We start from the raw sequence: 115343 nt of genomic DNA, 5'->3' as shown, positions 1-115343 counted from the left end.
TCCATTTTTGTGCGCTTTTGTCTTTTTGAGAAGAGGATTATCTTCCAATAATTCGTCCTTATTGATTCCTGTTCCAAAGATTATAATTTCTGGATCTTTCTCTAAGACCTTTTGAGGTAGAATGACACATCTTTGTAGTTTATTTTTTGAAACAAGATTTTTTATACCTATAAGTTTTAAGATATCTCCTATTAGAGAATTGTCGCTAAAACCCATTAAAGGATTACCTGAGTAAAGATATATTCCAGTTTGATTGAAAGGATAAAGACGCAAAGATTCTAGCTTTGCTTCAAAATCTTCTATAAGTTTTTTGCCTTCTTTTTCTTTATTTACAATTTTTGCTAGTATCTTAATGTTTGTTTTCATATCGTCTAATTTTTGTGTTTGCATATAAAGAGTTTTAATACCTAAAACTTTTAGTGTATCTTCTAAATTCAAGTAATATTTATTTAAAATTACTAAAGTAGGTTTAAGGTTTAAAATTTCTTCTAAAGAAACATGAGAAGCATTTCCTATATTTGGAAGTTTTGAAGTTTCTTCTTTTGGGTAAATATCTGTATGTTGTAAAGGAGCAATGCCTACAATCTCTTTTTCTGCTCCTAGCATATAAAGCGTTTCTATACTTGCAGGGTCAAGTACTACAAGTCTTTGTTTTGAAAAGCCAAGTGTGAAAAATAAACAACATAACAAAAATATTTTTTTCATTTTCTTCCTTTAATAGGATTATTGTAAATAATTTTTACAAGATAAATACCAAATATTCTTTATTTAAACTAAAAGGTTTTTTATCTAAAAAAGAATTTAGACTTTTTAAGTAAAGCCTTAGTTAATAGTATTGTTTCAATTCATTATGTTGATAAAAAAAATTCTTCGTAAAAGTTTTTAAAGCTAGATTTATAGAGCATACATTTTCCATTATAATTTTCTATTCAATGCAACATTGGCTTTTAAATTTTATTGAGACGAAAAATGAGTAAAAAGTACTTTAATTATGTTTAGAAAGCATATTTAAATTCTACATAGTAATTTCTTCCTTGTCCAACTCCATAAAGTTTTTCTCCACCATTTTCTATGATATTATACCCTTGATATTGAAATATTGTTTTATTAAATAAGTTACGAATTCCTGCTTGAATACTTAAATTGTTTTTGGTATAAACTCCTCCTATATCAGTAATAAAATATTCTTTCATCCATTCCATTTGAGTTATTTTCGTTGAATTAGGATCTGCTTGTGCATTGGTTTGAACAATACCGCCATCTTTTTTCCTAGAAGAATAGGTACAATTTATAAAAGCTAATAATTCTTTACTAAAAGTGTATTCTGCGCCTGCACTAAGTTTTACTTTAGGAACATAAGGGATTTTGTGGCCTTTATTGAGTCCTTGAGTGATTTTTGCTTCGATAAAATTAAGGTTTTGTTTTAGAAGAAGCGTGTCGTAAAAAAAACTTTGCGAGAGGGAAAATTCTGCTCCATAACGACGAGTTTTGTCTATATTATAGTATCTCCAAGCCGCTCCTGTAAAATGCGAACTCATAATATTTTGAATTTCATCCTTGCTTTGAGTATAGAAAATATTTGCATTTAAAGTATAAAAATCCCATAAAAAATCATTAATGCCTATTTCAAAAGTATCATAAGTTTCAGATTTAATATTTGAAGGAAAATAGCCCGAAGAGTCGCGAGAGACAAGTTGAGAAGGTGTTGGAGAAATAAAACCGTGTTCGAATTTTGCGTATAAAGAACCTGTATTTGAGTATTGTACTTGAGGAGTGATTTCAAAAGCATAATTTTGATGTCTTTCTGGATTCATTGTGAAAGACACAGGTGATGGGTTTGCTCTGCCTGTATCAAAAAGTGAGGAACGTGCGGATTTGTATTTTGCATATTCATATCTTAGCCCACCACTTAAGAAAAAATTTTCAAAAAATTGATGCGAACCAAGCACAAATAACGAATGGCTTTGTTTTTTTATATTTGTTGAAGATGTCATTCTATGCGATAGTATATTTGGAATAGCGTAAGAAAGCAAAGAAATATTTCTTGCATTGTGTTGGTTTGCATCATAGCCAAAAATAAAAAAAGAATTACTATTGTAACTGTATTTGCTTTTGATATGAAGCTCTCCTAGAGTGTCTTCAAAATTACTTCCTCCTCGATCGACATTAAGCGTCATTCCTCTCATTGTAACAGGTGAGAGATTTTTTTTATAAAAGACATTTTGTCTTCTGTAAAGACTTGAAATATTTACTTGTAAATTATCCCCAAACATTTGTAGAAAATCAAAATTCACAACAGGTGTATTTGTTCTGGCAATAATATCACTTGATCCTTTTTGATATGGATTGCTTTGAATTTGTGCCCTTGTAAGATAACCGGTATCTTTATGTGTGTTTTCAAAATAACTATAAGCGAAAGTGAGATTTTGATTTTCATTTTGCTCAATAAAAGCTTTTGAAGCAAAAGAAAAACCTTTTTCATTTGAATCTTCTTGAGAGCCGTTTTGATTGAAAGTGCTAAAACTTGTTTGCAGACTAAAAGAATCAGAGATTTTTTTACTTGCCTGTGTATTGAAGAAAACTCCAAGATTCCCATTTTCATAGCCTGTACTCTTAAGGGCAAAAGAAAAAGAATTATTTTTTTTGTTTTTTGTGATAATGTTAATCACACCTCCGCGAGTCCCATTTCCATAAAGCACAGCCCCACCACCGGGGATTATTTCTATACGTTCGAGGTTTTCAAGTTCAATGCTCTCAAGCGGTGTTACTCCGTGAGCATTATCGAGCATATTGAGAGTTTTTCCATCAATCATTATTTTTACTGAAACATTTGCTTTTTGACCTTGTCCTCTTAAATCTACATTTTTTCCAAGTCCAAAATCAACCAAGGAAAGATTCGCTATTCTTTCTAAAGCCTACTCAAGAGATGAAAATGAGTATTTTTCAAGTTCTTTTCCTTGTATAACCATAACATTTCTTAGCCTTGAATCAACGTTTTGCTCAAAACCATTTGCGGTAATGACAACTTTATCTAGTGCATAATCGTCTTGGGCGTTTGCTGTGGTGTTGAATAAAGCAGTGCCTATACACAAGCTTACAAAACAATTTTTTGTTTTCAAAATTCCACTCCTTAAAAACGATAATAAATATCATTAAATTATAAAAAATATAGTGAAATTTATTTTAAATAAACCTGAATAAATAGAAAATAATTCTTTTATTAAGAAGAGTTTGATATGATAACTAATACCATTTTTAATGGAATTTTTCATCAAAACAAAGGAGAAAAAATGAATTTCGCCGACATTCTCTCTCATATGAATGAGCATCATACTTCAAATTTAATCGATTTGTGCAGAAAATTTGGCAAACAAAAAGAAATCAAAGACGTTTTCCTTGAAAATGTTGATTTCGAGGGTTTAGATATAGTGTATAATATGAAAGAAAAGTTACATATACCATTCCCAAATAAAGCTGATGAAAATACAATAAAACAAACAATCATACAGCTATGTATGGATGCAAAAGCAGAGCACAATTTTTCAGATCTACAAAAAGAGATAAACGACTTTATTATGAGTTTTCATTCTGTGTGTTTAGCTACTATCAATACACATTCACAAGTGATATGCTCTTATGCTCCTTTTGTACGTAGTGAGTTTGGAGATTTTATTTATATTAGTGAAGTGAGTGAGCATTTTGCTGCCATTAAAAATTACCCTGAAAATATAGAAGCAATGTTCTTAGAAGATGAAAGTAAAGCTGTTTCTCCAATTTTAAGAAAAAGACTTCGTTATAGAGTCAAGGCAAGTTTTGTTGAAAGGGGCAAACTATTCGATCAAGTTTTCGATGAATTTGAGAGGCAGACAGGCGGTGCAAACGGTATAAAAACTATACGAGCTATGCTTGATTTTCACCTTATACGTTTCGAATTTGGAAAAGGTCGTTTTGTGAAGGGTTTTGGACAAGCTTTCGATATAAGCAATACAGGTGAAATAACGCAAGTGGGAGCTAAAATGCCACACAAAACCTAGTTTTGTTCACTTAGAGCTAAAGCTCGATAGTGGGCGGTTAAAGGTTCTATTATTTCATCAAAGAGTCCATCCTGCATAATGGCTTCAAGTCTATAAAGAGTGAGATTGATTCGATGTTCGCTTATACGATTTTGTGGAAAATTATAAGTGCGAATCCGCTCACTTCTATCGCCACTACCAACTTGCATCTTTCTTGTTTGACTTTCTTTCTCTAAACGCTCACTCTCTTGCATATCATAAAGTCTTGCTTTAAGCACTTTCATAGCACTTTCTTTATTTTTATGTTGAGATTTGCCATCTTGATTGACTACAACTAAACCTGTTGGAATATGAGTAATTCTAACCGCGGAATCTGTTGTATTCACGCTTTGACCACCGTGTCCGCTTGAACGCATCACATCGATTTTTAAATCATTTGGATTAATTTGTATCTCTGAATCATCAAGTTCAGGCATAACAGCGACTGTGATAGCTGAAGTATGGATTCTGCCTTGAGATTCTGTTTGAGGTACGCGTTGTACCCTGTGTGTACCACCTTCAAATTTGAGTTTTGAATATGCTCTTTCTCCTTGTATGAGTATGATAATCTCTTTAAAACCTCCAGCACCGCCTTCGCTTGAGCTTACAATCTCAAATTTATATCCCAAATTCTGTGCATATCTTGCGTAAGCTTTAACTAAATCCCCAACAAAGAGTGAAGCTTCATCTCCCCCTGTTCCAGCACGGATTTCAAGGAAGATATTTTTTTCATCATTGGGATCTTTTGGTACAAGTAAGATTTTAATTTCTTCTTCAAGTTGTATTCTTCTTTCTTCTAAATTCTTAAGCTCTTCCTTTGCAAGCTCTCCAAGTTCGCTATCGTGCATTAAATCTTTGTTTTGTTCAATATGCTCTAAGGTTTGAAGATAATCTCTTGCTTTGAGGATAAGGGGTTCTAAATTTTTTTGTTCTTTAGAGAGTGCAGTTATTTTAGCAACATCATTGATAACATTCTCATCGTTAAGAAAAGTATTGAGTTCTTCATAGTGTTTAAGAAAAGGTTGAAGTTTTGCAGCTAGCATTTAATTAGCAATTTTATTGACTAAAAGTGCTAAACGACTAACGCGACGCGCTGCTGTTTGTTTTTTTAAAAAACCGCGTCCCACCATAGAATGTATGCTTTTATTGGCTGTTTTAAAGGCTTCGTTTGCAGTTGTTTTATCACCGCTTGCCACTGCTTCATAAACTGCTTTGGTAATGTTTTTTAATCGTGTTCTATAAAATCTGTTTCTTTGAGTCTTTTTTATTGTTTGTCTTGCTCTTTTTTCAGCAGATTTGTGATTCGCCATTCTTTTTTCCTTTATAAAATTGTAAGCTAAGATTATATAGGAATAAAATTAAAATTCAATTAATTTAAGCAGAATTTTAAAATAAATCATTCAAGTTTATATCCCACATTACAAGCCCAAATTTTGATAAGAATCCATACAACACGAGGCTTAAAAGTCCAGCAAAAAGTCCAGCTAGCATATCATCAAGCATTACTCCTAAACCACCTTTAACTCTTTTATCAACAGTGCCTATGATAGAAGGTTTTGTAATGTCAAAAAATCGGAAAAAAAAGAAGGCAAGAAAAAAACACCCGACAGTATTTGCCCCACTACTAGCAAGAGAGAGAGCGAAAAAAACGCCAGCAACTTCATCAATGACTATATGTTTATCATCGTGGATCTTTGCCCTGCTTTCATATTCATCGATAATACGAATGCTAACAACAAAGATCAAAACGCTCAATAAAAATAAAGTGCTTGTGCTTAAGTATTTGAGTATAAAAAAAGCAGGAATTAAAGCCGCTATTGTACCACAAGTACCGGGTGCTTTCTTAAAAGAACCTGAATAAAAAAAGGTTAAAAAAAGTTTTTGCATACTAATCCTTAGAGATGTTTTAGACCATATAAGACATTTGGTGAATTTCTAAAAGTTTTTGATAAAATTCTTCGTCTTTTTTGTATTCTAAAATGCCTTCTGTTGGGAAAAGATTGTTGTAGATTTTTTGCATATTGCGGAAGCGGTTTGGAAAAAGTGAAGCTAAAATCATACTTGAGACTTCTTTACGCACAAAAACGGCCGGAGGAATAATACCTGCTCGCAATAAATCTTTTAAAGAATCACTTCTATAATGCATATGATGGTGCGAACCGTGAGGGCAGGATTTGGTACTCACTATCATTCTGCATTCATTACAGAAAACAAATTCAGGAAGAACAATGACTTCTATGCCATAATTTTTAGAGTACTCATCAAGTATAGTTTTTGGTTGGTTTTCATCATAGAACATTCCAAGTCCGGTATGAAGTTGCCCAACAACAAGTTTTGTACAACCAAGATTTTTTGCAAGTATGCTTTCAAGTGCAGGATTAAGGTGGGCGTGGAAAATATCAATATGTTTTAAAGGAAAAACAAAAATTCTATCAGGCGGTAAATAGCTTTGAATGAATCTTTTAAGATATTTCTGTTTAAGCTCAAAATCAAAACCATTTGTGTTAAAAGATTCCACTAAAAATACTACAACTAAATCAGCTTTATCAATAGTCCAACGAAATATCCTCTCGTGTGCTCTGTGCAGAGGATCAAAGCTTGAAACCAAGGCAGTGATTTTCTTTGCATTTAAATTCTTTTTTGTTCTATGAAAATCCTCTTTGAGTTTTTTTATTTCACAATCATAAATTTCAATTTCTCCACTCAAACAAATTCCACTTTTATTTTCTATTGAACAAACATTTGGGCTAAAAATAGTTGAAAAATTATGATTGTTTTTAAATTTACTTCCTAGCTGTATATGACCAACTTTTACATCGTCTAAAACAAGCTCACACCTGCTCCCAGCACGCAATTCTTTTAGTGTTTCTTCTTTGATTTTTGGAGCAAAGCTTAAAGGATAAGGGAGGTTTTCTTTGTTGAATTTTCCTGTTTTAAGTACTTCTTCGCTTTCTTTTTGAGTCATTAAATGCGTACAAGAACTAAGCAAACCTTCTTTAATCAGCGAAAGTATTCCAAATTCGTTTTTATCTATTGTTAAGCTTTTATTTTTTCTTGCTGATTTCATATTTTTTCCTTTTTTCCCATAAAGATTTACGAGAAATACCGAGTTTTTTTGAAAGATCAGTGTCGGGAAAGATGTTTTGATAAGTTAAGATGACAAATTTGACATATTCATCTATAGTGAGAATTTCATTGCTGTTTATATTTTTTTCATTATCGTTGAGATTAATGCATTGAAAATCTAATTCATTGTTTGTACTTGTATGTATAAGGACGTTTTTATTAGCAATGTATTCTTTAATTTTTTCTTTTTCACCATTTTTCAAAATTTGAAAATTACTTAAAAATAAGACACCATTGTGATTTGGAAGTTTAAGTACTTTTTCAACTGCATTGCTTGATGAAAGATCAATATAAGAAAGCGTTACATCGCATTCTTCAACATAGGCAAAAACAAAGGCATCAGCTGAGTTTTGTTTGTTTGATTTTAACACCAAAGGGAGTTTGAGTTTTTTAAAATTGCATTCAGGAACAGCAATGGCTTTGAGTTTTGATTTGATGTAATTTTCATAAGCTTTATTGAGAATACTTAGTTTTTGGTAGTTTTGATAGTGCTTGATTTTTCGTATCAATTCTTCTATCATAAAAGGTTTTTGTATGTAATCACTTGCTCCAAGTTTGAGCGGATTTGAAACTGTATCAGTACTTATGTATGAGATGAGCAAGATAACTATGCTATATCTAAATTGTTGTACAGCTTTTAAAAAATTACTTGTATTAGTTGAAAGCAGGATTATATCATAATGTTTATCCGTATGAAGTTCATCAATAGAGCTAACAATCTCACAGGTATAACCAACATCGCTAAGTTTAATACTAATGCTTTGAGCTAAATAAATTTCATTTTCTATAATTAAAACTTTCATAACCGTGTCCAATCAAAATATTTTAAATTTACAGAACTTAACACCGCTATACCTTCTTTTCTACCTATAAATCCTAATTTTTCTGTTGTAGTAGCTTTGACATTGATTCGAAATTCATCGACTTGAAGTGTTGCAGCAATTTTTTCTATGATGAGCTTTTTGAATTCTTTTAAGCGAGGTTCTTGAGTTATAACACAAATATCAGCATTGACAAGTTCAAAGCCATATTCTTTGATTTTCGTATAACTTTGTGCAAGCAAAGACATAGAGTCAGCATTTTTTAATTCCGCTTTGTTATCCGGAAAATGCTCTCCTATGTCTCCCAAAGAAGCTGCTCCTAGGAGTGCATCTGTTAAAGAATGAGCGAGTACATCTCCATCGCTGTGCGCCTTTACTCCTTGAGTGGGATGTATTTCAATTCCGCCTAAGAGCAAAGGTCTTTTTACTCCAAATTCGTGCACATCAAAACCATTGCCGCAAAAAATTTCAGCGCTTGGAGCTTGTAAAGGGAGTTTATGCAAGTCTTCTTTAAAAGTAATCTTTCTTGCATTTTCATCGCCTTGAACAAACCATATTTTACCATTAACAGAGGCTATGGCTGTGCTATCATCTGTAAATTCTTGTTTTTGTTTTAAAGCTTTTTTAAGCAAAGAGCTACGTGAAATTTGAGGAGTTTGAATGAGTTTGATTCTTTCTCTTTGCAGTGCCCTATCCTCAAAAAGAGTTGTGTCAGCGATTTTCAGCACAGGAGTAATGCAATCAGCCTTGTCAAGATTTTTTATTAAACGCGTAACAACATTTTTACTGACTAATACTCGTGCTACATCACTCACCATTACAAATTCGCTTTCGACAAATTCCAAAGCTTTTTTTAGAGAATCAGAACGGCTAGTGCCACCTTGAATAATTTCATAGCTTTTGCAAAAACGTTTCATATAATCAACATTACTTGAAGTAACAATGATTTTTTTAAAAGGATAAAAAGAACCCAATCGTTTTGTTGCATAAAGCCAAAGCGGGTCATTACCAAGACGGATAAATTGTTTTTTAACTTCGGTATTAAAACGAGTCGAGTCCCCAGCTGCTAACATAATTAAGCTTATATCTGCCATTATACCTCTATGTTTAATTATAATGTGTTACCATATTATACACTTAAAAAGCTAAATTTTATATTTTTGTTAGTAGAATTATTTCTTTTGAAAGGAAAATTGTATGAAAGAACAAATTCTACAAAAGCTACAAAGTGTAAAATATCCGGGTTTTGAAAAAGATATTGTAAGCTTTCATTTTGTAAAAGATATACAAATAAAAAATAACAAAGCTTTCATCGAGCTTGAAATACCTTCATCAAATCAAGAAGTGGTGCAACAACTTCGAAGCACTATCAATGAAGTTTTGCATCCTTTAGCCTTTGAACTTGCTATTAAAACTCCACACATTCCAGAAGAGAGGAGCAATTCAAAGAGCGGAAAAAATATGCTTCCACAAATTAAATACTTTGTTATGATTTCAAGCGGCAAAGGAGGGGTTGGAAAAAGCACAAGTGCTGTCAATTTAGCTATTTCTATGGCAAAAATGGGAAAAAAAGTAGGGCTTTTAGATGCTGACATTTATGGACCAAATATTCCAAGGATGCTTGCAGAAACACAAAGCCAACCTGAAGTTGTAGGACAAAGACTAAAACCTCTTTTAACGCACGGAATTTTTATGATGAGTATGGGAGTGTTGATTGAACAAGGTCAGGGTTTGATGTGGCGAGGAGCTATGGTGATGAAAGCTGTGGAACAGCTTTTAAGTGATGTGATTTGGCCAGAACTTGATGTTTTGTTTTTAGATATGCCACCCGGAACAGGCGATGCACAAATCACTTCAGCTCAAAGTATTCCTATTAGCGCAGGAGTTTGTGTTAGTACCCCACAACTTGTTTCTTTAGATGATAGCACAAGGGCTTTGGATATGTTTGAAAAACTCCACATTCCTTTAGCTGGAATCATTGAAAATATGAGTGGATTTTTATGCCCTGATAATGGCAAAGAATATGAGATTTTTGGAAAAGGTACGGCTTTGGGTATGGCTGAAAAATATAACAGTGAAGTCCTTGCTCAAATTCCGCTTGAAATGTCTGTGCGACAAGGTGGTGATGAGGGAAAACCTGTGAGTTTTTACCAACCCGAAAGTGTAAGTGCTAAGAGATATATGAGTGCAGCAGAGAAACTTTGGGATTTTATGGAAAAAAATGGCAAAGGTGATAATGCTGCTATTCAACCTGTAATGAATGGTAAAAGTGCTTGCTCTGAATAAATTTTTACAAAATAAGGAAAAAAATGATAACAACAAAAGAAGAATTTGTACTTTTTGTGAAACAAATAGAACAAAAAAAGGGTTATAAAAAGCCCAAAGCCTTTGGTATAGCAAGGCTTGATAGAGGTCAAATTCATAAAAATAAAATTCTCCAAGCCTCTTTTGCTTTTGTCAATTATGAGCAAAATTATGGTTCGGCTGCGATTATGCTTGAGGCTTTTATGCAAAGAGGAATTGAAATTGATTTTAGCAAAAGCGAATTTACTCAATGCTTAAAACTTGAAGATATAGAATTTGCTCTTTCGTGTTTTTGTCCTTTTCTCAATGAAGAAGGACATAAAAATATCGATATGCTCAAAATTATTAAAGAAAAATTTAAAGACGATGAATTCGCTTTTGTATGTTTGTTTGAAGACAAAGAACCTTTGAGTGTCGAAACAATCTATTTGAAATTATACCTACTTTCAAGTAAAAAAGCACCTTTACGAAGTCTCAATTTAAATGGAGCTTTTGGACTTTTAAGCAATGTCGCTTGGAGCGATGACAAACCAATAGAGCTTGAATTCTTACGAGCCAATGAAATGCGTCTTAAAATGAGTAATCAATATCCAAAAATCGATTTTGTCGATAAATTTCCACGTTTTTTAGCCCACATTATACCTGAAGACAATACTCGCATTCTTGAAAGCTCTAAAGTACGTATGGGAGCGGTTTTAGCAGCAGGTACAACAATAATGCCCGGGGCAAGTTATGTGAATTTTAATGCAGGTACAACAGGTGCTTGTATGGTTGAGGGTCGCATTAGTTCAAGTGCTGTGGTAGGCGAAGGAAGTGACATAGGAGGAGGAGCTTCTATTTTAGGTGTTTTGAGTGGAACAAGCGGAAATGCTATTAGTGTTGGTAAATCGTGTTTGCTTGGGGCAAATTCTGTTACAGGAATTCCTTTGGGCGATAATTGCATAGTTGATGCTGGTATTGCTGTCCTTGAGGGAACAAAATTTCTTGTTCAAGACGCTCACAATCTTGAAAAAATGAATCCGCATTTTCGTTTCGACAAAGAAATCTATAAAGCTAAAGAACTTCAAGGTTTAAATGGTTTGCATTTTAGACAAGATTCCATAAGCGGTGCGATGATAGTAAGTTGTAATAAAAAAATCATAAAGCTTAACAAAGCCTTGCATTAAAAAGCACAATTTGTGCTTTTTAGTTCAGTTTTTTAATAATGGCAGTGATTGTATTTGATTCAACTTTTTGTATTCTCTGTTTGAATTGTTTTCAAGTATGAAATAATCGCAATTAAGCTTAATAGTTAATTATTAAACAATAAGCCATTAAACTTTCTTTTTTGATACTCAAATCATCGCTTGAAAAACAAAAGAAAAAAAATAAAATAAAAAAGCAATATTTTAAAATCAAAAAGAAAAAAACATTGAAAGGAAGAAAGTCATATTGAGAATGCGTTTTTAAATTTTTATATCTATAATTTTATTTTATTAAAATATATGCTTATTTTAATATTAAATGTAATTATTTTTTATTATAATATTGCATAAAAATTATTTGAGGAGTTTTTATGGATATTGGTAATTTGAAAATTTTAACTAGAAAAACTTCTAGTGTAAATATGCAGACAGGTGAAGTTATTGAACAACGAAGACTTCGTAGAAAGAAAAGAGAGAAGTTTATGCTTCTTTATGTTGAAAATTTTAGTGTTATTGTTAGTTTGACGAGAAAATCACAAGAGGTATTAGCTCAAGTGTTAGTAAAAAAAGTTACCTATGGTACAAATGAAGTTGTTTTAGATGGTATTTTTAGAGCTGAATTGTGTGAGAAACTAAAAACTTCTCGTGCAGTTATTTCAAATTGTATTGCGGAGCTTGTTAGGAAAAAAATTTTTAAACGAGAAAAAAGAGCTGGAGGTTATATTTTTTTCTTAAATTCTTATTTGTTTGGACAGGGTGAATGGAATACAATAGAAAAACAAAGACAGCAACTTACAATAGACTATGATTTTGTTAATTATACTGCGGAAAAGGAAATCAAGACAATTACCGCTTATGAGGGATTGCCTAATCAAGAAGATATTCAAATTGTTAAAAGAGAAAATTATGTAGATGAGCAAGGCGTTGAACGACTTGATGTACTTGTAGATACAGACAGAAAGGAAAATGTAGCTATTGAAGCTGAAATAGAAGCGGAAACACCTCAAAAACAAATTGAATTGTCAAATATTCCATCAGATTTCGCTAAAGAACAAGAAATTAAAGAAATTGATTTCGCTAAAGAACAAGAAATTGCACTTTTAAAAGAAAAAAATAAAGAAAAAGAATTAAGTATTAAAGAAAAAGAATTAAGTATTAGAGAAATTGAATTGAAAATAAAAATGAAAGAGCTAGAAATCGAATAGATTAAGCTTAAAGAAAAAGATAGAAATTTATTTGATAAATGAATAATTTTTTTTTAAGATTTTTAAACTATAATGGAAAATATTTTTGACCATATTAAATAATTAATTTTGGAGTTGATGTTAATGGATAAAAACTACCATAAGGGCGGTAAATCCTTATGGTAGAGTCTTACAGAAGGCGGTTATTAGTTTTGAAAAAAGATTTTTCTTATTTCCTCTCTAAAAAGTGTAAAAAGACTTAAGTTTTTATTTCATTCATTAATTCAATGAAACAAAAAACAAATCTTTAAATTAAAATTTTGATTAATTTATCAAATTTTTACCTAAAAACCAAGTGCAAAAAGCAATAAGACTTAACCCAATTAAAATAATTCCATTAATCATTACTCTAATTCCTCTTTAGCCTTAATTATGCATTATCCAGCATTTTAACAATCATTAAAATAGATACAAAAAATGCTAACAAGGCAAATCCAGCGACAAATAAACCAATCATTCCAGCTCCTCAATTTTATTTAATACTTTAATTATCTTTTTTGTCATCACATACAAACTAATCAGCAATATTATAATTCCCAATACAATGCTTACACCTTGAAATATATCAATTTTTTGATAGTTTATAGTTGCGTAGCTAAAAATACCAAAAAGGGCAGTGGTAAATATAGCAACCAATGTGTTTAAAATTTCAAATGTTAATTTTGTTTCTCTTTTTTACTCATAGTAACATTATAACACAAATCTACCTTTATTTCTTTCCTATGCTACAAAGGCTCTCTTGCTAGATTGCTTTCTATACCTTGAGAGATTGTATTAAAAAAACCAAATTAAAATAGAGTAAAAAAGATAGATGAAATAAATTAGAACAAGAGGTAAAAAACTTGCCACAGAAAAAAATCTGCTTTTTTCTGCTCTAAAGATTCCAAATATGTATCTTATAACACAAAAATAGTAAAAGGAGAGAGTGAAAAAGAAAAAAATAGAATAATACAGAAATAGGCTGCACCTAAACCATTTGAACCTTTCATATTTTCATTTCGGTTGTAACGCATTTTTTACTATTGAATTTTACCCAATCTGTCTGTTATAAAGAATTCAAAATATTCACTAGCAAATACAACTTTTCAAAGATACACTTATAACAAAGTTACTTTATAACCAATAATCCCGTCTTTTTAGTAAAAATATATTAATTTTTTCAAAAAATACTTGTAGATTGTAAAAATTGGAATGAAACTTGCTTTTCATTTTCTAACGCATTTGCGAAGCAATATTTTAAAAAGGATTTACTATGATGAGATCACTTTGGTCTGGTGTAAGCGGACTTCAAGGACATCAAATTGCAATGGATGTTGAAGGAAATAATATTTCAAATGTAAACACCAGTGGTTATAAGTATTCTCGTGCTGATTTTGGCACTATATTCAGTCAAACTCAAAAAATTGCTACTGTTCCAACTGATGGCAGAGGTGGGCAAAATCCACTCCAAATAGGACTTGGTATGACGGTAAGCTCAACAACACGAATCCATTCTCAAGGTTCTGTACAAACTACAGATAAAAATACCGATGTAGCTATTAATGGAGATGGCTTTTTTATAGTGAGTGATGATGGGGGTTCAACAAGATATTTGACAAGAAATGGGGATTTTAAACTTGACGCTTTTGGAAATTTTGTAAATAATTCAGGTTTTGTTGTACAAGGTTGGAATATCAACTGGGATAGTCAAAGTATAGACAGCTCTCGTTCAGCACAGAATATTTTTATCGACCCGGGTATGCATATCCCAGCAGCTCAATCAACCGAAGTTTCAATCAAAGCAAATCTTAATAGCGGTGGCAATATAGGTACAAAAAGCACTCCCCTTTATGCTCTTGATTCTATTCACGGTTGGAATTCAAGGACAAGTGAAATCAAAGATGAAAATGATGAGGGTATAACTCAATTTTACACTACTTCAAAAAATTCGATAGAAGTTACAGAAAAAGGTATCGATGCAGCTTCACTTTTTAATAGTGCAGGCACAAGTCTTGGTCTAAGAGAAGGGCAGGGCATTTGGGTGAGTTATGCAGATGCGACTTTTGATACAAATGGAGTTGGTGTGAATGCCTTTGATGTCAATTTAGCTCAAAACCAAACAGCAGTTTTTTGGGGAAATTCTGATGATACAACCACGCTTGATATTACAATTAACGGTATGCGTATTCAAAACAATTCCATTCGTGGCATAGATAGTGCTATTGCTTTCATCAACACTTTTACTGCCCCAACAGACACAAGAAATGGGACAGGAGTAAGAGCGGTTAAAAGTGCTGATGGAAGTTCGATCAATTTTGTCAATGATAATTCAAATGGCACAACAGACAATATGAAAAACATCAATCTCACCGTTTTGCCTACTAACACAGCGGGTGAAGTATTTACTATTAACTATACAGCTCCTACACAAACCTTTAATTATGCAAATAAAACTCAAGTAAGTAATACTCAAGCGGGTGGTATTCCAGTGAACTCTGTAAGTATATGGACAGCTGATGGTGGTACTGCTAAAAATGGTTATACAAGAAATAATAATAGTAATGCAGTAGCAGGAGTTGGAAATGTACAAGTTATCACAGCCCATCAGTATGTTTATAGTTCAAGTCCTGTTACTCTTGATCCTATGAAAGATTTAAATGGCGGTCCAGCTTTTGTGGGAAATGGTGCAAATGCTCCAGTTGTTGGACAAAATGGTGCAACTCAAGCAGATCTCAATTTGTGGAATGCTGTAAATAGTGGTTCTTTGCTTAATACTACCGCAAGGACTTTTAGAACAACTGAGGATTTGCGTGAGCTTTTGCAAAGAGATGCAAGGTATGGGGTTGATTATAATGGAAGTGGAACTTTTGGAACAGATGATCTCAATTTTGGTGCTACTGTGGTGGTGAATGCAAGCGGAAATTTTGTCTTTGCAAATCCTGCAGGAGATACAACAACTCCTGCAGGTCTCATAGGAGCAAATGCTACTACCGTAGGTGCTAAAAATATGAGTTTTAATATCACAACTTTTAGCAATCAACAAGGCACAGTGAGTACAAATGAAGAATTTGTAAGAATTTTCAAAGGTTTTGATGGTCCTTTGACTGCTGGTGGGCAAACAAAGCAAAGTGAAATTTTAAAATTAAGCGCTTTTTCTGCTGGTCTTGAAGTCTTTGATTCCTTGGGCAGTAAGCATTCTTTGGAAGTACAATTTGTGAAAAAAACTACGACTCAAAATGGTGGGAATGAATGGCAAATGATTATCCGTGTTCCTGAGCCAGCTGAAATTAACACAAGCGGAGAAGGTCCTACAAACATTATTGTAGGAAGTGCAAGGTTTAACAATGATGGTTCTCTTGCCTCTTATACACCAAGAACAGTGAATTTTTCACCAAACAATGGAGCCGCACCAAATCAAGTTATAAGACTTTCTTTTGGAACAAGTGGAAGTAATGATGGGCTTGTAAGCTCAAATTCTGCTTCAGCTTTGACAAATCAAGCCACAGATGGATATACTTCAGGGAATCTCAAACCTGAAGCCTTACGTGTTGATGAGAAAGGAAATATTCTTGGTGAATTTACTAACGGAAAAGTTTTTGCTGTTGCAAAAATAGCAATGGGGAGTGTTGCAAATAATTCAGGACTTGAAGAAATAGGAAACAACCTTTTAAAACTTACCGCAAATAGTGGTGATCTTGTTGTAGGCGAAGCGGGTGTTGGTGGAAAAGGAGAGATGAAAACATCAGCCCTTGAAATGTCCAATGTGGATTTAAGCCGAAGTTTAACTGAACTTATCATCATACAAAGAGGTTATCAGGCAAATTCTAAGACTATTTCAACGAGTGATCAGATGTTGCAAACTCTGATTCAATTAAAACAATAAATTGTTTTTTAAAAATTAAAAATCATTCTTTTGAAAGAAATTTTGTTTCAACAAAATTTCTTTCTGAAAAGAAAAAAGCCAAAAACGAGTCTTTTAAAAAGCATATCCAAGAATGCTCAAAGTCTTGCTTTACAAGCCTATGAAAGTAGTTTTGTAATACCAGACTTAGGCTTGATGCCTTCAATTTGTTGCTAACCCGCTTTTTGCGGGTTGCAGTATAAGGTTTAGTTTCTGCAACATTTATCCCCATAGGGGGCTTGTATTCTTTTGAATTTTCTTTTATACTTTTTAGCAAAAAGAAAAGGAGTTTGAATGTTGCGTTTTCTTCTCTTAGTGCTCCCTTTTATACTTTATGCTAAGACACTTACTATTGCTGTGCCAAATCAAACAAGTCGTATTAACCCGCTCTTTAGCGAGGATCACGATTCGCTTATAGCTCTTGTTTTTTCAGGATTAACGCGCTTTGATGAGGAGATGAATCTTCAAGGGGATTTGGCTAAGAGTTGGAAAATAAGTAAAGATGGCTTAGAATATGAGTTGTATTTGCGTGAGGATGTGCTGTGGCACGATGGAGTACCCTTTAGTGCAAGTGATGTTGAATTTAGCCTTGAGGCTTTTAAGAATCCAAAGAACAATTCGTCTTTGTATGAGAACTTCAAATATATAAAAGAGATACAAATTCTCAATCCTTTCACGATAAAAATCACACTCTCACAACCCTACCCAGCTTTCTTAGACTCCTTAAGCGAAGGAATTCTCCCAAAGCATTTACTTGAAAATGAAAATTTAAACACTAGTGCCTTTAATCAAAATCCAATAGGCACAGGTCCATACAAATTCGTGCAGTGGAAAAAAGGTCAGTATTTGGAATTTGAGGCAAATGAAAGCTATCATTTAGCACAAGTACAAACCCAAAGGCTTATTGTAAAAGAACTCTTTGAACCCTCTGTGATAAGTGCAGAACTTAAAAATGGCAAACTCGATGCAGCTCTTGTTGATGTTTCTTTGTTAAATGCTTTTCAAAACGATTCCCGTTTTCGCGTTGTAAAGGAAAAATCAGCTGATTACCGTGCTTTGATGTTTAATTTAGACAATGAATTCTTACGTGATCCTCTTGTACGTCTTGCGTTGAATTATGCTATCGATAGGCAAGCCATAGTAAAGAATGTGTTGCATAATTATGGTTTTGCTGCTTCACAGCCTCTTGAAAATTCGTGGGCAAGTCCTGATTCTTTTGAAAAATTTGATTATGACATACAAAAGAGTCAAGACTTACTTCAAAAGGCTGGTTTTAGTAAAAATGCACAAGGAGAGTATGAAAAAGACGGGAGACTTTTCGAATTTAGCATCTATGCTATGAGTAATGAGCCTTTACGAGTTATTTTAGCTGGAATTTTGCAAGGTGAGTTTGCAAAACTTGGTGTACGCACTATAGTTGTGCCAAAACCTTCGGGGAGTTTTGATTATTCAATCGTTGATAGCTTTGTTATAGGTTGGGGAAGTCCGCAAGATCCTGATTTACATACCTATAGAGTCTTTTCGAGCTCTCAAGATTCTAAGATTAATGCAAATGGTTGGAATTTTGGACATTATCACAATAAACAAGTCGATACAGCTTTAGAAAAAGCTAGAACTTCTTTAGATACAGAACAAAGAAAGAAATACTACGCTGAATTTATACACGCTTTGCATAAAGATCCGCCTTTTCTTTTTCTTGTATATTTAGACTTTGCTTTAGTACATCAAGCTAATATAGAAGGCATAAAACCGCGTCTTTTAGGACATCACGGAATGGGTTTTACTTGGAATATTTATGAGTGGAGAAAGAGGTAGTGCTTCAAAGGCTTTTTTATATTTGTTTTATTGCTTTTTTCAGCACTTTTTTATGTTTTATGATGCTGTCTTTTTCAAAAGGTAGCGTGGCATTTGCAAGCCGAACAAATGCTGTAAGTTTAGAATTTAAACAAAGGATAGAGCACAATCTTGGACTTGATGAATCTTTATTACATCAGTATTCAACTTGGCTTTTAAAAGCTTTTAAAGGTGATTTTGGTGTGTCTTTATTGAGTGGAGAGAGTGTAAGTTTGCTTTTGAAGGAACATATAGGAAAGACTTTTATTTTAAGTTTTTTTTCTTTAGCACTTTTGTTTGTTTTCAGTCTTGCTCTTGCTCTTTTAGGGTATTTTTATAGAGAAACTTGGCTTGAAAAATGTATCACTTTTCTTACTTTTAGTTTCTTTGCTTTGCCTCCTTTTGCTCTGTCTTTGCTTGCTATTCTTTGTTTTGGTGTTTTATGGAAAATACTGCCTGTTTCAGGAGCAAGTGATATAGGTTTTGAAAACGATCTTTTCAACCGCTTTTTGCATTTGATTTTGCCAAGTGCTGTACTTGTTTTGTCGCATTTAGCGCTATTTTTGCGAGTGGCACGAACGAGTATTAATGAGAGTTTTGGTCATATTTTTACCTTAAATTTGTACGCACGAGGTTTAAAGGAAAGTTCTATCTATCTTTTGGTTTTAAAACACGCTTTAAATCCTATAATAGCGTATTTTGGTGCAAATGCTTTAAGTTTTATGATGAATGCTTATATTGTGGAATCTGTTTTTTCTTATGGTGGAATTGGGACATTATTTGTGCAGAGTATCCTTTTCAAAGATATTCCTGTGGTATTGTGTTTAGTATTTTTTAGTGTTGTTATAACAAGTTTTTTTACTTTGAGTGCTGATGTACTTTGCAAGATGATTAATCCCACTTTAAAAATATAATATGAGCATACGTTTTTTCTTCATTTTAGGTCCCTGTTTTCTTTTAATTCTTCTTGCACTTTTAGCTCCTGTCATCGCTCCTTTTTCTGTAAATGCTACTGATTTAAACGCCTTGCATTTGGCTCCAAATGGAAAGCAAATTCTAGGTACAGATTTTTTTGGACGCGATCTTTTTTCCAGACTGCTTTTTGCCCTAAGAAATTCCCTTTTTATAGGGATAGCAAGTTCTTTTTTAACCCTACTTTTTGCTTGTGCTTATGTTTTGCTTGCACGTCTGTGTTTTTATAGTTTTTTTATGCGAATTTTAGATCTTTGCCTTGCTTTGCCTTTTTTGCTTCTGTTGATGTTTTTTCAAAGTTTTTTTGAATCGAGTGCTTTGAAAATGATTGTTCTCATTGCTTTGGCACATTGGAGTTTTGTAGCCAAAGTAGTGGAAAGTGAGATGAAAAAAAATGAGAATTTAGATTTTTACAAAGCTGCTTTAGTGCTCGGGGCTTCAAAAACAAAACTTTTTTTTAAGGATTTGCTGCCAAGCTGCTTGTCATTGCTTTTTGTGCTTTTTTTGTTTCATATTGTACATTCTATCAATACAGAAGCAACTTTGAGTTTTTTTGGTTTGGGACTTGGCTTTGAAATTCCTAGTTTAGGTACTTTGCTTAGTGATTCTCAAAGGGCTGTTTTTATAGGAGCGTGGTGGATGATACTTTTTCCTCTTTTAATCCTTTTAATCCTTATTTTACCTTTACTATGGCTTGCCAATTCTTTACAAAAAATATGGGGTATGAGGGTATGAAAATTCAAAACCTCTCTTTAAGTTTTAGAGGTACAACATTGTTAGAAAAAATTTCTTTTTCTGTGAAAAAAGGTGAGGTTGTTGCTCTTTTGGGTGAAAGCGGATCGGGAAAAAGTCTTTTGTTAAAAGCTTTAGCAAGGCTTTTAAATTCTAATTTTCATCTTAGAGCTGATACATTTTGTGTTGAAGAAAAAAAGGTTTTAGAACTTTCAAAAAGTCAGTTGCGTGTTTTAAGAAGTGAGCTTGCTTTAATTTTACAAGATGCGCAGTTAAGCCTCTATCCTTATCTTGATGTGGGAGCTTTATTTCATTTGCTTTTAAAAACGCACACAAATTTGAATACAAAAGAGCGCAAACGAAAGGCTTTTGAATGTTTAGAAAGTTTAGGTTTTGCAGAATTAGAGCTTTTATGGCATTCTTATGTTTTTGAACTCAGCGTTGGTATGGCAAGACGCGTTAGTTTAGCCCTTGCTTTAGTGTGTGAGCCTAAGTTTTTACTTTGCGATGAAATCACTTCTTCTTTAGATGAGGAAAATACAAAAAAAATTGTACAAATTCTTAAAAATATAAAAGCAAATAAAGCTTGTATATTTGCTACTCACGATTTGAAAATAGCAAAAGAATTAAGCGATAGAGTCTTAGTACTACAACAAGGCACAATACTCCATAATATGAACACCTGTGATTTTTTTCAACAAGACACTTTTTATAGTCGTTTGTATAAGGAATTGTATGTTAGAAGTGAATAATCTTAGTAAAATTTATGAAATGCGAAAACATTGGTATTGTAAAAAAGAACAACGAGTGGTTTTTGAAAAGATTAACTTTACTCTCAAAAGTGGAGAAAATTTAATGTTGCTTGGCAAGAGTGGTGCTGGAAAAAGTACTTTAGCACGAATTCTGTGTTTTTTAGAAACCCCAAGCACAGGCAAGGTTTTGTATAAACAAAAGAATATCCACAAATTAGAAGCACGAATGCAAAAGAAAATACGTCAAGAAATCCAATATATCTTTCAAGATCAAAAACTTGCTTTAAATCCTTATAGAAAAGTCCATTCCTTACTTCTTGATGGCTTTGACAATTTTGCTTTGCCTAAAGATGAAGGATGCATAAATACTTTCTTTGATATTTTTCAATTACCAAAAAAAATTCTCCAACAAAAGCCTTTAGAATTAAGCGGCGGGGAGGCTATGAGAGTAGGGCTTATTAGAGCTTTACTTCTGCAACCATCTGTATTAATTTTAGATGAGTTAAGTTCTTCTCTTGATATAAAAAATGTGTGTGAGATTGTACAATTTTTGAAAAATTATCAAAGCAAACAGAGAATTTCTTATATTTTTATCACTCATCAAAGCGAATTTTTTGAGAATTTTTCTTGTTATAAAATCAAACTTTAATTTAAAATTATTTTATAATTAAGTTTTTATAGAGGAAAATTAAAGTAGAATATTCACAGACAGCGAATGCAAAGTTTAGCTTCAAACAAGGAGTATCAATGACTCATACGGTTGAATCACACCCTTATTTCGGTATATTTTTAATGTTGGTTTTTGCAAGTGCTATTTTTTTTCTCTTAACCTTTATAGCTTCCAAGATTGGCAATAGTTTAGCTTCCAAAAATCGTAGAAAATTAGGGCTTGGGGCATATGAGTGTGGTCCTATTCCAGTAAAACAAGCAAATAAAATCAATTCACAATTTTTTATCGTTGCTTTAATTTTTATTTTACTTGATATTGAAGTTGTATTTTTATTCCCTTGGGCTTTAATTTTTAAAGATTTAGGTTGGTTTGGGCTTTTAGAAATTTTTGTTTTTATCGTGCTTTTAGGCATAGGCTTTTTATACGCATATAAAAAAGGAGCATTTCAATGGCAGAGCATCAGGTGAGTTATGCAAGCGGTTTGCCTGTGGTTTTAACTACAGTCGATAAACTTGTGCAATGGGGTAGGAGTAATTCTTTATGGGCTTTAACATATGGTTTAGCCTGTTGTGCGATTGAAATGATGGCAGCTGGTGGTTCAAGGTATGATTTTGATAGGTTTGGTACTATTTTTCGTGCAAGTCCTAGACATTCTGAAGTGATGATAATAGCTGGTACGCTTTGCAAAAAGCATGCCGAATTTACACGAAGACTCTATGATCAAATGCCTGATCCAAAATGGGTTATTTCTATGGGAAGTTGTGCTAATACGGGTGGTATGTTTAATACCTACTCTACAGTTCAAGGTGTTGATAGGATTATTCCTGTTGATGTTTATGTACCCGGTTGCGCCCCACGTCCTGAAAGTTTTCAATTTGCCTTGATGATTTTGCAGAAAAAAATTCGTAAGCAAAAAGCAAGTCGTAAAATACTTCCAAAAAGGCTAGTGTGATGAGACGGTATGCAGACAAGAAAAATGCCCAACTTCAAAATTATTATAAAGACAGATTTTATCACGCTCCTCAAGTTGCAAGAGTTGTGATAGAAGGCAGTCAGTTTGAAGAGGATTTTCAAATTCTCAAAAATTCCATTACTCTTATCGACTCTTTTATCGAGCTTGATTTTTGGGTGATTGAAATTGCAAAAGAGGACAATGTCAGCACTTTAAAAGCATTAAAAGAACTAGGATATTGTTCTTTTACTGAAGCAAGCGCTCTTGATTTTATAGAAAGTAAAAATGGTTTTGAAGTGTTCTACCAGCTTTTAAATTTGCAAAAAAGAGCAAGAGTAAGAGTGAAAACCTTTGTGGGTATGAAAGAGAGATTGCAAAGTATAAGTCATATATTTAAAGGTGCAAATTGGAGTGAAAGAGAGATGTATGATATGTTTGGAATCTTCATTATCAATCATCCAAATTTGAAAAGAATTTTAATGCCTGATGATTGGTATGGACATCCTCTTTTAAAAAGCTATCCTTTAAAAGGTGATGAATTTGCGCAGTGGTATGAGATTGATAAAATTTTTGGAAAAGAATACAGAAAAGTAGTTGGACCAGAGCAAAGAGATCCCGGTTTTGTTGATGACAAAGATTCCTCACATTTTTCGCGAATTTATCACGAAGTTGAAAAAGGCGCACAGCAGCAAGAGCTTTCATTTAAACAGGAATATCAAGAGGAAGAAGGCGTTGTTTTTGTTAAAAAAGCAAAGAGAGAAGAAGCAAAAATTTTAGAGAAGAGACCTTAAATGCAAATTCCTAGTAAATTAAAACCTTATTATGAAAATGTCGTTTTTGAGCGCGAAGACTCAAAGATGATACTTAATCTTGGACCACAACATCCTTCGGCACACGGGAATTTACGTCTTGTGTTAGAGCTTGATGGTGAACAGGTGGTTAAAGCAAGACCTATGATAGGCTATATGCATCGTGGTATGGAAAAAATGGCTGAAAATATGATTTATCAAGAATTTATTCCTACAACAGACAGAATGGATTATATCGCCGCTTCTGCAAATAATTATGCTTACTGCGCTGCTGTTGAAAAACTTTGCGGTTTAGAAATTCCACGACGAGCTGCTGTCATACGAATGATACTTTTGGAACTTAACCGCATAGCCTCTCATTTGCTTTGGCTTGCAACTCACGCACTTGATATAGGTGCTATGACTGTATTTTTATATTGTTTTAGAGAACGTGAGTATGTGCTTGATTTGATAGAAAAATATTGTGGGGCAAGACTGACACATTCTTCAATGAGAATAGGTGGGGTTATGCTTGATTTGCCTGAAGGTTTTTTGAACGAACTTTTAGCTTTTTGTGAAAAATTTCCAAAAGATATTCAAGATTATGAAAATCTTCTTGATGATAATAGAATTTGGCGTTTAAGAACAGAGAATGTCGGTGTTGTAAGCAAAGAACAAGCTTTAAATTGGGGTTGTAGCGGAGTTATTTTAAGGGCTTGTGGAGTGCGCTATGATTTACGCAAAGAAGAGCCTTATCTTCTTTATAATGAGGTTGATTTTGGCGTACCTTATGCTACGCAAGGAGATTCCTATGCAAGGTATAAAGTATATATGCAAGAATTTCGAGAAAGCCTTTCTATACTAAAACAGTGTGCAGTACTTTACAAAGATACACCTTTAGAGCTTTTATCAAATCATCCTGAATATGTAAGTGCTTCAAAAGAGCAGATTCTTACGCAAAATTATTCTTTAATGCAGCATTTCGTATTAATTACTCAAGGTTTAAAACCTCCAAAAGGCGAAGTGTATGTGCCTACTGAAAGTCCAAAAGGTGAGCTTGGCTTTTTTATTCATTCAGATGGCAACAGCAGACCTTACAGGCTAAAGGCAAGAACGCCGAGTTTTTGGCACTGTGCTTTTTGCGAAGAAATGCTTGTAGGTGCTTATTTAGCTGATGTTATTGCTATTTTGGGAAATATTAATATTGTTTTAGGTGAGATTGACAGATGAGACGTGTAGATTTGCGAAAGAGCAAAGATCTTTTTGTGGATTTGGCACAAATTATTAAAGAAGCTTACAATGGTGAGGTTTTGGTAGTGCTTTTTGAAATAGGTGATTTTTCAAGTGTTGAAAGAAGTTTTAGTTTTGTGAAAGAGCAAAACTGCGAACTTTTGAATTCTTTAAAATTTAATCAAGTCGATTGGACTATAGTAATCAAAAAGGTAGTACAATGATTTATGAAAGAGCATTGTGCTGTGTTGATATGTTGAGTTTAAAAAACCCTTTACTCTGTCAGAAAATCGCTCCAAGCTGTGTTAATATCTCGTGTTTAGAAGACAGAAAGCTTAAAGCAAAACATTATAAATGTGAAATTGCAAGCATTAGTTTTGTTTTAGCTTTGCTGTGTAAAATGACAGGAGAGAGTGAATTTAAAGATTTAGATGAAGGATATTTAAGCGCTGAATCGTGTTTTGGTGAAGAAGAAGCAGATGAAATTATAGACTTTTTGTATAAAGCAGAATATATTATTATAGATGAGAATATTGCTTTTCATAAAGATAGTGAAAATATAAAGTATTGTTTGCATTTTTTAAGTGAAAAATTCGCCTTGACAATCCTTAATACTCAAGAATTGCAATGTGATTTTAAAACAGCGCGTTCTACAAAGCTTAAAGAGCTTGACAATTACGATGGTTTAGTACTTTTCAAAGCAAATTTGCAAGATGAAGCTCTTCATTGTTCAAAGCAGTTTTTACAGCTTTCTAAATGTAAAAATGAAAGCACGGTAGAGCTTTCTTCTAAAGATTTTAGTTTGAAAACTACCTTGCTTTTAGATGAAAATTTGCAAGGTACAATAGGTTTTTTGCATTATGAAAATCAAGGCTATGATTTTAATCAAATTCGCATAAAGGAAGCAAATGATAATTACAATAAATGGTAAAGAATGTGATTTTGAAGATGGCGAATATATTTTAAACATAGCGAGAAGAAATGACATTTTCATTCCCGCAATCTGTTATCTCAATGGCTGTAGCCCGACTTTGGCTTGTCGTATGTGTATGGTAGAGGCTGATGGAAAAAAAGTTTATTCGTGTAACACTAAAGCGAAAGACAAAATGGTTGTAGAGAGTGATTTGCGGAATTTGTGGGATGAGAGAGATGAAATAATGAGTGCTTATTGTATCAATCATCCTTTAGAATGTGGAGTATGTGATAAATCAGGTGAATGTGAGTTGCAAAATTTTACCCATAAAGCGAGAGTGAATGTGCAGAAATATTGGGTAAGAGACACACACAAACCACACCAACATTGGGGTTTTATTAACTATGATCCAGCTTTATGTATAGTTTGCGAAAGATGTGTTACTGTTTGTAAAGACAAAATAGGTGAAAGTGCTTTAAAAACAACTCCAAGAGGAGGTGATGGAGTTGATAATGTTTTTAAAGAAAGTATGGGAAAAGATGCTTATGCTATTTGGACTAAATTTCAAAAAAGTTTAATTGCTCCTGCAAATGGCGAAGTTCTTGATTGTTCTTTCTGTGGAGAATGTACGAGCGTGTGCCCGACAGGAGCTTTAATAGGTTTAAAATTCCAATACACTTCAAATATTTGGGAACTTAAAAGAATTCCAGCTTCAAATCCGCATTCAAGTGATTGTGAATTAATGTATTATGACATTAAGCAAACGAGTATTACAAATCAAAGTCCAAAAATTTACAGAGTAAGCAATGATTTTGCCTTTGCAAGTTTAAATAAGGCTGCGAGATTTGGCTTTGATACGCAAAATGAGGCAAGCAAAGACGCAATAGCTTTTGAAAAATTAGTAGCTTTGTTGAAGGAAAAAGAAATTACAAATATAAAATTTAACAGTTTCATTACAAATGAAGAAGCTTTAATATTGCAAAATCTTAAAACAAAATATGACCTCCATTTGATAAACAATGAGGCTTTAAAATTTCAAGAATTTTTAGATGAATTTATCGCAAATGCCGGAGAGTTTTATAATGCTACAAGTGATGATGTGCTTGAAAGTGATTTTTTAGTGGTAGCAGGAACCCTTTTACGTTATGATGCGCCAACTCTTAGTTATAAAATAAATAATGCTTTGGTAATGAATAAGGGTTCGGGTTTGTATTTTCATCCTCTTCACGATAGCGGAGTGGAAAAATACTCAAAAAATTTTATTTCACACACTCATAAAAGTGGAATTGAAGAAGAAATATTATATTTTTTATTACAAAAGTTTAGCAATGACGAAACGATAAAAGCGGCTTTAAGTGAATTTTTCTTTACTGAAAATAAGGAAGTAGAAGAGAGTGTTAATGAAGAACTTACAGAACTAGTAAATGAAAAAGATGAGCAGGGTAATGAAATTCAAAAAGAAGTTAAAAAAGTCGTTACGAAAAAAATAAAGAAAAATAGAGAAATATTGCGTTCAAAATTTGCAAAAAATTTAGGAATTAATGAAGATAAACTAGAAGATTTATTGCTAAAGAAAACGAAATTTACTTTTGTTGTGGGAAGCGATTTTTACTTTCACAAGAATGCAAAAAAACTTGCTAAACTTTTAGCTTTGATACAAAAAACAACTGCTTTCAAAGTATTTTTCAATCCAACCTTTACAAATACTTTAGGTGTAGCACTTCTTTGTGATTTGGCACATCATCCTAAAGAAGGCAAGATTCTAGGTTATAATGAACAAGGTGATTTTAGCTTTTCATATGAACACAATGCTGATTTGGCAAGTTCAAGTTTAAACCAGCAAGAAGGAAGTTTTGTCAATTATGATAAAAGAGTAGTTCCTACTAATGCAGCCCTTGAATTTGATGGATATTTCTTAAATGATCTTGCGAATGCTTTAGGTTTTAATGAAGAATACACGATCAATTACACAAAAAAACTTCCTACAAATAAAGGTTTTATCGCCGTTGATTTTGATAATTTAGACAACTATTATACGAATGGGGGTAAGAATCAAAGAGGGTATCTTTTGCATTTAGACTGTTTCAAACAGGAAGCTAAAGCAGAATTTGAAGCTCCAAATTCGCAAACTCTTGAAGAAAATTCAAATGAAATTTTACTTTATAGCGCAAATCCAAGTTACCAGTTTGGAAGGTTTTCAAATCGTGCAAGTGCTTTAAAAGAAGAGCTTTTTTTAGGTATCAGTGAAACCATAGCAAAAGAAAAGAAATTAGAAGAAAATCAGCGAGTAAAACTTGGTATGAAAGAGAAAACTTTAGAGCTTTGTATTCGTATTGACAAGGATATTAAAAATGGAGCCTATTTGCCTTATTTTGATGAAAAAACCGATACTTTAAGTTTGTTTGAAGAAAGATTTACTCTTGCAACAATACAAAAAGTAGGAGCAAATAATGAGTGAATTTGGCTTTTTTGCTTTGGAAACATTTATAAAATGTTTGATAGTTCTTGCTGTTTTTGCTACTTTAGCAGGTTTTGCTACTTATGCCGAAAGAAAAGTTTTAGCATATTTTCAAAGACGAATAGGTCCTGATATGGTAGGTCCTTTTGGACTTATTCAGCTTGTAGCCGATATGATAAAGCTTTTTACAAAAGAAGACATTATACCTTATAATTCTCAAAAACTTATTTTTGCTCTTGCTCCTCTTATCGCAGCAATTTGTGCCTTTGTTTCTTTAGCTGCTATCCCTATGCTTCCTACTTTTACACTTTTTGGCAGGATTATTGAGCCTATTATCGCTGATATTAACGTGGCTTTGCTTTTTGTTATCGGTACTTCCGGATTGAGTTTTTATGCTGTGTTTTTAGGTGGGCTTGCGAGTAATAATAAATATTCAATCATAGGAGCTGCAAGAAGTTTAGTAGCTATTATTTCTTATGAGAGTGTTGGAGCTTTAGCCTTAGTAGCTGTGGTGATGCTTGTTGGTTCCTTTTCTTTAATTGATATAAATGAATATCAAAATGATGGATTTTTTTCTTGGCTTATTTTTAAGCAGCCTTTAGCTTTTGTACTTTTTGTTATAGCTCTTTTCATAGAGACAAATAGAACTCCGTTATGTTTAAGTGAAAATGAGGCCGATATTGTTTCAGGTTATGGTACAGAATATTCAGGGTTTCGATGGGCTTTGTTTTTTATAGGCGAATACACTTCTATGATGGCAGGCGCTATCTTAATAACTCTTTTATTTTTAGGTGGTTTTAATGATTTTTGGATAATACCCGGTTTTATTATGATGATAGTAAAATCAAGTTTTATTTTCTTTTGGTATTTTTGGGCAAGAGCTGCATTTCCGCAATTACGTCCTGATCAGGTGATGAAAATGTGCTATATGATTTTACTGCCCCTTGCTGTACTCAATCTCTTGCTTACAGCTTTAGCAGTACTTATTTAGGATTTGAAATGAAAAATTATTACTTAGTTGATGAAAAAAGAAAAACTTCTCTTAATTCTTGGCAAAAAATTCTACAAGCTTTAAAAAGAAGTATCAAGCTTGAACTTTTCGTCGGTCTTTTTGTTGTTATGCGTGAAATGCTTAAAAGAGGTAATAGTGCGACAATAAAATATCCACTTGAAAAAGTTAAGCTTGACACACGATACAGAGCTGTACACAGACTGATGCGTTTTATAGAAAGTGAGAATGAAAGGTGTATAGGTTGTGGGCTTTGTGAGAAAATTTGTATTTCAAATTGCATAAGAATGGAAACTTCTTTAGATGAATATGGTCGTAAAAAAGTAGGTAATTATAGTATTAATTTAGGTCGTTGTATTTATTGTGGTTTTTGTGCTGAAGTTTGTCCAGAGCTTGCTATAGTGCACGGTGTAGAATATGAAAACGCAGCCCAACAGCGGTCATATTTTGGTTTTAAAGAAGACTTCTTAACTCCAATAGACACTTTGAAAAATCAAGTCGAATTTGAAGGAGCTGGGAGTTTAAGAAAGGATTCTGATATTTTAGTAAAGAAAACGCCAAACTATTATGAAGTATTGCAGCAAAGAGAAAAAGAGCTTTGCAATGATGAACATTGTGCTATTCCTGATAATACAGATGGTACTCAAGGAGAGAAACAATGATAGAACAACTTTCTTTTTATTTTTTTGCTGTTATAGTTTTAGCCTTTTTCTTAGTAGCAGTTTTAAGTAAAAATATGCTTTATGCTCTTTCGGCTCTAGCCGGTGGAATGGTTTTTCTATCGGGTATCTATTTTTTACTTGATGCTGAATTCTTAGGCGTAATTCAAATTATAATATATAGCGGTGCTGTGCTTGGGCTTTATAGTTTTGCAATGATGTTTTTTGACGCTGGAAGCTACTTTAAAGAAACATTAAAAGCAAAAAAGACTTTTTTTGTGCTTATAGTTTTAAGTACTTTTTTGCTTTTAATCGCATTTTGGACTTTTAAGTATCAAAACATTAGTACAGATTTGGCTTTGCAGGAACTTGAATTTTTTGATTCTAATAAACAACTTGCCCTTGCTCTTTTTACAAAATACCTCCTTGCCTTTGAATTTATAGCTATTTTACTTTTAATTGCTCTTGTTTGTGCCATAGTATTGACACACAAAGAGCTTAGTAAGGAAAATAAATGATAGAAAAATATTTCATACTTGCTATTTTAATGTTTGTTGTTGGTTTAATAGGCATTTTAAAAAGACAAAACCTCCTTATGCTTTTTATTTCAAGTGAAATTCTCCTCAACGGTGCAAATGTAGCTTTAGTCGCTGCTTCAAAAATGCATTCTGATTTAAATGGGCAAGTTTTTGCTCTTTTTGTAATGGGCGTAGCTGCTTGTGAAGTTGCTGTTGGCGTGGCTTTATGTGTACTTTGGTATAGAAAAAAAGGCACTTTGGAATTGAAAAGCTTGAAAGAGGAGTTATAAATGCAAAGTCTTGCTCTAGTTTCATTTTTTGCCCCTTTTATAGCATTTCTTTTTGCAAGTTGTTTTTCCCTTAGTAAAAAGAGTGTACTTGTTGGTTTTATCTGTTCTTTTCTCATTGTTTTAAGCACGGTATCTTCTTTGGTTTTGCTTGTAAAAAATGAAGATTTCAATATAAGCTTCTTCGAATGGATAAGTATTATAGGCTTAAATTTTGGTTTTGATATTGATGCTCTTTCGCTTGTGATGATGAGTGTTGTTGGTGTAGTAGCAAGCTGTGTGCATTTTTATAGTATTTTTTATATGAAAGAGGATGAGGGTTTTAATAAGTTTTTTGCTTATTTAGGACTTTTTGTCTTTGCGATGATGTTTTTAGTGATGAGCGATAATTTTCTCGGGCTTTTTGTAGGATGGGAAGGTGTTGGACTTTGTTCTTGGTTACTCATTGGTTTTTGGTATAAAAATGATAACTATTCTTTTGCTGCTAATGAAGCTTTTATAATGAACCGCGTTGCCGATTTAGGAATGCTTTTAGGTATTTTTTGGTTGTACTTACAAATGGGTACTTTAAAATACGATGAGGTTTTTAGTCTTGCTCAAAGTACAGATCATATTGCTTTGATTATAATTGCTACTTGTTTATTCATTGGAGCTATGGGTAAATCGGCACAGTTTCCTTTTCATACTTGGCTTGCTGATGCTATGGCCGGACCTACACCTGTTTCTGCTCTTATTCACGCTGCAACTATGGTAACAGCAGGTGTATATTTGGTTATACGCGCAAGTGCTATCTATGATTTAGTATTTGAAGTGAGTTATTTTATTGCTCTGCTTGGATCTTTTGTGGCACTTTTTGCTGCTTCTATGGCTTTAGTTGCAAGAGATTTAAAACGTATTATCGCTTATTCAACTCTTTCGCAGCTTGGTTATATGTTTGTTGCCGCTGGACTTGGAGCGTACAGCATAGCTTTATTTCATTTAGTTACTCACGCCTTTTTTAAATCTCTGCTTTTTTTAGGAGCAGGGAATGTGATGCACGCTATGAATGATAATTTAGATATTAAAAAAATGGGCGGGCTCTATAAAACTATGAAAATTACAGCAATTTTTATGACCATAGCTTCTTTGGCTTTGGCAGGTATTTATCCTTTTGCTGGATTTTTCTCTAAGGATTTAATTTTAGAATATGCTTTTATTTCTTTTCACCACGGAATTTTTTTGGTACTTTTAATAACAGCTTTTTTGACAGCCTTTTATAGTTTTAGACTTTTAATGCTTGTTTTCTTCACAGAACAAAGACATCATTTACATCCTCACGAAGCTAGTAAAATAGCTCTTTTTGCAATGAGTCCTTTAGTGATTTTAGCTATTATTGCAGGTTTTTTTGAACATAGTTTTTTTGAGTATGTAAGTATTAAACTTGTTTTTATTGATGCACAGACTTTTTCGGTTGTGATTTTATCAATTGTTTTTGCAGTACTTGGAGTTATTATATCTATTCTTGCTTATCAAAAATCTTGGTTTAAAGAAAGCATAGAAAAGAATACAATTCATAAACTTTTGAGTAATGATTATTATATACCGCAACTGTATCACCGTTTTTTAGTGCAAAAATATGAGAGTTTATGTACGATTTTCAAACATTGTGATGTGTATATTTTTGATGCCATTGTTGAAAAAATTGCTTGTTATATTACATTGCTTTCGCGTAAAATCATTGTTCCAAATAGTCTTTCTTTAATGCTTTATTTTCTTATTGGTAGTTTTGGACTTTTACTTTTTTTAGTGTGGGTGGTATAAAATGCTTAATTTATTAGTTTTTCTGCCTTTACTTGCTGCTTTTATTGTCTTACTTTTAAACCGTGGTGGAGTAAAAGTTTTCAGTGTTGTAGCAAGTTTGCTTATTTTGTTGCTAAATAGTATTGTGTTTAAAGATTTTTTAGCGGGTGTCAATTTTGAATACAATTTTTCCTTAGGTTTGATTCAATTTTTCAATTATCATATAGGGGTTAATAGTACAGCTCTTATTTTAATGCTTTTATGTTCTTTAATGATTTTTCTTTCTTTCGTTTTTTTAAAAATAGAACAAAAAGCAATGGTAGCTTGTATTTTCTTTCTAGAATTTGCTATGATAGGGCTTTTTGCTTCTTTAGATGGTTTGCTTTTTTATGTTTTTTGGGAATTTTCTCTTTTGCCTTTGCTTTATATTATGGGTATATATGGTAAAGATTTTAGACCCGGAGTGAAATTTTTTCTTTATGCCTTTTTTGGTTCGGTTTTAATGCTTGTCGCACTTTTGTATCAGGCTTATTTAACCTATAAACTTTTAAATATTTGGACTTTTGACTTAGAAATTTGGAAAAGTAATGCTTCTGCTACAAATTTGACCGAGCAACTTTTACTTTTTCTTGCTTTTTTTATAGCTTTTGCTATCAAATCCCCACTTTTTCCTTTTCATACTTGGGCACCAAAAGTGTATGCGAATTCTCCTATTTTAGTTTCTGTTATGCTTGTGGCTTTTAAAATGGCACCTTTTGGGTTTTTGCATTTTTCTCTCCCGCTTTTTCCTGATGCAAGTGTGTATTTTATGCCTTTAATTATAGCCTTGTGTATAGTTAGTATAGTGTATTGCGCTTTCATTGCTTATAAGGCTACACAACTAAAAGAACTTATAGCTTACAGTTCTTTTTCACATCTTGGTGTGATAATACTTGGAATTTTTTCTTTCAATGCTTTAGGTATTAGTGGTTCAGTTTTTTATATGTTTGCTCACGGGCTTGTAACGGGTGCTTTATTTTTAATGACTGAAATTTTATATCAAAAATATAAAACTCTTGATATTTCTTTCTACCATTCTTTAGCGAACAAGGCTCCTGTATTTTCTATATTTTTTCTTTTAGTTGTACTTGCAAGCATTTCTTTGCCACTGACTCTTTCTTTTGTTGGCGAATTTTTAATACTCTTAGGAGTTGCAAAACTCAATTTCCTTTATGCTCTTTTGGCTGGTTTGGTGATTATCTTAACTGCAGTATATATGTTAGCTGTATTTCGCAGAATGTTTTTTATGAGTAAAGATACTGAACTGATAGGTTTTAATCTGCATTTAAGAGAAATTTTTACCCTTATTTTTGTTGTAATTTTGATTTTTGCTTTAGGCATTGCTCCAAAAATTTTTTTAGAACCATTACACAAAGACGCTAATGTTTTATTGAAAATAATGAATGAAAGAGCTGTGGAGAGTGATTCTTTAAATTTTTTATCTCAAATAGGAGAAAACAATGTTCAATGAACTTTTAGACCTCCAAAGCCTTAATATAAGCTTGTCTTATCCTTTTTTGTTTTTAATAGCTATAGCCACTTTACTTTTGTTGTGTTCAGCATTTTATAAATTTCACTGCAGTTTTTACGTTGCCATTGGTGCTTTATCTTTATGTATATCTTTCTTTTTATTGCTTTCAAATGTTAGCAAACAAGGTTTTACTGCTAAAGCTTTTTTAGATACTTTAAACAATGATATACTTGCATTTTATGCAAGTTGTATTCTTTTGCTTTTTGCTTTTTTCTATCTTTTGATTGAAAGGGAGGAAAAGCAAGCTGAATTTTATAGTCTTTTCTTGTTTATGGTAGCTTCCTTTGAATTGATGGTCTCAAGTTCAAATTTAATACTTATTTTTATAGGTCTTGAATCTTCTTCTCTTGCCCTTTATACTCTTATAGCAATGAGAGGAACAACAAATGCTATTTCAAGTGCTATAAAATATTTCACTCTTGCAGCAGTAAGTTCTGGTTTTTTTGTACTCTCTTGTGCTTTTATTTATATGAAAACGGGTACTTTAGATCTTTCAAAAGCTTTTGTTTGGAATCGCGAAAGTAAAGACATTTTTCTTTTAAGTGCCGGTGTGTGTATCTTTGTGCTTTGTGCTTTAAAACTTTCTTTAATTCCTTTTCATTTTTGGTTACGCGACGTGTATTCTGCTGCAAGAACTAATTTAGTTGCTTTTATTTCTGTTGTACCTAAAATAGCTATTTTTGTCGTAATCATTCGTATTTTTGCTTTTTTGAGGAATACAGGTTTTGAAAGTATTGTTGTTATTGTAACGCTTTTTTCTATGTTTGTAGCTGCTCTAGCAGCTCTTGTACAAACAGATTTAAAAAAAATGTTTGCATACAGTTCCATAGTGCATTCTTCTTTTGTTTTAACTGCTTTGATTCCTTTGTTGCAAAACCAAGGAGATGATTTAAGCCCTCTTTTAAAATCTCTTTTTATCTATTGGGTGTTTTTTGCCTTTGCAAATTATGGTGTATTTTTGATTTTGAGCAGATATAAGAGAAGTTTGTATGAAAGCGTAAATGCCCTTTTATACAAAAAACCTCTTATAGCTTTTTCACTTAGTATTTGCGTGCTTTCATTGGCTGGAATTCCTCCTTTTGGAGTGTTTTGGGGTAAAGTGATGGTTTTGCAGAATATGATTAATTGGGGATATTGGTATATAGCACTTTGTATAGCATTAGTTTCTGTGATTATACTTTATGCGTATTTTAAAATCATCATTCATATTTTTTTTATCAAGGAAAGAAGTTCAAAAGCTTTAAGACTTGATATGAAGCAAAATTGTATTTTATTGCTTTGTGTATTTGCAAGTGTTTTTGCTGTATTGTTTCTATTATAAGAGTTTTGTTATAATAGATGTATGAGAATTGTAGTTATATTAATATGTACTATTATCAAACTTTTTGCTTTTGAGCTTGTTTTAAACACTGGCAGACAAGATAATGAGCCTTTTGCAATATTACATCTTACAAATGGACTTGAATTTACTTGCCAACAAAAAGATATTGAAGGGACGATGTATTTTGAATGTATTATCGCAGGTATGGTAAATAATGAACTCCAAAATCAGAATTTTGCTGCTTTTGATTTGACTTTTAACAAGGAAGAACAAAAGATTACAATCATAATCACTCCAAAAATGCGTGCAAGAATGTTTGACTTGTCTCAAAATATCTACCAAGATAAAGAACTTAGTTCTTCAATCTCTCACAAATCAAAAGGTTTTACTTTTGTTTTTACCCCTTTTCTTGATGCAGTTAAGCAAGATAATGGATTAGACTTTTCTATAGATTTTCCACACGAAAGTTTGCCTTATATTGGAGCTCTTGACTTAAATTCAGAACCTGTATTTATCCCTCAAAGTGCTGATATTAACACTTATATTCGAATCAAGAATCAATTTGAAAAAGCCAATTATGCTCAAGTTGCTGTTGATGCGCAAAATGCTATAAACCGTTACAAAAAAAGTATTTTTATGAGTGAATTTATTTTATATAAACTTAGGGCTCAAGCAAAACTTTATACAGAGGATCCATCAATACGAAATCAAGAAATTTTAGAACAAATGATACAAGAGGCAAAAAATTGGACAAGAACCTATACAAGTGATAAGAATTTTCCAGAAGTGTTAAATATTATGTTGCGTACTTATATTGTTCTTGCTCGCAGGTCAGATGTGGATTATATAATGTCTATTGTGGAAAATGAGTTTGCAGACAATTATTTTGCTGAACTTTCAAAACTTGATTATGCAGATTATATCTATAATCTAGGAGAGAAAGAAAGAGCAGTGCAGATGTATGAAAACGTTTATTTTGGTACAAAAAATTTAGATCTTGCTGCAAGAGCTGCTGTGCTTTTAGCTAAAAATGAACTTTTAAATACCAATATCCAAAGAGCTATGCAATATGTGCAGACTATTTTACAGGCAAATCCTAAGTATTTTGGCAAGGATATAAAAAAGTCTTTAGAGCTTGCCAAACTTTTTGCAGACAAGAAACATTTTGATACTAGTGCTAATATTTATAAAAATACATTTTCTGTAATGCCAAGAATCAATCCAGATTATGAAGAGACTTTAAAAAATTTGGCTTTAGTTTTAACACAGAGTTCAAATCCAAATGAAGCTGAAAAATATATCAATCTTTACAAAGATGAGTATTTTGATGGAAAGTACTTGACTGATATTAACAAAGCAAGTGATGAGGTTTTTCTTTTTCTTGGTGATAATAATGCAAGCTTATTGCATAAAAAATATCAAGATATTTTTAATCGCTATCTTGTACAGGATGAAAATATAGCTAAAAAAGCCCTTAATGAGGACATAAAACTCTATTATAAAGAAGGCAATATCAGTGCTATTTTAAATCGTAAGAATGAAATAGAAAAAGCTCAAATTCCAAGTGCAAGTAAGTTTTTAGAACAGGCAGCTGTGCAAACTTTAAAAAATCAACTTCAAGAAGATGATTGCATACAAGCTGTACAAACTTTTAATCAGTTTACTTCTTATGATATAGGACAAAAGATTGACAATAAAAAACAAATGCTTCAGTGTTTTCAAAGGACTTCAAGAAAAGAACAGGCTTTGATGTATGCAGATAAAAATTTTGATGAAGACAGTGTTTTTTATGGTTTGCAAAAAGCAAATATGCTTTTTGATGATAAGCAGTATGCAAGAGTTGTGGATATTGCGAAAAATATAGCAAATTCAAAGATTTTAAAAAGTGAAGAAGAGCAATTTAGAGCCTATTATTTGCAATTTGTTTCCTATTTAAAACAGGGAGATTATAACCAAGCCGTTAAAATTTTACAAATTTTAGAAAGTTTTACTCCAAATTTTACTCTTATTGAATCGTATGTTTCTTTACTTAATTATGCTAATGAACATAATATGCAAACTACGATTTTAAATTACGCGCCAAAGGCCATTGATTACCAGAATTTAAAAGGAGTTAATCTTTTTAGTCCAAATTTAGAATTTATGTATTTAGAAGCTTTGCAAAAAGAATCAAGTTATGATGAGTCGTTAAGTATTTTACAAGATCTTCTTAAATTAAGACTTTCAGATGAGGATAGAGCAAGAGCTTTGTATATACAAAGCAGGGTTTATGAAAAGATAAAAGATACGCAGAAGCAAAAAGAAAGTTTAAAGCTTTGTATAGAGCTTGAGACGAATTCAAGTTGGCAAGATTTGTGCCGCGATAAAAATCAAATTTTGCAAGAATAAAAAATCTTAAGACTTTGTTTTTTCCATTCTTTTTCTTTGATTTTGATCTAAATATCTTTTTCTAACTCTTATATTAAGAGGAGTTACTTCGACAAGTTCATCTTCTTCTATCCATTCTAACGCTCTTTCCAGACTTAATTTTCTTGGTGGTACAAGCTTTATGGCATCATCACTTCCACTTGCTCTAACATTAGTAAGATTTTTACCTTTGATGGGATTCACATCCAAATCATTTTGACGAGAGTGTTCGCCTATTATCATACCTGTATAAACTTTAGCACCCGGTTCTATAAAAAGCACACCTCTTTCTTGCAAATTAAAAAGAGAATATCCTAAAGCCGCACCATTTTCCATAGAAATTAAGGCTCCGTTGGCTCTTTTTTCTACAACTCCACTAAAAGGGCGAAATTCCAAAAAGCTATGATTCATCACCCCTTCACCTTTTGTATCTGTTAAAAACTGACTTCTAAAACCTATTAATCCTCGTGCAGGAATTTCAAACTCAAGTCGTGTTTGTCCATCTCCTGTAGGATTCATTGCTTTCATCTCAGCTTTTCTTTTTCCAAGTTTTTCTATAATAACTCCGCTAAATTCATCAGGTGTGTCTATGACCAAATGTTCATAAGGTTCTGTTTTTATTGAATTTTCAATTTTCACTATCACTTCAGGTCTTCCCATACAAAATTCAAAGCCTTCGCGTCTCATATTTTCTGCTAATATAGTGATTTGAAGTTCTCCTCTACCGCTGACTTTAAATTTTCCTTCCCCTCCGCTTTCAAATTTCATTGCTATATTTGTTTTCATTTCAGCTTCTAATCTTTGGGCTATTTTGTTTGAAGTAATGTGTTTTCCTTCTGTTCCACTTAAGGGTCCATCATTGACAGCAAAAACTATGCTTAAAGTCGGCTCTTCTATATGAAGAGGATCAAGTGGTTGTGGATTGTTTGGATCGACTATACTATCCCCCACATCTAAAGCTTCAAAACCTGCAATGGCGACAATATCTCCGCTATAAGCCTCATCAATATCCATTTTTTCAAGTCCCATAAACCCTATAAGCTTTGAAATTCTGCCATTAAGTTTGCTTCCATCTGCTTTTGCAAGCATAACATTTTGATTTTTTTTCACAGTACCATTAAAAATCCGTGCTATGCCTATTTTTCCAACAAAATTATCATATCCTAAAGTAAAAACTTGAAGTTGCAAAGGGTTTTCATTTGTTCCACTTGGAGCTGGAACGCGTTCTAAAATAGTTTGAAAAAGTGGTTCCATAGTAGAGCTTTGGGATTCTAAATCCAATTTCGCATAGCCATTTTTTGCTGCTGCATAAACTATGGCAAAATCAAGCTGCTCATCATTTGCCCCTAAAGCAACGAAGAGGTCGAAAATTTCATTAATCACTCTTTCAGGATCTGCTGCAATTTTATCAATTTTATTAACAACTACTATGGGCTTTAGTCCTAAAACAAGAGCTTTTTTCACGACAAATTTTGTTTGAGGCATTACACCTTCTTGTGCATCAACTAAAAGTAAAACACCATCGACCATTTTAAGCACCCTTTCAACTTCTCCGCCAAAATCAGCGTGTCCGGGAGTGTCTATAATGTTGATTTTTGTACCCTTATAAACAATAGCTGTGTTTTTTGAAAGTATAGTAATACCGCGTTCTTTTTCTATGTCATTGCTATCCATAACGCGTTCTGTGATTTGCTCTCTTTCGCTGAAAGTTCCTGATTGTTTTAACAGTTCATCGACTAGAGTTGTTTTTCCGTGATCAACGTGAGCTATAACAGCGATATTTCTAATATTTTCCAAGCTTGTCTCCAAAATTAAATTAAAAGCCTGTATTATATATGATTTTTGCTTATTATAGCATAAAATTAAAAGTTGGAATGCTTTTTGCTTTTATATGCACAAGTAATGAAATTTTAAAAAAAGAGGTGTACAATGTCAAAACCACTTAATAAAGAAATCTTAGCTGATTTTTGCGTAGAACTTGTTAATAGAAAAAGTGAAATTTTACTCCAAGCTTTAGAGCTTTTAGAACGTTTAAGAACGAATACAAGCGATTCGCTCTTGCGAATTCCAGCTGAGCTTACAGAGCTTTTAAATGGTGAAGAAAATTTTGAAAAAATTGTGAATACGAAAAATGTAGAAGAACTCGCAGAACTTTTAAGTCAATACTCTACCGATTCTATGATAAAAGTTTATGAGAATAATTATTTAAAAGCTAAATTCCCTATTTTAGCTCAAAGTCAATTTTTAGATATTTAGGAAGAAAATGTCTAATATAGTTGCACAAAAAAATGAACTTACAGCTCTAAGTAAGCTAAGTACAAGTAATTCTCACAACAAACAGAGTATTCATAAAACAGATGAGTTAGAAAATAGTGAGAGTTTTCTTCATACTTTGTTAAAAGAAAGCGATATATTCTTGTTTGATTCTTTGCAAAAAGACAAACAAGAAATTATGGGTCAAGTAATGATGAAGCTTGAAAATAGTCTTTTTGATGAAAATGATACTGTAAGTTTTTTTGAATCAGCTTCATTTATGCAAATACTCTCTTTACTTGAAAAGCTTCAAGTTGATACGAGTGAAATAAAATTCAATCAATTATCAAATCAAATAACTCAAATTCTCAAAAGTGAAGAGCAATTTAGTGCTCTCAAAGAGGTTAGTACCTTAGCTGAGCTTTTAGATATGGTTGAAGATTTAGGATTGGAGCTTAAAAATATAAAAGTTGAACATTTGTCTGATTTGAAAACTGCCTTTCCAAATTTGGAAAAGGCGCATTTTTTTACAGGCAAGATAGAAGATTCTTTTCAAAAAGTAATTAGCGAGAAAATAGCCGATATAAGCAAGAACATTCCTCAAAATGTACATTTTGAAAATATTCTTTCTAAAAAGACTGAAAAAGAACAATCTCTCCTTTCTCAAATTTTAAAAAAATTGGATTCTTTGGATAAAGAGGAGGATTTAAATGATTTGATTGTAAGGCATAAAAATGAAAAAAATCAAGGCGATCTTGTAAAAGCTAATTTAGAAAATGCAACAAAAACTCAAATCCTTTCAAATAAAGAAAATAATACAATGGCAAATGACAGCAATAGAAAGAATGAAAATAGAAATGATTTGAATAATAATATGAGTGAAAGCAAAAAAAGTGTGCCTGTAACTCAAAAAGAATTCGATAAAGTTTCTAACAAAGAATCATATAAAGAACAAAGAAAAGATTCAAGCGATCTTGTAAAAGCTAATTTAGAAAATGCAACAAAAACTCAAATCCTTTCAAATAAAGAAAATAATACAATGGCAAATGACAACTCTTTGAAAGAAGAATTGACACAACACAACAAAACGGGTAATGATTCAATGAAAAATACTTTAGATGAACTTAATTCTTTGCTTAAGGATATGAGTAAATCAGCACACAGTTCTATGAAAAATCCTGTTAAAGAAACTTTGAAGTATTTTTCTCACGATTTGAAAGAAGCTATAGAGCAGTATAAAGCACCAGTTACAAAGCTTAGTATTACTTTAAATCCTTCAAATTTAGGTGAGGTTGAGGTTACTTTAATGCAAAGAGGTAACAATTTGCATATTAGTTTTAATTCAAATACTGCTACGATGAATATTTTTATTCAAAATCAAACTGAATTTAAAAATTCGCTTGTTAATATGGGATTTACAGGACTTGAAATGAATTTTAGCGATCAGGGTAAAAAAGAACAGAATCAAGGTAAGAATCGTAGTGCTTATGGTTTTAAAGAGGCTTTAGAAAATTCTGATGAAGAACAAAAACTGAATCTAGAGTTTGTTTTAGCAAAATATTTCTAAGTTGGAATACATTTTGCTTTAATGTAATTAATTTTTATATAAGGAGTTGTTGAAATGGTAACGCAAACAGATTGGAAAGATTGGAGACAAAATACAGACACTACTGCTGCTTCAACTACTAGCACTTCTTCTAGTGGTACAGTGGCAAATCCAAAAGCTACCCTTGATAAAGATGCTTTTTTAAAACTTCTTTTAATAGAACTTCAGCATCAAGATCCAACCGAACCTATGGATAGTGAGAAAATGCTTACTCAAACCTCACAACTTGCTGCTTTGGAAATGCAGCAAAATACAAATTCAACTATGCAAAAAATGGTTGAGACAATGGACAAGCTTTCTCAATCTTTCAGCACAGCGATGAATTCTTCTGCTATTAGTGCTATTGGACGTACGGCAACTATTGATGACACAGTAAAGCTTAGTGGGCAAAATACAAATATTACAATGAGTTTTTATATGCCTGTAAGTTCAAACGAACAGGGTGTAAATTTAGAAGTGTATGACAAAGATAACAAGCTTGTATATAATACAAAATTAGATGAAGGAAAGTCTGTCGGACCAGGACTTTATAGTGTTGAATGGAATGGTAGAAATAATGATGGTGTTTATGCTGGAGACGGAGAGTATAGTGCAAAACTAGTTTATAATGACAAAGCACTTGGCCAAAAAGTTACATCAAATTATGGTAGTTATCCTATTGATGCAATTCGCTTTAAAGACGGTCAAACGATTGCAAAAATAGCTGGAAAAGAAGTGAAGTTTGATGATATAAAAGAAATTTCTGATCGAGGTTTTTATTAAAGGCAAAACAAATGATGAAGGCATTTTATAATGGAGTTTCTGGGGTAAAAAGCAGCAGTTTTGGTATTGATTTAAGTGCGCATAATATATCTAATGTTAATACTACCGGTTTTAAGTATTCTAATGCTGAATTCAAAGATATTTTTTACAGCAAGGTTAGCTCACAATCGACAAACCCTGCACAAAGCGGTTATGGTTCAACACCATCAGCCTCTAAACTTGTTTTTTCTCAAGGACCAATTAGTGCAAGTGAGGGCGAATTTGATGTGGCTTTGCAAGGCAAAGGTTTTTTTGGTGTGTTAGCACCTGATGGAAATACATATTACACAAGAAATGGTGCTTTTAGACGAGATGGAAGTAGTCGTTTAGTTGATTCGTATGGAAATTTTGTGCTTGGGACTATGAATCCTGCTTTTTCTGCCATTGCTTATAGTCAAAGAGTGTCTGGTTTAATGGGTCAATATCTCAATACAGGTGCCCCTGTTAGTAGTGGTTTTACTATCAATTCAAGTGAAAATTTTAATAGAGCCGCAAGTGGTGCCCAAAGTGTACTTTCAGTGCCTGTGAATATGTATATTCCACCACAGACAACGCAAAATATTAATTGGTATGGAAATTTAAACAGCGATACAAAATTACAAACAGTTAAAGTTGAACTTGATACAAATGAAATTACACTTACAAAAACAGCTGATAATAAATATATAGCAAGTGGTAAAGTAGGTAAAGATGAAGTTATTAGTGCTAAGGCTGGAGATATAATTATTTTAAATTTTGCTGATGATTTTGGATCAAGGACGAGTTTCGAAACCCTTTTAGATGAAAATTTGAATTTTACTAGCAACGCACTTGATATAAAAGGGCTTGATTTAAATTCTCTTAAGCTTGTTTCTGCTCAAATTGCCACAGAACAAGAAAAATCAAATCAAGATATACTTGAATCACCTGTTTATAATGCTGATGGAAGCAGGTCTTTTGTAAGAGTGGTTGTAGAAAGAATTTTGCCTCAAGTTAATGATGATATAGAGTACAAAGCAAATGCCCAAATTTATAATTCTGATAATGAGCCCCTTGGTGAAGAAGTGCAAGGGACTTTAAAATTTGATAAAAATGGGGCTTTGCGAGAAAGTACGCTTACAACTATTAACAATCCAAATGGTGGAGCTATTGCCCTGAATTTTGGTACTCCTTTTAATCCAGAGCAAGTTGGTTCGGGTTATAGCGGAGTTTATGTACAACCCGGAAAAGAAAAAAGTGTTTCTTACCGTCAAGATGGTCTTGCTGAAGGCTTTTTTAATAAATATCAAATATCTGACAGAGGCGACATAGTGGCGCAGTTTAGCAATGGCAAAACTCATATAATAGGCAAACTTGCTCTTTATAATTTTATCAATGAAGAAGGTTTATTTGCTATGGGTGATAATGTGTTTGCTGCCACACAAAAGAGCGGTGAAGCAAGTTTTATTTTAAGTAACGGCGAAGTTGTGGATACAGCCAAATTTAAAGGGGGTAATTTGGAGTTATCAAATGTTGATTTAAGCAATGAGCTTACACAGCTTATAGTTACACAAAAAGCTTTTGATGCAAGCTCTAAAAGTATTACAACAAGTGATCAGATGATACAAAGAGCCATTAATATGAAAAAATAAAGAGAATATTCATTAATATTTTCTCTCAAATGCTTTTAAGCCTTTTTAGTTATAATTTTCTCGCCTTTTCTTAGACCTGTGCAACGTCTTTTTTAAGCACCGCTTCAGGGTGGGAACACAGCAGAGCACTTGAATTTTGCGTGTGCCGCAGTCATCTGAGGGAAGGTTTATTGCTATTTTCTTCGTTTTCGTAATACATATTTTACTCTATTGATTAAGCTACGACTTTTAAGAATACTATGAAATGTTTGAAGTCGATTAGGCTTTGTTTTTATGAAATTCACAGCTTTGACACAAAGCTTCTTTGCGTTTGCCTTGTCTAAAGTCCTCTTTGATGTTTTGTAAGAATGGTGAATGCAATAAAACACTAAAATCTTCTTTAAAAACATTGCCTAAATTAATATCGCCTTGAGTGTCAAAACAACACGGCACTAAAGTTCCATCGCTTAAAATCCCTATTTGTTCTTTTAAAGCGTGACAGTATCCTTGTTCATTTTTGTTTTTGTGCTTTGGATTTGGCCACTCAAAAAGTCTTTTTTGATGGAGAATTATTTTTCTTGCAAGTTTTCTTTTTAATGTGTCAGGTTGAATTTGAACCTGAAAATGTGAGGATAAAATCGCATAAATAATTTCATTTTCTTTTGGGGCTTGATATTCTTGATTTAAATTCCATAGTCTTAAATTGATAAAAGCTTGATTTTTTTGTTCTAAGTGGGCTTTGCACAGCTTTAATATAGGGTTAAAGTATTGTTGTATACTCGTGTTTTTTTGTGAGAGAAAAGCCATTAAAGAGATGTTAATTTGGTAAATATTGTCAAATTTTAAAAGCAGGGTATGATTTTTTGGATTCAAATAAAAACCGCTTGTTGTTAGTTCAAGTTTCATTCTATGATTTTTTGCGATTTGTATGTATTCTTCTAGATTATTCAATAGCAGAGGATCGCCTAAGATATGAAAGGTAAAAAGTTCTGCTTTATCCCAAATTTGTGCGCACAAAATGGAAAATTTTTCAAGACTCATTATTCCACGAAGTTCTTTTTTTGAGGGACAAAAAGTACATTTTAAGCCGCACTTATCGCTAAGTTCTATGTATATTTTTTTCATAGTTTATTTTTTTTGAAGATATTTGAGAGCTTTTAAAGAGAGTGCAGATAAGGGCATAGTATCGAGTTCTTCAATAGTTTTAAATTCATACTCATTAAGTCTTTGTGAAGTTTTGTAGTGATACATCTTTATGTAAAGCTTATATTTGGTATAGCTGTGTTTGAATTCCCCTAAAAACTTTGCTTTTTTATTGTTGTGTGTGGTATTTGTACAAGGAAAATTATACAGTCCATTATAGAGTTTTTCTGTGCTTTTTTGTACCGCGAATGTTGCATTGTGTTCGATGAAAAAAAGTTTTAAATCACGTCTTTGATACAGGGTTTTTTTCTTCTTATAGTATAAAGCAGGAGAGTATTTGCCTTTGCAAGTTTCATATAAAGGACAAAGCCCGCATTTTGGATTGTTGGGAAGACAAACTAAAGCACCAAGATCTAGCAAAGCTTGATTATGATTGAAAGCATCTTCTGTGTTTAAGAAAGAATCTGCTCGTGTTTGAAGTTCCTTTGGATTAGGATTTTCAAGACCAAAAAGACGACTTAAAACGCGTGCTATATTGCTGTCAAAAAAACTTACTGCTTGATTAAATCCAAAACAGGCTATGGCTCCTGCTGTGTAAGCACCAACACCACTTAAGCTTTGTAGAGCTTTTAGATCTTGAGGCAGATTTCCATTAAAGTTCTGCATACACTCAAGTGCAGATTTTTTTAGATTTCTTGCACGAGTGTAAAATCCAAGTCCTTGCCACGCCTTTAAAAGTTCATTGTCGTTAGCCTTTGCAAGACTTTCAAGATGAGGAAATTGACTCAAAAATGGGAAATAAAAATTTTCAAGCACTCTTTTTACTTGCGTTTGTTGTAGCATTATTTCGCTAATATAGACTCCATAGGCTCTTTGTATATTTTGTATTTTTTTATCACACAGAGGACTTTCTAAATTCCTCCAGGGCAAATTTTTGCGTCCATTTTTTTCATACCAAAGAAGTAAATTTGAATGCAGAATATGAAAATGGTGTTTTTTCATATTTTATACTTTATTGTGTCTGCAATCTTAGCTTTTTGAAAACCCTTGAGACGAAGTAAGCAGCTATCGCATTCTCCACACGCTTCATTTTCATTTTCATAGCAGGACCAAGTAAGCTCTAAAGGAACCTTTTCTTGGAGTGCTAAAGTAACAATTTCGTCTTTATGAAGATGTAAAAGAGGGGCTTGCAAATGTACTCTAAAGTTAGCACTTGTACCATTGTTGATAAAAAGTTCTGCTTGTTTAAGAAAGCTTTCTGTACAATCAGGATATCCACTTCCATCATCTTCAATAATTCCCAAAAAAATGCTTTCACAATATTCTTTTTCGGCTAAACTTCCTGCTATACTTAGAAAAATTCCATTGCGAAAAGGTACGTAGGTTTTTGGTAAGGAATTGTTTGTTTTGAAAAGTTCATTTTTGGGTACAGCTATATTGGTATCAGTTAAGGCATTAGCACCTATAATTTTTAAGAAATCTGCATTGAAAATAAATGATTTTTGCACCTTTAAAGCTCTGCAAATATTTTCAAAACATTCTCTTTCTTTCTTTTGAGTTCTTTGTCCATAATCAAAATGTAAAGCGATGAGTTCATACCCTTGTTTCTTTGCTAAGTATGCACTCACAGTGCTGTCCATTCCACCGCTTATTATGCAAAGTGCTTTTTTCATTCCTCTCCTTTTTGGCTATTGTAGCGAATTTTGGACTTTAAACAGATAATTTATGCTAAAATTTATAAAAAAGGATGCATTGAATGATAAAGATACAACTCATAGAACATATATTTAAAGCTGCTTCGATAAGCCGTTGGAATGATTATCCTAGAATGGCAAATTTGGTAGAACTTGACAAGCAAGCACATAAATTCATCATCGCTTATTTTATCGCTAAAATGGAAAAAGATGTGAATATGAAAGCCCTTATTGAAGGCGGGATTTTTGAGTTTTTAAGCCGCGTTATTGTTACTGACATTAGACCTGATGTCTACCATCAAATTGTTCATCAAAAAAAAGATGAGGTAAATGTTTGGGTATTAAGTCATATAGAGCCTATGGTAGAAGATATTGAGGAAGGAAATTTTTTAAAGAGATTTCAAAATTATTTACAAGGTGATTCGTATAACAAAGAAAGGCTGATATTAAAAGCTGCTTCGTATTTTGCAACCAGATGGGAGTTTAATATAGTCTATCAAACTTCAGCTTTTTTAAGTGATATTGATGAGATTAAAACAAAAGTTGAAGAGGAGCTTGAGGATTATTATGAATTGATAGGTGCAAGGAAGATAGCCTTAAATCAAAAAATCGCTAAAATTATAGATTTAAGCGGTCGTCTTCGCTTTCAAAAGAGATGGGCGCAAACCCCTCGTATCCCTGAAACTGCTGTTTTAGGACATATGCTTGTAGTGGCTGTTTTAAGTTATTTTTATTCATTGAAAATACAAGCTTGTGAAAAAAGACTTGAAAATAATTTTTATTGTGCTTTATTTCACGATTTACCAGAGAGTTTGACTCGTGATATTATAAGTCCTGTAAAATATGGTATAGACGGCTTACACACTCTTATTAATGAATATGAAATGAAACTTGTAAATGAAAAAATTTTGCCTTTTATTCCTCAGGATTTGCAAAATGAATTTTCTTATATTTTAGGCATACGTGAAGGAAGGACCGGAGAGTTTAGATTTGTAAAGAATGAGTTTGAAAATCGTACTTTTAAAAATGGTATTGTAGAGCTTTGTAGCGGAAGTTTAAGCTCTTTTAATACGAATGAATTTGGTGCTATTGACGGAAAAGCTTTAAAGTATTGTGATAAATTGGCAGCTTTTATAGAGGCGGGACTTTCTATAAGTTATGGAGTAAAATCAAAAGAGCTTGAAAATGGTTTTGAAGATATGTTTGTTTTTTTTAAGAACAATAGAACTATAGATGGGGTCAATTTTTTTGAGCTTTGTGAGAAATTACGGGACTATTTTAGAATTTAAATTGTTTTTTTGAGTTTTTACTACTTTGCAGAAGAGAATTTGTTTGAAAAATCGTTCTTAAGAAAAGTTGTATCAGTAAAAAACTTTTTCAATATTAATTCAATGGTGCCAAAAGGTATATTCTAGGTTTGTAGTAACTCTATTTTGACTAGTGTGGATATTTTTGATACTCATATCTTAAATTATTTAAACTGATGAAAGAATCATTATGATAAATGTAAAAAAATTGCCAGCCATTATAATTTTCTTTGCCCAAGTGTTTTGCTGCCATTTGATGAATACTTAATGTTTCCTCACCATCGCTCACTTTTTCATCATCAAGTAACAAGCATATATAGTTTTTGTTTTTATCGTATAATTTTGCTTTTTGAGGCAATAATTTTACATCTTGGAGTGCTTTTAAACTTACTTTTGGAGGTTTTGTTTCAAGCTTTCCTGTGCTTATATCATTTTCAATACTGCTAATCTGTCTGATTCTGCTTTCAGATATTTTGATATATGTTTCATTTTGTTCTATACCTATGTAGTGTCTTTTAAATTTCTTTGCGATTGCTCCGGTTGTGCCTGTACCAAAAAATGGATCAAGCACGATATCGCCTTTTTTTGAGCTTGAAAGTATGATTTTTTCAAGTAAGGCTTCTGGTTTTTGAGCAGAATGAATCTTTTTTCCATCCCTTCCTTTTAAACGCTCATTTCCTATGCAAATTCCTATGTTCCACACGGATTTTTCCTGCTTGTTTTCATTTAAAAATTTCATTGTTTTATAGTTAAAAGTGTATTTTGAATTTTTATTTTTTGCACACCAAATGAGTGTTTCGTGGGCGTTGCAAAATCTTGAGCCTCTAAAATTTGGCACAGGGTTTGGCTTTGACCAAATTATATCATTAAGTATCCAAAAGCCCAAATTCTGCATTATATAGCCTATTCTAAAGATATTTTGAAAAGAGCCTATAACCCAGATAGTTCCATTATCTTTAAGCACTCTTTGACACTCCTTAAGCCAAGCGGTGCAAAATGTATCATAATGTTCTAAAGAATCAAATTGATCCCACTCATCTTCCACTCCGCTAAATTTTTCTCCACTTGCACGTAAAAGCTCTCCTTGTGTTTGCATAAAATAAGGCGGGTCAGCAAAGATTACATCTATGCTTTTATCAGTTAAAGTTTTAAGAAGTTCTACACAATCTCCTTGTAAAATTACATCTTTTTTCATTTTAAAGTCCTTTTAAATTTTTGCCTGTGGGAAAAAGTTCGTTTCTTAAATCTATAAAGTCAGCTTTGTTTGAAAGTAAACTTCTGATGAGTTTTGGTTCTTGTCTTTTTATTTTTAAAAGAGCTGATTTTATTTCATCACTCGCATCAAAATCTGGCACACTAAGAATTTCAGCACTTCTTTGGTTTTTATTTGTTTGTAAATGAGAAATAATCTCGTCCCAAATATCCATCCTAGAAAATAAAATTTCAAACAATTCTTTGCCATAAAAAAGTGAAATTGCAACTTCATTATCCGTATTATTAGAGATTTGTTCTGTGTAATAGTTTTTATTTTTCTTTAGGCTATCATCGCTAAACCACATACAATTTAATTCTTTTGTTTAGAAAGTTTTGTTTTAGAGCTTTAATTTTTTTAATTAAATTTGCATATTGATCCCGTTTTTTTGTGCTGTCGTGATCATCTCTAATCTTTTGCTCTATAAGGTTATCATCCCTAGTAAAAATTTGATTGGCATTTAAACGATTAGAGTTTTCATCAACGCCTATATTTTTATCTAAATTTTCATAACCCATTTCTTGGATATAAGCGGTTAAAATTTCCTGAATAAAATCGCCAAATTTAATCTCACAACTTTGAGTGAGATTTTGAATGAGTTTTGTTTTAGTATTTGTAATTCTAAAAAGTCCTGTATATCGTTTAGGATTTTTTAACACATTGAGCACAATTTCATACTGCAAATCATCGCCAAAAATTTTAGAATGCAATTTTTTATTAAACAATTCATACTTCACTTAACCACTCCTGCAAACTTTTTACCTCTAAGTGGCTTTTGGAACGTACCGCTCTTAAGGCTTTAACTGCGGCAAAAGAAGCCCTTAAATTAGTGAAATACGGAATATTAAAGCGTAAAATGCTAGCCCGTATTTTTTTCGTGTCATCTTTAAAACTTTTTTCATCGCTAGTATTGATGACTAAATTTATCTCGCCATTTTTAAGTTTATCTTCGATATTTGGACGGCCTTCTGAAATCTTGCACACAAGCTCACATTCATAACCTGCTTCTTGTATGGCCTTGCAAGTGCCTGTTGTAGCTATAAATTCAAAGCCAAGTTTTGAGTATTCATCTGCTATTGTTTTGGCATATTTTTTATCTTTTTCTTTTAAAGAGATGAAAATTTTTCCGCTTTCAGGTAAGATATTAAAAGCTGCCATTTGGCTTTTAGCATAGGAGGTTGAAAAATCTTCACTTATGCCCATAACCTCACCGGTTGAACGCATTTCAGGACCAAGCTCTAAATCACTTCCATTCAGTTTGGTAAAAGGAAAAACCGCTTCTTTCACACTAATATGCTTTAATTTTTTTGGTTTTAAAATTCCATTTTTTTCTTCTACTACTCCAAACGAATCGTAAAATTCTAAAGCTTCTTTTAATTTACCCTGCCACATTACTCGGGTAGCAACTTTTGCAAGTGGAATTCCTGTTGCTTTGCTAACAAAAGGCACGGTTCTGCTTGCTCTTGGATTGACTTCTAAGATAAAAAGTTCTCCATTGTGTAAAGCATATTGTATATTTAAAAGTCCTACTACTCCAAGATTTATGGCAATTTCTTTTGTTTTTTGTTCGATTAAGTCTAAAGTTTTTTCATCTATGTTTATAGGAGGTAAAGTACAAGCACTATCACCAGAATGCACGCCAGCCTCTTCTATATGTTCCATAATTGCCCCTATATAAATTTCTTTTCCATCGCTAATTGCATCAACATCAAGTTCTGTGGCATTATCTAAGAATTCATCGATTAAAACAGGGCTTTTTTCGCTTACCTCAACTGCTTCTTGCATATAAAGCCTTAATTCATTTTCATTATGTACTACTCGCATTGCTCTTCCTCCTAAAACATAGCTAGGACGTACAAGCACAGGATAAGAAATCTTGCTTGCTTCAAGTACAGCTTCTTCTACGCTTTTAGCTGTAGCATTTTTTGGCTGAGAAATTCCAAGCTTATTAATAAATTCACTAAATTTTTTTCTGTCTTCAGCCCTATCTATAACTCTTGCATCTGTTCCTATAATCTTTGCTCCAAAAGCACTAAGTCTTTTTGCAAATTTTAGCGGAGTTTGTCCTCCAAAATGTACAATAAGTCCATCGGGTTTTTCTTTTTCTATCACAGCTTTTAAATGTTCAAAATCAATAGGTTCAAAATAAAGCATATCGCTTGTATCATAATCTGTTGAAACTGTTTCGGGGTTACAATTATACATTATCGTTTTTAATCCTAAATCTTTGAGTGCGAAACAAGCATGTACACAAGCATAATCAAATTCTATACCTTGTCCTATACGATTAGGTCCACCACCTATAATCATTACTTTTTTTTCTTTTTTCTTTTTCGGTTCTGTTTTGCTTTGAGTGAGTTCAGAAGTATTAATACTTGAGTACAAATAAGGCGTAAGTGCTTTAAATTCTCCAGCACAAGTATCAACCTCACTAAATTCTGCTATGATATTGTGTTTCAATCTTGCATAGTAAATGTCATTTTGCGAGAGTTCTAAATTATCTTTTTTATTGACTAAATAGGCTATCATTTTATCCGAATACCCCATTGTTTTTGCTTTTCTTAGCAAAATTTTATCATTTAAAATGTCCATACCGATTTTGTCTTCAAACATTATAAGTTCTTTAATTTGATGTAAAAACCAAGTGTCAATTTTGCAAAGTTCATACAATTCATCTACTTTAAAACCTTCTCTAAAAGCCTGTGCTATATACAATAGTCTTTTTTCATTTGCATTTCGTATATGAAAAATGAGTTCATTAGTATCTTTGAAGCTAAGTGTGTTAAAACCACTGTAATTTCTCTCTAAAGAACAAAGGGCTTTTTGCAAACTTTCTTTAAATGTGCGTCCTATTGCCATCACTTCACCCACACTTTTCATTGCTGTTGTAAGTGAGGAGTCAGCACCCGGAAATTTTTCAAAGGTCCATCGAGGAATTTTTGTAACAATATAATCAACTACCGGCTCAAAAGAAGCAGGAGTTCCGGTAATGTCATTAGTAATTTCATCAAGACGAAATCCAACAGCAAGTAAAGTGGCAACTTTCGCAATAGGATACCCGGTTGCTTTACTTGCAAGCGCACTTGAACGTGAAACACGAGGATTCATTTCAATCACTATCATTCTTCCGTTTTTCGGATTTACAGCAAATTGTACATTTGAACCACCTGTATCCACGCCAATTTCTCTTAAAATTGCAAACGAGGCATTTCTCATTACTTGATATTCTTTGTCTGTAAGTGTTAGGGCAGGAGCTATTGTAATGCTATCTCCTGTATGAATTCCCATAGGATCAATATTTTCAATAGAACAAACAATGATACAATTGTCTTTGTTATCTCTAATAACCTCCATTTCATATTCTTTCCAGCCAAGCAGACTTTCTTCAATCAAAATTTCGTGTATCGGGCTAAGAGTTAAGGCTGTGTTTGCAAGTTCTTTAAATTCATCCATATTATAAGCAACGCCACTTCCAGCCCCGCCTAAAGTATAAGAGGCGCGTATCATCAAAGGAAAACCTATTTTAGAAGTTGCTTGCAAAGCTTCATCATAAGTATAGGCATACATTGATTTTGGTAAATCCATTCCTATCTTTTTCATACTTTCTTTAAAAAGCTGTCTGTCTTCACCTTTTTTAATGGCTTCTGGTTTGGCACCAAGAAATTCTACCCCCTGTAAAAGCCCACTTTCATAAACTTCCATAGCTACATTTAGTGCCACTTGACCGCCCATAGTTGGTAAAATAGCATCAACTTGTTCTTTTTTAATAATGGCTAAAACGCTTTCTTTTGTGATAGGTTCTATGTATGTGGCGTCTGCAAATTCGGGATCTGTCATAATAGTAGCTGGATTTGAATTAACAAGTACGACACGGTAGCCGAGTTCTTTTAAGGTTTTGACCGCTTGAGTACCTGAATAATCAAATTCACAAGCTTGTCCTATGACAATAGGACCGCTTCCTAGAAGTAAAATTGTATGTATATCTGTTCTTTTTGGCATAAATATTCCTAAGCTAAGTTTATGTAATTATAACAAAGCTTAGTTTTTTAAAACTTGAAAACTCAAAAATTAGAATATTAAAAGAGAACTTTAAATAAAAGTTGTATATAACGGAGCAATGTTTGCCTTGAAGGAAGTGAAATGTTTTTTGAAAAAAATCATACAGGATTTAAAAATTTTAAAAACTTGACAATTATCACGCAATTACGGCTGTTTTTTGGATTTTATGCAAATTTTTATGATTATTGTACTCTCTTTGTGTTTGAAAAATATCTTTTTTCATCTTTTTGCAATTTTTTCATAGCTTCACGACAAAGAGCCTTAGTTACTTCTTTTACACGAAGTAGCTCATAGGGTTTTATGTAGAAAGTTGAATGATTTTTTAGGAAAATTTTGCGGGTATTTGATTTTTCAAACTTTTACGAAATACAGAATTCTTATACTATAAAACATCACAATTTTTTAGGTGTTAAAGGACAGAATCCAGATTATGAGTATTATTTAGAAACAGGGTTTTATAATGCTAAAAGCAAAAAAGAATTTGTTGTAAAACATCTTTTTTACCTTTGTGTTTCTTGCTCAACATATAAGTATCTTGCAAATTATCGGCGGTATTTTTAATTATAATGGCAATTTTTTTCCACGAAATTCACTTTCAAATCAACCAAAACACTAAGTCTTAAAAGACTTAGTGTGTTAAGGCGTTGTTTGCTCCTATACCTGTTTTTGCTCTAAAATCAAAGTCTTTAAAATTCTTTCTGTCAATAAAACTTCTTTCACTTTTATCCGTGATTGAAAAGAACCATAATAAAAAGAAAGTAAGAGGGATTGAAAAGATGGCAGGGTGATCATAAGGAAAAAGAGCTTTTTCAAAACCAAAGGTTTTCACCCACATAGAAGGGCTTAAGATAACAAAACAAACAACAGCTACAAGTCCTAATAAGCCACCTAAAAACACTCCTCTTGTGGTCAAACCTTTCCAGTAAATACAGAGTAAAATAATAGGAAAATTCACACTCCCTGCTATACCGAAAATAAGACCTACCATAAAAGCTACATTTTGATTTTCAAAAACAAAGCCTAAAAGTATGGAGAGTATTCCTAAAATAATTGTTGCTATCTTGCTTACTTTCATTTGACTTTTGCTTTCGGCTTTTCCGTTTTTAAAAGTTTGAGTGTATAAATCGTGTGCTATTGCCCCAGCTCCACTAATGCAAAGTCCAGAAACTACAGCTAAAATTGTTGCAAAAGCAACAGCAGAGATGAAGCCAAGTAAAATGTTACCACCTAGAATTTGGGCTAAGATAATGACGACCATATTTGAAGCGCCATTAAAATTACCACTAGAATCGATATAACGTGCATCACCTAGAACAAAGGCTATAGCCCCAAAACCTAAAATAAACATCAACAAGAAAAAATATGCTATAAAACAGGTAGCCCAAAAAGCTGACTTTCTTGCCTCTTTTGCATTTGATACCGTGAAAAATCTCATAAGAATATGAGGCAAACCAGCTGTTCCAAAAGTAACTGCAAGTCCTAAGGATAAAGTCGCAATAGGATCTTTAAAAAATACCCCAGCTTTCATTATGGCTTCACCTTTTGGATGGTTTGCAATAGCTAAATCAAAATAATATTTTAAATCAAAATTTGAAATGTATAGTATAAGCAGTGCCATAAAACTTGTGCCTCCGAGTAAGAGCGAGGCTTTGATGATTTGTACCCAAGTAGTAGCGTGCATTCCTCCAAAGATCACATAAGCCATCATTAAAAGTCCCACTAAGATAACAGCAAGAGAATAGGGCAAACCAAATAAGGTTTGTATGAGTTGTCCAGCACCGACCATTTGAGCAATCAAATACAAAATTACTATGCACAAGGTACTTAAAGCCGCAACAATTCGTATAGGTTTTTCAGCCAAACGCAAAGCAATAACATCTGCAAAAGTAAATTTTCCTAAATTTCTAAATCTTTCTGCGATTAAAAATAAAATTACAGGCCAAGCAATAGTCCAGCCAACAGGATAAATAAGTGCATCAAAACCATAAGAAAAAATGAGAGCTGTTAATCCTAAAAACGCTGCTGCACTCATATAATCTCCGCTAATAGCTAAACCATTGTGAAATCCTGAAATTCCACCGCCAGCTGTAAAAAAACTTTCGGTAGAATTTGTTTTTTTACTGCAATAATAAGTGATAACAAGAGTAGCTACAACAAAAAGTGCAAACATTAAAACCGCAGTAAAATTAAAAGAGCTTTTTGTAATTTCTCCTTCTGAGTCAAAAGCTGCAGCAAAAGCTATGCTATTTAAAATCAAAAAAATAAATGTTTTCATTTTTTACCCTTATAAATTCTGCTTAGTCATTCTTGCAAGAAGTTCTTCTTGCTTGCTGTCTAAGAAATAATTTACAACAAAACTATAAATTCCAGTTCCAAGCACTCCAAGCAAAATGGAGCATACACCAAAAACTATCCCTAACGTGATAGCCGAATCTCCAATTCTAATGCTTAAAAATTCAGGAAAGAATCCAACAAGAATTAAAAAAGAAAAATAAGCACCTAAAATAACAGCAGTTAAAAACAAACAGAAGCGCATTTTAAAACGTGTAAAAATTTCAAATTCTTTAAAAGCAAGTTCCTTGTCGTTTATTGTGTCAGCATTTTCATACATAATAGCTTTCCTTTCATACAATTTAGAGAGCAAATAAATCGCTAAATTCATTAAAATTGGTGTTTTCTAAATTTTTTTGATTTGCACAAAGTTCCTCAATGAGAGCACACCGTTTCACATCAAATCTTGTTGCAAGATTGTTTTTAAATTTTTCAATGAGTAAAGGAATGCCCTCATCTCGTCTTCTTTTGTGTCCTATCGGGTATTCTACTTCGATCTTTTCGCTCTTTGATCCGTCTTTATAAAAGATCTGCACAGCATTTGCTATACTTCTTTTATCGCTTTGGAGATATTCTTTTGTATATCTTTCATCAACTTCTACAACCATTTTTTCGCGAAGTTTGTCTATTCTCTCATCTTTTGCTACATTATCTTCATAATCATCAGCCACCAAACGCCCAAAAATCAAAGGCACAGCCACCATATATTGTATGCAGTGATCTCTGTCTGCTGGATTTGCTAACTGGCCTATTTTGTTTATTATCCTATGTCCTGATTCTTGTGTTGTTATGATGATTTTTTCTATTGTCTCTAAGCGATCTTTTACTTCATTATGAAGTTTTAAAGCAGCTTCAACAGCTGTTTGGGCGTGAAATTCGGCAGGAAAAGAAATTTTAAAGAGTACATTTTCCATTACATAAGAGCCAAATTCTTGCGGTATAGTAAGTTTTTGCCCTTTCATTTTTACATCTTCATAGCCCCAAAATGTAGCACTTAAAGCGGAAGGGTATCCCATTTCTCCTGTTTTTGCTTTTAAAGCTAAATCCACTCCTCTGCTTGAAGCATCTCCAGCAGCCCAACTTTTTCTTGAGCCTGTATTTGGAGCGTGGCGATAAGTTCTTAAAGCTCCACCATCTATAAAAGCGTGAGAGAGTGCATTTCTAATTTCTTCAAAAGAGCAGGTTAAAAGTTTTGCAGCGAGTGCACTTGAAGCTATGCGGACAAGTAAAACGTGATCCATTCCAACTTTATTAAAGCAATTTTCTAAAGCTAAAATTCCTTGAATTTCGTGAGCTTTTATCATAGCCTTTAAAACACAACTAACTTTTAAAGGCTCTTTACCTTCACTAATATTTTTGCGACTCATATAATCAGCCACAGCCCAAATTGCTCCTAAATTATCACTAGGATGTCCCCATTCAGCTGCAAGCCAAGTGTCGTTAAAATCAAGCCATCTTACCATAGTACCAACATTGAAAGCCCCGCGCACAGGTTCAAGTTGATAAGAAGTGCCCGGAATTTTAGCTCCCAAAGGTCTAAATTCAGCTCCAGCAACGCTAGGACCTAAAAGCTTTGTGCAAGCAGGATATTTTAGTGCTAAAAGCCCACAACCTATGGTATCCATTAAACAATACCTTGCAGTTTCAAGGGCTAAGTCGCTAGTAATTTCGTATTCATCTACATATTTTGCTATTTTTGTTAAAAGTTCATCAAAGTCAGGTCTTTTCGCATCAAGTGTCCCCATATCGCTCATCTTTTCTCCTTATCTTTCATTTATTTTTACAAATTTTCTAGGCTTTGGCCCTATGTATTGACTGTTTGGGCGTATGAGTTTGTTGTTTGCTCTTTGCTCTTTTATGTGAGCACTCCACCCACTTACCCTACTCATTATAAAAATGGGAGTGAAATAATCTGTTTTTATTCCCATAAAATGATAGGCTGAAGCACTATAAAAATCCGCATTTGGTGGTAATGATGGTCTTTTTTCTTTCATCAAATTTTCTATTGCTTCGCTTACTCGAAAGATTAAAGTATTTTCTCCTAAGCGCTTACTCCATACCTTAATCAAAGCATTTCTAGGATCTCCTCCAAGCCCATAAATTCTATGCCCAAAACCCATTAAAAGCTCTTTATTTTCAAGCTTAGCATTAACTCCTTTGATAGCATCTTCAACGCTTGAAAAACTTTCTATCAAATGCATCGCTGCTTCGTTTGCTCCTCCGTGTAAAGGTCCTCTTAACGCACCAATGGCTGCTGCTATGGAGCTAAAAATATCACTTTTTGTTGAAGCACAGATTCGTGCTGTAAAAGTTGAAGCATTAAATTCGTGTTCTGCATATAGAATCAATGAACATTGCATAGCTTTAATGAAATCTTCTTGAGGTTGTCGTTCAAGGAGTTTTTCTAAGAAATAGCCTGCTATGCTTTCTTGTTTTGAAGAAAAATCAATCTCTTTCTTATTATTTGTATAGTGATGCCAATAGCAAAGCACAGAAGGTAAAATTCCTAAAAGTCTAATAATTTTTTCATCTTGATTAGTACAATCTTCTTTTTCAGGTTCTAAACTTCCTAAAGCTGCTACGGCTGTTTGCATTACATTCATAGGATGGGCTTGTTTTGGTAAAGCTCTTAATACAGCTTTAAGTTCATCGTTTAAATTCCTTTGTGCTTGAATTTTTTTCTTGTATTCTTGTAAGGCTGCCGTGTTTGGAAGTTCTTGAAATTGAAGTAAATATGCTACTTCTTCAAATTCGCAATTTTGTGCTAGATCTTCGATACTGTATCCATAATAATTTAGCCCATTTCCCAATCCACAAGTACAAATTGCACTTTCTCCAGCTACGACTCCTGCTAAACCACCTGTTTTTTTCTTTGTTTGATTTTCACTCATTTTTTTTCCTCTTTTTTAAAAAGTTCATCAAGTTTATTTTCGAATTTGTAATAATCCAGCATTTCATAAAGCTCTTCTCTTGTTTGCATAAGATCTAACACTTCTTTTTGATGCCCTTTTTTAAGTATGCTTTCATAGACTAAAGCAGCAGCTTTGTTCATTGCCCTGTTAGCTGAGAGCGGGTATAGTACCATTGAAATGCCTGAATCTTTTAATTCTTGTGTTGTAAAGTACGGCGTCTTTCCAAATTCTGTAATATTTGCCAATACAGGTACTTTGATAAGTTTTGTAAATTGTGAGTATTCTTCTAAAGTGTGTATCGCTTCTGCAAAAATCATTTCAGCCCCTGATTCAACATAAGCTAAAGCCCTTTCAATAGCTTTTTGTTGTCCTTCTATGGCGTGAGCATCGGTACGAGCCATCACAATAAAATCATTGTCAATTTTTGCATCCATAGCCGCTTTTATTCTGTCGCACATTTCATTTATGCTTACAAGTTCTTTATTGGGTCTGTGTCCGCATCTTTTTTGTGCTACTTGATCCTCTATATGAACAGCAGCTGCTCCTGCACGTATAAGCTCTTTAATTGTTCTTGCTATGTTAAAAGCACCTCCAAACCCTGTATCTGCATCAACTAAAAGAGGGGTATCAACTCGTGAGCTAATGCGTCGTACATCAATGCAAACATCTTCTAAGCCAACTATACCAAGATCAGGAAGTCCATAACTTGTACTTGCAACTCCGCTTCCTGAAAGATACAAGGCTTTATGTCCCAATTTTGTTGCTTGTAGAGCTGAATAGGCATTGACAGCTCCAACTATTATCAAAGGAGAATTTTCTTTTAAAATTTGTCTAAATCTTTTTCCCGCACTCACTGACTTCCTCCTTGTTTTGGATACCCTAAGGCATTAATAGCTTTTTTACAATTTTCTAAAACTTTTATATCTTCAATGGTTGCAGGAACATTTAAAGGAAGTCCATCTGCAATTTCTCGTAAGTTTTTTCTTAGGATTTTTCCACTTCTTGTTTTTGGTAAAGCTTCAACAACAGTTGCTATTTTAAAAGCTGCGACAGCACCTATTTCGTGTCGCACTAAAGAAACTACCCCATCAATAATGCCTCTATGATCTCTTTCTATTCCGCTTTTTAAAACTATAAAACCCATAGGAAGTTCGCCTTTTAACTCGTCATTAACTCCAATGACAGCACATTCTGCTACATCGGGATGTTTGGCAATTATTTCCTCTATTTCACCGGTTGAGAGTCTGTGTCCTGCAACATTGATAATTCCATCCATTCTGCCCAAAACATACACATAACCATCTTTGTCAATGTAACCGGTATCACCTGTTAAATAATAGCCCGGAAATTGATCAAGATAGCCTCTACGGTATCTTTCATCATTTTCCCAAATTCCCATTAAACACGCTGGAGGTAAAGGAAGTTTTAAGCACAAGGCTCCTTTTTTTCCAGAAGGAAGCTCTTTTCCATTTTCATCTAATACTTTAAGATTAAATCCGGGCATTGCTTTTGTAGGGCTTCCAGCTTTTATAGGCAAGAGTTCAAGTCCTACAGGATTAGCTGCTATTGCCCAACCTGTTTCAGTTTGCCACCAATTATCTATGACAGGTTTTTTTGTGATTCTTTCTATCCATTTGAGTGTATCGCTATCACATCTTTCTCCAGCTACAAAAATAGTTCTTAGACTTTCAAGATTAAATTTTTTTATCCATTCTGCTTTAGGATCCTCTCTTTTGATAGCCCTAAAAGCTGTAGGAGCGGAAAAAAGTACATTTACTTTATACTCACTGATAATTCTCCAAAAAGCTGATGGATTTGGTGTTCTTACAGGTTTACCTTCATAAACAATAGTCGTACAACCATTCATCAAGGGACCATACACTATGTAAGAATGTCCTACAACCCAACCTACATCAGAAGCAGTAAAAAAAACATCACCGGCTTTTGCATTATAGATATTATCCATAGACCATTTCATAGCCACTGAATGACCTCCATTTGAGCGAATCACTCCTTTTGGTGAGCCTGTTGTTCCAGAAGTGTAAAGAATGTAAAGAGGATCAGTAGCTAAAACAGGCACTGGATCTACGGGTATAGCTTTTTCTTCTTCACTCTCCCAATCAACATCACGCCAAGGAAGCATATTTGCTTTATATTGCGGTCTTTGCCAAATAAGACAAGTACTTGGTTTATGGCTCGATTTTTTAATAGCCTCATCTAAAATAGGTTTATATTCTATAATGTTGCTTACTTCTATGCCACAACTTGCACTGATAACAAGACGCGGTTTTGCATCTTCTATTCTTGTAGCAAGTTCGTGTGCTGCAAAACCGCCAAACACAACGCTATGAATTGCCCCAAGCCTTGCACAAGCTAACATTGCTATAACAGCTTCAGGAATCATCGGCATATAAATAACAACTCTATCGCCTTTTACCACTCCTTTATTAGACAAGATTCCAGCGACTTTGGCAACCCTATCTCTGAGCTGTTTGTAGGTATATTTTTTCTTTGTATCTGTTACAGGAGAGTCATAGATTAAAGCTAACTGTTCTCCTCTTCCATTGTGAATATGTAAATCGAGCGCGTTATAACAAGTGTTCATACATCCACCAACGAACCATTTATAATGTCCATCGCTATCATCAAGCACTCTATCCCATTCATTATACCAATGCACTTTTGTGGCAGCTTGTGCCCAAAAATCTTCAGGAGTTGTTAAAGATTTTTGATAAATTTCATTGTAAATCCCACTCATAAAACTTCCTTTCAATGATGATATAGGAAACATTATAAGAGTTTTGCAAAAAAAAGAAAAGGTTATGTTTTATAACATTTTGTATTGTTTCAAAACGAATAAAAATATTTTTGAACAATTTTTTAGCAATTTTTAGTTGTTTGTCAAAAATATTTGCTAGAATTTTCTTAAAATAAACAAGTTTATTGCAATTAATTATTACATAATGTAACATTTGGAGGATTTGGGATAAAATTATGTTTAATTCAAAAGAAAGATTGCTTGAAATTTTTAAAAAATCAGATTTGAGTATGAGCAAATTTGCAAATATACTTCAAAAAGATAGAAGAACAGTTACAAAATGGCTTGATGATAGAGAAGAAAAAGAGCTTGATTTTGAAAGTAAAAAGAGAATTTGTGAATTTTTTCGTTATCCTTTGGAAATTTGGGAGAGTGAAAAAGATGAATTTTACTCAATGCTACATAAAATTAAAAATGATGAAATTCGCATTATTAGCGAAGGATATGCTGAAGGTTTAAAATATATCTTTGAAAATGAAAGCGAAGGATCCCTTATTTTACATCCTGCTTTTCCAAATCCTGCTTATAGAGATTTTATAGCTCCTTCTGTGTATCATAATTTTGATAATGATGAAGCTCGATTCTACCGTATAAAAAGAGGTGAAAAAATGAGAAATTACTCTTTTATGGCAAGTGAGTGGTATTCTATAAAATCTTTACTTGAATTCTGTTTTTCTCCTTTGGGTAATTTTTACACAAGAGAGCAGAAACAAGCAATTTTAGACTTAATGATACAAATTTTTAAAGATAATCTTAATAAAAACTTATATTTTTTTGATTCTTATGATAAAAAAATTTATGGTTGGGATATGTTTTATCTTTCTATAAATATAAAGAATAATTCTTTGTTTTTTAAAGTACCTTTAGAAATGATGCTTGTGGAGATCAAAAATGCAACTCTTGTCAAAAAAATTCATCATTATTATACCAATGCAAAACACTGTCCAATTCATATTAACCCAAAAGAATCGGTTATGATAATGGAGCTTTTACTAGAATGTTTAAATCAAAATCTTAGTCTCCAACAAAGTTGTATTTTTCTTGATGAAAAAACGGAATATGGAAAATTATTTTTTAAAAGTTTAAGTGTTGATTTGTAACGAAATTACATATTGTAAAACTTATATAGTAATGTATTAGAAGCACAAATATCTAAAATTTTGTTTTAAAATTTATCAACTATGTATAAATATGAAGGTGTGTTTAATTCGGCATACGGTTTTACTTCAACGCTTTTATACATGTCCTCATTGTTGATTTTGCTTACTATACCTACGGGTATTCCCGGAAAAAAAATATTATCAAGACCGCTTGTTAGAATTTCATCATTAATATCTACTTCTGCCCATTTTGGGATATAACGAACAACAACCATTCCATTTTTTCCTTGTATGAGTCCCGGGGATTTATTTTTTCCTATATAAACAGAGAAAATACATTTCTCATCGCCTTGTAAAAGAGCCATAGCTCTTCCATCTTTGTTGATAGCAATACCTGCTGTGTATCCATTATAGATCAAGCCTTTAATTTTAGCAGATTTACTTTCAAACAAATTAAGCCAAAGTTTTTTATAGTCATTAATCTGTACATAAGAAATGGTTTTTACTAAAGAAATGTGCGGAAAATATTGAGTGGAATTCTTATCTTCTAGTAGTCTGTTAAGTTCATTGGCAAAGGTTGTAGCTAAGATGCTTGTACGTTCTAATTCCTCATTCCTTTTTTTTAAGAGGCTAATTTGTTTAGCTTGATTAAAATGTTTAGAGATTGCATTTGCGATATAATCTTTTGCTTCATAAATATTTTCTATGATGAAATTATTTACAGAAAGAACATTTTTTTTAATAAATCCTCCATAATAAAATGAAATCAAGACTAAAAAGACTAGAATAAGAATATAATGGATTTTATTCATTTGTAAGCTGTTGCAATAATATAATCTCCTCTAAAGCTTTGCCTGTTCCTTTTGCAACAGCAAGAAGCGGTTCATCAGAAACATAAACAGGTAAACGTACAACTTCGGAAAGATATTTATCAAGTCCTCGAATTAAAGCACCGCCTCCTGTTAAAACAACACCATTTTCAACAATATCTGAAGCTAAATCAGGTGGCATCATTTCAAGTACCATTTTTAAGGCATCTGCCACTTCTTTTAAATACTCTCTCATTGCTTCTCTTACATCTTCGCTTGTAAGTTCTATTCGGCTAAGCAATCCGCTAACCTGATCTCTTCCTTTTACAATTATAGAAAGTTCTTTTGGAAGTTGTATGGCTGAACCTATTGCAATTTTAATTTCTTCTGCGGTTCGCTCACCGATAACAAGATTGTATTTTTCTTTAACATAATTTATAATACTCATATCAAGTTTATCTCCAGCTGTACGTATGGATTTAGAAATAACTAAACCACCTAAAGAGATGACTCCGATCTCAGTTGTTCCACCACCAATATCTACGACTAAATTTCCTTTAGGCTCTTGTATAGGTAAATTTGCTCCAATAGCTGCTGCCATAGGTTCTTCTATTAAAAAAACCTCTCTAGCTCCAGCACTCAAAGCACTTTCTTTCACAGCTTTTCTTTCCACTTGAGTAAGACCATAAGGGACAGAGATGATGATTCTTGGTCGCAAAAAACTTTTTCTACGATGTGTTTTTTCTATAAAATAGCGAATCATTTTTTCAGTCATATCAAAATCAGCTATAACACCATCTTTCATAGGACGAATGGCTTCAATATTACCCGGAGTTTTTCCTACCATTTCTTTTGCTTCTTTGCCTACAGCGAGTATTTTAGCTTTACTTCCATATCTTTCTCGTTCTACTGCTACAACTGAGGGCTCGTTAATAACTATTCCTTTATCTTTCACTAAAACTAAAGTGTTTGCAGTGCCTAGATCTATTCCCATGTCACTTGAAAAAAATCCTATAAGCTGGTCTAATATCATTTTATATCCTTCAATTTAACTGATTTTTCTTTTTACAAGCAAGGCTTTGGCACCCTCGCAAACTACTTCTTTTGTAATGATAATATCATAATCCTTATATTCGGGCAGTTCAAACATCAAATCAATCATTATTTCTTCGATAATACTCCTTAATCCTCTCGCTCCTGTTTTTCTTTCTAAAGCTAGTTGAGCGATTGCCTGTAAAGATTCTTTTTCAAATTGTAAATTGACTCCATCGATAGCGAAAAGTTTTTGATACTGCTTGATAATAGCATTTTTTGGTTCGCTTAATATTCTTACCATATCCTTTTCATCAAGTTCGTTTAAACAAGCGATGATATGCAAACGTCCTATGAGTTCTGGGATTAAACCAAAATGTATCAAGTCATCAGGTTCTATATTTTCTAAGAGTTTTTTTTCAGTGTTTTCATTTTTCTCATCAAAAAAGCCTACAATTTTATCGCCAATTTTGCGTTTAAGTATGGTTTCGAGTCCATCAAATGCTCCACCGCAAACGAATAGAATATTTGAAGTATCAATTTGGATAAAGTCTTGATTTGGATGTTTTCTTCCACCTTTTGGTGGTATGTTCACTACACTTCCTTCTATAATTTTAAGCAAAGCTTGTTGTACTCCTTCGCCACTCACATCCCGAGTGATTGAACGATTTTCGCTCATTCTAGCGATTTTGTCAATTTCATCAATAAAAACTATACCTTTTTGTGCCTTTTCTATATCACCATCTGCTGCTTGTAAAAGTCTAGTAAGGATATTTTCGACATCCTCACCCACATATCCAGCTTCTGTAAGTGAAGTTGCATCACAAATAGCTAAAGGAAGGTCTAAAAATTTTGCTAAAGTTTGAGCAAGTAGAGTTTTTCCACTCCCTGTGGGACCTACTAGGAGAATATTTGATTTAGAAAGTTCAGTGTCATCATTTTCTAAATCGCTACGAAATAAACGTTTATAATGATTATAAACGCCTACACTAAAAATTTTTTTTGCCTTTTCTTGCCCTATAATATATTTGTCTAAATAGGCTTTGAGTTTTTTTGGAGTGAGAGTTTTAAAGTCTATATGTTCTTGATGTTGAGGTTTTTTGAAAGCTTTTTCTTCACCAAAAATAATACCATATGCTCCTTCAACACAGTACTCGCAAATGAAAGCATCATCGTGTTCATTTGCTAAAATTCTTCTTCCTGTATTTTCATTTTCAGCACAAAAACTGCATTTTCTAGCCATTATTTTTTCCTCTATACACAGGGATTCCGCGTTTGGTTTCTAGTATGAAATGACACATTTTGCGAACATTTTCATTGCTTTCATTTTGAAGCAAGATTTTTGCGTTTTCTTTTAAATCCCCTTGTCTAAATAGCATTCTATAAGCCTTAGTTAAAATTTCTACTTGTTCTTTATCAAAATGGCGACGAATTCCTACCAAATTTAAACTTCTAATACTAGCTCTGTTACCTTCTGCTAGGCAAAAAGGTACTATGTCTTGCGAAAGCGCAGAACCTCCTGCTATCATCGAATACTCCCCAATTTTGACAAATTGGTGAACAGGGGTAAGACCCCCGATAACGACATATGACCCTAGTTCTATATGCCCACCTAAAGTAGCATTATTAGCTAAAATTACATTATCGCCTAAGAGGCAATCGTGAGCTATATGCGAGTAAGCCATAATGAAAGCATTATCGCCAATGCGAGTAAAACCATCGCCTTTTGTTGTACCTGAATTGATTGTAACAAATTCTCTAATAGTAGCATTTTTTCCTATTATTACACCTGTTTTCTGTTCGTCTTTATAGGAAATGTCTTGAGGTATATCGCCTACAATAGCATAAGAAAATACCCGAGAAAAATCTCCAATAGTAGTATCTGAAAGTATCCTAGCACCTTGTTTAATAACAACTTTATTGCCTATTTTAGCTTCTTTACTCACATAGGCATATGCTTCTATGACAACATCATCGCCTAAAACAGCCCCATCTTCAACAACAGCACTTGGGTGTACTTGTCTCATTATTTATCCACTATCATAGCTTTTAGCTCAGCCTCAGCGACTAAATTTCCATCTACAAAGGCTTTACCTTTAAAAATCCACATACTCCCGCGATTTTTCATTACTTGCATTTCATAATCAAGTCTATCACCGGGGCGTACAGGATTTCTAAATTTTGCTCCGTCTATACCTGTAAAATAAACCACTTTATTTTTTGGATCAGTTTTGTTTTCCATGCTTTCAAAAGCTAAAACGCCACCTGTCTGTGCCATTCCTTCTAAGATAAGTACGCCCGGATAAATTGGATGTTGTGGGAAATGCCCTATAAATATTTGTTCATTTATACTAATATTTTTATATCCTTTAACACATTCGCCTTTTTTGAGTTCGGTAATTCTATCGACAAGTAAAAAAGGATATCGGTGCGGTAAAACCATCTGGATTTGCATCGTGTCTATCATTCTTTTTAAAAGACCTTTTTATTTTAAGAATTGAGAATTTTATTATATAAAAAATCATTTAAATTTCCATTAATAAAACAAATTTTTGCAGAAATTTTTAAGTTTTTCGTACTACAATCTTTTCTTTTACATCAAAATAAATTTCACTTTTTGCTTTTATCTCATACTTACCGCCATTAATGCGTTCTAGTATAATAATAGGAGAGAGATTATACGGACCAAAAAGTTTTTGCCTTAGTTTGATTTCTTGTTTGATTTTCAAAGGTCGTGTAAAAATTTCTTCAAAATCTTGAAATTTGTGTTTGCAAAGAGCGTTAAAATACTCAAAATCCAAAAAACATATCTCATCTTTTGTGCTTTTATACAAACCTTTGATGTCTCCATTTAAAGTGAATTTTGTATAAGAGTTTTTAAAATGAGAGTAAAATAAAATAGCACTTTTTACAGCCTTTTTATCTCTTTGCACTAAGCCGCTTAAAAGTCGGTAGTTGAGGAATTTTTCTCTTACGATTTCAAAAGTATTTTTCTTTTTTTCCAAGTCGCACACTTTTTTATAGAGAGCTATCCTTTCTTCTATGCTAGCAGGAAGAATCTGAGCATTAATAGGTGAGAGCAACTCATCAATAAGATTTTTATTTTCTTTTTGTTTTTTAAGTCCATAAAGGCATCCACAATAGTCCTGATGGTACAGCATTTCCTTTTTTGCTAAAGCAAATTGTTTTTGTGTCCCGCCATTTTTACGAAAATCAGGAGCAATAAATTCAATGCCAAACGGATCACATTCTTTTTGTAAGGCTTTTTGGAGTTGTTTTAAGTCTTTTTTTGGACTTGTTAGAAGAGTTGTTGTGAGTTTTGTTTCTTTCATCTTTTTTGCGAATTTCACAGAATCTTGCATACGGACGTCAAAACAAATTTCACACCTTGCTCCTTTTTCAGGTTCATTTTCAAATCCTTTTACAGCATTAAGCCATTTTTCATATTCGTATTTACCTTTGTAAAGTTTTATACCAAGTTTTTCGCAGCTACGTTTAACATCTAAAAATCGTAACTCATATTCACTGTAAGGATGAATATTAGGGTCGTAAAAATAAGCTATAATTTTTTCTTTTGGATATGCAAGTCTTAATTCTTGTATAAAATAGTGAGAATCAACGCTACAACAAATATGAACAAGCACTATAAATTCCCAAGTACTTTTATAGCGTGTTCTTTTACTCGCACATTGCTATAAATTTGGACTATTGTGCCTTTTTCATCGAGTATAAAAGTTGAACGAATAATTCCTTCATATTCTTTTCCATAATTTTTCTTTAACCCCCAGACTCCATAAGCTTTAGCTACTTCTTTATTTGTATCGCTTAAGAGTATATGAGACAGATTAAATTTTTTTGCAAAGTTTTTATGACTTATAGTACTGTCAGGGCTAATACCTATAATCACAGTATTTTTTTCTAAAAAGTTTTTATATAAACCGCTAAAATCACAAGCTTCTGTGGTGCAACCTGGAGTGTCATCTTTAGGATAAAAATAGATAATAACTTTTTTTCCGATAAAATTTTTTAACGATACTGCTATACCGTCTTGATCTAAAAGCTCAAATTCTGGTGCTTTGTCGCCTTTTTGTAGTATCTTCATTGTAAAGCCTTTAATAGTAATGTTTTCTTTTGTTAAAATCTCTCTCATTAAGATTTTCTGTTTTTAAACAAATGATTGTTTTTATTGTATTGAATTTTATTATACACAAAGTTTAATTTCAATAGAGAAATAAACTGAAAGCTTTTTTGAAAAATAAAAATTGTTGTATTATATCGTGTATCTATATTTATTAAATTTGAGACAATTGCAAACAGCTCTAAATGATTATAAAACATAATGTTTTTTGTAATTCTTTTGCTTTCTGAAAGTATATGCTATTATAAAGTTTAAAAAAAGGAAAAAGAATGGATGTTAAAAATTCTTATATTTATCTAGCACAAACAGATACAACAGCAGGATTTTTAAGTAAAAACAAGGAGCTTTTAAACCGTATTAAAAACAGAGCTTTAAATAAACCTTGTATAATCACTATAGCACGGTTGTGTGAGCTTCAAAATTTTACTCACATACCAAATAAATACAAAAATTTAGTCAGAAAAGCTAAAAAAACAAGTTTTATTTATCCAAATGGTAAAACCTTAAGAGTTGTTCACGAAGGCAAACACAGACAATTTTTACTTGAAAATGGGTGGTTTTACTCAAGTTCTGCAAATGCACACGGAAAAAAATTTGATGAAGCTTGGGCAAAGAAAATAATAGATAAAAATAAAGGCATTATCCTTGATGAAGAATTTTTTGAAGGGCGGTCTTCTGTTATCTACAAACTCTCAAGATTAAGACGTAGAAAAATTCGTTAAAATCTTTGAAACTGATTAGTAGCAAAGGTAAATAAATAGGGTTCTGTAATTAAAAATGAAGAAGAAATTTCAAATATTCTTTCAAGATTAAATAATGTAAATTCAAAATATCGAACTTGCAGTTGAAGTCAAATCTAAATCAAATTCAAATTCGTAGCAGTAAAGACAAGAAAAAAAACTCCAAATGAAAGTACAATAAAGAGAAATAATGCAAGTAAAAAAGCTTCTTTTCCGAATTGAGCGAAAGCTTTAATGTGAATTGTTAAACCTAAAGCAACCATTGCCGCAGTTAAAGAAAGTATGCAAAGCAATTTCAATAATTCTATGAGTTCATTTGGCAAATGAAATAGTGAATTGAGAATAATCATTGCTAAAAACCATAAAGCAAACCAAGGTATATGTAGTTTTGTTTGAGATTCTTTGTCAGTTTTGCTTAAAAAAAGTGGTACAAGTAAAAGTACAGGTACAAGTAAAAGTACTCGTACCATTTTTATAATGAGTGCGAAATTTGCACAATCTTGGCTAATTGCATTGGCTGCTGCAACGACATTTGCTACTTCGTGTAAACTAAGTCCTAAATAAATGCCTTCTTGTATAGGTGTTAAAGGGATAAAATTGAGAAGATAGAGCAATGGGTATAGCAGCATAGCAATGAAACCAAAAACAACTACACTGCTAACAGCTATAACGCTTTTTTCTTGTTTTGCTTTGATAGCACTTTCTAGGGCTAATACTGCTGCCGCACCACAAATGGCACTACCTCCACTAATTAAAATAGCAAGTTTTTTATCCATTTTAAGCCATTGTGTTCCGAAATAAATTCCTATGCACAGCACTATGAAAACTACAAGGACGCTTAAAATTATTCCTATAAATCCAACTTTTTGTATATCAAGAAGCGAAATGTTACAGCCGTATAAAATAATGCCAAATCGAAGGAGTTTTTTACTACTAAAAACAACACCTTTTTCAAATTTTTTTTGATTTTTATGATAGAATGAAGATAAAATGGCTCCAAATACAATTCCTATAATAAGTGCAGATATATGGAATTGTTTCGATAAAGAAAGAGTGCTTAAATAGAAACTAACTAAAGTAATGACACCGACAAAAATCAGACCTTTTAAATGAGAGGCGCTTAACATAAAAATCCTTCAAAAACAGAATTTAATGTTTTGAGTAGTTATAAACTTCTTTTAAAAGTTCATCAAACGCAAAACAAAATTGCTCCAAACCTTCATTTAAAAGTATATTATAAGCTTTTTCCCTTTCATTTTGATTAATAATTTTATTAAGCTGGGTGTAAATTTCAAAATTCATTAAAGGCTTTTTCAGTTCATAATCAGATTTAAAGGCAAAGAGAGCATCAAGTGGTGCTGTATTAATGGCATTTTCAAAAAGAAGTTCTTTGATATAATATTCTTTTGGCAAATCATCACCTTTAACTCCAGTACTTGCAAATAAAGCGCGTATATTTGGTTCATCGTTGCTTATTATATTATTGTAAGCTAAGTTTGCATTAAGCACACCTATACGATTTTTTTCAAGAGCTTTTTCATTTAAAAGTCTGTCAAAACGGCTCACAAATATACTAATAACAGCTTTTGGTGTTCTAAAGTTGCAAACTTGATTCATCTTGCGAAAATATTTTAAACCGGCATTTAAAGCTTCAAGGCATTTTTGACTTTGTTCTAAAGAAAAAACCAAAGTCGCATTGACATTTATACCAATTTTCATTAATTCAAACATCACTTCATAAGAAGCCTTTGTTGCTGGAATTTTTATCATAACATTATCTCTGCCCACACTCGTAAAAAGTCTTTTAGCCTCGCCAAGACTCAAGCTGGTATTTTCAGAAAAACGTGGGTCAATTTCTATACTAATAAAACCATCATTATTACAAAAGAAATTCGGTGCAAGTTTATCAGCTGCTTTTTGTATATCAGCAAGAGCTAAATTTTCATAAATTTCTTTCGCTTTCTTTCCTTTTAATTTTCTAATTTTTTGTTTATAAAAAGGTGAATTGACAATAACATTTTTAAAAATAGTTGGATTTGAAGTAGCACCGTTGATGCCTTGAGTGAGCAGTTGTGCGAAATCATTTTCTAAGAAACCGCTTTCAATGAAATCACACCAAAGAGAAAATTTTTTCATTTTATAAATTCTATTAATTCTTTCAAATCTTTTTTTTCTACACAGTAGCTTGCATTAGCTTTGAGAATTTCTTTTGCACAAAAAGCGATTTTAAGCCCACTTTCCTTAAACATTGATATATCATTTGCTCCATCTCCTACGCACATTACTTCTTCTGTTTTTATTTTCAAAAAATTCTTTAATCTTTGAAGCATTAAACCCTTAGAAGATAAAAACATCATTTCTCCGCCAACAAGGCCGCTTACAGCGTTGTTTTTATTGTGTAAATAATTTGCAAAACCTAGCTTAATCCCAAGTTTTTCCATAGCAGGATCTATCCCTTCGTGAAATCCTCCACTGAAGATAACAATAAGAATATTTTTAGAATGTAAAAATTCCACAAGTTCATAAGCTCCATTCATCAAAGGAAGTTCTTTGCCTATTTGAAGTACTTGTGTGTAAGACATTCCTTTCAATAAACTTACTCTTTCACAAAGACTTTCAAAAAAATCAAGCTCACCATTCATTGCCCTTGTTGTAATAGAGGCTGATTTTTCTCCTACTCCATAAGCAGCAGCTAAAAAATCTATGGTTTCACCATTCATTAGAGTAGAATCAAAATCAAAAATGCAAAGTTTTATCATCAAAATTCACGTTTGAGTAAAGCTTCAACTTTCAATATAGTAAGAATATTATCATCACGTTTTCCTATGCCGTAGATCATTCCTTTATCTTTGATTAAAGTTTCAGGTGGTGGATCAATTCTGTTTCTATGAATTTTAATAGCTTCTGTTAATCTGTCTATAACAAAACCTGCGTTGCAACCTACACCACTTCCTTTAGTTTCTCCACGAAGGACGATGTAACGGGTCTGGGCAGTCATTTTAGAACTGCCTAAATGAAAACGTTGGGCTAAATCAATTAAAGGCATAACATTGCCTCGCATATTAAAAACACCTAAAACATAATCAGGAACACTAGGAACTCTTGTATATTCTATAGGTTTTATAATCTCTTGTATATTAAGAATAGGAATAGCATATTCCTCATCACCGACAACAAAACCTACTAATTGAATAACATCGTCTTCTTTATGTTCTGTATCAGGACCGGCTATTTGAGCTTGTTGCTTTTGTAAAATTTGGTCTAATTTTTCATTACTCATATTCTTATCCTAGTTTCAAATTTTTTCGAACCACATTTTCCAAATATTCTGGAGAATAAGGCTTAGTAATATATTCTGTCATACCTACTTCAACACCTCTTAAGCGATCTGTTTTACTTGTTCTTGAAGTAACGGCAATAAGAGGAAGATTGCGATATTTGGAATACTTTCTAATCTCACCTGCTAAGGTATATCCGTCCATTCTTGGCATTTCAATATCAATCAACATAGCATCAATATCGTGTTCGCCTGATTTAATAATATTAAGTGCTTCAACTCCATTTGTAGCTTCAACTAAACTTACGCCTAAAGGTTCTAAAGCTTTTTGCATTAAAGTTCTATCCATTTTGGAATCATCGACAATTAATACTTTATAATCTTCAGGTTTTTCTTTAGGTTTTTTTGCTCCTGATTCAAGTTGAGTTTTTATATCAACCTTGATTTCTTTAGCCATATCCATCATCGCACCTACATCAATGATAAGAGTAACACTACCATCACCACGAATTGTAGCACCGGCTATACCTTGAATATTTTGTAAGTAATCACCCATAGATTTTATAACAATTTCTTCTTGCCCAACTAAAGTATCAACGATAATACCAAGCTTGCTTTCAGCAACACCTATGACTACAACATAAGTCTGTTCACCGCTTTCTAGCACTTGTTTTACTCCAAAGACATCAGAAAGTCTTACAAGTGAAAGCACTTCATCTCTCAAACGTAAAACATTTTTTCCTTCAATGGTATAAATATCATCAATTGGTACTCTCACAGTTTCAAGAACACTTGCAAGCGGGATAGCATAATATTCTTCTTGAGTTCCAACAAGCAAGGACTGAATAATTGCTAAAGTGAGAGGGATTTTAAGCTTAAATGAGCTTCCTTTACCAAGCTCACTATCAATTTCTATCACTCCATTGAGTTTTTCTATATTTGTTTTAACAACATCCATACCAACACCACGACCAGAAACATTCGTAACTTTAGCGGCAGTAGAAAAACCCGGTTTAAAGATTAAAGCAAAAGCTTCTTTATCAGTCATTTGATCAGCTTCTTTTTCTGTTATCAAATTCTTTTCGATAGCTTTCATTTTTAATCCATTTGCATCAAGTCCTTTTCCATCATCTGTAATTTCAACGACAATGTGATTGCCTTCATTGTATGCTTTAAGTTGAACTGTGCCTCTTTCAGGTTTGCCATTTGCTGCACGAGCAGCCGGTTCTTCAACACCGTGATCGCAAGAATTTCGAATCATATGCATAATAGGATCGCCTATTTCTTCAACGATAGATTTATCGAGTTCTGTTTCTTCACCAGTAATTTCAAGCTCAATTTGCTTACCAAGCTCACGACTCAAATCTCGTACAACTCTTGGGAATTTATTAAAAACCTTAGCAATAGGCTGCATTCTTGTTTTCATCACAGCAAGTTGTACATCTGTTGTAATAATGCTTAATTGAGATACAACTTGATTTAGTTCTTCAAGGAATTTTTCTCCTTCATATCTTTCTTCAACATCATCATAGATTTTTAACAAACGGTTTTTTCCTAGAACAAGCTCTCCTGTCAAATTCATCAAATGATCAAGTCTTTTCACTTCAACGCGTATAGTTTGATCCATACCACCACTACCGCCGCCTGAAGTTGGGACTTTTTTCTCACCACCTTCTGTCGGTTTATTTAAAGGAGCTTTTGATTGCATTGGAGTAGGATTTTGTTTTTTCTGAGCACGTCTTGCTTGATCTTCAGCTTTTCTTACTTTAAGCAACCGTTCAATTTCAGCTTCTACTTCAGAATCGCTTAAATTATTAACATCGACTTCTGGTTCATTATTTTTCTCTATCGGAGGAGGAACTTCTTCTTTTTTTGATTCATTTGGTTTTGGAGCAGACCCTGTTGGTAACTCTCCTTCTGAAATTCCTGTAAGTCTAGCACATATAGGCTCTATATCCATACCAATAGCTGTATCATTTCCATTATCACGTATGCAATTAAGCAAAGTTTTCATTTTATCGATAGATTCTAAAACTACATCCATAATATCAGGAGTTATTTTTAACTCTCCGTGTCTTGCTTTATTAAGTACATCTTCCATATGATGAGTAAGTTTTGTAAGAATATCAAAATTTAAAAAGCTTGAAGAACCTTTTACAGTGTGTGCAACACGAAAAATTCTGTTTAATAATTCTAAATCCTCAGGGCTATTTTCAAGCTCTACTAAATCGTGGTCGATTTGCTCAACTAGCTCAAAAGCTTCAACCAAAAAGTCTTCAAGTATTTCTTGCATATCTTCCATATTTTACCCCTGTTCTTGTGTTTGGTGTTTTTTTAAGATTTTAGTTATCTCACTAAAGAAATCAGTCGCATTGAATTTCACTAGATATCCTTCTCCACCAGTTTCTTCAATGGCTTTCTCACCTACATATTCATTTGATAGTGAAGAATTAAAAACTATAGGAATACCCTTGAATCTTTCATCTTCTTTAATATGTTCAGCAAAATGAAAACCATCCATTTTAGGCATTTCAACATCACTAATAATAATTTTCAATTGTTGAGATAAATTTGGTCCATAAAGTTTGCTAAGTTCTTCAAGTTTAGCCAAACCTTCAATGCCATCAAGAGCTTCAATAACCTGTAAACCTAATTTTTGCACCATATCTTTAACCCGTTTTCTTGCTGTGGAGCTATCATCTAAAATAAGAGCTGTTCCACTAAATTTTTGAAGTTTATCAAAGTCAATATCAGTTTTACTTGAATAAATTCCTAAATCTTCAACCACACTTTCAAGATCGACTATAAGCAAAACTTCATCATTTTCTATACGAGTTACTCCTGTAATTTTACCTTTATCAAGCACTCCTGCACCCCCGGAAGAAAAATTCGCAGGTTCTATATCTTTCCAACTAATTCTACGAATTCTTTTTGCCTCATGGACAATAAAACCTATAAGAATATTACTAAATTCAGTAATAATAACTCTTGGCTTTAACATAGTACTTTCTGGCTCAGTGATTTGCATCCATTTAGCAAGATTGACAACAGGTATCACGACTCCACGAAGATCAAAAATTCCTTCGATATAATCAGGTACACCCGGTAATTCTGTGAGATTTGGAATTTTAATAATTTCTTTTACTTTAGCAACATTAACTCCATAAATCCCTTCATAAATTTTGTCCTGTCCTTGCTTAAAGATACGGAAATCGACAAGCTCCATTTCATTTGAACCCGTTTTCACGATATTTTCATCAAACATTTTGTCCCCTCAACTTCAGTTCTTCAAATTTGATTTCTTGTTCATATTGTACTCTAAAAAAACTTCCCTCATATGCAAAACTACCCAAGTTAAAATATTTTATTTTTTCTTCATTGATTATATAATTTTGATGATAATGTCCTTCTACAACCCAAGCGGTATTTGTTTTGTATTTTTTGTATCTTTGACGTGCAAAATTTCCAAAATTTTTTATGCGATAAAAAAGATTTTTTTTTCTTTGTCTTGCGAGAATTTGTCGAGAAAAAAAACCACAAAAAATTGTATTTAAAAAATTGAAAAAATACAGCAAAATGTGATTTCTTAAGGTCTGTAAAAAAAATTGAGTGAGGGGATTTAAAAAAATATCTCCGTGAGCAAGAATAAAATCATAATTTTTGCCTGTACTTGTATGTAAAAGTGCATAGAAAGGTTGCAAAGAAAAAGGGAAGACTTTTACTTTATTAAAGAGAGTTGCGAGATTAAAATCGTGATTGCCTTCGAAATAAAAAATTTCTATGTCCTTTGCTAATTCTTCTAATAACAGAATATAAGGTTTTGCAAAATCGTGAGTAGTATGAATTTCTCCCACAAGCAAATCAAAAATATCACCCATTAAAATAAGTTGGGGAGTGTGGATTTGCCCTTTTTTTAAAGCTTGCAAAAATTCCCAAAACCACTGCCTGTGTTCATTTTCGTGAGCGTCTGCAATAAAAATCGCCCCTTCTTTAAGAATGCAACTTTGCATACAAAACTCTAAAATTGTAAAGGCTCATAAGAAACAGAGATAATTTCGAATTCACTTTCTCCTTTTGGAAGCTGTACTTTAAATTCATCGCCTTCTCTTTTTCCAAGCATAGCTCTAGCTAAAGGCGAAGATATGGAGATATAACCTTTCTCTAAATTCCCTTCACAAGTTCCTACAAGAGTGTATTTGCTTTCTTTTTCTGTATCCAAATCCATAATAACCACACTCGAACCAAATTTAACACTATCGTGTTTATAACTTGCAGGGTCTATGACTTGAGCTCGTGCCAAAATTTCACTTAGTTCTGCTATGCGACTTTCAATAAGAGCTTGTTTCTCTCTAGCAGCGTGATATTCAGCATTCTCTTTTAAATCCCCGTGGCTTCGTGCTGTGTCGATTTCTTGTACAACCGCAGGTCTTTGAATATCCTTTAAATTTTTTAATTCCTTTACTAATTTATCGTAACCAAATTGACTCATTGCTTCTTTTTGCATCTTTATTCCTTTTAAAGTTTGTGAAGTATTGTAGCTAATTTTCTCGCACTGCCAAATTGTAAATAGGTTTTTAAAAAATCGACCTTGGCAAAAAATCCCTTATAATCATATTTATCATAAGCATTTTGCAATTTTTTTATATTGACTTGTTGTTGCAAAAATTCAGGATGAAGAGGTTCTTTCCCTACAAAATCGCAAATGATATTTGCAAGCCCTATATGCTTTAGTTTTACAAAAAGTCTTGCAATCAAAATATCTATGGTCCTTGCTTTATAACAAAGCACAAAAGGAGTACCTACTAAAGCGGCTTCTAAAGTGGCTGTACCGCTGCAAATAAAAGCAAAATCTGCTTCCTTAAGTACTTTTGGAGTATCGCTTTTAAGTATAAAGCCATCTAAATCACCGTAAATTTCAAGTTTGCTTAAATGAAAAGGAGGCACACAAAGAATCTTCTTTCCTTTAAAATTTGCACTTAAAACTCTAAAAATAGGCATCAAACTTTGAATTTCAGCCTTTCTTGAACCGGGTAAAAAAGCAATAATTTTTTCATTTTCTTTCTTTGAAAGCAGAAGTTTTTCGTCTTCTTTTGCTTTAAATTCTTTAATTTCATCTAAGAGAGGATGTCCTACATAAATGCTTTTGCTAAAAAAATGTTTTTCAAAAGGCAAAATAGAAGCTAAAACATCAAAATGGCTTTCTATTATAGGAATTCGCCCTTTCTTCCAAGCCCAAACTTGAGGTACAATATAATAAATCCTTTTGATTTTTGAACCAGCTTTTTTTAAAGCTTTCGCAAAGGGAATATTAAAAGCAGGCGAATCGATACAAAGAACAGCATTGATCTTGTGGGAAAGATTGATGTTTTGATCTTGTGATTGAGATAAATTTTCATCTATACTTTGTTTTAAATCACTACTATTAAAAGTTTCTGTTGTCTTTAGCTTTTCAGTTTGTAAAATAAAAGCCGTGAGTTCTGCTATGGCGCGTTTAGCTTTAAAAATGAGAGGTAAAACTTCTACAAAACCCATAGCCGAAAATTCGTGTGAGCTGTAAAAAGGTTTTGTTTGTAAGTTAAATTCCTTGCACAGGGCTTCATCATATATACCTAAAAGACTAAAATTACCATATTCTTTTTGATAAACTTTTAAAACTTCTTTTAAATGTAAATTGGCTGATGGCTCTAGGGCACAAACAAAAAAAGTACGCATTAAAAATCCTCAATTTTCATATCTACAATGAAAAACACTCTCTACAATCCATATTCTAATCATAACTTACTCCATTTGTACTAAACTGAAATTATAAAAATTGAATATTGTTTTATTGTATAAATTTTTCTTATAATAGTATTGTACCAATTTTAATAATGAGGAGAAATAATGAAAATAGCAGTTTTAGCAGCTAATGGAAAAAGCGGAAGAAGTGTTACAAATGAAGCCTTAGAACAAGGTTTAGAAACTACTGCTTTTATAAGAAACAAAGCAGAATTTGATTCAAGGGTACGAGTTATTGTAAAAGATATTTTTGCACTTGAGAGAGAGGATTTACGAGATTTTGATGTTATCGTTGATTGTTTTGGAGAATGGCAAGATTTGAGTTTACATCTTAAGCATATTCAACACCTCTGCGATATTTTACAAGATAACAAAGCACTTTTTATGGTTGTAGGTGGAGCAGGGAGTTTGTATATGAATAAAGAACATACATTACAATTAATGCATACTCCTAATTTTCCGAAAGAATATTTAGGTGTAGCCAAAGCCGCAGCCGAAGTGTTAGATTTTTTGCGAACAAATGATGTTATAAACTGGCTTTACATTTCTCCCGCAGCAATTTTTTATGAAGGAAAAAGAACGCTTGATTATAAACTTATAGGCGAGGAATTTCAAACTAATGCGCAAGGGGAGAGTAAAATTTCATACCAAAACTATGCAAATGCTGTAATTAGAGTTGCAAAAGAAGGTAAATATAAACGTCAAAGAATAAGTCTTATAGAGTGTTAATGAAAACTTGATGTGAAGAAAATTGTATTGTAATTTTCTGAATTTTTTATCTCAAAATTTCTTAAAGTAACACTTCAAAAAATAAAGAATGAAGTTTAATACATTTTTTGCTTCTTTTTTATATACTTAAACATTGATATTACACTATAAGAGAGAAAAAATGATTGTTTCAACGGGAATGTTTTCTACCTTAATGATAGCTGTTGGGGCTATTTTTGTGGGAGAGTATTTACGCCTTAAATTTAATGTTTTAAAACGGTATTGCCTTCCTTCAGCTGTTGTTGGTGGCATACTTTTTGCGGGTCTTACAACTATACTACATATAAGCGAAATGGTGGTGTTTGAATTTGACTATACTACACTGAATCAGTTTTTTTATAATGTTTTTTTTGCAGCATCAGGTTTAAGTGCTTCCTTACTTTTTCTTAAAAAATCAAGCAAACTTATTTTCATTTTTACTCTTTTGGCGGCACTTTTAGCCATCTTTCAAAATATCTTGGCTTTAGAAGTGGGCTTTTTTATGGGCATTAATCCTCTTATAGCTTTAATGGCTGGGTCAATTCCTCTTACAGGAGGGCACGGAAATGCTGCTTCTTTTGCACCTATTGCTGTTTCAATGGGTGCTGATGCAGCCTTAGAAGTGGCTATTGCTTCGGCTACTTTTGGACTTGTTGCTGGATGTATTATGGCAGGACCTATAGGCAGGAGATTGATACTCAAACACAGATTAAACAATTGTGAATATATACAAACCGAAGAGCAAACAAATATGAGTAAAAAAATTCAGCATTTTGTAAGTCAAAAAAGAGCTCATAATGCTGTTTTTATATTGCTTTTAGCTTGTGGAATTGGAGAGCTTTTGTATTATGCTTTTCGCCTTGCTTTTCCTTCGCTCAATTTACCTCTTCACGTAATGAGTATGTTCGGCGGTATCCTTATGCGTCTATTTTTAGACTATAAAAAGTCTCAAAGTGAAGACAAAGAAGCTCTCTATGAAAGCATATCCATAGTAGGATCTGTATGTTTAGCTCTTTTTGTATCACTGTCTATCATAACGATGAAACTTTGGGAATTGGTTTCATTAGCAGTGCCTCTTCTTACTATATTATGTTTGCAGCTTGTGCTGATTTATTTTTTTGTTGTGTATGTTACCTTTAGACTTTGTGGTAAAAATTATGACGCAGCTATTATTAGTGTGGGTCATTGTGGTTTTGGACTCGGGGCAGTCCCTGTATCTATGGCGACTATGAGTTCTGTTTGTTCTGAATTCCGCTATTCTCCTTTAGCTTTTTTTGTTGTGCCTTTAATAGGTGGTTTTATCAGTAATATCACAAACGCTCTTATTATTACTATTTTTTTAAATGTAGCTTCAACTTAAAAGGATTGAATGGTGCAGTAAAAACTTTAATATAATGAAAAATTCATTATATTAAGTTAAAAGTATCTGTTGTGTGTTAAGTTCAAACAAATGAAAATTTATTGTTTATATCCGTATTTTGCAAAGATACTTGCAGCTTCTTTTGTACCTAAAAAATCAATAAAATCATACACTTCTTTGTTTGAGCCCTCTCTTGCAACTACATTAAAAGTTCTATATATAACCAAATCTTTTTCTATTGCAACAGCAGTTCCAATATCAGGATTTGACTTTTCCCAATCACTCCAAGTAATCCAAACATCTGCTTTATTTTCAGCGAAAAGTTTTTTCGCACTTCCACTATTTGGGACAAAGGCTACTATATGATTTCTAAAATCTTGAATTGTTTTGATATTTTGAGTTCTTCCTATCATATCTTCCCACACACCTGTACCAGAAGTATTGCTTTTTCCTGCGCCTTCAGGTACAACAATACGTGCTTTTTTTGTAATCAGGTCTTTAAGATTTTTGATTTTGAGAGGATTTCCTTTTTGTGTTAGAATAATGGCTTCTCTAAAATAAAGCGGTTTTATATTGCTTGTGTTAAAATCCCCATTAAAACTACTTGCAATAGCAAGAGCAGATTGATCTGAAGTTCCAAACAAGATATTTGCATCTTTCTTTGCTTGTTCAAACCAAGTTGCTTGAGGACCAAAATTTACATTAACCTTCATTCCTGTTTTTTCTGAAAACACTGCAGCAGCAGCTTTTAGAGCAATATGAGGACCACCTGGTCCATACAAATTTATTTCAGCTTTTGCAAAATTAAAGCTCAAAATACAAACAGCCAACAAACTTAAAAATTTTTTCATTTTTTCCTTTCTTTTTAAAATTAGGCTTATCAATGATAGGAAAAAATAATAAACATAATATAAATATAATATAAATATACAACAAAATAAAAAGTTTTTACTTTAGATGTGCTAGAATAGAAATTTATTTTTAGCCTTAAGGGAAAGAATGAAGAAGATTTTAATTACTAATGATGATGGCTTTGAAAGTGAAGGAATAAGGCAACTTGCTAAAATGCTTCGAAAAGAATTTAAAGCCCAAATCACTGTAGTTGCTCCTGCAAATGAAAAGTCGGCTTGTTCGCATTCTATCACCCTTACAAAACCTCTCAAATTTATTAAAGTGGCAAAAAGATTTTATAAACTTGACGATGGCACACCAGCTGATTGTGTTTATCTTGCGTTGTCAAAATTCTACAAAAAAGCTTTACCTGACCTTGTCATAAGCGGAATTAACAAAGGCGCAAATGTTGGTGAGGATATTACTTATTCTGGTACTTGTGCAGGGGCTATGGAAGCGGTGCTGCACGGAATTCCAGCGATTGCTCTTTCGCAGTTTTATCAAAAAAATGAAAAAAAAATTGATTTCACTAAGGCTTTAAAAATCACAAAAAAACTTCTTCGTAAAATATTCACTCAAGGATTTCCTTTAAAGAAAAAAGAATTCTTAAATATTAATTTTCCTTCTGCGAAAAGGAAATTGAAAGGAATGAAAGTATGCAAAGCTGCTAAAAGAGTCTATAATTTCAAGGCTCATTCAAACATCAATCCTAGAGGTGTAGAATATTTTTGGCTTGCCGATTCAAGTTTGAAATTTGAGAACGAGAGCTACTGTGATCTTGCTCTTTTAAAAAAGGGTTACATAACTGTTACACCTATAATGCTTGATTTAACTGCATACAAAAGAATGAAAAAGGTAAAAAAATGGATCAAAAAGAAACTGACAGATACACAAGAGTAAAATGGCTTCTTGGAGAAGAGAATTTCAATCAATTTTGCACTACAAAAGTGCTTGTTTGTGGTCTAGGTGGTGTTGGTGGAATGTGTGTTGAAGCTCTTTATCGTACAGGTTTTACAAGGCTTAGTGTGCTTGATGGTGATAGCTTTGAAGTAAGTAACCAAAACCGCCAAATTCATAGTGAGTATTTAAATGAAAACAAGGCTGATGTTTTTGGGAGAATTTATAAAATTCAACATTTTGTCGCAAAGATAGATGAAAATTTTTTAGCTGATTTTACACTCAATGAATTTGATCTTATCATCGATGCTATCGATGATATACCTGCTAAAGTGGCTTTGGCTAAAAGAGTTGATTTTACAAAACAAATTTTCATTTCCTCAACAGGAGGGGCAAGAAAGCTTGATCCTACCCGCATTAAAAGTGCAAGTATTTTTAAAACTCACGGCGATGCTTTAGCAAAAAAATTCCGTTATGAGTTAAGAAAGGCAGGATTTAAAGGAGATTTTGATGTCATCTTTTCTGATGAAACCCCTCACTGTAAAAATCTTGGCTCTTTTATGGGTGTTACTGCCTCTTTTGGCTTAGCTCTAGCAAGTTTGGCTGTAAAAAAAGTACTTGAAAAAAATCAAAAAAAATTGTAAAAACATACTTCATTTTTTTTAAAATAATGCCGATTTGATAAATCGTTAAAGAGAAATTTAAGAATTTATCAAGGAGAGAATTATGAAAAAAATAGCATTTCTTGCTGTGTTTTTAAGCCTCACTTCATTTCAAAATGTACAAGCTAATGAGGACAGGAGATATACTTACCATACCAACCCTTACTCTGTTCACAGACCTTATAGACCGGGATATTTTGGTATGAACAATTACTATGATAATGAGGCTCGTTGTGCTAAATACTTTGGAAGAGGAACTCTGGCTTATCAATATTGTATGAGTTTGCCACATTCGATACGATAATGACAACCTTTGCTCTTTTTGCCTCTTGGAATCCTTATCATAAAATTGTTGATGACAGACGTTCACAAGAACATAACATATACAAGGCTGACATTAATTCAGTTATTGTTCAAAGAGATAAAGAAGAACTCCAAGCTTTAGATGAAAAAATTTCTAAGCTTGAGTCTTCTGTGAGTGAGGAACAAGCACAAATGGAAGAAGGATTATTAAAAGTGTATTTTGCAAATGCTGGAGGAGAGATAACAAGCATAGCTTTAAGCTCACAAAGTGTTTTTGCCCTAGAAAGAAATTTTGGCGAAGTGCATAAAAGAAAAGATGGAAGCTATCTTTTAAATGGCGAGAGTTCAGCCTTTGTAAGCGGTTGGTATAGGATAATCGCCCAGAGTGCAAATTACTTAAAAGCTGATAAAGACGCAAATGGGATTATAGATGATGAAGAGAATTTAAAGCTGAAAACAGTATTCTTTCCAGCTAGTTTCTGTTTGGATTATGCAAGTCCTGTTTTAGAGACTTTTGGATTAAAAACATACAGAGAATTTGGCAGTTTAAATGAAGAACAAAGGAAGCAATTTAAAGAAGTTTTTGTCAGCGATACTTTAAATTTAGCCCTTGATAAGGTTTTAAAACAAGACTTTGATTTTGATGGAGAGATATTCTATAAAGAAATGGATACGGGCTTTCGAGATTCTTATGTGAAGGCTTTAGTGATGCCTATTGTCGAAGAAAATCTTGAAAGTCTGCTTAGTCAAGAAGAACTCAATAAAAGAATAGAAGAACAAAAAGCAAAAATAGTTGCTGAAGTAAAGAAAAGAAGTGAGGAGAAGTTTAACATTGATGAAAATGATGAAAACAGAGAAGAACTTCGACTCAAACTTCTTCAACAAGGCTTTGAAAATTTAACTTTTAATGAAAAAATTCTTGCACAAAAATACTTTCCTCATATGTTTAAAGAGAAAGAATTGAATCAAGAAGATTCTAAGACTTTTACAAAGCTTGTTTTTGAGATAGAGCAAAACATTAGCAAGGCAAAAATTCAAAGCACGAACTCACAAAACTTACTTGACTTTGAAATTTAAATTTCAAATAAAAATACTTACAAAGACAAGCAAAAATAATCTCTTTAAAAAACGAAACAAAAGACCCAAAATTCTGTATTACTGAGCAAAATAAAAAATTTTGAGATAAAAAGCAAAATTTAAAGAATAATTACTTCTTCTTCTAAACCCACACCAAATTCTTCAAAAACTCTTTTTTTTGCAAGTTCTATGAGATACAAAGCATCCTCGAAAGTAGCATTTCTTTTATTGATCAAAAAATTGGCGTGCTGATGGCTAATCATAGCATCATTTTTACAAAAACCTTTTAGTCCAACTGCTTCTATTAATCGGGCTGCAAAATTATTTTTAGGATTTTTAAAAATAGAGCCAAAGCTTGCCCCTTTTGGCTGATTGTCCCTTAGTTGTTGTAATAGTGTATCTTTAGAGAAATCAAAACCGAATTCAAGTTTAAATTTCGCCCAAAAAAAAGGCATTTTTAAAGGGCAAGAACGGTATGAAAAAGCTATATCTTCTTTAAAAATTTCACCTTGGGAAGTACAGATTGAAAGCAAATGTTTGCTGATAGTTTCATCTTTTAATCCAGCATTCATCTTTAAAAGCCCTCCTAAGAGTCCGGGAATTTTAGTAAGAAATTCAAAACCGCTTAAATTTTGTTGTTTTGCAAAATGATACAGAGTCTTTGAACGTGTTGCACAACCAATTTTTACAATCATACAGTCTTGTAGGTGTTCAATAAGTTCAATAAAATCAAATTTCTGCCCTAAAATAGCTAAATTTTTAGGAGCGTCGCTAATGAGTAAATTGTTTGCCCCACCTATAATAAAACCATCAAATTCACAAAGAGAATCTAAAACTTCTACTTCAAATTCAGTGCCTATTTTTACAGAAGAATATTTTTTAAAATCAATTTTCATTTAATAAAAGTTGGAATTTGATTGAGAATATTTTCGGTAAAATCAATCATAGTTGTAGCCATCCAAGGCATTAAAAAAATAATTACAATAACGACTAAAATAATCTTTGGCACAAAAGATAAAGTCATTTCATTAATTTGTGTTGTGGCTTGAAAAATACTAATGATAAGCCCTGCAATTAATCCAGCTAGAAGCATAGGTAAAGAAAGCATAAGTGTAATTTTAAAAGTAGCAACACCGAGTGCAACTAAAGTACTTTGTTCCATATTTTTTCCTTAAGAATTCCTTGCTTTTTCATATTCGCTAGGGATAAGATAATCTTCTACTTTAATACACTTTTCATAAAAATTATGTTCATATCCCAAAGCAAATAAAGCATCTAAAGCCCTCAATTGATTCGTATTCATAGACACAGAATTTGCATTTGCATACAAATGCAAATAAACATCAAGTTTTTCCCTATCAACTCTAACAAGCTTACGTTCCTCAAGCATAGAAGCTAAAATGTAACGATTTTTATCAGCTACTCTTACAGCATTAGTAAGTTCTTTTTCTATAAGAATAGCATCGCTAAGTGGTAAAGAGCGACGCAAAGCCATACCACCTAAAGGCAAAGGGAGATCTTCTTTAATCAATTCACACCATATATCCCAAAATTCAGATTCAACACATAAAGTTGTATCAAATTCTAAAATACTCTCGTGTATCAAGACTCCCGCATCAACTTCTCCTTGCAAAACCGCTTTTTCAATCTCAAGGAAATTTGTATAAACAATTCTTGCTTGCGGATATTTTATTCGAAAAAGTAAAGCATTGGTAGTGTTTTCTCCACTCAAAGCAACTTTAAAATTTCTTTTCAAATGAGTGTGTTTTTTTTTGATAAGCTTAGGACCATACCCTTGTCCGAAACTTACTGCTGTACGCAAAAGAGCGTATTCATTTGCAATCAAAGGATATAAAGCAAAAGAAATGGCACTGACGTCATATTCATTTTGTAAAGCATAGTGGTTTAAAGTTTGAATATCAAGTGCTACATTCTCATATTTAAAAGTACTATCTATCCAACCAAATTGCATCGCCATATACATAAAAATATCGTCTGCATCAGGTGAATGTGCTACTGTGATTTTTTTCATTACAATCCTACAATTCAAATCAAGTCCTATTGTATAAAAATTCTCTTAAAGTTTTTCTAAAATTAAAGCCTGAAATTTTTTCTAATATTAGAATAAAACAATCATTATAAAAATGAAATTCTTAATCAAATTAATTTTTCTCTACGAAATTTAAAAAATAAACTCTTCTTTAATTTTATTTTGTTAGAATTTGTTTCTACATTTCTTAAGGAAAAATTGATGGATGAAAGCAAAAAAAAATCTCTAGAAGCAGCCCTTAAAAGTCTTGATAAAACTTTTGGAAAAGGAACAATTTTACGCTTAGGTGATAAAGAAATCGAACACATTGAAAGTATAAGTACAGGTTCTGTTGGACTTGATTTAGCGCTTGGTATTGGCGGAGTGCCAAAAGGAAGGATTGTTGAAATTTATGGACCCGAAAGTTCTGGCAAGACCACTCTTACTTTACATCTCATTGCAGAGTGTCAGAAAACCGGTGGTGTTTGTGCTTTTGTCGATGCTGAACATGCTTTAGATGTAAAATATGCAAAAAATTTAGGCGTGGATACGGATAATCTTTACATATCTCAACCTGATTTTGGAGAGCAAGCTTTAGAAATAGTGGAAACGATAGCAAGAAGCGGGGCTATTGATTTGATTGTAGTTGATAGTGTTGCAGCTCTTACTCCAAAAGCTGAAATAGAAGGCGATATGGGAGACCAACATGTAGGACTTCAAGCAAGATTAATGAGTCAAGCATTGAGAAAACTTACAGGTATAGTACATAAAATGAATACCACAGTTGTTTTTATTAACCAAATTCGTATGAAAATAGGTACTATGGGTTATGGCACACCGGAAACTACTACAGGAGGAAATGCTTTAAAATTTTATTCTTCTGTACGTTTAGATGTTCGTAAAGTTGCAACTTTAAAACAAAGTGAAGAACCTATTGGGAACCGCGTGAAAGTCAAGGTGGTTAAAAATAAAGTTGCTCCACCTTTTAAACAAGCTGAATTTGACGTGATGTTTGGTGAAGGGATAAGTCGTGAAGGTGAGCTTATAGATTATGGAGTAAAACTTGATATTATAGATAAAAGTGGAGCTTGGTTTTCTTATAAAGACAGAAAACTTGGTCAAGGCAGAGAAAATTCTAAAATTTTTCTGAGAGAAAATGCTGAAATTGCTGAAGAGATTACTAAGGCTATTCAAAATTCTATAGGAGTGGAGGGTATAATAGCTGTCAATGAAGATGGAGAAGAGGAATGAAAATTATCGAAGATATAAAGGCTTTTGAAGTTTTAGATAGCAGAGGTAATCCAACTGTAAAAACAGAAATCACTCTCAATGATGGTAGCAAAGGGACTGCTATTGTACCAAGTGGCGCAAGTACTGGTTCAAAAGAAGCTTTAGAACTAAGAGATAAAGAAGCACGGTTTTTTGGGAAAGGTGTGCTGAAAGCTATCACAAAAGTGAATGAAGATATAGCAGATGCAATTTTAGGGCTTGACGCTTTTAATCAAAGTCAGCTTGATGAAATTTTACAAGAACTTGATGGCACAAAAAATTACTCACACTTGGGAGCAAATGCAACTCTCTCTGTTTCAATGGCAGTTGCTAGAGCAGCAGCCAATTCTCTTAATATACCTTTATACCGATATTTGGGTGGGGCGAATGCAAGTGTTTTACCTATACCTATGTGCAATATCATAAATGGCGGAGTTCATGCTGATAATACTATTGATTTTCAAGAATTTATGATTATGCCTTTTGGCTTTACAAGCTTTAAAGAAGCTTTGCGTTCGGTATGTGAAATTTATGCCCTTCTTAAACAGGAGTTAAAAGCACAAGGATATTCTACTGCTTTAGGTGATGAGGGTGGTTTTGCTCCAAATATGGCAAACAACACAGAACCTATAGAATTTTTAATGACCTGCATTCAAAAAGCAGGTTATGAAAACAAAGTAAAAATTGCTTTAGATGTTGCAAGTAGTGAATTTTTTAAAGACGGTGTTTATTCAATAGAAAACAACAATTTTACAAGTGATGAACTTATAGAAAAGTATGTAGAGCTCTGTAAAAAATATCCAATTTATAGCATAGAAGATGCCTTAGCAGAAGATGATTTTGAAGGATGGAAAAAACTTACTCAAAAACTTGGAAATACAATTCAACTTGTGGGAGATGATTTATTTGTAACAAATGAAGAGCTTCTCAAAGAAGGTATAACTCAAAAAATGGCAAATGCTATTCTTATCAAGCCAAATCAAATAGGCACATTAACACAAACTATGAGAACAGTGCGTCTAGCACAAAGAAATAATTACAAGTGTGTAATGTCTCATAGAAGTGGAGAAAGCGAGGATAGCTTTATTGCTGATTTTGCAGTAGCATTAAATACAGGGCAAATCAAAACAGGAGCTTTAGCAAGAGGGGAAAGAACAGCAAAATATAACCGTTTACTTGAAATAGAATTGGATAACGATGAATATTTAGGAGAAAAACTTTGAGCGATTTACTCAAAGAATATGATGAGAGTACGAAAAAAAGAGGATACTATGCTCATATTATAAAATTAAGCTTTTATAGTTTGCTTGTTATTATTGCGGCTATATATTTTGGTAATATGTTTTTTGGACAGTATTCTTTAGACACGCTGCTTTCTTTAGAATCTCTCAAAACACAATTAAATCAAAAAATTAATTTCCTTAAGCAGCAAAATTCAAATGCTCAAAAAGATTATTTTGAATTGCAAGGACTATTACCACAATGAAACGAATTTTTCTTGGATTTTTTATAATTTTAATGCTTTATGCGAATGAAAATCCATTTAAAATGGAAACAAAAAATCAAATTGTCTTGCCAGAAATTTTTGAGAGAAAAACAGTAAAATTTAATTCGGAAGCAAGAATTTTAAAAAGCATTAGTTTTCATTATATTAATCTAGACGGAAATGAAGCTGTACTTAACATAGATATTAATAAAAGCATAGATTGGCACGATTCTTATACTCTTTTGCGTACAAAAACCCCTGAAGCTTCTAAAATATTTGATGTTTCTGTAACTATACCAGAAAAAAATAGTTCCAATACAGAAAGTCTTACAAATATAGAAATTCCTACTCAAACGGGAAAAATTTATGATTTTATTAGCTACACTACTTACAAAAACAAAATTAAACTCAGTACAACCGATGAAATAATCTCTGATTTTTCTATAGGAAATCCTAGTAAGATTGTTATTGATTTTAAATCAAATCAAATCAATCTTACAAAAAATATTCGACTCTATAATTCCCTTTTTAAGCGAATCAATTTTGGTTCTCACAAAGGTTACTACCGATTAGTCATCTATCTTGATGGAAAGTATGATTATAGAATTCAAAAAGATTCCACAGGATATATGATAAATCTTTTTTAAATTGACTCGCAATTTTAAATTAAAATTTTTAGAATGCTACAATTAGCTAACTCTTAGTTTTATTGACTTATAAACTTTTTTGTATTACAATGTTAGCTTTTATATTTTATCGGGGTGTAGCGCAGTCTGGTTAGCGTACCTGGTTTGGGACCAGGGGGCCGAAGGTTCGAATCCTTTCACCCCGACCATTTCAACAATGGTGAGTGTAGCTCAGTCGGTTAGAGCATCAGATTGTGGTCCTGAGGGTCGTGGGTTCGATTCCCATCACTCACCCCATAAGCGCTCGTAGCTCAACTGGATAGAGCGACAGACTTCGGATCTGTAGGCTATGGGTTCAATTCCTATCGAGCGCACCACCAGAATTCTATGCGTTCATAGCTCAGCTGGATAGAGCAACGGCCTTCTAAGCCGTAGGTCAGAGGTTCGAATCCTCTTGAGCGTACCATTTCGCGGATGTGGTGAAATTGGCAGACACGCCAGACTTAGGATCTGGTGCAGCAATGCGTGAAGGTTCAAGTCCTTTCATCCGCACCACTTCACAGCTTTCTAAAAGAATACAAGTCTTTTAATAAAAGGTACGCTAAATAATGAAAGGAAATAATGAAAAAACAATTTCTCATTCTTGTTTTTATATCTATTGTATTTGCAGAAAATAAAACAATACAGCTTTATGAAAGTCCTTATTGTGGTTGTTGTGAGCTTTGGGGAAATTATATGCAAAACAATGGTTATAAAATTCAGATTCATAAAATTGCCGATCTTAAAGTTTTAAAAGATAAATTTGCTATTAAAAATGAATATCAAAGTTGCCATACTGCAGTCATTCAAGACTATATCATAGAAGGACATGTACCAGAAAATGCTATATCTTGGCTTTTGGAAAATAAGCCAAATGGAGTTTTTGGTATAGCAGCACCGGGGATGCCTCAAGGAAGTCTGGGTATGGAACAAGGCTATGAAGAGGAATATCCTGTTATTTTATTAAATAAAGATGGTTCTCATACAGTTTATGGCTATTTTAAAGGCAAAGAGCTTCTACGAAAATCATCTTATTAAGTCAATATTTAGTTTTTTAGACAGCGCAATGTAACATCAAAAACAAGTTTTTTGTTCTCTTATAAATTTATATTTATTTAAGTTTTTTAGTACTATACTTAGGCTAAGCATTATTTTGATAATAAATATTATTTTTTAATATATGAATAATTTTTTAAGGAAAAAACACAATCAATGAAAATTCTGAAAAATGCTTTTTTTTTCATTAGTATATTCCTTGTGAATTTAAGTTTTGCAAGAGTTGATGATTATATTGCTGAGGCAAATATTATAAAAGAATTATTACAACAAAGTATAGAGCTGTATAAAAAAGACGATAATCAAGCTGCTAAAAAAATGATTGAAGATGCGTATTTTCAGCATTTTGAAAATATGGAAGGAGCCATAGGACGTAATATAGGGCGTAAATCTCTTACGATGGAAAGAAAATTTTCTACTTTGCGTCGTATGTATAAAGAAAAAGCGGATTTGGATCAAATTAAGGCCTTAATTGAAACTCTTTCTTACGATTTAGATGAAGTTAGTCCTCTTTTACAAAACGGCTATCGCTTAAAAGCAGAGAAAAGTGATACAAACGATGATGAAGAAGCAATTCAAACTTCATCTATACAAGCGAATAAACAGCGCGAAAAAGACGCAGAGGCATTAATTGCCTCTATAATGGGTGAAAACCCTGATAGCGATTCGCAAACAGACACAAATAGAGTAAATAAACAAGATGATGATTTGCAAAATGCAGCGGCAATGGATATGAAATTGCAATACATTTTAGATTCTATTTCAACAAAATTTAGTCAAAGTGCTACTGCTTTCAAAGAGAAACATTATGAACAAAGTAAGAATTTTTTACAAGAAGCTTTATTTAATGATTATCGTAATACTAAAGTAGAAATTCTTGTTAATAAATTTACTCAAGTTGGCAATGATCAAAAAATCCAACAAAGTATCAGAGCACTTATTCGCAAGATCAACGAAAATTCTATTAATGAGAAAGATTTAAGAACAAATTTAGATGCTATCGAAGAACAGCTTTTTGATATTTTTTTACAAATTCCAAAAGAACAGCTTAATCTTCTTGCTATCGATGGTTTTGCAGACACAAGCATAGGAAAGGACTATAATAAAGTAGCTGATGATATTAAAGACGCTTTGAATGAAATTTTAAGGAATTATGAAGGTTTCAATCTCTCTACTATTGATGATTTGCAAAATATATATTTAGACATATTTGAAGCAAGTGGTATGGAGAATAAAATTGGTGCTGTTGATAGTACTTTAAAACTTAAAATCGAAAGCACTTTCTCACAAGGACTTGCTCTTATAAAGGCAAGTGCGGATAAGCAAACTTTGGAAAAATCATTTAATGAACTTGACAGTCTCATTAGGCTTGGTGCAAGCAAAATTACAGATTCAACCCCGTATTCCCTTTTTATTTGGGCTCTATCAATTCTTCTGAGAGAAGGATTGGAGGCTTTGATTATAGTTGTTGCTATAGTTTCATATCTGCTTCAAAGTGGAAACAAAAAACACCTTAGTATAGCTTATTCAGCACTTTGGACAGGAATAATCTTGAGTTTTATAACAGCTTTTTGTGTTTCTTGGCTTTTTAAAGAAAATGCTGGACAAAGTAGAGAACTTATAGAAGGTTTCACTATGCTTGTTGCAGTTGTTTTGCTCTTTTATGTGGGTTTTTGGTTGCTTTCAAATGCGCAAAATAAAAAATGGGCAAGTTTTATTAAAGAAAATGCCATCGCAGCTCTTTCTAAGAATTCGGCAAAAACACTTTGGTTTACCGTGTTTTTAGCTGTATATAGAGAAGGGGCTGAAACTATACTTTTTTATCAAGCATTATTTTTTGATGCAAAAACAAATACAGATTATGGAGCAATTTTTGCCGGGTTAGGACTAGGGATTATAGGTTTAATTGTTTTATATTATCTTTTGAAAGCAGGGGCTATTCGTATTCCTATAAAACAATTTTTTTATATTACTTCATACATTATTTTTTATATGATTTTTGTTTTTACAGGCAAAGCTATTGCAGAGTTAATAGAAGGAAAACTTATCACTCCGACTCTTATAGGTGTAAATTTTGAACCAATTTTATGGCTTGGGATTTATCCTTACTATGAAACACTTATTCCCCAAGCCATAGTTTTAGTAATGCTTGTTATTGGTGTTTGTATAACAATAAAATTTACAAATATTGATAAGAAGTTTGAACAATAATCAGTTTTTGTAAAATTAATTTCAATAAAAAGGAGTACATAATGGTAAAAAAAATTTTATCAACAGTTGTCGTAGCAACGACTTTAAGTTTGAATGCTTTTGCAGGAGAAGCGCCAATTGGCGATCCAAAAGAACTTAATGGTATGGAAATAGCCGCTGTTTATCTTCAGCCTATTGAAATGGAGCCTCGCGGGATTGATTTAGCAGCATCTTTAGCTGATATTCACTTAGAAGCTGATATTCACGCCCTCAAAAACAATCCTAATGGCTTTCCAGAAGGTTTTTGGATACCTTATCTGACTATAGCGTATGAGCTTAAGAATACAGATACCGGAGCTGTTAAAAAAGGAACTTTAATGCCTATGGTAGCAGATGATGGTCCTCATTATGGGGCAAATATTGCTATGGAAAAAGATAAAAAAGGTGGCTTTGGAGTAGGAAATTACCAACTTACTTTTTATATTACAAATCCGGAAAAACAAGGATTTGGTCGCCATACTGATGAAGAAACAGGTGTTGGTAAATGGTTTGAACCGTTTAAAGTTGATTATAAATTTAAATACACAGGTACACCGAAGTAATTTTTACTCGGTTCTACCGAGTATTAGAAGGACATTATGAGTATTTATTTTGTACATTTTCTTTCTTCTTTTCTTCCTCTTACTGTCTTTACTGCCTTTTTACGGCAACAAAAAAGTATAGCTAAAACTTTTTTGGCTGTTTTTTTGGGTTTTTTATTTGCTTATTTTGCTTTTTTTATTGCAGCCCAATATTTACAGACACAAAATTTAATTTTTAATGTTAATTTTCTTTTTTTAGGTCTTTTACTCTTTTCCTTTCTTTTCTATTTTTGGCATAAAATTGAAATTCTTTCTCTTATTTTTGTCGCAGCTTTAAGTTTTTGTTTTGCAAATTTTTACCTTTTCCTTTCACAAGATTTTCCTCTTTTTAATAATTCTTTACTTGATACGCAAAACATTAGTTCTTTGGCTTTTTTTGTCTTAGCGCTTTTGCTGTGTATTGTATTGTTCTTTTTTTTAGCTTGGCAAAGCAAGATAAATGTAAAAAGCTCTTTTCTTTTTTATCTTTTAATCTTTCTTTACGAAGCTAACAAAGCATTTTCAAGTATTATGCTTACTTTAATGAGAGAAAATATCATCAATACCTATGAAATTTTACTTTCTTATGTAGCAAAAAGTGTTTATTTAAATACTTATAGCACTTATTTCTTTTTTGTTTATATATTCTTTTTAATTTTTTTAAGTCTAAAAACAGTTCCGAAAAATAGGAGTAAGCAATTTATTTTAGATATACAGTTTCGCGTTCAAAATGCTCAAGCATATTTAATTAAAAATTATTGTGGAGGCGCTTTTATTGCTTGTATTCTTAGTATTTTTATCTTTGCATATTTTCATAATGTTTCTTCAAAACCTTTGAAAATAGATCCTCCAACTGAAATTATTCCAAATGAACAGGGACAATTTGTCTTTAACATAGAACTTCTAAGAGATAATAAACTCCATCGCTTTGCTTATATTACTAATGAAGGCAAGGTTGTACGCTTTTTTTTGATGAATAAAAGAGAAGATAGAGATTCTCCTGTGGCTGTTTTTGATGCTTGTATGATTTGTGGAGATATGGGGTATATTAAAAAAGATTCTGAACTTATTTGTATTTCTTGTAATGTAAGAATTTTTCTTCCAAGCGTAGGAAAAGCTGGAGGATGTAATCCTATCCCTCTTTCCTATATTTATGATGGAAAGACTGTTAGTGTGAATGTAAAAGATGTAGTGGCTGGTTCAAATTATTTTAATGAGATTAAAGAAAAAGAAGTACAAGATCCTGTTTCAAATGAAAAGCTTATTAATTTACAAGCTCCATTCTCTTATACTTATAAAGGCATTACATATTATTTTAGTAATGAAAAAAATTATGAAATTTTTAAAAAAGAACCTCAAAAATTTGTATCAGAAGAAGCACAATTTTTAATACAAAGGAGAAATGATGTTGGTTAGAATGCTAAAAAATTCTCTTTTTAGAAATAAAATTCAAAAATCCCTCACTTTTCTTACTTGTTTGCTTGCCACCCTTTTACTTTGTACACTACTAAATATAACTTTAAGTATCAACGATGAAGTAACAAAACAACTTAGAAGTTATGGTTCAAATATACTTATACTTCCTAAAGGTTCGAGTCTTAGTATAGAAATAGGGAATCAAATTTATGAGCCGCTTAAAAATAAAAACTACCTCTATGAAGAGGATTTGCACATTATAAAAGAGATTTTTTGGCGTAATAATATTACCGCTTTTGCTCCTTTTTTAGAAGGAAAAATACAAGTTAGAAATCCTTTAAACAATCAAATAAAAGAAGCCCTCTTAACAGGAACGTATTTTCAAAAATTCTTAAATATTGCCGATGAAGAAGATTTTAGCACAGGTATTAAAACTTTATACCCTTTTTTAGAGGTAAATGGTAGATGGGCAAAAGATGATAGCTTAGATGAAGTTATGATAGGTGAAGATTTTGCAAAAAATAATGGTTTGCAAATTAATGATACTCTTGTTTTAGAAAGTGCTACAAAAAAACAAAGTGTCAAAATTGTAGGAATCGTATTGCACGCTGATAAAATGTCAAATAAAATCATAAGCTCTCTTGCACTTGCCCAAAATCTATTTGACAAAAAGAATATGTATTCAAGGGCTGAAGTTTCAGCTTTAACCATACCTGAAAATGACTTAGCCCAAAAAGCAAGACGTGATGTGGGTAGTTTAAATCAGCTTGAATACGATACTTGGTATTGTACCGCCTATGTGGGTTCTATTGCTTATCAAATTGAAGAAGATTTAAAAGGTGCAAGTGCAAAGCCTTTAAATGCTATAAGTGATGCTGAAAGTTTAGTAGTAAAAAAAATACAAACTTTGCTTAGTGTAACAAGTCTTCTTTGTCTCATAGTCGCAAGCATAGCTATTTCAAGTCTTATGAGTTCTGAAATTCATCGCCGAAAAAAAGAAATAGGGCTTTTAAAAGTTTTAGGGGCGAATACTTTTGAAATTTATTTCTTGTTTGCAAGTGAAAATCTTGTAGTTGCTTTAATAGCAGCGTTTTTTGGTTTTATTTTCGGTATAGGGCTTTGTGAGCTTATAAGTTTAAGCATTTTTGGACATTTTGTTGGTATTGCTTTTGCAACTTTGCCACTTAGTCTTGTCTTTGCAGGAATAATCGTCCTACTTGGTTGCTTATTGCCTTTAAAAAATATCACAAATCTCGCTCCAGCTGAGGTGCTTTATGGCAGATAAATTTTTCTTTACTGAAGTCTATAAAAGCATTAGTTTTTCATATCAGAGACTTTTTATTATCCTCTTGTCCGTATTCATTGGAGCTCTAACTTGCTCTGCATTTTTAAACATCTATTTTGATATAGATACAAAACTTTCTAAAGAATTAAAAGCTTACGGTGCAAACGTTATGCTTAATCCAAAAGAGGAGCAAAATTTTATCTCAAATGATGAATTTGAAAGATTAAAGCAAGATTTACAAGCAAAAGCGGTGAGTCCTTTCCTTTTTGAATTTTTTAATCTAGGCAGTACAAGTGCTATAGTGCTTGGAACAGATTTTAAAGCTTTGAAAATCACAAAACCTTTTATGGAGCTCAAAAGTGGTTCTTTATCTTTAAATGATTTAGATGACAAATCAGCAATTTTAGGTGTTGATTTAGCAAAACAGCTTGAAAAAAAAGTTGGCGATGAAGTACAAATTTATAATCAGAATAATGGAAAAAGTCTCAAGCTTACTATAAAAGCTATTGTTAGTTCTAGTGATGAATTTGATTCTTTGCTTTTAGCAACTTTAAGTGTAGTGCAAAATTTAAGCGATACACAAGGTATAAATTATGCTAATGCTGTGGTTTATGGAGATTATGAAAGTATAAACGCCAAAGCCCAAACATTGACTAATGACAGCACAGAAGTAAAACCTATATCATCAGTATCTCTAAGTGAAAGCTTTGTGCTTAATAAAATAAAAGCCTTAATGTTTCTTATAATTTTAGTTATTTTAATTATAGTTACAACAAGTGTTAATACTACTTTAAGCGCTATTATCTTTTCACGTAAAAAAGAAATAGCTTTGCGTTTAGCCTTAGGGGCTACAAAAAGTCAAATCATCACACTTTTTGCTAGTGAGTGTTTTGTAGTTAGTCTGGTGGCAAGTATTATGGGGGCATTATGTGGTATAGTGTTAGCGAATGTTTTTGGCATTATAATTTTTAATGCACATATTGATTTTCGTTTTAAAGCTCTTTTTGCAGCTTGTATCATTTCTTTAATTTTTGCACTTATTGCCGCTGTATTTCCATTAAGACAGGCTTTAAAAATTAATGTTTGTGAAAATTTGAAAGGCGAATGATGAAAGAATTAATTTTGATAAAACACTTGTGTAAAGAATTTGGAAAAGTCAAAGCTTTGAATGATATAAATTTATCTATTCATCAAGGTGAATGGCTAACTATTATGGGACCTTCTGGAAGTGGAAAATCTACTCTTGTCAATATACTTTCCTTAATGGACAACCCAAGTAGTGGAGAATATATTTTAAATGGCACAAATTTAGAGCAATTAAGCGAAGAGGCTAAAAGAAAGATTCGCCGTGAAAAAATAGGGCTTATATTCCAACAGTTTCACCTCATACCTTATCTCAATGCTCTTGAAAATGTAATGCTTTCGCAGTACTATCACTCAAGTATAGATGAAGAGGATGCAAGAAATGTACTTGAAAAAGTTGGTTTGGGACACCGTCTTAATCATTTGCCAAATGAACTCAGTGGCGGAGAACAACAAAGAGTATGTATAGCTAGAGCTTTAATCAATAATCCAGAACTCTTGCTTGCTGATGAACCTACAGGAAATTTAGATGAAGCTAATGAACAGATTGTTCTTGAAGTACTTCAAAAATTAAAAAAAGAAGGAAGAACTATTATTTTAATCACTCACAATCCAAAACTTGCAGAATTTGCAGATCGTTGTGTGCATTTACATTATGGAGTACTTCGATGAAACAGATCATTCTATTAATGTTTTTTCTTCTTGCTGCTTGTTCTTTTGAGAATAAAGAAGCAAAAATAGGTGAAAAAAGCAAAGAGCTTTCAGCAAGAGATATTCAAGGCAATCCCGTTTTTCTCAAAGACAGTCAAGAAAAAGTGAAGGTTATTGTTTTTTTTCAAAATGGTTGTACTTCGTGTCTTAAGGAACTTCCAATGTTTGATGCATTTATAGAGCAAAATAAAGACAAAATAGCTGTCTATGCTGTAAATTCTTTTGATAATGCTGAAGTTATTGCGACCTTAGCCCAACAGCTTGAACTCAAAAATATTAAAGTTCTTAAAGATGATTTAAACATTACTTCACAACGTTACCAAATTTTTGCCACACCAACAACAATCTTCATCAAAGATGGGATAATTCAGCAAAGAATTTTAGGAGAAAAATCTTGGGAATTTATAGAATCAAAACTTATTGCTTTGTTGTAATATTTCTTTTTGGTTGCAATACAGGAGAGAATTTTAAGGCTATCAATAGTAATAAAAATTATACTTTTTCTTATAATGGTTTTGAAAAGAGTTTATTTTTAGATGAAGAAGTAAAAAATTTTGCTCTTGTATTTTTTACAAAGGATTGTGGAGTATGCAAAGAGCAAATTCCTATTTTAGAAAATTTAGCACGAAACAATATTTTTGACATTTTCATTGTTTTAGCCGATGCACAAAATCAACAAGATGCTTTGAATTGGGCGAATGCAAAAAGACTTACCTTGCCAATGTTTTATGAAAAAAAAGCAGTATATTTTTTTTCTAAAGCAGTTGAAAATATTTATGGTGTACCTGTAATAAGCTTTTTTAAAGATAGTAAAATGCACAAAAAATTTATAGGCTTAACGCCATTGAGCGTACTTGAAAATGAATTCAAACAAATAAGCTTTAAAAATCTTTAATAAGCTCTTCTCTGTCAAGGTATCTTTCTAAGCCATCAGCAAAAATTGTTACAATAGTTTTACTTTGCACTTTTTCTGCAAGTTTTAAACAAGCACTTAAACAAGCTCCAGATGAAATTCCAGCTAAAATACCCTCCTGTTTTGCAAGAATCTTTACTCCATTATAAGCTTGTTCATCTTGCATTTTAATAACCTCATCAATCAAAGAAGTATCCATAGTCTCAGGAATAAAAGTATTACCTATCCCTTCAATATGAGATTCACCATAAGGATTACCTCCTATAATAGATTCACAAGGATCGCATAAAATACATTTGATAGCAGGATTTTTTTCCTTTAAAAATCGACTTACTCCGCTAAAAACTCCACCACTTCCAGCACCGCTTACAAAAAGATCTATTTCGCCATTAGCATCTTCATAAAGCTCTCTTGCTGTATTTTTATAATGAGTTTCGGGATTATACAAGCTCTCAAATTGATCAAAATAAAAAGCATTTTTCTCATTTTTTGCAAAATCTTTTGCTAATTTCATAGCTTCTTGCATACCTCCTTGCGTATTGACAATACTAGCTCCTAAGGCTTTAATAAGTAATTGTTTTTGAAGACTAAATTTGTTCGGAATAAACAACAAGGTTTTTAAATCATACTTCACGCAAGCTAAAGCTAAACCAAGACCTGTATTTCCAGCACTCGCACTTACTATTATACTTTTTTTATGGATAATTTTTTCTTCTAAAAGCTTTTCAAGAGCGTATAATCCTATCCTGTCTTTCACAGATCCTGCAGGATTAAAAAATTCACATTTTGCTAAGATGCGATTTGCATTTGCAATTTGAATATTTTTGAGTTCTATTAAAGGAGTATTGCCTATGCTTTGACATATATGAGTATAAAGCACATTATGCCTTTGAACTTTTCAAAGCTTGTTCAATATCTTTTATCAAATCATCATAATTTTCAATCCCAACACTTAAACGAATAAGATTTTCAGTAATTCCAAGTTTTTCTCTTAATTCTTTAGGAATGCTTGCGTGCGTCATAGAGGCTGGATGACAAAGTAAAGATTCAACACCACCTAAACTTTCTGCAAGAGCAATCAATTTACAAGATTTTACAAATTTTTTATAATCACAACCTTTTTTTAAGATAAAGCTTAACATCCCTCCGCCCATACTCGCTTGTTTTTTATGCACACTAGCATTTTCACCAAATAGAGGGTAAAAGACTTTTTCAACATCTTGATGGTTTTGAAGATATGAGGCAAGCTCAAAAGCATTTTCGCTATGTCTTTGCATTCTCAATCCTAAGGTTTTGAGTCCTCGAATAAGCAAAAAACTTTCAAAAGGACTAAGAATAGCACCTATGCTGTTTTGTAAAAAAGCTATTTTTGTAGCAAGCTGTTCTTCATTTACAACTATAAGACCGGCAATTAAATCGCTATGACCGCCAAGATATTTTGTTGCTGAATGTAAAACTATATCAATACCAAATTCCAAAGGTCTTTGCAAATAAGGTGTCATAAAAGTATTATCAACTATACTAATTAAACCTTTTTTCTTTGCAAAATTTGCAATTTGCTCTATATCGCTTACCCCCATTAAAGGATTTGCAGGTGTTTCAATCAAAATTCCCTTAACTTGTTTATCCATAGCGTTTTCGAGTTCATTTAGATTATTCGTATCAACTATTTTATAAGAGATATTAAACTGTGAAAATACTTTGTCTAAGACTCTAAAAGTACCCCCATAAACATTTTGAGAAATGAGAATACTCTCTCCGCTTCGAAATAGGGCAAGTGCTGTTGAGATTGCTGCCATACCCGAAGAAAAAGCAAAACCATATTTGCCATTTTCAAGTTCTGCTATGAGACTTTCAATTCCATCTCGTGTAGGATTTTTTGTCCTTGAATATTCATAACCTGAATTCTCTCCTAAAGCCTGTTGTTTAAAGGTTGAGGTTTGGTAAATAGGAGTATTGACAGCTCCTGTTCTTGAATCAGTAGTCATCCCTGCGTGTATCAAAGCCGTATCTAAATGCATATTATATCCTATTCTATAAAGCCACTTGCTATGACTCTATCATTATCATAAAATACCGCCATTTGGCCACTAGCTAAGCCATAAACAGGTTCGTTTAAAATAATTTTTGCACTTTTATCTGTGTTGATAGCGACCTTGCACGGTGTTGATTTTGAACGGTAACGAATTTTTACTTCACAATCAAGTTCATCAGCTTCCACAAAAAGATTGATATTTTTAAGACTAAATTCCTTAGTTTGTAATTCTTCTTTTTTTCCTACTACAATCTGATTTTGCTCTGGATTAATCTTCAAAACAAAATGTGGCTCGTGTGCCCCTTTTACTTCAAATCCTCGTCTTTTTCCTATAGTATAGTGCATATACCCTTCGTGTTTTCCGACAACTTTACCTTCGCTATTCAGTACTTCCCCGGGAATTTTTGTATTCATAAATTGCTCTAAAACCTGCACGTAAGTGTTTTCAACAAAACAAATTTCGCTACTTTCTTTTTGAGTAGCAAAAGATTTTAAGACTTCTATGGTAGAAGCGAATTTTTTTACTTCCTCTTTTTTCAACTCCCCTAAAGGAAAAATCAAATATTTTAAAGCCTCTTTTTCTGCACTTGCTAAAAAATAACTTTGATCTTTGCTTTCATCATAAGCTGTCTTAATACATCCATTTTCAAGCCTTGCATAATGTCCTGTTGCAAGTTTCTCGCATCCTAAACTTTTTGCAAATTCCAAAAGCTTTCCAAGTTTAATAAAACGGTTGCACAAAGCGCAAGGATTTGGAGTTTTCCCTTCTTTGTAAGTTGAAACAAAAGGCATATACACTTTAGCTTTAAAATCTTCTTGTAAATCTAAAATATGATAGGGGATATTTAAAAAATTAGCTACTTTTTCGACTTTTTTTATGTTTTCTTCGTGATAGTTTGGTTTGCCGTGAAGTTTCATATAGCAACCTATTACTTCGTGCCCTGCATTTTTGAGTTTATAGGCACTCACTGTGCTATCAACACCTCCACTCATCGCGACTAGTATTTTCATCATTACTCCTTAGATAGTCTTTAAAATTTGTAGTATATAATCCAAGTCGTCAGTGATTTGATATTTTAATTCATCGCCTTTAGAAATAACTTCAAGCCTTAGTAAAGAATCCCTGACGAATTCGTCAAAAGCTTGCCAAAATTCTTTACCGAACAGAAGAATAGGAACATCTTTTTTAAATTCAAGCTGTTTTAAGGTAAGTACAGCACACAATTCATCCAAGGTTCCAAAGCCGCCCGGGAAAATCACAAAAGCTAAACTCTTTTCCATAAGAGCCATTTTGCGAATGGCTAAGCTCTCAAAAGTAATATTATACTCTACAAAGTCATTAAGTTTTTGTTCATTTGGTAAAAAAATGTTAAAACCTATTGAATTTATAGCAATTTTATCTTTTTTTTTCATAAAAGCGCCTTGATTGGCAGCTTTCATAATCCCACCACCACCACCACTCATCACACAAAAACCTAAATCAACGCATTTTTCGGCAAGAATTTTTGCTTGTTGGTAATAAAAGCTTTCCTCTTTTAATCTTGCTGAACCAAAAAAGGTAATGGGTTTATGAAAATGCGGAATAGTTTCAAATTTGTCTAAATCAGAACGAAAATGTTTCACCTCAGTTGTTCTAACCTCTCTTTTTTACTACCTATTTCTGTAACCTGTACTCCAAAATTTCCATCAACAATAACTACTTCACCATAGGCTACTCTTTTGTCGCCAATGAGAATTTCTAAAGGATCGTTTGCAAGCTGATTTAACTCAACAACTGAACCTATGTCCATACCCAAAACATCTTTTAAAAGCATTTTTTTATTGCCGATTCGAACACGTACCGGGAGACGTACATCCATAATTAGATTAATATTTTTTAATTCTTCACTAAGAACAGTTGTTTTTCCTTCCTCATCACCTTCTGCAGAATTTTCTGTATTTTTACCGGTTAAAACATTATAAAGTTTTTGGTCCATAACTAAGGAAAGTTGTTCATTTAACTCATCGATTTTAACATCAAAGAAATACAGCTTGATAAAATCTTTAAGATCAACATTTTCAGCAATAAATTCACAAGAATTAAGTTCAAATTCCATTTTTGGAAGTTCTTTTTGAGCACCAAGATTTGTAGAAAACGCTGAAATAATATTTTGCATAGCTTCTTTTGCAGCATCAATTTCTTCAGGTCCTAATTGTTCATTTTTTGAAATATTCTCTTCTCCCATCATCCATTCACCAATAGCACCCATCAAAACGGCTGTTGCTAAAATCCCTAGCTGCCCTATATTTTTAATAGAAAATTTGGCATAGACTAAAGGAGGCTTTAATGTATCTTGTTCAGAAACATCAAATTCTTTATATTCGCTAAATTCAGCGTTTTTTCCAGTTAAACCTTCAATGGTACTTACACACTCATTAGTAAATAATCGTAAAAAGTCATTAATCATATTTCTTCCTCCTCAACATCATCAGGCTCATTATATACATTTGCTTTTGCTTTTCTTTCTTCTTCGTATTTTTCAAGAATTTCTTTAATTTCATCTTTATCTGTTCGTACAAGTTCTAAGATTTTAATAGATTTTCTAAAGCGATGCAAGCCAACTTGCGCAAAGAAAACTTCTTTTTTATCTATGCTCACAATAGCTTTATCATCAGCCTCTCTATCAAGTTTTAAAATGTCGCCTTGTTTGAGTTCTAAAAATTCATTAACACTAATAAAAGTTTTTCCTAAAATAGCTTCATACACAACTTCTGCACGACCTATTAAAGTTTTAAGTTCTTTATTGCGAGATTTTTTTGCCGAAGTTTCGCCCATCATAATATCACGATTTGCTAAACGGCTTAAAATACTTTCTAAATGTACAACAGGATAACAAATATTTACCATACCACTTGAATTGCCTATGATAATCTCCATAACAACCATTATAACAATTTCATTTTGGGATACTATTTGGACAACATTTGGACTTGATTCTTTGGCTTCAATACTAGGATAAATTTCAGTAACAGTTGTCCAACTTTCTTTCAATCTTTGCATAATGATACGTAATATAGAATCAAGGAGATTAAGTTCAATATCAGTAAGCTCACGAGAGGCCTCATAACTATCACCTTGCCCACCTAAAAGTCTATCTATCATAGGAAAAGCTATGCTTGGATTGATTTCTAAGACACAATTTCCATCTAAAGGTTTAATTGAAAAAACATTAAAGCTTGTTGGACTTGGCAAAGACATTAAAAATTCTCCATAAGTCATTTGATCAACTGAATGGAGTTTTGTCTCAACTATACTTCTCATTATAGATGAAATTTGCGAAGCTAGATTTCTTGCAAGTTTATCGTGTATGCCTCTTATTGTCCGAAGTTGTTCTTTTGAAACCCTATTTGGACGTTTGAAATCATAAACAACTATATTTCTTTCATCTTTTTCATCTCTAGAGTTAGAACTTACTGCTGTGTCTGTATTATCATCAACAACTTCAAGCAGAGCATCTATTTCTTCTTGGGAGAGTATCTCTGCCATTAGACAAGCCTTTCTCTAAGTTTCTTAAGAAGTTTTTTATGAATTTGTGAAATTCTACTTTCGCTAATGTTTAAAATTTCGCTAATTTCTTTAAGGTTTAACTCCTCATAGTAATACAACTGAATAATAAGCTGCTCTCTCTCCTTTAAATCATCCAAAACCTCATTAATTTTTTCAACAAGCTGCTGGTGTTCAAGTTTTTCAAGTGTATCATCTTCATTATAAAGTTCAATTTGTTCATCAAGCGGCAAAGTGTAGCTGATAGCATAAGCTGTTCTCACTTCTCTAAGTTTTTCTTTATCTAAACCGAGTTTATCAGCTATATACTGTTCATCAGGTTCGCATTCATATTTTTGATAATATTCATCTAAAAGAGCGTCAATATCTTTTAAAATTTTGCGATTATTTCTGCTCATTACATCAAGACTCCGCAAATAATCAAGCATAGCCCCATTGACTCTCTTTCTAGCAAAACCCCAAAAACTATCATTTTGTTCTCTATCATAACGGCGTGAAAGCTTTATCATTTCTTCTACACCTATGCTAATAAGATCATTAACATCTATATTTGAAGGCAAACGTTCTTTAAGTCGAAATGCCATTTTGCGTAAAGCTGGCATATAAGCTAAAACAAGTTCATCTTGTTCGTTTTTGAGTATTTGTACATAAGCTTTAGGCGGCTCTTTTAGCATTGAAACTTCCATTTTTATTATTTTTACGTTTTTCTTTTGCTTCATTCTTTTTAAGTTCTTGACGTTCTTCGTCAAGTTTCTCTAAAATCATATCCATTTTCTTTTCGCGTATAACTAAATCGTTGATAATATTATTGCTTGATTTTTCATAGTCGTTTTTATCAAAGATTCTTCCACTAATCTTTTTCACATCAATAAAATTCATAATAACAACATGTACAAAAATATAAAATACAAAAGTTATAAAACAAGTAAAAAATAAAATATCAAAAGCTTCATCTACACTTACAATGCTAAAAGCAAGTCCTATGAAAAATCCACAAACTGTTAAAAAAGCGACATAATTTTCTGGTTTCATACTTTCTTCTTTGTTGCTAAAATCTCTCGATAATTTTTCTTAAAAAGCCTGAAAAACTACGAGTATTTGTATTATCAAGCACTTTCTGTTCCAATCTGTATAAAAGCTTAGAAGCTAGTGCTTTGAGCTCATCGCTTGAACTTGTATTTTCATCAGTAAAAAGGGTACGCTTTTTAATACTCCCACTTACTTCCTTTGAGGCACTTAAATGTCCTAAAAGTTCTAAGTTAAGAGGATTTTTAATATTAGAATCAGCAACTTTTTTAATATTTTCAAAAACCCTTAAGGCTTCATTTTCATTTTTAACTACATTTAAAACCATCAATAAATTCTCTTTTGTTTTTGAAGTTGTTTTAATCGTTGCATACGCATCTGTAATAGCGGCAGGATCAGGAACAGTAACAACAATGACTTCATCAGACATTTCTAAAAAATGCAAGATATTGCCGCCTATACCTGCTCCTGTATCAATGATAAGGAAGTCAAGCTCATCTAATATACTTACTTGATTGAGAAATCTTTCATAAATATTTTTATCGCTGTATTTTAAAATTTCATCTCCACTTTCACCCGGAATAAGCCATAAATTTGGTTTTACCTCAATTAAAATATCTTCTAAGGAGCATTCACCTCTTAAAACGTGGAGTAAATTTTTCTGTATGCGAACATTTAAAATGACATCTAAATTTGCAAGTCCAATATCTGCATCAAAAAGTCCTACTTTATAGTTATTATCTGCTAAAACATTGGCTAAATTGGCACTAATAGTACTCTTACCTACTCCCCCTTTTCCACTTGTGATTGCTATAAAATGGGTATCTTTGACTCTTTTATTTTTGTTTTCATTCATTAAATTTTTTAGTTTGCTAGCTTGGTTTTGCATCAATTTTTCCTTGGAGTAAAGCCTTCTAAAATACAATGTACTAAGAAATCACTGTTTGCCACTTCTAAGTCATCAGGGACTTCTTGACCTATGGAAAAAAAACTAAGCGGAATGCGCGTTTCGTAGATAAGCGAAAAAATATTCCCAAAAACTTTTGTTTCATCAAATTTAGTAATAATTAAAGTATCAATATTTAAAAAAGAAAAATTAGTATAAATTTCCATTAAGTCTTCATATTTTGTATTTGCAGAAATTACCAAATGAACAGCAATTTCAGTATTGGAATGTGTTAAAAATTCTTTTGTTTTAGCAAGTTTGCTTTTATCATATTGGGAATTTCCCATAGTATCAACAAGAATAACTTCACAGTTGCTCAAACTCTTTATTCCTTCGTGCAAATCATTTGGTTCGATAATGTCAATAATAGGAAGTTTCATCATATTTGCATATTGAAAAAGCTGCTCCACAGCACCTATTCTATAAGTATCTAATGTAATAATAGCTGTTTTGTATGGCCTAGGTCCATAAGCATAATGAAAAGCAAGTTTAGCTAAAGTGGTTGTTTTTCCTACACCGGTTGGACCAACAAGCATCATAATTTTTTGTTTTTTTAATTCTCCTTCAGCACGGCAGGGCAAGATATTGCGTAAAAGTGAGTAAAAATACCTTTGTACAGCATCTTTATTACTCTTCATAGAGCTCGGCATATTCTCAATAGTCGCTTTCATAATAGCTTCTAAATGAGTTTCAAGCATACCACTTTCTTTTGCCTGTTTATAAATACTTGCAAATTCTGGCGGAATGATCAAATTTTTTCTCGCTTCAGCCTTATCATCCCACATCATATCAGCAAGTAAATCGATTTTATCGTTGAGTTTATTAATCTGCTTTTCAAAATTTTCAATTTTTTTATTATATCCTAGATTGGATTCTTGTAAATGGGTATTTGTTACCTTTGAAATTTCGCTACTTACTTCACTTAACCTTTCTTTGAAGTCATCAAAATGAGTGCTCATTTGAGTAGCTTTGTTCTGGGAAAAAGTATTTTCGGTTTTAGAATTCAATGTATCTTTATTAATTCTTTTGGTTGAAAAATCAAGAATAACATCTTCATCTTCTTTTTGCATTGCTAAATCAGATATATTTGGATTTGCTTGGGTTTTTAAAGGAGCATTTTTTTTGGTTGGTAATATTTTTCCTAGTTTTTTAAGATGTTCTTCATAATCAGCCTCTTCTATGGCTACCATTACTTCATAAATTGCTTTGCGATTGATAGTTTTAGGTCTAATCTGTTTGTTCGTGATAATCATAGCTTTGTCGCCATAATCATTCTTAACTTTAGGAATAATTTCTTCAGTATCTTCAACGGTAAAGGTATGGATAAGTTGTCCCATTTGCTTTTCCTTTATAATAAGCCTAAAGGCAAAATTACGCTTATTCTTTCTTTAACCCCATTATGAGGCACCATACACGATATGTCTTGTTTCACCTTTTGAGAAAAATACAAAAGGTCTAAATCAAGCGTACGAGGAGCGTTTTTAAAAATTCTTTTTCGTTTAAATTTAAGTTCATAGTAAAGTAGAACTTTCAAAAAAGCTCTTGCGTGTAAATTAGTTTGTATCAACATTACAGCATTAGTAAAATCTTTCTGTGCTTCATATCCAAAAGCCTTATTGACAAGGCAAGGTGAAGTACTTACAACCCTAAACCTTTTTTCATCCATCAACTTCCTAAAGAGAATATTGAAAATTTTTTTTTCATTTGATATATTACTTCCTAAACCAACAAGAGCATAATACTTAAAAGTGCTTAAGCATTTGCTAGAATAAGGAAAAAAACGACTTTTTTCAAACCTTCTTGCTCCTCGAATTTTTAACATTTATCCATTTTGTTGTGCATTACGCATATTTTTAATTTGTTCGCAAATCTGTAAGATGCCTATTAAAGCTAAATGATATCCAAAAGGACCAAAACCAACAATACTGCCAGAACAAACAGGTGCAATTAAACTCTTTTGACGAAATTCTTCTCTTCTATATATATTTGAAATATGTACTTCTATAGTAGGTAAAGATACAGCTGCAAGAGCATCGCGAAGTGCCACAGAAGTATGAGTATAAGCAGCAGCGTTAATGATGATACCATCAAAAACACCTAAACATTCTTGAATTTTATCTACAAGCTCACCTTCAAAATTACTTTGAAAAAATTCAAGCTCTACATTGTTTTGTGAAGCGGCAATTTTCATCTGTTCGTGAATTTCTTCCATTTTCATTGCACCGTAAATTCCTACTTCTCTAATACCCAACATATTAATATTAGGACCCTGTATAACCATTATCTTCATTATGAAACCTTTGAATTTTAGCTTATAGCCAGATTATAACATTTTAAAATAAATTTTGGCTACAATATCTTTAATGAAAGGAAAAAAAGCGTGTTTCTTATCAGTGCAAAAAACATCTTTGTGTGCAATAAGAGCTTTGATATTTTAGAAAATCAAGCTTTTGTTTTTGAAGATACAATTAAAGAATTTGGAACTTTGGAAGCTTTACGAAGAAAATATCCACAAGCAACAGTACTGAAAACTCCTAAAAATTCTGTTATTCTTCCGTCTTTTATTAATGTGCATACGCATTTAGAATTTAGTGCAAATACGACAGCTTTACATTTTGGAGAATTTCTATCTTGGTTGAATTCAGTAGTAAGAAGCCGTCCTTCATTAAGTCAAGAAGCTACATTTGGATTAATTAGCAAGAATTTAAAAAAAATGCAAAAAAGTGGAATAGGTACTATTGGAGAGATTTCAAGTTTTGGAAAAGATTTGAATGCTTGTGTTACAGAGTCGATGCGTGGAATGAGAATAGTATTTTTTAATGAAATTTTAGGAACAAATGAAGAACAAAATGAAAGAAAAAAAGCAGAATTTCTTCAACGTTTTGAAAAGAGTTTAGAGTGTAAGAGTGAATTATTTATTCCTGCAGTCTCAATTCATTCCCCTTATTCTACTAATGTAGAACTTGCATCTTTTGCTCTTGATCTAGCTAAAAAATACAAGATGCCTGTAAGTACTCATTTTTTAGAAAGCAAGGTTGAAAACACTTGGCTACGAAAAGGCAAAGGGAAATTACGACAATGGCTCAAATTTTTTAGCACAGACCCTAAGCCTTTTTATTCTCTAACTGAATTTATAGAACTTTTTAAAGGGGTGCGAACACTTTGGACTCACTGTGTTTATTTACAAGAAAAGGAGTATAATTTACTTGATTCAAACATTCATTCACTGACACATTGTGCTTTTTCAAATTTTCTTTTGAGTCAAAAAAGTCTTAATTTAAAAAAAGCCTTGAAAAATGGTTTGAATGTACATATAGGTACCGATGGCTTAAGCTCGAATATTTCTTTGTCAATGCTTGATGAGTTGCGTGCAAATTTGCTCATTCATAAAGATTTTGACCCTCGAATTCTTGCACCCAAGCTTTTACAAATGGCAACTCTCTATCCTGCACAAGCTTTAAATATAAACGCAGGAGAATTAATAAAAGGAAAAAGTGCTGATTTTAGTATTTTTACTCTTGATGAATGTGTGAGAGAGCAACTTCCTTTGCAATTTCTTTTGCACGCAAATGAAGTTACAGCTTTATACATTAAAGGAAGAAAACTTCTTTAAAACAAAGCAATTTAATCATCAAATTTTTGTCCTAAAACATTCCCATTAAAATCAGTATAAACTTCCATTCTATTATTAAAGTTAAATTTATATCCTTGTATTTTCTTCTCTACTTTTAAAATCTGTGCATTTGGTTGGGTAGCTTTAACAGTATTGACAATTTGAGCAGGTAAAAAATCTGTTGGGATGGCTTTGTATTTTCCATCAACTTCTTCCCATTCGCCATTTATTACAAAATCAATCTCTGTACCATCATTTAAAACAACATCAAAAGAATCTAAATCTTGCTTCACTAGACTTATTTGAATTCCCTTAAAGTATGTATGAATGAAATTTTGTGCATTTTGAGGCAAAGCAGTTGCTGGAACTATCATATCAGAAGCGTATAGGATAGCTGTGCAAAGTAAAGATGCGAGAGTAAATTGAATTTTCATAGTATCTCCTGATTTTTGAATTTCAAAACTATAACACTTTTTTGTGAATCAAATGTGAATACATTTTTTATACCGCCTAAAACTTTTTGAAACAAGTTTTTAATGAATGCTTGTAATAACAAAAAGAGATATTTTAAATATGATAATTACTATTGATTAATTTTGCTTGAATACAATGCCTTATTGACTTATTAATAATTTGGAGTAAAGCTATGGAATTTTTGAAAAATTATATTGATATAATTATCTTTATTATACTTGGAATTATGGCTTTTATAGCATTATGGTGTGTAATCGAAAGAATACTATTTTTGCGCAAAATTGATTTTGAGGAATATACTAGTCAGGAAGATTTTGATAATGTTATTAGTGAAAACTTAACTACTTTAAACATTATCTATTCAAATGCTCCTTATGTTGGCCTTTTAGGAACTGTTGTGGGGATAATGATAACTTTTTATGAAATGGGTTTGGCTGGCAATATTGAAGTAAAATCAATAGTTATAGGACTTTCTTTAGCGCTTAAAGCCACTGCTTTAGGACTTTTAGTTGCTATTCCTACTTTAATGGCTTATAATGGTTTGCTTCGCAGAGTTTCACTTTTAAGTAATTCTTATAAAGCGTATAAAAATGCTTAAACTTCCTAAAAATGAAGGGCTAAATATAGTTCCTTTTATAGACATTATGCTTGTTTTGCTTGCTATTGTGCTTAGTATCTCAACCTTTATTGTTCAAGGAAAAATTCAAATCGAGCTTCCTCAAAGTCAAAGTGCTTTAAGCGATACAAATGAAAACAAATTTCTTATAGTTATAGATGCTGATAATACTTTTTACATTAATGATGTAAAAACTGATTTAGAAAGTTTAAAAAATGCTATCGATTCTTTAAATAGAAAAACTGTAGTTGAGTTAAAAAGTGATAAAAATGCCAAATTTGAAAGTTTTATACAAATTATTGATTTACTTAAAGCAAAAGGTCACGAAAATTTCCAAATCATTACAGAAAAACAGCAATAAAACAATTATTTTTTTGAAAACTTTTGACTTTCAAAGTTATTTTCAAGGATATAAACCTATAATTGTAAATAAAGGAGTACAGTATGGTAGCATTTTTTAAAGGAATAGGGGTAGGTTTTTTAGGTTTAGTGCTTTTTGTTTTAGGCGTTGTATTTAACGTAGAATTTTTAAATCAAAACAAACAGGAAGGAAATATTTCAAATTTAGATATTTCGCGAAATATCGAAACAAGTATCAAAATAAAACCTGATATTTTACGTACTCATATTTATTTTTATCTCAATGAAAAACTTAATATACCACTTAATAGTCAGGTAAAAGAGCAACTTGTTACAAGTTTTAATCAAATAACACAACGAGTAAAAGAGCAAGATTTTTGCACTCTAACAGATTTTTCTCTCCAACCAAACTCTTATAAAGAGGATACAGAAATATCGCAGAAAATGAGTGGATATATTGATTGTAAATTGAGCACTCAAAAACTTGATTCGTTTAATGCTTTCTTTAGTGATTTGCAAAATATTGTTGCTAAAAATGAATTTATAAGTATGAGAGTGTCTGCTTTAGAACCACAATTTTCACCTGAATTCATTGCGCAAAGTAAAGAAAAACTCTATGATGAGCTTGTACGTCAAGCTTTTGAATACGAAAAAAGCTATTCTACAGATCTTAATCAGTCTTGTGTGTTGAAATTTATAGATCTTTATGCCAATCAAAGTAATTTCAGTTTTGATCCAAGCACTGTGAAAGATAATGCACTTGAATTCTTTCTGCCATCTACAATAGAAGAGGACTTAAAAATAGAGGCTTTCGTAAGATTTTCGTGCAAGTAACTTAAAACAAAATAAACTGCTTTTAAGTTTGTTTTGTTAAAATTTTCTCTTTAATTTTTAAGCGGGAATAGCTCAGGGGTAGAGCACAACCTTGCCAAGGTTGGGGTCGCGAGTTCGAATCTCGTTTCCCGCTCCACTGCCCGGGTGGTGGAATTGGTAGACACAAGGGACTTAAAATCCCTCGGAATTTTTCTTCCGTGCCGGTTCAAGTCCGGCTTCGGGCACCATTACTATATTTTTATCAGGGCGACATAGCTAAGTGGTAAGGCATAGGCCTGCAAAGCCTTGATCTCCGGTTCGAATCCGGATGTCGCCTCCAAGGCAAACAGTATCGGGAGATGGCTGAGTGGTCGAAAGCGGCGGTCTTGAAAACCGTTGAGGTGCAAGCCTCCAGGGGTTCGAATCCCTTTCTCCCGGCCATTTTCTTTGACATATCTCAAATTCCTCAATAGTGATTCTAGATTTTATAATTTTTAATCTTATTACAATGCTTGTTTTAATTTTAAATAAGTCGCAAAACTTAAAAAATAATGATTAAAAAGAGTTATAATAGAAAAAACAAAAGGCAGTAGATGAAAGAATTGTATATGCAGCTTGCTTTTGATGAAGCGTGGAAGTATCAATTTTTAACTTATCCAAATCCAGCTGTTGGTTGTGTTATACTTGATACATTCGGAAAAATCTTAAGCATTAAAGCACACGAAAAGGCAGGAGAAGCTCACGCTGAACTTAACGCTATTAAAGAGGCTTTTATAGAACTTACAGGGGAAAGAAAACTTCCAAAACAAGCTAATGCTTTGCATCAATTTTTACTTCAAAACCACAATAATATCTTTAAAGGTGCAAGTGCTTTTGTAACTCTTGAGCCTTGTAATCACCAGGGAAAAACTCCACCTTGTGCTGAACTTTTTGCAACGCTTGGTTTTGAAAAGGTTTTTATTAGTCTTAAAGATGAAAATTCAAAAGCAAGTGGAGGGGCAGAATTTTTAAAGCATAGAGGAGTTGAAGTTGAAATTGGAATTTCAGCAAACAAGGGATTACAACTTATAAAACCTTTTTTAAAATGGCAAAAAGGAACTTTTAAACTATTTAAACTTGCTCTTAGTATGAATGGCTCACCATTTGGTACAATAATTAGCAATGAATTGAGTCGTACTTATGCTCATAAAATTCGCTCTGTTGTTGATATTTTAGCAGTTGGTGGTGAAACAGTGCGTAAAGACAGACCTCTGCTTGATTCAAGACTTGCACAAGGAAAAAATCCAAACCTCTGTATTTTTACACAGAAAACTCTTGATAGTTTTGATCAAACTATTCCTCTTTTTAGAGTCTCTAATCGCAAAATTTTTACTCAAATTCCACAAGAGGCAAAGTTTATAATGTATGAAGGTGGGCAAAATTTCTTACAAAATCTCAAAGCAGAAATGGATATGTTTTTGATTTTTCAAAGCTCAAAGTGTTATAATGAAATGAATATTCAAGCACAGTTACATTTTACTCCTCTTTATAGAGGGTTTTTAGGGGATGATAATTATGGAATTTATGAACTTTAAAAATATTCTCTATCCAAAAGATAGAGTACATTTTTTTACAATTAAAAGAAAGAATGTACTTAAGCTTCTATTTATAAATGATTATACTCTTGCTTCACAAAGTCAGTCTGAAGAAATTTTTTCTTATAAAAGTTTGGAGGAGGATTTATTTCAAGAAAATGATGAAATTCTTGCTTTATCACACGGTAAAAAGATTATCCTTTTTAAAAATTTTACTCAAAATACAAACAATTTTAAATCATTTCTTTTAAGTCAATTTATACTTTTAATGTTCTTATTTGTAGCAAGTCTTTTTTTTCTTTTTGTAGTACTGAATAGCTTTTCATTTTTTGATTTGTTTTTTTTGCTTGTTTGTTTAATGCTTTTTTCAATAAGCTTTATCAATCTTAGCATTCTTATAAAACACATTTGCCTTTTAAAGAAGTTTGACAAAGAGAAAGCAAAGAATTTACGAAACGAAAAATAGCTTTCAGCTCATTATGATAAAGTTTTTTTAAGTCTTTCCAAGTTTTCTAAGAGTCTTTTTTCATCACCAAAACCTTTGCTTTCGTAAAATTTCAAAGGACGTTTGAGATATTTTTGTTCCACCCAACCGTTAAAATCGTGAGGATAAAGATAGTTTGTTTTCTCGCTATGATTATTATTGAGATACTGCGGAATTTCAAGCGGGGCAGAATTTTTTACAAAATCTAAAGCCTTGTTAATAGCTACATAGCTTGAATTTGACTTGAAGGCACTTGCTAAATATACAACACATTGGGACAATAGTATCCTTGCTTCAGGATAGCCTATACTTTTAATTGCATTTAAAGTTGAAACAGAAAGATTGAGAGCATTTGAATCAGCATTCCCTATATCTTCGCTTGCAAAAATAACAAGTCTTCTTGCAATAAAATCTGCACTCTCTCCAGCTTCAATCAATCGTGCAAGATAATATAAAGAAGCATCTATATCACTCCCTCTTAAACTTTTTATCAAGGCACTTGTTAATACATAGTGTGTATCTTTACTGCTTGCACCTTCTGTGCTAGGAAGAGAACGTATTTTTTTAAGATTTTCTAAAGAAATGTGTTGAGAATCTAAAACAAGCGCAAATTCTAAAACATTAAGCACAGCTCTAGCATCACCGCTTTGAAGTAAAAAATCTTTAGCTTCATTACTTATAGTAAATTGCAGTTTTTCCTTGACTCTTTCAAGCAGAATTTCAAGATCTTTTGTTTTGAGGGCTTTAAATTCAAAAAGCATACTACGACTTCGTATGCCAGAGCTTAAAACAAAATACGGATTTTCAGTACTTGCTCCTATGCAAATACAGCGATAATTTTCCATAGGAATTAAAAGCGTTTCTTGTTGGGTTTTAGACAATCTATGAATTTCATCGATAAAGATTAAAGGTTTGTATAAACTATCTTTGTATCTGTCTATAATTTTTCTAAGTTCTTCAAGTTTAAAATTGCCACCATCAAATTCATAAAAATCCAAACCAAATTCTTTTGCAAGAGCTCTTGCAAAAGTTGTTTTTCCAGAACCTGAAACACCAAAAAACATACTATGTGGCAATTTTTGTAGAGCAATAAATTTTT

General features: G+C 32.4%; 113 protein-coding genes, 9 tRNA genes, 1 other RNA gene and 2 pseudogenes (1 of these 125 running past the window's edge). 69 read left to right on the top strand and 56 right to left on the bottom strand.

Going from position 1 to position 115343, the window contains the following annotated elements:
• The 3 genes from OQH62_RS02250 to OQH62_RS02240 all read right to left on the bottom strand — a co-directional run.
• Window positions 1-705, bottom strand: the 5' portion of a protein-coding gene (locus tag OQH62_RS02250; RefSeq protein ID WP_266013223.1) for an ABC transporter substrate-binding protein. 105 nt of this gene lie to the left of the window's left edge; the window shows 705 of its 810 coding nt (coding positions 1-705); the start codon lies at window positions 703-705; its stop codon lies beyond the left edge, outside the window.
• A gap of 290 nt (window positions 706-995) precedes the next feature.
• A complete protein-coding gene (locus OQH62_RS02245; RefSeq protein ID WP_266013221.1) occupies window positions 996-2888 on the bottom strand; it encodes a TonB-dependent receptor in 1893 nt (630 codons plus the stop codon).
• A gap of 27 nt (window positions 2889-2915) precedes the next feature.
• Window positions 2916-3119 carry a hypothetical protein gene (locus OQH62_RS02240; protein WP_266013219.1) on the bottom strand — a complete coding sequence of 68 codons (204 nt, stop codon included), beginning with the start codon at window positions 3117-3119 and terminating at the stop codon, window positions 2916-2918.
• Window positions 3120-3290: 171 nt separating this feature from the next.
• On the opposite strand from OQH62_RS02240, the gene OQH62_RS02235 reads away from it, so the two are divergent.
• Window positions 3291-4034 (top strand): HugZ family heme oxygenase, encoded by a 744-nt coding sequence (locus OQH62_RS02235; protein WP_266013217.1) that lies wholly within the window; start codon window positions 3291-3293, stop codon window positions 4032-4034.
• Here the strand turns inward: OQH62_RS02235 and prfA are convergent.
• The 6 genes from prfA to OQH62_RS02205 form a co-directional block, all read right to left on the bottom strand.
• Complete coding sequence (gene prfA / locus OQH62_RS02230) at window positions 4031-5095, bottom strand: peptide chain release factor 1 (protein ID WP_266013215.1); 1065 nt, start codon at window positions 5093-5095, stop codon at window positions 4031-4033. The two genes, OQH62_RS02235 and prfA, sit on opposite strands and share 4 nt — an antisense overlap.
• The gene (gene rpsT, locus OQH62_RS02225) at window positions 5096-5362 is read right to left on the bottom strand and encodes a 30S ribosomal protein S20 (RefSeq protein ID WP_266013213.1); all 267 of its coding nucleotides are present in this window, start codon (window positions 5360-5362) and stop codon (window positions 5096-5098) included. It lies immediately after the preceding gene.
• A gap of 76 nt (window positions 5363-5438) precedes the next feature.
• Window positions 5439-5939 (bottom strand): phosphatidylglycerophosphatase A, encoded by a 501-nt coding sequence (locus tag OQH62_RS02220; RefSeq protein WP_266013211.1) that lies wholly within the window; start codon window positions 5937-5939, stop codon window positions 5439-5441.
• Between the two features lie 19 nt (window positions 5940-5958).
• Window positions 5959-7119, bottom strand: a complete 1161-nt coding sequence (locus OQH62_RS02215; protein WP_266013208.1) for a sulfate adenylyltransferase — start codon at window positions 7117-7119, stop codon at window positions 5959-5961.
• On the bottom strand, window positions 7097-7981 hold the full coding sequence (locus OQH62_RS02210; protein WP_266013206.1) for a response regulator: 885 nt from the start codon (window positions 7979-7981) through the stop codon (window positions 7097-7099). Before OQH62_RS02210 ends, OQH62_RS02215 begins: the two co-directional genes overlap by 23 nt.
• Entirely contained in the window at window positions 7978-9093 is a 1116-nt protein-coding gene (locus tag OQH62_RS02205) for a bifunctional 2-C-methyl-D-erythritol 4-phosphate cytidylyltransferase/2-C-methyl-D-erythritol 2,4-cyclodiphosphate synthase (RefSeq protein ID WP_266013204.1), read from the bottom strand. The genes OQH62_RS02210 and OQH62_RS02205 overlap by 4 nt, the downstream gene beginning before the upstream one ends.
• Before the next feature lie 103 nt (window positions 9094-9196).
• On the opposite strand from OQH62_RS02205, the gene OQH62_RS02200 reads away from it, so the two are divergent.
• The 24 genes from OQH62_RS02200 (at window position 9197) to OQH62_RS02085 (ending at window position 37442) form a co-directional block, all read left to right on the top strand.
• Window positions 9197-10285: an Mrp/NBP35 family ATP-binding protein gene (locus OQH62_RS02200; RefSeq protein WP_266013202.1), complete on the top strand. Its 1089-nt coding sequence runs from the start codon at window positions 9197-9199 to the stop codon at window positions 10283-10285.
• Window positions 10286-10308: 23 nt separating this feature from the next.
• Window positions 10309-11469 carry a tetrahydrodipicolinate N-succinyltransferase N-terminal domain-containing protein gene (locus tag OQH62_RS02195; RefSeq protein ID WP_266013199.1) on the top strand — a complete coding sequence of 387 codons (1161 nt, stop codon included), beginning with the start codon at window positions 10309-10311 and terminating at the stop codon, window positions 11467-11469.
• A 389-nt stretch (window positions 11470-11858) separates the two neighbouring features.
• On the top strand, window positions 11859-12692 hold the full coding sequence (locus OQH62_RS02190) for a hypothetical protein (RefSeq protein WP_266013197.1): 834 nt from the start codon (window positions 11859-11861) through the stop codon (window positions 12690-12692).
• A gap of 1291 nt (window positions 12693-13983) precedes the next feature.
• A complete protein-coding gene (flgE, locus tag OQH62_RS02185; RefSeq protein WP_266013195.1) occupies window positions 13984-16593 on the top strand; it encodes a flagellar hook protein FlgE in 2610 nt (869 codons plus the stop codon).
• Between the two features lie 312 nt (window positions 16594-16905).
• Window positions 16906-18426 carry an ABC transporter substrate-binding protein gene (locus tag OQH62_RS02180; protein WP_266013193.1) on the top strand — a complete coding sequence of 507 codons (1521 nt, stop codon included), beginning with the start codon at window positions 16906-16908 and terminating at the stop codon, window positions 18424-18426.
• Entirely contained in the window at window positions 18426-19358 is a 933-nt protein-coding gene (locus tag OQH62_RS02175) for an ABC transporter permease (RefSeq protein WP_266013190.1), read from the top strand. The genes OQH62_RS02180 and OQH62_RS02175 overlap by 1 nt, the downstream gene beginning before the upstream one ends.
• 1 nt (window position 19359) lies before the next feature.
• Window positions 19360-20151, top strand: coding sequence for an ABC transporter permease (locus OQH62_RS02170; protein ID WP_266013188.1), 792 nt, complete (start codon window positions 19360-19362; stop codon window positions 20149-20151).
• Window positions 20148-20900, top strand: a complete 753-nt coding sequence (locus tag OQH62_RS02165; RefSeq protein ID WP_266013335.1) for an ATP-binding cassette domain-containing protein — start codon at window positions 20148-20150, stop codon at window positions 20898-20900. The genes OQH62_RS02170 and OQH62_RS02165 overlap by 4 nt, the downstream gene beginning before the upstream one ends.
• Window positions 20884-21549, top strand: a complete 666-nt coding sequence (locus OQH62_RS02160; protein WP_266013186.1) for an ATP-binding cassette domain-containing protein — start codon at window positions 20884-20886, stop codon at window positions 21547-21549. Before OQH62_RS02165 ends, OQH62_RS02160 begins: the two co-directional genes overlap by 17 nt.
• Window positions 21550-21647: 98 nt before the next feature.
• A complete protein-coding gene (locus tag OQH62_RS02155; protein WP_266013184.1) occupies window positions 21648-22037 on the top strand; it encodes an NAD(P)H-quinone oxidoreductase subunit 3 in 390 nt (129 codons plus the stop codon).
• Window positions 22019-22522: a NuoB/complex I 20 kDa subunit family protein gene (locus tag OQH62_RS02150; RefSeq protein WP_266013182.1), complete on the top strand. Its 504-nt coding sequence runs from the start codon at window positions 22019-22021 to the stop codon at window positions 22520-22522. The genes OQH62_RS02155 and OQH62_RS02150 overlap by 19 nt, the downstream gene beginning before the upstream one ends.
• A complete protein-coding gene (locus tag OQH62_RS02145) occupies window positions 22519-23313 on the top strand; it encodes an NADH-quinone oxidoreductase subunit C (RefSeq protein ID WP_266013180.1) in 795 nt (264 codons plus the stop codon). The genes OQH62_RS02150 and OQH62_RS02145 overlap by 4 nt, the downstream gene beginning before the upstream one ends.
• Window positions 23314-24540 (top strand): NADH dehydrogenase (quinone) subunit D, encoded by a 1227-nt coding sequence (gene nuoD / locus OQH62_RS02140; RefSeq protein ID WP_266013178.1) that lies wholly within the window; start codon window positions 23314-23316, stop codon window positions 24538-24540.
• Complete coding sequence (locus tag OQH62_RS02135) at window positions 24537-24764, top strand: NADH-ubiquinone oxidoreductase subunit E family protein (protein WP_266013176.1); 228 nt, start codon at window positions 24537-24539, stop codon at window positions 24762-24764. Before nuoD ends, OQH62_RS02135 begins: the two co-directional genes overlap by 4 nt.
• A complete protein-coding gene (locus tag OQH62_RS02130) occupies window positions 24761-25471 on the top strand; it encodes a hypothetical protein (protein WP_266013174.1) in 711 nt (236 codons plus the stop codon). The genes OQH62_RS02135 and OQH62_RS02130 overlap by 4 nt, the downstream gene beginning before the upstream one ends.
• Window positions 25449-27911: an NADH-quinone oxidoreductase subunit G gene (locus OQH62_RS02125; RefSeq protein WP_266013172.1), complete on the top strand. Its 2463-nt coding sequence runs from the start codon at window positions 25449-25451 to the stop codon at window positions 27909-27911. The genes OQH62_RS02130 and OQH62_RS02125 overlap by 23 nt, the downstream gene beginning before the upstream one ends.
• A complete protein-coding gene (gene nuoH / locus OQH62_RS02120) occupies window positions 27904-28902 on the top strand; it encodes an NADH-quinone oxidoreductase subunit NuoH (protein WP_266013170.1) in 999 nt (332 codons plus the stop codon). Before OQH62_RS02125 ends, nuoH begins: the two co-directional genes overlap by 8 nt.
• Window positions 28903-28910: 8 nt before the next feature.
• On the top strand, window positions 28911-29582 hold the full coding sequence (gene nuoI, locus OQH62_RS02115; RefSeq protein WP_266013168.1) for an NADH-quinone oxidoreductase subunit NuoI: 672 nt from the start codon (window positions 28911-28913) through the stop codon (window positions 29580-29582).
• A complete protein-coding gene (locus OQH62_RS02110) occupies window positions 29579-30097 on the top strand; it encodes an NADH-quinone oxidoreductase subunit J (protein WP_266013166.1) in 519 nt (172 codons plus the stop codon). Before nuoI ends, OQH62_RS02110 begins: the two co-directional genes overlap by 4 nt.
• Window positions 30094-30387 (top strand): NADH-quinone oxidoreductase subunit NuoK, encoded by a 294-nt coding sequence (gene nuoK / locus OQH62_RS02105; protein ID WP_266013164.1) that lies wholly within the window; start codon window positions 30094-30096, stop codon window positions 30385-30387. The genes OQH62_RS02110 and nuoK overlap by 4 nt, the downstream gene beginning before the upstream one ends.
• A complete protein-coding gene (gene nuoL, locus OQH62_RS02100) occupies window positions 30388-32184 on the top strand; it encodes an NADH-quinone oxidoreductase subunit L (RefSeq protein WP_266013162.1) in 1797 nt (598 codons plus the stop codon).
• Window position 32185: 1 nt separating this feature from the next.
• On the top strand, window positions 32186-33673 hold the full coding sequence (locus tag OQH62_RS02095) for an NADH-quinone oxidoreductase subunit M (RefSeq protein ID WP_266013160.1): 1488 nt from the start codon (window positions 32186-32188) through the stop codon (window positions 33671-33673).
• A complete protein-coding gene (locus OQH62_RS02090) occupies window positions 33663-35054 on the top strand; it encodes an NADH-quinone oxidoreductase subunit N (RefSeq protein ID WP_266013158.1) in 1392 nt (463 codons plus the stop codon). Before OQH62_RS02095 ends, OQH62_RS02090 begins: the two co-directional genes overlap by 11 nt.
• Window positions 35055-35075: 21 nt before the next feature.
• The gene (locus OQH62_RS02085; RefSeq protein WP_266013156.1) at window positions 35076-37442 is read left to right on the top strand and encodes a tetratricopeptide repeat protein; all 2367 of its coding nucleotides are present in this window, start codon (window positions 35076-35078) and stop codon (window positions 37440-37442) included.
• A gap of 6 nt (window positions 37443-37448) precedes the next feature.
• On the opposite strand, the gene typA is transcribed toward OQH62_RS02085, so the two are convergent.
• Window positions 37449-39257 carry a translational GTPase TypA gene (gene typA, locus OQH62_RS02080; RefSeq protein ID WP_266013154.1) on the bottom strand — a complete coding sequence of 603 codons (1809 nt, stop codon included), beginning with the start codon at window positions 39255-39257 and terminating at the stop codon, window positions 37449-37451.
• A 132-nt stretch (window positions 39258-39389) separates the two neighbouring features.
• Here typA and OQH62_RS02075 point away from each other — a divergent pair, with 132 nt between their 5' ends.
• The 5 genes and pseudogenes from OQH62_RS02075 to ffs all read left to right on the top strand — a co-directional run bounded on the left by OQH62_RS02075 (window position 39390) and on the right by ffs (window position 43895).
• Window positions 39390-39716, top strand: a complete 327-nt coding sequence (locus tag OQH62_RS02075) for a hypothetical protein (RefSeq protein WP_266013152.1) — start codon at window positions 39390-39392, stop codon at window positions 39714-39716.
• Window positions 39717-39723: 7 nt separating this feature from the next.
• Window positions 39724-41280 (top strand): flagellar hook-length control protein FliK, encoded by a 1557-nt coding sequence (locus tag OQH62_RS02070; RefSeq protein WP_266013150.1) that lies wholly within the window; start codon window positions 39724-39726, stop codon window positions 41278-41280.
• Window positions 41281-41334: 54 nt separating this feature from the next.
• Window positions 41335-42066 (top strand): annotated as a pseudogene (locus OQH62_RS02065) (flagellar basal body rod modification protein); the annotation flags it as partial.
• A 26-nt stretch (window positions 42067-42092) separates the two neighbouring features.
• Window positions 42093-43730: a flagellar hook-basal body complex protein gene (locus OQH62_RS02060; protein ID WP_266013148.1), complete on the top strand. Its 1638-nt coding sequence runs from the start codon at window positions 42093-42095 to the stop codon at window positions 43728-43730.
• A gap of 67 nt (window positions 43731-43797) precedes the next feature.
• An RNA gene (ffs, locus tag OQH62_RS02055) (signal recognition particle sRNA small type) lies at window positions 43798-43895 on the top strand.
• A 93-nt stretch (window positions 43896-43988) separates the two neighbouring features.
• Here the strand turns inward: ffs and OQH62_RS02050 are convergent.
• The 3 genes from OQH62_RS02050 to queC are packed head-to-tail and all read right to left on the bottom strand — an operon-like array spanning window position 43989 to window position 46525.
• Window positions 43989-44834, bottom strand: a complete 846-nt coding sequence (locus OQH62_RS02050) for a radical SAM/SPASM domain-containing protein (RefSeq protein ID WP_266013146.1) — start codon at window positions 44832-44834, stop codon at window positions 43989-43991.
• Between the two features lie 3 nt (window positions 44835-44837).
• Window positions 44838-45854 (bottom strand): A/G-specific adenine glycosylase, encoded by a 1017-nt coding sequence (gene mutY, locus OQH62_RS02045; RefSeq protein ID WP_266013144.1) that lies wholly within the window; start codon window positions 45852-45854, stop codon window positions 44838-44840.
• Window positions 45851-46525, bottom strand: a complete 675-nt coding sequence (gene queC / locus OQH62_RS02040; RefSeq protein ID WP_266013143.1) for a 7-cyano-7-deazaguanine synthase QueC — start codon at window positions 46523-46525, stop codon at window positions 45851-45853. The genes mutY and queC overlap by 4 nt, the downstream gene beginning before the upstream one ends.
• 83 nt (window positions 46526-46608) lie before the next feature.
• Between queC and OQH62_RS02035 the strand changes: the two genes are divergently transcribed.
• Window positions 46609-47835, top strand: coding sequence for an HD domain-containing protein (locus tag OQH62_RS02035; RefSeq protein ID WP_266013141.1), 1227 nt, complete (start codon window positions 46609-46611; stop codon window positions 47833-47835).
• 148 nt (window positions 47836-47983) lie between these two features.
• Here OQH62_RS02035 and OQH62_RS02030 read toward each other — a convergent pair whose 3' ends face one another.
• The 3 genes and pseudogenes from OQH62_RS02030 to carB all read right to left on the bottom strand — a co-directional run bounded on the left by OQH62_RS02030 (window position 47984) and on the right by carB (window position 53104).
• Window positions 47984-49048, bottom strand: a complete 1065-nt coding sequence (locus tag OQH62_RS02030) for a DNA-methyltransferase (RefSeq protein ID WP_266013139.1) — start codon at window positions 49046-49048, stop codon at window positions 47984-47986.
• 1 nt (window position 49049) lies between these two features.
• A pseudogene (locus OQH62_RS08785) lies at window positions 49050-49842 on the bottom strand (HpyAIV family type II restriction enzyme).
• A complete protein-coding gene (carB, locus tag OQH62_RS02015) occupies window positions 49832-53104 on the bottom strand; it encodes a carbamoyl-phosphate synthase large subunit (RefSeq protein WP_266013133.1) in 3273 nt (1090 codons plus the stop codon). Before carB ends, OQH62_RS08785 begins: the two are co-directional and overlap by 11 nt.
• 141 nt (window positions 53105-53245) lie before the next feature.
• On the opposite strand from carB, the gene OQH62_RS02010 reads away from it, so the two are divergent.
• On the top strand, window positions 53246-53458 hold the full coding sequence (locus OQH62_RS02010) for a hypothetical protein (RefSeq protein ID WP_266013131.1): 213 nt from the start codon (window positions 53246-53248) through the stop codon (window positions 53456-53458).
• Window positions 53459-53497: 39 nt separating this feature from the next.
• Window positions 53498-53725 (top strand): hypothetical protein, encoded by a 228-nt coding sequence (locus tag OQH62_RS02005; protein ID WP_266013129.1) that lies wholly within the window; start codon window positions 53498-53500, stop codon window positions 53723-53725.
• Between the two features lie 67 nt (window positions 53726-53792).
• Here OQH62_RS02005 and actP read toward each other — a convergent pair whose 3' ends face one another.
• Genes actP through OQH62_RS01975 form a run of 6 tightly spaced genes read right to left on the bottom strand, consistent with a single transcriptional unit; the run spans window position 53793 to window position 61165 of the window.
• A complete protein-coding gene (gene actP, locus OQH62_RS02000; protein ID WP_266013127.1) occupies window positions 53793-55439 on the bottom strand; it encodes a cation/acetate symporter ActP in 1647 nt (548 codons plus the stop codon).
• A gap of 9 nt (window positions 55440-55448) precedes the next feature.
• Window positions 55449-55775 (bottom strand): DUF485 domain-containing protein, encoded by a 327-nt coding sequence (locus tag OQH62_RS01995; RefSeq protein ID WP_266013125.1) that lies wholly within the window; start codon window positions 55773-55775, stop codon window positions 55449-55451.
• Between the two features lie 22 nt (window positions 55776-55797).
• Window positions 55798-57249 carry a 2-methylcitrate dehydratase gene (prpD, locus tag OQH62_RS01990; protein ID WP_266013122.1) on the bottom strand — a complete coding sequence of 484 codons (1452 nt, stop codon included), beginning with the start codon at window positions 57247-57249 and terminating at the stop codon, window positions 55798-55800.
• A 9-nt stretch (window positions 57250-57258) separates the two neighbouring features.
• A complete protein-coding gene (locus OQH62_RS01985) occupies window positions 57259-58386 on the bottom strand; it encodes a citrate/2-methylcitrate synthase (protein WP_266013119.1) in 1128 nt (375 codons plus the stop codon).
• Window positions 58383-59261: a methylisocitrate lyase gene (gene prpB / locus OQH62_RS01980; RefSeq protein WP_266013117.1), complete on the bottom strand. Its 879-nt coding sequence runs from the start codon at window positions 59259-59261 to the stop codon at window positions 58383-58385. The genes OQH62_RS01985 and prpB overlap by 4 nt, the downstream gene beginning before the upstream one ends.
• Complete coding sequence (locus OQH62_RS01975; protein WP_266013115.1) at window positions 59258-61165, bottom strand: propionyl-CoA synthetase; 1908 nt, start codon at window positions 61163-61165, stop codon at window positions 59258-59260. The genes prpB and OQH62_RS01975 overlap by 4 nt, the downstream gene beginning before the upstream one ends.
• A gap of 236 nt (window positions 61166-61401) precedes the next feature.
• Between OQH62_RS01975 and OQH62_RS01970 the strand changes: the two genes are divergently transcribed.
• Complete coding sequence (locus OQH62_RS01970; protein WP_266013113.1) at window positions 61402-62325, top strand: hypothetical protein; 924 nt, start codon at window positions 61402-61404, stop codon at window positions 62323-62325.
• Window positions 62326-62390: 65 nt separating this feature from the next.
• Here OQH62_RS01970 and mreC read toward each other — a convergent pair whose 3' ends face one another.
• The 7 genes from mreC to bcp form a co-directional block, all read right to left on the bottom strand.
• Window positions 62391-63137 (bottom strand): rod shape-determining protein MreC, encoded by a 747-nt coding sequence (gene mreC / locus OQH62_RS01965; RefSeq protein ID WP_266013111.1) that lies wholly within the window; start codon window positions 63135-63137, stop codon window positions 62391-62393.
• Window positions 63130-64167: a rod shape-determining protein gene (locus OQH62_RS01960; RefSeq protein WP_266013109.1), complete on the bottom strand. Its 1038-nt coding sequence runs from the start codon at window positions 64165-64167 to the stop codon at window positions 63130-63132. The genes mreC and OQH62_RS01960 overlap by 8 nt, the downstream gene beginning before the upstream one ends.
• 15 nt (window positions 64168-64182) lie before the next feature.
• Complete coding sequence (gene clpX, locus OQH62_RS01955; protein ID WP_266013107.1) at window positions 64183-65409, bottom strand: ATP-dependent Clp protease ATP-binding subunit ClpX; 1227 nt, start codon at window positions 65407-65409, stop codon at window positions 64183-64185.
• Window positions 65402-66193 (bottom strand): acyl-ACP--UDP-N-acetylglucosamine O-acyltransferase, encoded by a 792-nt coding sequence (gene lpxA, locus OQH62_RS01950; protein WP_266013105.1) that lies wholly within the window; start codon window positions 66191-66193, stop codon window positions 65402-65404. The genes clpX and lpxA overlap by 8 nt, the downstream gene beginning before the upstream one ends.
• Complete coding sequence (gene fabZ / locus OQH62_RS01945; RefSeq protein ID WP_266013103.1) at window positions 66193-66633, bottom strand: 3-hydroxyacyl-ACP dehydratase FabZ; 441 nt, start codon at window positions 66631-66633, stop codon at window positions 66193-66195. Before fabZ ends, lpxA begins: the two co-directional genes overlap by 1 nt.
• 97 nt (window positions 66634-66730) lie before the next feature.
• Window positions 66731-67810 carry an epoxyqueuosine reductase QueH gene (locus OQH62_RS01940; protein WP_266013101.1) on the bottom strand — a complete coding sequence of 360 codons (1080 nt, stop codon included), beginning with the start codon at window positions 67808-67810 and terminating at the stop codon, window positions 66731-66733.
• Window positions 67810-68268: a thioredoxin-dependent thiol peroxidase gene (gene bcp, locus OQH62_RS01935; protein WP_266013099.1), complete on the bottom strand. Its 459-nt coding sequence runs from the start codon at window positions 68266-68268 to the stop codon at window positions 67810-67812. The genes OQH62_RS01940 and bcp overlap by 1 nt, the downstream gene beginning before the upstream one ends.
• Before the next feature lie 305 nt (window positions 68269-68573).
• Here bcp and OQH62_RS01930 point away from each other — a divergent pair, with 305 nt between their 5' ends.
• A complete protein-coding gene (locus OQH62_RS01930; protein WP_266013097.1) occupies window positions 68574-69026 on the top strand; it encodes a Sua5 YciO YrdC YwlC family protein in 453 nt (150 codons plus the stop codon).
• Window positions 69027-69160: 134 nt separating this feature from the next.
• Here the strand turns inward: OQH62_RS01930 and OQH62_RS01925 are convergent, their stop codons facing one another.
• The 9 genes from OQH62_RS01925 to lpxB are packed head-to-tail and all read right to left on the bottom strand — an operon-like array spanning window position 69161 to window position 78033.
• Window positions 69161-70171 carry a YeiH family protein gene (locus OQH62_RS01925; protein ID WP_266013095.1) on the bottom strand — a complete coding sequence of 337 codons (1011 nt, stop codon included), beginning with the start codon at window positions 70169-70171 and terminating at the stop codon, window positions 69161-69163.
• A 22-nt stretch (window positions 70172-70193) separates the two neighbouring features.
• Window positions 70194-71180 carry a transaldolase gene (locus tag OQH62_RS01920; protein WP_266013093.1) on the bottom strand — a complete coding sequence of 329 codons (987 nt, stop codon included), beginning with the start codon at window positions 71178-71180 and terminating at the stop codon, window positions 70194-70196.
• Complete coding sequence (gene serB, locus OQH62_RS01915; protein ID WP_266013091.1) at window positions 71177-71803, bottom strand: phosphoserine phosphatase SerB; 627 nt, start codon at window positions 71801-71803, stop codon at window positions 71177-71179. The genes OQH62_RS01920 and serB overlap by 4 nt, the downstream gene beginning before the upstream one ends.
• Window positions 71803-72324, bottom strand: coding sequence for a chemotaxis protein CheW (locus tag OQH62_RS01910; protein ID WP_266013088.1), 522 nt, complete (start codon window positions 72322-72324; stop codon window positions 71803-71805). The genes serB and OQH62_RS01910 overlap by 1 nt, the downstream gene beginning before the upstream one ends.
• A 4-nt stretch (window positions 72325-72328) precedes the next feature.
• A complete protein-coding gene (locus OQH62_RS01905) occupies window positions 72329-74623 on the bottom strand; it encodes a hybrid sensor histidine kinase/response regulator (RefSeq protein ID WP_266013086.1) in 2295 nt (764 codons plus the stop codon).
• A gap of 3 nt (window positions 74624-74626) precedes the next feature.
• On the bottom strand, window positions 74627-75586 hold the full coding sequence (locus tag OQH62_RS01900) for a chemotaxis protein (RefSeq protein WP_266013084.1): 960 nt from the start codon (window positions 75584-75586) through the stop codon (window positions 74627-74629).
• On the bottom strand, window positions 75579-76331 hold the full coding sequence (locus OQH62_RS01895; RefSeq protein WP_323053589.1) for a UDP-2,3-diacylglucosamine diphosphatase: 753 nt from the start codon (window positions 76329-76331) through the stop codon (window positions 75579-75581). Before OQH62_RS01895 ends, OQH62_RS01900 begins: the two co-directional genes overlap by 8 nt.
• Before the next feature lie 8 nt (window positions 76332-76339).
• Window positions 76340-76825: a transcription elongation factor GreA gene (gene greA / locus OQH62_RS01890; RefSeq protein WP_266013082.1), complete on the bottom strand. Its 486-nt coding sequence runs from the start codon at window positions 76823-76825 to the stop codon at window positions 76340-76342.
• A gap of 11 nt (window positions 76826-76836) precedes the next feature.
• A complete protein-coding gene (gene lpxB / locus OQH62_RS01885; RefSeq protein ID WP_266013080.1) occupies window positions 76837-78033 on the bottom strand; it encodes a lipid-A-disaccharide synthase in 1197 nt (398 codons plus the stop codon).
• Between the two features lie 171 nt (window positions 78034-78204).
• On the opposite strand from lpxB, the gene OQH62_RS01880 reads away from it, so the two are divergent.
• Window positions 78205-78828, top strand: a complete 624-nt coding sequence (locus tag OQH62_RS01880) for an SDR family oxidoreductase (protein ID WP_266013078.1) — start codon at window positions 78205-78207, stop codon at window positions 78826-78828.
• A 160-nt stretch (window positions 78829-78988) separates the two neighbouring features.
• Window positions 78989-80206, top strand: a complete 1218-nt coding sequence (locus OQH62_RS01875; RefSeq protein ID WP_266013076.1) for a sodium/glutamate symporter — start codon at window positions 78989-78991, stop codon at window positions 80204-80206.
• Window positions 80207-80304: 98 nt separating this feature from the next.
• On the opposite strand, the gene OQH62_RS01870 is transcribed toward OQH62_RS01875, so the two are convergent.
• Window positions 80305-81057 (bottom strand): substrate-binding domain-containing protein, encoded by a 753-nt coding sequence (locus OQH62_RS01870; protein WP_266013074.1) that lies wholly within the window; start codon window positions 81055-81057, stop codon window positions 80305-80307.
• Between the two features lie 148 nt (window positions 81058-81205).
• Between OQH62_RS01870 and surE the strand changes: the two genes are divergently transcribed.
• From surE to OQH62_RS01850, 4 genes are all read left to right on the top strand, one after another.
• Window positions 81206-81997, top strand: coding sequence for a 5'/3'-nucleotidase SurE (surE, locus tag OQH62_RS01865; protein ID WP_266013072.1), 792 nt, complete (start codon window positions 81206-81208; stop codon window positions 81995-81997).
• Window positions 81961-82638 carry a ThiF family adenylyltransferase gene (locus OQH62_RS01860; RefSeq protein ID WP_266013069.1) on the top strand — a complete coding sequence of 226 codons (678 nt, stop codon included), beginning with the start codon at window positions 81961-81963 and terminating at the stop codon, window positions 82636-82638. The genes surE and OQH62_RS01860 overlap by 37 nt, the downstream gene beginning before the upstream one ends.
• 82 nt (window positions 82639-82720) lie before the next feature.
• Complete coding sequence (locus OQH62_RS01855) at window positions 82721-82960, top strand: hypothetical protein (protein WP_266013066.1); 240 nt, start codon at window positions 82721-82723, stop codon at window positions 82958-82960.
• The gene (locus tag OQH62_RS01850; protein ID WP_266013064.1) at window positions 82960-84036 is read left to right on the top strand and encodes a hypothetical protein; all 1077 of its coding nucleotides are present in this window, start codon (window positions 82960-82962) and stop codon (window positions 84034-84036) included. The genes OQH62_RS01855 and OQH62_RS01850 overlap by 1 nt, the downstream gene beginning before the upstream one ends.
• A gap of 119 nt (window positions 84037-84155) precedes the next feature.
• On the opposite strand, the gene OQH62_RS01845 is transcribed toward OQH62_RS01850, so the two are convergent.
• Genes OQH62_RS01845 through OQH62_RS01835 form a run of 3 tightly spaced genes read right to left on the bottom strand, consistent with a single transcriptional unit; the run spans window position 84156 to window position 86068 of the window.
• The gene (locus tag OQH62_RS01845) at window positions 84156-84932 is read right to left on the bottom strand and encodes a UDP-N-acetylmuramate dehydrogenase (RefSeq protein ID WP_266013062.1); all 777 of its coding nucleotides are present in this window, start codon (window positions 84930-84932) and stop codon (window positions 84156-84158) included.
• Complete coding sequence (gene fliQ, locus OQH62_RS01840) at window positions 84929-85198, bottom strand: flagellar biosynthesis protein FliQ (RefSeq protein ID WP_266013060.1); 270 nt, start codon at window positions 85196-85198, stop codon at window positions 84929-84931. The genes OQH62_RS01845 and fliQ overlap by 4 nt, the downstream gene beginning before the upstream one ends.
• 9 nt (window positions 85199-85207) lie before the next feature.
• Entirely contained in the window at window positions 85208-86068 is an 861-nt protein-coding gene (locus tag OQH62_RS01835) for a menaquinone biosynthesis family protein (RefSeq protein WP_266013058.1), read from the bottom strand.
• Between the two features lie 219 nt (window positions 86069-86287).
• Here OQH62_RS01835 and recA point away from each other — a divergent pair, with 219 nt between their 5' ends.
• The 18 genes from recA (at window position 86288) to OQH62_RS01745 (ending at window position 98741) form a co-directional block, all read left to right on the top strand.
• Entirely contained in the window at window positions 86288-87316 is a 1029-nt protein-coding gene (gene recA, locus OQH62_RS01830) for a recombinase RecA (RefSeq protein ID WP_266013056.1), read from the top strand.
• Window positions 87313-88557, top strand: coding sequence for a phosphopyruvate hydratase (gene eno, locus OQH62_RS01825; RefSeq protein ID WP_266013054.1), 1245 nt, complete (start codon window positions 87313-87315; stop codon window positions 88555-88557). Before recA ends, eno begins: the two co-directional genes overlap by 4 nt.
• 116 nt (window positions 88558-88673) lie before the next feature.
• Window positions 88674-88820, top strand: coding sequence for a hypothetical protein (locus OQH62_RS08740; RefSeq protein WP_266013328.1), 147 nt, complete (start codon window positions 88674-88676; stop codon window positions 88818-88820).
• Window positions 88817-89467: an AMIN domain-containing protein gene (locus tag OQH62_RS01815; protein ID WP_266013052.1), complete on the top strand. Its 651-nt coding sequence runs from the start codon at window positions 88817-88819 to the stop codon at window positions 89465-89467. The genes OQH62_RS08740 and OQH62_RS01815 overlap by 4 nt, the downstream gene beginning before the upstream one ends.
• Window positions 89468-89577: 110 nt before the next feature.
• A tRNA-Pro gene (locus tag OQH62_RS01810) sits at window positions 89578-89655 on the top strand.
• Between the two features lie 11 nt (window positions 89656-89666).
• A tRNA-His gene (locus OQH62_RS01805) sits at window positions 89667-89743 on the top strand.
• A 3-nt stretch (window positions 89744-89746) separates the two neighbouring features.
• Window positions 89747-89823 (top strand) — tRNA-Arg (locus tag OQH62_RS01800).
• A 12-nt stretch (window positions 89824-89835) separates the two neighbouring features.
• Window positions 89836-89912 (top strand) — tRNA-Arg (locus OQH62_RS01795).
• A 4-nt stretch (window positions 89913-89916) separates the two neighbouring features.
• Window positions 89917-90001, top strand: a tRNA-Leu gene (locus OQH62_RS01790).
• Between the two features lie 66 nt (window positions 90002-90067).
• Window positions 90068-90523, top strand: a complete 456-nt coding sequence (locus OQH62_RS01785) for a DUF411 domain-containing protein (RefSeq protein ID WP_266013049.1) — start codon at window positions 90068-90070, stop codon at window positions 90521-90523.
• 174 nt (window positions 90524-90697) lie between these two features.
• Entirely contained in the window at window positions 90698-92752 is a 2055-nt protein-coding gene (locus OQH62_RS01780) for an FTR1 family iron permease (protein WP_266013047.1), read from the top strand.
• A gap of 41 nt (window positions 92753-92793) precedes the next feature.
• The gene (locus tag OQH62_RS01775; RefSeq protein WP_266013045.1) at window positions 92794-93333 is read left to right on the top strand and encodes an iron transporter; all 540 of its coding nucleotides are present in this window, start codon (window positions 92794-92796) and stop codon (window positions 93331-93333) included.
• Window positions 93334-93369: 36 nt separating this feature from the next.
• Entirely contained in the window at window positions 93370-94767 is a 1398-nt protein-coding gene (locus tag OQH62_RS01770) for a Fe-S-containing protein (RefSeq protein ID WP_266013043.1), read from the top strand.
• Entirely contained in the window at window positions 94757-96052 is a 1296-nt protein-coding gene (locus tag OQH62_RS01765; RefSeq protein WP_266013041.1) for an ABC transporter permease, read from the top strand. The genes OQH62_RS01770 and OQH62_RS01765 overlap by 11 nt, the downstream gene beginning before the upstream one ends.
• Window positions 96042-97160 carry an ABC transporter permease gene (locus OQH62_RS01760; RefSeq protein WP_266013038.1) on the top strand — a complete coding sequence of 373 codons (1119 nt, stop codon included), beginning with the start codon at window positions 96042-96044 and terminating at the stop codon, window positions 97158-97160. Before OQH62_RS01765 ends, OQH62_RS01760 begins: the two co-directional genes overlap by 11 nt.
• Entirely contained in the window at window positions 97157-97807 is a 651-nt protein-coding gene (locus OQH62_RS01755) for an ABC transporter ATP-binding protein (protein WP_266013036.1), read from the top strand. Before OQH62_RS01760 ends, OQH62_RS01755 begins: the two co-directional genes overlap by 4 nt.
• Window positions 97804-98280, top strand: a complete 477-nt coding sequence (locus OQH62_RS01750; protein ID WP_266013034.1) for a TlpA family protein disulfide reductase — start codon at window positions 97804-97806, stop codon at window positions 98278-98280. Before OQH62_RS01755 ends, OQH62_RS01750 begins: the two co-directional genes overlap by 4 nt.
• Window positions 98241-98741 carry a TlpA family protein disulfide reductase gene (locus tag OQH62_RS01745; RefSeq protein ID WP_266013032.1) on the top strand — a complete coding sequence of 167 codons (501 nt, stop codon included), beginning with the start codon at window positions 98241-98243 and terminating at the stop codon, window positions 98739-98741. Before OQH62_RS01750 ends, OQH62_RS01745 begins: the two co-directional genes overlap by 40 nt.
• Here the strand turns inward: OQH62_RS01745 and OQH62_RS01740 are convergent.
• Genes OQH62_RS01740 through aroQ form a run of 12 tightly spaced genes read right to left on the bottom strand, consistent with a single transcriptional unit; the run spans window position 98728 to window position 108600 of the window.
• Window positions 98728-99639: a cysteine synthase family protein gene (locus tag OQH62_RS01740; protein ID WP_266013030.1), complete on the bottom strand. Its 912-nt coding sequence runs from the start codon at window positions 99637-99639 to the stop codon at window positions 98728-98730. The genes OQH62_RS01745 and OQH62_RS01740 overlap by 14 nt on opposite strands.
• A 1-nt stretch (window position 99640) precedes the next feature.
• Window positions 99641-100780 carry a trans-sulfuration enzyme family protein gene (locus OQH62_RS01735; protein ID WP_266013028.1) on the bottom strand — a complete coding sequence of 380 codons (1140 nt, stop codon included), beginning with the start codon at window positions 100778-100780 and terminating at the stop codon, window positions 99641-99643.
• An 8-nt stretch (window positions 100781-100788) separates the two neighbouring features.
• Window positions 100789-101805: a tRNA 2-thiouridine(34) synthase MnmA gene (gene mnmA / locus OQH62_RS01730; RefSeq protein ID WP_266013026.1), complete on the bottom strand. Its 1017-nt coding sequence runs from the start codon at window positions 101803-101805 to the stop codon at window positions 100789-100791.
• Window positions 101806-101814: 9 nt separating this feature from the next.
• A complete protein-coding gene (locus OQH62_RS01725; RefSeq protein WP_266013024.1) occupies window positions 101815-102417 on the bottom strand; it encodes an LOG family protein in 603 nt (200 codons plus the stop codon).
• Window positions 102414-103241, bottom strand: coding sequence for a flagellar motor switch protein FliY (fliY, locus tag OQH62_RS01720; RefSeq protein WP_266013022.1), 828 nt, complete (start codon window positions 103239-103241; stop codon window positions 102414-102416). Before fliY ends, OQH62_RS01725 begins: the two co-directional genes overlap by 4 nt.
• Window positions 103238-104320 (bottom strand): flagellar motor switch protein FliM, encoded by a 1083-nt coding sequence (fliM, locus tag OQH62_RS01715; RefSeq protein WP_266013019.1) that lies wholly within the window; start codon window positions 104318-104320, stop codon window positions 103238-103240. The genes fliY and fliM overlap by 4 nt, the downstream gene beginning before the upstream one ends.
• A complete protein-coding gene (locus OQH62_RS01710; RefSeq protein WP_266013018.1) occupies window positions 104320-105012 on the bottom strand; it encodes an RNA polymerase sigma factor FliA in 693 nt (230 codons plus the stop codon). Before OQH62_RS01710 ends, fliM begins: the two co-directional genes overlap by 1 nt.
• On the bottom strand, window positions 104993-105370 hold the full coding sequence (locus tag OQH62_RS01705; protein WP_266013016.1) for a hypothetical protein: 378 nt from the start codon (window positions 105368-105370) through the stop codon (window positions 104993-104995). Before OQH62_RS01705 ends, OQH62_RS01710 begins: the two co-directional genes overlap by 20 nt.
• Window positions 105371-105386: 16 nt before the next feature.
• On the bottom strand, window positions 105387-106253 hold the full coding sequence (flhG, locus tag OQH62_RS01700; protein ID WP_266013014.1) for a flagella biosynthesis ATPase FlhG: 867 nt from the start codon (window positions 106251-106253) through the stop codon (window positions 105387-105389).
• Window positions 106253-107647 (bottom strand): flagellar biosynthesis protein FlhF, encoded by a 1395-nt coding sequence (gene flhF / locus OQH62_RS01695; RefSeq protein WP_266013012.1) that lies wholly within the window; start codon window positions 107645-107647, stop codon window positions 106253-106255. The genes flhG and flhF overlap by 1 nt, the downstream gene beginning before the upstream one ends.
• An 11-nt stretch (window positions 107648-107658) precedes the next feature.
• A complete protein-coding gene (folK, locus tag OQH62_RS01690; protein ID WP_266013010.1) occupies window positions 107659-108132 on the bottom strand; it encodes a 2-amino-4-hydroxy-6-hydroxymethyldihydropteridine diphosphokinase in 474 nt (157 codons plus the stop codon).
• The gene (gene aroQ / locus OQH62_RS01685; protein ID WP_266013008.1) at window positions 108133-108600 is read right to left on the bottom strand and encodes a type II 3-dehydroquinate dehydratase; all 468 of its coding nucleotides are present in this window, start codon (window positions 108598-108600) and stop codon (window positions 108133-108135) included.
• A gap of 90 nt (window positions 108601-108690) precedes the next feature.
• Here aroQ and OQH62_RS01680 point away from each other — a divergent pair, with 90 nt between their 5' ends.
• On the top strand, window positions 108691-109923 hold the full coding sequence (locus OQH62_RS01680; protein ID WP_266013005.1) for a metal-dependent hydrolase: 1233 nt from the start codon (window positions 108691-108693) through the stop codon (window positions 109921-109923).
• Between the two features lie 11 nt (window positions 109924-109934).
• Here the strand turns inward: OQH62_RS01680 and OQH62_RS01675 are convergent, their stop codons facing one another.
• The gene (locus OQH62_RS01675; protein WP_266013002.1) at window positions 109935-110357 is read right to left on the bottom strand and encodes a PepSY-like domain-containing protein; all 423 of its coding nucleotides are present in this window, start codon (window positions 110355-110357) and stop codon (window positions 109935-109937) included.
• 212 nt (window positions 110358-110569) lie between these two features.
• On the opposite strand from OQH62_RS01675, the gene exbB reads away from it, so the two are divergent.
• The 9 genes from exbB to OQH62_RS01630 all read left to right on the top strand — a co-directional run bounded on the left by exbB (window position 110570) and on the right by OQH62_RS01630 (window position 114226).
• Window positions 110570-110995 (top strand): TonB-system energizer ExbB, encoded by a 426-nt coding sequence (gene exbB / locus OQH62_RS01670; RefSeq protein WP_266013000.1) that lies wholly within the window; start codon window positions 110570-110572, stop codon window positions 110993-110995.
• Window positions 110988-111374, top strand: a complete 387-nt coding sequence (gene exbD / locus OQH62_RS01665; RefSeq protein ID WP_266012997.1) for a TonB system transport protein ExbD — start codon at window positions 110988-110990, stop codon at window positions 111372-111374. The genes exbB and exbD overlap by 8 nt, the downstream gene beginning before the upstream one ends.
• 83 nt (window positions 111375-111457) lie before the next feature.
• Window positions 111458-112207 (top strand): hypothetical protein, encoded by a 750-nt coding sequence (locus OQH62_RS01660; RefSeq protein WP_266012995.1) that lies wholly within the window; start codon window positions 111458-111460, stop codon window positions 112205-112207.
• Between the two features lie 61 nt (window positions 112208-112268).
• Window positions 112269-112343 (top strand) — tRNA-Gly (locus tag OQH62_RS01655).
• Window positions 112344-112345: 2 nt separating this feature from the next.
• Window positions 112346-112434 (top strand) — tRNA-Leu (locus OQH62_RS01650).
• 18 nt (window positions 112435-112452) lie between these two features.
• Window positions 112453-112526 (top strand) — tRNA-Cys (locus OQH62_RS01645).
• A 13-nt stretch (window positions 112527-112539) separates the two neighbouring features.
• Window positions 112540-112627 (top strand) — tRNA-Ser (locus OQH62_RS01640).
• A 152-nt stretch (window positions 112628-112779) separates the two neighbouring features.
• Entirely contained in the window at window positions 112780-113760 is a 981-nt protein-coding gene (ribD, locus tag OQH62_RS01635) for a bifunctional diaminohydroxyphosphoribosylaminopyrimidine deaminase/5-amino-6-(5-phosphoribosylamino)uracil reductase RibD (RefSeq protein ID WP_266012992.1), read from the top strand.
• Window positions 113750-114226, top strand: a complete 477-nt coding sequence (locus OQH62_RS01630) for a hypothetical protein (protein WP_266012989.1) — start codon at window positions 113750-113752, stop codon at window positions 114224-114226. The genes ribD and OQH62_RS01630 overlap by 11 nt, the downstream gene beginning before the upstream one ends.
• Before the next feature lie 11 nt (window positions 114227-114237).
• Here OQH62_RS01630 and OQH62_RS01625 read toward each other — a convergent pair.
• On the bottom strand, window positions 114238-115343 hold a 1106-nt coding region (locus tag OQH62_RS01625; protein WP_266012986.1), incomplete at its 5' end, for a replication-associated recombination protein A.

Source organism: Campylobacter sp. MIT 21-1684, from assembly GCF_026241315.1.
Classification (GTDB): domain Bacteria; phylum Campylobacterota; class Campylobacteria; order Campylobacterales; family Campylobacteraceae; genus Campylobacter_D.
The sequence above is the reverse complement of the archived record's forward strand: the minus strand, read 5'-3'. Positions and strand labels throughout refer to the sequence as shown.

Excerpts from the sequence above, each read along its gene's own strand:
- OQH62_RS02235 (WP_266013217.1), top strand. The coding sequence starts at position 3,291 with ATGAATTTCGCCGACATTCTCTCTCATATGAATGAGCATCATACTTCA.
- prfA (WP_266013215.1), bottom strand. The coding sequence starts at position 5,095 with ATGCTAGCTGCAAAACTTCAACCTTTTCTTAAACACTATGAAGAACTC.
- rpsT (WP_266013213.1), bottom strand. The coding sequence starts at position 5,362 with ATGGCGAATCACAAATCTGCTGAAAAAAGAGCAAGACAAACAATAAAA.
- OQH62_RS02220 (WP_266013211.1), bottom strand. The coding sequence starts at position 5,939 with ATGCAAAAACTTTTTTTAACCTTTTTTTATTCAGGTTCTTTTAAGAAA.
- OQH62_RS02215 (WP_266013208.1), bottom strand. The coding sequence starts at position 7,119 with ATGAAATCAGCAAGAAAAAATAAAAGCTTAACAATAGATAAAAACGAA.
- OQH62_RS02210 (WP_266013206.1), bottom strand. The coding sequence starts at position 7,981 with ATGAAAGTTTTAATTATAGAAAATGAAATTTATTTAGCTCAAAGCATT.
- OQH62_RS02205 (WP_266013204.1), bottom strand. The coding sequence starts at position 9,093 with ATGGCAGATATAAGCTTAATTATGTTAGCAGCTGGGGACTCGACTCGT.
- OQH62_RS02200 (WP_266013202.1), top strand. The coding sequence starts at position 9,197 with ATGAAAGAACAAATTCTACAAAAGCTACAAAGTGTAAAATATCCGGGT.
- OQH62_RS02195 (WP_266013199.1), top strand. The coding sequence starts at position 10,309 with ATGATAACAACAAAAGAAGAATTTGTACTTTTTGTGAAACAAATAGAA.
- OQH62_RS02190 (WP_266013197.1), top strand. The coding sequence starts at position 11,859 with ATGGATATTGGTAATTTGAAAATTTTAACTAGAAAAACTTCTAGTGTA.
- flgE (WP_266013195.1), top strand. The coding sequence starts at position 13,984 with ATGATGAGATCACTTTGGTCTGGTGTAAGCGGACTTCAAGGACATCAA.
- OQH62_RS02180 (WP_266013193.1), top strand. The coding sequence starts at position 16,906 with ATGTTGCGTTTTCTTCTCTTAGTGCTCCCTTTTATACTTTATGCTAAG.
- OQH62_RS02170 (WP_266013188.1), top strand. The coding sequence starts at position 19,360 with ATGAGCATACGTTTTTTCTTCATTTTAGGTCCCTGTTTTCTTTTAATT.
- OQH62_RS02165 (WP_266013335.1), top strand. The coding sequence starts at position 20,148 with ATGAAAATTCAAAACCTCTCTTTAAGTTTTAGAGGTACAACATTGTTA.
- OQH62_RS02160 (WP_266013186.1), top strand. The coding sequence starts at position 20,884 with ATGTTAGAAGTGAATAATCTTAGTAAAATTTATGAAATGCGAAAACAT.
- OQH62_RS02155 (WP_266013184.1), top strand. The coding sequence starts at position 21,648 with ATGACTCATACGGTTGAATCACACCCTTATTTCGGTATATTTTTAATG.
- OQH62_RS02150 (WP_266013182.1), top strand. The coding sequence starts at position 22,019 with ATGGCAGAGCATCAGGTGAGTTATGCAAGCGGTTTGCCTGTGGTTTTA.
- nuoD (WP_266013178.1), top strand. The coding sequence starts at position 23,314 with ATGCAAATTCCTAGTAAATTAAAACCTTATTATGAAAATGTCGTTTTT.
- OQH62_RS02135 (WP_266013176.1), top strand. The coding sequence starts at position 24,537 with ATGAGACGTGTAGATTTGCGAAAGAGCAAAGATCTTTTTGTGGATTTG.
- OQH62_RS02130 (WP_266013174.1), top strand. The coding sequence starts at position 24,761 with ATGATTTATGAAAGAGCATTGTGCTGTGTTGATATGTTGAGTTTAAAA.
- OQH62_RS02125 (WP_266013172.1), top strand. The coding sequence starts at position 25,449 with ATGATAATTACAATAAATGGTAAAGAATGTGATTTTGAAGATGGCGAA.
- nuoH (WP_266013170.1), top strand. The coding sequence starts at position 27,904 with ATGAGTGAATTTGGCTTTTTTGCTTTGGAAACATTTATAAAATGTTTG.
- nuoI (WP_266013168.1), top strand. The coding sequence starts at position 28,911 with ATGAAAAATTATTACTTAGTTGATGAAAAAAGAAAAACTTCTCTTAAT.
- OQH62_RS02110 (WP_266013166.1), top strand. The coding sequence starts at position 29,579 with ATGATAGAACAACTTTCTTTTTATTTTTTTGCTGTTATAGTTTTAGCC.
- nuoK (WP_266013164.1), top strand. The coding sequence starts at position 30,094 with ATGATAGAAAAATATTTCATACTTGCTATTTTAATGTTTGTTGTTGGT.
- nuoL (WP_266013162.1), top strand. The coding sequence starts at position 30,388 with ATGCAAAGTCTTGCTCTAGTTTCATTTTTTGCCCCTTTTATAGCATTT.
- OQH62_RS02095 (WP_266013160.1), top strand. The coding sequence starts at position 32,186 with ATGCTTAATTTATTAGTTTTTCTGCCTTTACTTGCTGCTTTTATTGTC.
- OQH62_RS02090 (WP_266013158.1), top strand. The coding sequence starts at position 33,663 with ATGTTCAATGAACTTTTAGACCTCCAAAGCCTTAATATAAGCTTGTCT.
- OQH62_RS02085 (WP_266013156.1), top strand. The coding sequence starts at position 35,076 with ATGAGAATTGTAGTTATATTAATATGTACTATTATCAAACTTTTTGCT.
- OQH62_RS02075 (WP_266013152.1), top strand. The coding sequence starts at position 39,390 with ATGTCAAAACCACTTAATAAAGAAATCTTAGCTGATTTTTGCGTAGAA.
- OQH62_RS02070 (WP_266013150.1), top strand. The coding sequence starts at position 39,724 with ATGTCTAATATAGTTGCACAAAAAAATGAACTTACAGCTCTAAGTAAG.
- OQH62_RS02060 (WP_266013148.1), top strand. The coding sequence starts at position 42,093 with ATGATGAAGGCATTTTATAATGGAGTTTCTGGGGTAAAAAGCAGCAGT.
- OQH62_RS02050 (WP_266013146.1), bottom strand. The coding sequence starts at position 44,834 with ATGAAAAAAATATACATAGAACTTAGCGATAAGTGCGGCTTAAAATGT.
- mutY (WP_266013144.1), bottom strand. The coding sequence starts at position 45,854 with ATGAAAAAACACCATTTTCATATTCTGCATTCAAATTTACTTCTTTGG.
- queC (WP_266013143.1), bottom strand. The coding sequence starts at position 46,525 with ATGAAAAAAGCACTTTGCATAATAAGCGGTGGAATGGACAGCACTGTG.
- OQH62_RS02035 (WP_266013141.1), top strand. The coding sequence starts at position 46,609 with ATGATAAAGATACAACTCATAGAACATATATTTAAAGCTGCTTCGATA.
- OQH62_RS02030 (WP_266013139.1), bottom strand. The coding sequence starts at position 49,048 with ATGAAAAAAGATGTAATTTTACAAGGAGATTGTGTAGAACTTCTTAAA.
- carB (WP_266013133.1), bottom strand. The coding sequence starts at position 53,104 with ATGCCAAAAAGAACAGATATACATACAATTTTACTTCTAGGAAGCGGT.
- OQH62_RS02010 (WP_266013131.1), top strand. The coding sequence starts at position 53,246 with ATGTTTTTTGAAAAAAATCATACAGGATTTAAAAATTTTAAAAACTTG.
- actP (WP_266013127.1), bottom strand. The coding sequence starts at position 55,439 with ATGAAAACATTTATTTTTTTGATTTTAAATAGCATAGCTTTTGCTGCA.
- OQH62_RS01995 (WP_266013125.1), bottom strand. The coding sequence starts at position 55,775 with ATGTATGAAAATGCTGACACAATAAACGACAAGGAACTTGCTTTTAAA.
- prpD (WP_266013122.1), bottom strand. The coding sequence starts at position 57,249 with ATGAGCGATATGGGGACACTTGATGCGAAAAGACCTGACTTTGATGAA.
- OQH62_RS01985 (WP_266013119.1), bottom strand. The coding sequence starts at position 58,386 with ATGAGTGAAAATCAAACAAAGAAAAAAACAGGTGGTTTAGCAGGAGTC.
- OQH62_RS01975 (WP_266013115.1), bottom strand. The coding sequence starts at position 61,165 with ATGAGTGGGATTTACAATGAAATTTATCAAAAATCTTTAACAACTCCT.
- OQH62_RS01970 (WP_266013113.1), top strand. The coding sequence starts at position 61,402 with ATGTTTAATTCAAAAGAAAGATTGCTTGAAATTTTTAAAAAATCAGAT.
- mreC (WP_266013111.1), bottom strand. The coding sequence starts at position 63,137 with ATGAATAAAATCCATTATATTCTTATTCTAGTCTTTTTAGTCTTGATT.
- OQH62_RS01960 (WP_266013109.1), bottom strand. The coding sequence starts at position 64,167 with ATGATATTAGACCAGCTTATAGGATTTTTTTCAAGTGACATGGGAATA.
- clpX (WP_266013107.1), bottom strand. The coding sequence starts at position 65,409 with ATGGCTAGAAAATGCAGTTTTTGTGCTGAAAATGAAAATACAGGAAGA.
- lpxA (WP_266013105.1), bottom strand. The coding sequence starts at position 66,193 with ATGAGACAAGTACACCCAAGTGCTGTTGTTGAAGATGGGGCTGTTTTA.
- fabZ (WP_266013103.1), bottom strand. The coding sequence starts at position 66,633 with ATGATAGACACGATGCAAATCCAGATGGTTTTACCGCACCGATATCCT.
- bcp (WP_266013099.1), bottom strand. The coding sequence starts at position 68,268 with ATGAAGATACTACAAAAAGGCGACAAAGCACCAGAATTTGAGCTTTTA.
- OQH62_RS01930 (WP_266013097.1), top strand. The coding sequence starts at position 68,574 with ATGGATGTTAAAAATTCTTATATTTATCTAGCACAAACAGATACAACA.
- OQH62_RS01925 (WP_266013095.1), bottom strand. The coding sequence starts at position 70,171 with ATGTTAAGCGCCTCTCATTTAAAAGGTCTGATTTTTGTCGGTGTCATT.
- OQH62_RS01920 (WP_266013093.1), bottom strand. The coding sequence starts at position 71,180 with ATGAAAAAATTTTCTCTTTGGTGTGATTTCATTGAAAGCGGTTTCTTA.
- serB (WP_266013091.1), bottom strand. The coding sequence starts at position 71,803 with ATGATAAAACTTTGCATTTTTGATTTTGATTCTACTCTAATGAATGGT.
- OQH62_RS01910 (WP_266013088.1), bottom strand. The coding sequence starts at position 72,324 with ATGAGTAATGAAAAATTAGACCAAATTTTACAAAAGCAACAAGCTCAA.
- OQH62_RS01905 (WP_266013086.1), bottom strand. The coding sequence starts at position 74,623 with ATGGAAGATATGCAAGAAATACTTGAAGACTTTTTGGTTGAAGCTTTT.
- OQH62_RS01900 (WP_266013084.1), bottom strand. The coding sequence starts at position 75,586 with ATGTTTGATGAAAATATCGTGAAAACGGGTTCAAATGAAATGGAGCTT.
- OQH62_RS01895 (WP_323053589.1), bottom strand. The coding sequence starts at position 76,331 with ATGCAAAGTTGCATTCTTAAAGAAGGGGCGATTTTTATTGCAGACGCT.
- greA (WP_266013082.1), bottom strand. The coding sequence starts at position 76,825 with ATGCAAAAAGAAGCAATGAGTCAATTTGGTTACGATAAATTAGTAAAG.
- lpxB (WP_266013080.1), bottom strand. The coding sequence starts at position 78,033 with ATGCGTACTTTTTTTGTTTGTGCCCTAGAGCCATCAGCCAATTTACAT.
- OQH62_RS01880 (WP_266013078.1), top strand. The coding sequence starts at position 78,205 with ATGAAAATAGCAGTTTTAGCAGCTAATGGAAAAAGCGGAAGAAGTGTT.
- OQH62_RS01875 (WP_266013076.1), top strand. The coding sequence starts at position 78,989 with ATGATTGTTTCAACGGGAATGTTTTCTACCTTAATGATAGCTGTTGGG.
- OQH62_RS01870 (WP_266013074.1), bottom strand. The coding sequence starts at position 81,057 with ATGAAAAAATTTTTAAGTTTGTTGGCTGTTTGTATTTTGAGCTTTAAT.
- surE (WP_266013072.1), top strand. The coding sequence starts at position 81,206 with ATGAAGAAGATTTTAATTACTAATGATGATGGCTTTGAAAGTGAAGGA.
- OQH62_RS01860 (WP_266013069.1), top strand. The coding sequence starts at position 81,961 with ATGGATCAAAAAGAAACTGACAGATACACAAGAGTAAAATGGCTTCTT.
- OQH62_RS01855 (WP_266013066.1), top strand. The coding sequence starts at position 82,721 with ATGAAAAAAATAGCATTTCTTGCTGTGTTTTTAAGCCTCACTTCATTT.
- OQH62_RS01850 (WP_266013064.1), top strand. The coding sequence starts at position 82,960 with ATGACAACCTTTGCTCTTTTTGCCTCTTGGAATCCTTATCATAAAATT.
- OQH62_RS01845 (WP_266013062.1), bottom strand. The coding sequence starts at position 84,932 with ATGAAAATTGATTTTAAAAAATATTCTTCTGTAAAAATAGGCACTGAA.
- fliQ (WP_266013060.1), bottom strand. The coding sequence starts at position 85,198 with ATGGAACAAAGTACTTTAGTTGCACTCGGTGTTGCTACTTTTAAAATT.
- OQH62_RS01835 (WP_266013058.1), bottom strand. The coding sequence starts at position 86,068 with ATGAAAAAAATCACAGTAGCACATTCACCTGATGCAGACGATATTTTT.
- recA (WP_266013056.1), top strand. The coding sequence starts at position 86,288 with ATGGATGAAAGCAAAAAAAAATCTCTAGAAGCAGCCCTTAAAAGTCTT.
- eno (WP_266013054.1), top strand. The coding sequence starts at position 87,313 with ATGAAAATTATCGAAGATATAAAGGCTTTTGAAGTTTTAGATAGCAGA.
- OQH62_RS08740 (WP_266013328.1), top strand. The coding sequence starts at position 88,674 with ATGTTTTTTGGACAGTATTCTTTAGACACGCTGCTTTCTTTAGAATCT.
- OQH62_RS01815 (WP_266013052.1), top strand. The coding sequence starts at position 88,817 with ATGAAACGAATTTTTCTTGGATTTTTTATAATTTTAATGCTTTATGCG.
- OQH62_RS01785 (WP_266013049.1), top strand. The coding sequence starts at position 90,068 with ATGAAAAAACAATTTCTCATTCTTGTTTTTATATCTATTGTATTTGCA.
- OQH62_RS01780 (WP_266013047.1), top strand. The coding sequence starts at position 90,698 with ATGAAAATTCTGAAAAATGCTTTTTTTTTCATTAGTATATTCCTTGTG.
- OQH62_RS01775 (WP_266013045.1), top strand. The coding sequence starts at position 92,794 with ATGGTAAAAAAAATTTTATCAACAGTTGTCGTAGCAACGACTTTAAGT.
- OQH62_RS01770 (WP_266013043.1), top strand. The coding sequence starts at position 93,370 with ATGAGTATTTATTTTGTACATTTTCTTTCTTCTTTTCTTCCTCTTACT.
- OQH62_RS01765 (WP_266013041.1), top strand. The coding sequence starts at position 94,757 with ATGTTGGTTAGAATGCTAAAAAATTCTCTTTTTAGAAATAAAATTCAA.
- OQH62_RS01760 (WP_266013038.1), top strand. The coding sequence starts at position 96,042 with ATGGCAGATAAATTTTTCTTTACTGAAGTCTATAAAAGCATTAGTTTT.
- OQH62_RS01755 (WP_266013036.1), top strand. The coding sequence starts at position 97,157 with ATGATGAAAGAATTAATTTTGATAAAACACTTGTGTAAAGAATTTGGA.
- OQH62_RS01750 (WP_266013034.1), top strand. The coding sequence starts at position 97,804 with ATGAAACAGATCATTCTATTAATGTTTTTTCTTCTTGCTGCTTGTTCT.
- OQH62_RS01735 (WP_266013028.1), bottom strand. The coding sequence starts at position 100,780 with ATGCATTTAGATACGGCTTTGATACACGCAGGGATGACTACTGATTCA.
- mnmA (WP_266013026.1), bottom strand. The coding sequence starts at position 101,805 with ATGAAAATACTAGTCGCGATGAGTGGAGGTGTTGATAGCACAGTGAGT.
- fliY (WP_266013022.1), bottom strand. The coding sequence starts at position 103,241 with ATGATTAATGACTTTTTACGATTATTTACTAATGAGTGTGTAAGTACC.
- fliM (WP_266013019.1), bottom strand. The coding sequence starts at position 104,320 with ATGGCAGAGATACTCTCCCAAGAAGAAATAGATGCTCTGCTTGAAGTT.
- OQH62_RS01710 (WP_266013018.1), bottom strand. The coding sequence starts at position 105,012 with ATGCTAAAAGAGCCGCCTAAAGCTTATGTACAAATACTCAAAAACGAA.
- OQH62_RS01705 (WP_266013016.1), bottom strand. The coding sequence starts at position 105,370 with ATGAAACCAGAAAATTATGTCGCTTTTTTAACAGTTTGTGGATTTTTC.
- flhG (WP_266013014.1), bottom strand. The coding sequence starts at position 106,253 with ATGCAAAACCAAGCTAGCAAACTAAAAAATTTAATGAATGAAAACAAA.
- flhF (WP_266013012.1), bottom strand. The coding sequence starts at position 107,647 with ATGGGACAACTTATCCATACCTTTACCGTTGAAGATACTGAAGAAATT.
- folK (WP_266013010.1), bottom strand. The coding sequence starts at position 108,132 with ATGTTAAAAATTCGAGGAGCAAGAAGGTTTGAAAAAAGTCGTTTTTTT.
- aroQ (WP_266013008.1), bottom strand. The coding sequence starts at position 108,600 with ATGAAGATAATGGTTATACAGGGTCCTAATATTAATATGTTGGGTATT.
- OQH62_RS01675 (WP_266013002.1), bottom strand. The coding sequence starts at position 110,357 with ATGAAAATTCAATTTACTCTCGCATCTTTACTTTGCACAGCTATCCTA.
- exbB (WP_266013000.1), top strand. The coding sequence starts at position 110,570 with ATGGAATTTTTGAAAAATTATATTGATATAATTATCTTTATTATACTT.
- exbD (WP_266012997.1), top strand. The coding sequence starts at position 110,988 with ATGCTTAAACTTCCTAAAAATGAAGGGCTAAATATAGTTCCTTTTATA.
- OQH62_RS01660 (WP_266012995.1), top strand. The coding sequence starts at position 111,458 with ATGGTAGCATTTTTTAAAGGAATAGGGGTAGGTTTTTTAGGTTTAGTG.
- ribD (WP_266012992.1), top strand. The coding sequence starts at position 112,780 with ATGAAAGAATTGTATATGCAGCTTGCTTTTGATGAAGCGTGGAAGTAT.
- OQH62_RS01630 (WP_266012989.1), top strand. The coding sequence starts at position 113,750 with ATGAACTTTAAAAATATTCTCTATCCAAAAGATAGAGTACATTTTTTT.